The sequence below is a fragment of the Micromonospora sp. NBC_01796 genome, from assembly GCF_035917455.1.
Classification (GTDB): Bacteria; Actinomycetota; Actinomycetes; order Mycobacteriales; family Micromonosporaceae; genus Micromonospora_G.
The window spans coordinates 3,552,963-3,665,049 of record NZ_CP109078.1; the positions used below are offsets into that span (position 1 = coordinate 3,552,963).

At 71.5% G+C, this 112,087-nt stretch carries 108 protein-coding genes, 1 tRNA gene and 3 pseudogenes (2 of these 112 only partly in view); 68 read left to right on the top strand and 44 right to left on the bottom strand.

The window, feature by feature from the left end; all coding sequences use genetic code 11:
- A protein-coding gene (locus OIE47_RS16445) for an MDR family MFS transporter (protein WP_326562365.1) crosses the window boundary here: on the bottom strand, window positions 1-579 show its 5' portion. It extends 708 nt beyond the left edge of the window; the window shows 579 of its 1,287 coding nt (coding positions 1-579); the start codon lies at window positions 577-579; its stop codon lies off the left edge, out of view.
- Window positions 580-721: 142 nt separating this feature from the next.
- Here OIE47_RS16445 and OIE47_RS16450 point away from each other — a divergent pair, with 142 nt between their 5' ends.
- Window positions 722-1,480, top strand: coding sequence for a phosphoglyceromutase (locus OIE47_RS16450; protein WP_442792162.1), 759 nt, complete (start codon window positions 722-724; stop codon window positions 1,478-1,480).
- A 91-nt stretch (window positions 1,481-1,571) separates the two neighbouring features.
- Here the strand turns inward: OIE47_RS16450 and phoU are convergent, their stop codons facing one another.
- A complete protein-coding gene (gene phoU, locus OIE47_RS16455) occupies window positions 1,572-2,261 on the bottom strand; it encodes a phosphate signaling complex protein PhoU (protein ID WP_326562367.1) in 690 nt (229 codons plus the stop codon).
- A 283-nt stretch (window positions 2,262-2,544) separates the two neighbouring features.
- On the opposite strand from phoU, the gene OIE47_RS16460 reads away from it, so the two are divergent.
- Entirely contained in the window at window positions 2,545-3,771 is a 1,227-nt protein-coding gene (locus tag OIE47_RS16460) for a sensor histidine kinase (RefSeq protein ID WP_442792163.1), read from the top strand.
- A gap of 31 nt (window positions 3,772-3,802) precedes the next feature.
- Entirely contained in the window at window positions 3,803-4,486 is a 684-nt protein-coding gene (locus OIE47_RS16465) for a response regulator transcription factor (protein WP_326562369.1), read from the top strand.
- Window positions 4,487-4,626: 140 nt separating this feature from the next.
- On the opposite strand, the gene OIE47_RS16470 is transcribed toward OIE47_RS16465, so the two are convergent.
- The 3 genes from OIE47_RS16470 to OIE47_RS16480 form a co-directional block, all read right to left on the bottom strand.
- On the bottom strand, window positions 4,627-6,117 hold the full coding sequence (locus OIE47_RS16470) for a cellulose binding domain-containing protein (RefSeq protein ID WP_442792106.1): 1,491 nt from the start codon (window positions 6,115-6,117) through the stop codon (window positions 4,627-4,629).
- A gap of 314 nt (window positions 6,118-6,431) precedes the next feature.
- Window positions 6,432-7,670, bottom strand: coding sequence for an MFS transporter (locus OIE47_RS16475; RefSeq protein WP_326562370.1), 1,239 nt, complete (start codon window positions 7,668-7,670; stop codon window positions 6,432-6,434).
- Window positions 7,671-7,817: 147 nt separating this feature from the next.
- Window positions 7,818-8,666, bottom strand: coding sequence for a hypothetical protein (locus OIE47_RS16480; RefSeq protein WP_442792164.1), 849 nt, complete (start codon window positions 8,664-8,666; stop codon window positions 7,818-7,820).
- A gap of 132 nt (window positions 8,667-8,798) precedes the next feature.
- Here OIE47_RS16480 and OIE47_RS16485 point away from each other — a divergent pair, with 132 nt between their 5' ends.
- A complete protein-coding gene (locus tag OIE47_RS16485) occupies window positions 8,799-9,743 on the top strand; it encodes a Ppx/GppA phosphatase family protein (RefSeq protein ID WP_326562372.1) in 945 nt (314 codons plus the stop codon).
- Window positions 9,744-9,797: 54 nt separating this feature from the next.
- The gene (locus OIE47_RS16490; protein WP_442792165.1) at window positions 9,798-10,619 is read left to right on the top strand and encodes a sugar phosphate isomerase/epimerase family protein; all 822 of its coding nucleotides are present in this window, start codon (window positions 9,798-9,800) and stop codon (window positions 10,617-10,619) included.
- Window positions 10,620-10,657: 38 nt separating this feature from the next.
- On the opposite strand, the gene OIE47_RS16495 is transcribed toward OIE47_RS16490, so the two are convergent.
- Complete coding sequence (locus OIE47_RS16495) at window positions 10,658-11,263, bottom strand: CGNR zinc finger domain-containing protein (RefSeq protein WP_326562374.1); 606 nt, start codon at window positions 11,261-11,263, stop codon at window positions 10,658-10,660.
- Between the two features lie 348 nt (window positions 11,264-11,611).
- On the opposite strand from OIE47_RS16495, the gene OIE47_RS16500 reads away from it, so the two are divergent.
- The 9 genes from OIE47_RS16500 (at window position 11,612) to OIE47_RS16540 (ending at window position 20,498) form a co-directional block, all read left to right on the top strand.
- Complete coding sequence (locus OIE47_RS16500) at window positions 11,612-12,529, top strand: proline dehydrogenase family protein (protein ID WP_326562375.1); 918 nt, start codon at window positions 11,612-11,614, stop codon at window positions 12,527-12,529.
- Window positions 12,530-12,653: 124 nt separating this feature from the next.
- Window positions 12,654-13,979, top strand: a complete 1,326-nt coding sequence (locus OIE47_RS16505; RefSeq protein ID WP_326562376.1) for a hypothetical protein — start codon at window positions 12,654-12,656, stop codon at window positions 13,977-13,979.
- Window positions 13,980-14,068: 89 nt separating this feature from the next.
- A complete protein-coding gene (locus OIE47_RS16510; protein ID WP_326562377.1) occupies window positions 14,069-15,484 on the top strand; it encodes an efflux RND transporter periplasmic adaptor subunit in 1,416 nt (471 codons plus the stop codon).
- Window positions 15,481-16,377 carry an ABC transporter ATP-binding protein gene (locus OIE47_RS16515; RefSeq protein WP_326562378.1) on the top strand — a complete coding sequence of 299 codons (897 nt, stop codon included), beginning with the start codon at window positions 15,481-15,483 and terminating at the stop codon, window positions 16,375-16,377. The genes OIE47_RS16510 and OIE47_RS16515 overlap by 4 nt, the downstream gene beginning before the upstream one ends.
- A gap of 45 nt (window positions 16,378-16,422) precedes the next feature.
- Window positions 16,423-17,607 (top strand): ABC transporter permease, encoded by a 1,185-nt coding sequence (locus tag OIE47_RS16520; RefSeq protein ID WP_326562379.1) that lies wholly within the window; start codon window positions 16,423-16,425, stop codon window positions 17,605-17,607.
- A 195-nt stretch (window positions 17,608-17,802) separates the two neighbouring features.
- The gene (locus tag OIE47_RS16525; protein WP_121157347.1) at window positions 17,803-18,015 is read left to right on the top strand and encodes a helix-turn-helix domain-containing protein; all 213 of its coding nucleotides are present in this window, start codon (window positions 17,803-17,805) and stop codon (window positions 18,013-18,015) included.
- Between the two features lie 252 nt (window positions 18,016-18,267).
- Window positions 18,268-18,369 carry a 30S ribosomal protein bS22 gene (locus tag OIE47_RS16530; protein ID WP_020520584.1) on the top strand — a complete coding sequence of 34 codons (102 nt, stop codon included), beginning with the start codon at window positions 18,268-18,270 and terminating at the stop codon, window positions 18,367-18,369.
- A 123-nt stretch (window positions 18,370-18,492) separates the two neighbouring features.
- Window positions 18,493-19,593, top strand: a complete 1,101-nt coding sequence (locus OIE47_RS16535; protein WP_326562380.1) for an NAD-dependent epimerase/dehydratase family protein — start codon at window positions 18,493-18,495, stop codon at window positions 19,591-19,593.
- Entirely contained in the window at window positions 19,593-20,498 is a 906-nt protein-coding gene (locus tag OIE47_RS16540) for a lysophospholipid acyltransferase family protein (RefSeq protein ID WP_326562381.1), read from the top strand. The genes OIE47_RS16535 and OIE47_RS16540 overlap by 1 nt, the downstream gene beginning before the upstream one ends.
- A 9-nt stretch (window positions 20,499-20,507) precedes the next feature.
- Here OIE47_RS16540 and OIE47_RS16545 read toward each other — a convergent pair whose 3' ends face one another.
- From OIE47_RS16545 to OIE47_RS16560, 4 genes and pseudogenes are all read right to left on the bottom strand, one after another.
- Window positions 20,508-21,677, bottom strand: a complete 1,170-nt coding sequence (locus tag OIE47_RS16545; protein WP_326562382.1) for a hypothetical protein — start codon at window positions 21,675-21,677, stop codon at window positions 20,508-20,510.
- Window positions 21,674-22,549, bottom strand: coding sequence for an HAD family hydrolase (locus OIE47_RS16550; protein ID WP_326562383.1), 876 nt, complete (start codon window positions 22,547-22,549; stop codon window positions 21,674-21,676). Before OIE47_RS16550 ends, OIE47_RS16545 begins: the two co-directional genes overlap by 4 nt.
- A 430-nt stretch (window positions 22,550-22,979) precedes the next feature.
- Window positions 22,980-23,846, bottom strand: a pseudogene (locus OIE47_RS16555) (DUF5667 domain-containing protein); the annotation flags it as partial.
- 254 nt (window positions 23,847-24,100) lie between these two features.
- Window positions 24,101-25,072 carry an ECF subfamily RNA polymerase sigma factor, BldN family gene (locus OIE47_RS16560; protein WP_442792107.1) on the bottom strand — a complete coding sequence of 324 codons (972 nt, stop codon included), beginning with the start codon at window positions 25,070-25,072 and terminating at the stop codon, window positions 24,101-24,103.
- Between the two features lie 592 nt (window positions 25,073-25,664).
- Between OIE47_RS16560 and OIE47_RS16565 the strand changes: the two genes are divergently transcribed.
- On the top strand, window positions 25,665-25,916 hold the full coding sequence (locus tag OIE47_RS16565; RefSeq protein ID WP_326562384.1) for a glutaredoxin family protein: 252 nt from the start codon (window positions 25,665-25,667) through the stop codon (window positions 25,914-25,916).
- Between the two features lie 74 nt (window positions 25,917-25,990).
- A complete protein-coding gene (locus OIE47_RS16570) occupies window positions 25,991-26,641 on the top strand; it encodes an HAD family hydrolase (RefSeq protein WP_326562385.1) in 651 nt (216 codons plus the stop codon).
- 134 nt (window positions 26,642-26,775) lie between these two features.
- On the opposite strand, the gene OIE47_RS16575 is transcribed toward OIE47_RS16570, so the two are convergent.
- Both OIE47_RS16575 and OIE47_RS16580 read right to left on the bottom strand, forming a co-directional pair.
- Window positions 26,776-27,438, bottom strand: coding sequence for a response regulator transcription factor (locus tag OIE47_RS16575; RefSeq protein WP_326562386.1), 663 nt, complete (start codon window positions 27,436-27,438; stop codon window positions 26,776-26,778).
- Between the two features lie 107 nt (window positions 27,439-27,545).
- The gene (locus OIE47_RS16580) at window positions 27,546-28,838 is read right to left on the bottom strand and encodes a sensor histidine kinase (RefSeq protein ID WP_326562387.1); all 1,293 of its coding nucleotides are present in this window, start codon (window positions 28,836-28,838) and stop codon (window positions 27,546-27,548) included.
- Window positions 28,839-29,206: 368 nt separating this feature from the next.
- On the opposite strand from OIE47_RS16580, the pseudogene OIE47_RS16585 reads away from it, so the two are divergent.
- The 5 genes and pseudogenes from OIE47_RS16585 to hemB form a co-directional block, all read left to right on the top strand.
- A pseudogene (locus tag OIE47_RS16585) lies at window positions 29,207-29,944 on the top strand (redox-sensing transcriptional repressor Rex); the annotation flags it as partial.
- 86 nt (window positions 29,945-30,030) lie between these two features.
- Window positions 30,031-31,380 (top strand): glutamyl-tRNA reductase, encoded by a 1,350-nt coding sequence (locus tag OIE47_RS16590; protein ID WP_326562388.1) that lies wholly within the window; start codon window positions 30,031-30,033, stop codon window positions 31,378-31,380.
- Entirely contained in the window at window positions 31,377-32,342 is a 966-nt protein-coding gene (gene hemC / locus OIE47_RS16595; protein WP_326562389.1) for a hydroxymethylbilane synthase, read from the top strand. Before OIE47_RS16590 ends, hemC begins: the two co-directional genes overlap by 4 nt.
- A complete protein-coding gene (locus tag OIE47_RS16600) occupies window positions 32,339-33,919 on the top strand; it encodes a uroporphyrinogen-III synthase (protein WP_326562390.1) in 1,581 nt (526 codons plus the stop codon). The genes hemC and OIE47_RS16600 overlap by 4 nt, the downstream gene beginning before the upstream one ends.
- Before the next feature lie 63 nt (window positions 33,920-33,982).
- A complete protein-coding gene (gene hemB / locus OIE47_RS16605) occupies window positions 33,983-34,966 on the top strand; it encodes a porphobilinogen synthase (protein ID WP_326562391.1) in 984 nt (327 codons plus the stop codon).
- 28 nt (window positions 34,967-34,994) lie between these two features.
- Here hemB and OIE47_RS16610 read toward each other — a convergent pair whose 3' ends face one another.
- Together OIE47_RS16610 and OIE47_RS16615 are read right to left on the bottom strand one after the other, a co-directional pair.
- A complete protein-coding gene (locus OIE47_RS16610; RefSeq protein ID WP_326563121.1) occupies window positions 34,995-36,029 on the bottom strand; it encodes a GNAT family N-acetyltransferase in 1,035 nt (344 codons plus the stop codon).
- 83 nt (window positions 36,030-36,112) lie between these two features.
- A complete protein-coding gene (locus tag OIE47_RS16615) occupies window positions 36,113-37,537 on the bottom strand; it encodes a lytic murein transglycosylase (RefSeq protein ID WP_442792108.1) in 1,425 nt (474 codons plus the stop codon).
- A gap of 56 nt (window positions 37,538-37,593) precedes the next feature.
- On the opposite strand from OIE47_RS16615, the gene OIE47_RS16620 reads away from it, so the two are divergent.
- Together OIE47_RS16620 and OIE47_RS16625 are read left to right on the top strand one after the other, a co-directional pair.
- Entirely contained in the window at window positions 37,594-37,824 is a 231-nt protein-coding gene (locus OIE47_RS16620) for an FmdB family zinc ribbon protein (protein ID WP_326562392.1), read from the top strand.
- Between the two features lie 228 nt (window positions 37,825-38,052).
- Window positions 38,053-40,917, top strand: a complete 2,865-nt coding sequence (locus OIE47_RS16625; RefSeq protein ID WP_326562393.1) for an NB-ARC domain-containing protein — start codon at window positions 38,053-38,055, stop codon at window positions 40,915-40,917.
- A gap of 83 nt (window positions 40,918-41,000) precedes the next feature.
- Here the strand turns inward: OIE47_RS16625 and OIE47_RS16630 are convergent, their stop codons facing one another.
- Window positions 41,001-41,537, bottom strand: coding sequence for a phospholipase (locus tag OIE47_RS16630; RefSeq protein ID WP_326562394.1), 537 nt, complete (start codon window positions 41,535-41,537; stop codon window positions 41,001-41,003).
- A gap of 301 nt (window positions 41,538-41,838) precedes the next feature.
- Here OIE47_RS16630 and OIE47_RS16635 point away from each other — a divergent pair, with 301 nt between their 5' ends.
- The gene (locus OIE47_RS16635) at window positions 41,839-42,849 is read left to right on the top strand and encodes a potassium channel family protein (protein WP_326562395.1); all 1,011 of its coding nucleotides are present in this window, start codon (window positions 41,839-41,841) and stop codon (window positions 42,847-42,849) included.
- A gap of 76 nt (window positions 42,850-42,925) precedes the next feature.
- Here the strand turns inward: OIE47_RS16635 and OIE47_RS16640 are convergent, their stop codons facing one another.
- From OIE47_RS16640 to OIE47_RS16650, 3 genes are all read right to left on the bottom strand, one after another.
- On the bottom strand, window positions 42,926-43,960 hold the full coding sequence (locus tag OIE47_RS16640) for a 2-oxoacid:ferredoxin oxidoreductase subunit beta (protein WP_326562396.1): 1,035 nt from the start codon (window positions 43,958-43,960) through the stop codon (window positions 42,926-42,928).
- Entirely contained in the window at window positions 43,953-45,800 is a 1,848-nt protein-coding gene (locus tag OIE47_RS16645; RefSeq protein WP_326562397.1) for a 2-oxoacid:acceptor oxidoreductase subunit alpha, read from the bottom strand. Before OIE47_RS16645 ends, OIE47_RS16640 begins: the two co-directional genes overlap by 8 nt.
- A gap of 289 nt (window positions 45,801-46,089) precedes the next feature.
- A complete protein-coding gene (locus tag OIE47_RS16650; RefSeq protein ID WP_326562398.1) occupies window positions 46,090-47,577 on the bottom strand; it encodes a hypothetical protein in 1,488 nt (495 codons plus the stop codon).
- A 172-nt stretch (window positions 47,578-47,749) separates the two neighbouring features.
- Between OIE47_RS16650 and OIE47_RS16655 the strand changes: the two genes are divergently transcribed.
- Both OIE47_RS16655 and ndhC read left to right on the top strand, forming a co-directional pair.
- Window positions 47,750-47,974 (top strand): helix-turn-helix domain-containing protein, encoded by a 225-nt coding sequence (locus OIE47_RS16655; RefSeq protein WP_326562399.1) that lies wholly within the window; start codon window positions 47,750-47,752, stop codon window positions 47,972-47,974.
- A 30-nt stretch (window positions 47,975-48,004) separates the two neighbouring features.
- Window positions 48,005-48,385: an NADH-quinone oxidoreductase subunit A gene (gene ndhC / locus OIE47_RS16660; protein ID WP_326562400.1), complete on the top strand. Its 381-nt coding sequence runs from the start codon at window positions 48,005-48,007 to the stop codon at window positions 48,383-48,385.
- A 21-nt stretch (window positions 48,386-48,406) separates the two neighbouring features.
- Here the strand turns inward: ndhC and folP are convergent, their stop codons facing one another.
- The gene (gene folP, locus OIE47_RS16665) at window positions 48,407-49,276 is read right to left on the bottom strand and encodes a dihydropteroate synthase (protein WP_326562401.1); all 870 of its coding nucleotides are present in this window, start codon (window positions 49,274-49,276) and stop codon (window positions 48,407-48,409) included.
- A 127-nt stretch (window positions 49,277-49,403) separates the two neighbouring features.
- Between folP and OIE47_RS16670 the strand changes: the two genes are divergently transcribed.
- From OIE47_RS16670 to OIE47_RS16685, 4 genes are read left to right on the top strand one after another with little or no spacing between them, the layout of a single operon-like run.
- Window positions 49,404-50,081 carry a DivIVA domain-containing protein gene (locus tag OIE47_RS16670; RefSeq protein ID WP_326562402.1) on the top strand — a complete coding sequence of 226 codons (678 nt, stop codon included), beginning with the start codon at window positions 49,404-49,406 and terminating at the stop codon, window positions 50,079-50,081.
- Window positions 50,078-50,578 carry an SRPBCC family protein gene (locus tag OIE47_RS16675; RefSeq protein ID WP_326562403.1) on the top strand — a complete coding sequence of 167 codons (501 nt, stop codon included), beginning with the start codon at window positions 50,078-50,080 and terminating at the stop codon, window positions 50,576-50,578. The genes OIE47_RS16670 and OIE47_RS16675 overlap by 4 nt, the downstream gene beginning before the upstream one ends.
- 56 nt (window positions 50,579-50,634) lie before the next feature.
- Window positions 50,635-51,252 carry a DNA-3-methyladenine glycosylase I gene (locus OIE47_RS16680; protein WP_326562404.1) on the top strand — a complete coding sequence of 206 codons (618 nt, stop codon included), beginning with the start codon at window positions 50,635-50,637 and terminating at the stop codon, window positions 51,250-51,252.
- Window positions 51,253-51,282: 30 nt separating this feature from the next.
- Window positions 51,283-51,855 carry a hypothetical protein gene (locus tag OIE47_RS16685; protein WP_326562405.1) on the top strand — a complete coding sequence of 191 codons (573 nt, stop codon included), beginning with the start codon at window positions 51,283-51,285 and terminating at the stop codon, window positions 51,853-51,855.
- Window positions 51,856-51,932: 77 nt separating this feature from the next.
- Here the strand turns inward: OIE47_RS16685 and OIE47_RS16690 are convergent, their stop codons facing one another.
- Together OIE47_RS16690 and OIE47_RS16695 are read right to left on the bottom strand one after the other, a co-directional pair.
- On the bottom strand, window positions 51,933-52,724 hold the full coding sequence (locus OIE47_RS16690; RefSeq protein ID WP_326562406.1) for an enoyl-CoA hydratase-related protein: 792 nt from the start codon (window positions 52,722-52,724) through the stop codon (window positions 51,933-51,935).
- A 5-nt stretch (window positions 52,725-52,729) separates the two neighbouring features.
- Complete coding sequence (locus OIE47_RS16695) at window positions 52,730-53,545, bottom strand: PaaX family transcriptional regulator (RefSeq protein ID WP_326562407.1); 816 nt, start codon at window positions 53,543-53,545, stop codon at window positions 52,730-52,732.
- A gap of 190 nt (window positions 53,546-53,735) precedes the next feature.
- Between OIE47_RS16695 and OIE47_RS16700 the strand changes: the two genes are divergently transcribed.
- The 3 genes from OIE47_RS16700 (at window position 53,736) to OIE47_RS16710 (ending at window position 56,533) form a co-directional block, all read left to right on the top strand.
- Complete coding sequence (locus tag OIE47_RS16700) at window positions 53,736-53,903, top strand: DUF3117 domain-containing protein (protein WP_007455245.1); 168 nt, start codon at window positions 53,736-53,738, stop codon at window positions 53,901-53,903.
- 156 nt (window positions 53,904-54,059) lie between these two features.
- Window positions 54,060-55,568 (top strand): leucyl aminopeptidase family protein, encoded by a 1,509-nt coding sequence (locus tag OIE47_RS16705; RefSeq protein ID WP_326562408.1) that lies wholly within the window; start codon window positions 54,060-54,062, stop codon window positions 55,566-55,568.
- 122 nt (window positions 55,569-55,690) lie between these two features.
- Window positions 55,691-56,533, top strand: coding sequence for an MBL fold metallo-hydrolase (locus tag OIE47_RS16710; protein ID WP_326562409.1), 843 nt, complete (start codon window positions 55,691-55,693; stop codon window positions 56,531-56,533).
- 7 nt (window positions 56,534-56,540) lie between these two features.
- On the opposite strand, the gene OIE47_RS16715 is transcribed toward OIE47_RS16710, so the two are convergent.
- Window positions 56,541-57,167, bottom strand: a complete 627-nt coding sequence (locus OIE47_RS16715; protein ID WP_326563123.1) for an O-methyltransferase — start codon at window positions 57,165-57,167, stop codon at window positions 56,541-56,543.
- A 262-nt stretch (window positions 57,168-57,429) separates the two neighbouring features.
- Between OIE47_RS16715 and OIE47_RS16720 the strand changes: the two genes are divergently transcribed.
- A complete protein-coding gene (locus tag OIE47_RS16720) occupies window positions 57,430-58,797 on the top strand; it encodes a S1C family serine protease (protein ID WP_442792109.1) in 1,368 nt (455 codons plus the stop codon).
- A gap of 75 nt (window positions 58,798-58,872) precedes the next feature.
- Window positions 58,873-59,340: a preprotein translocase subunit TatB gene (locus OIE47_RS16725; protein ID WP_326562410.1), complete on the top strand. Its 468-nt coding sequence runs from the start codon at window positions 58,873-58,875 to the stop codon at window positions 59,338-59,340.
- Window positions 59,341-59,456: 116 nt separating this feature from the next.
- On the opposite strand, the gene OIE47_RS16730 is transcribed toward OIE47_RS16725, so the two are convergent.
- The 3 genes from OIE47_RS16730 to OIE47_RS16740 form a co-directional block, all read right to left on the bottom strand.
- Window positions 59,457-60,608, bottom strand: coding sequence for an Mrp/NBP35 family ATP-binding protein (locus OIE47_RS16730; protein WP_326562411.1), 1,152 nt, complete (start codon window positions 60,606-60,608; stop codon window positions 59,457-59,459).
- Between the two features lie 276 nt (window positions 60,609-60,884).
- On the bottom strand, window positions 60,885-61,478 hold the full coding sequence (locus OIE47_RS16735) for a DUF1003 domain-containing protein (RefSeq protein WP_326562412.1): 594 nt from the start codon (window positions 61,476-61,478) through the stop codon (window positions 60,885-60,887).
- Window positions 61,471-62,796, bottom strand: coding sequence for a magnesium transporter MgtE N-terminal domain-containing protein (locus OIE47_RS16740; RefSeq protein WP_326562413.1), 1,326 nt, complete (start codon window positions 62,794-62,796; stop codon window positions 61,471-61,473). The genes OIE47_RS16735 and OIE47_RS16740 overlap by 8 nt, the downstream gene beginning before the upstream one ends.
- Before the next feature lie 33 nt (window positions 62,797-62,829).
- Between OIE47_RS16740 and OIE47_RS16745 the strand changes: the two genes are divergently transcribed.
- Window positions 62,830-63,699 (top strand): PhzF family phenazine biosynthesis protein, encoded by an 870-nt coding sequence (locus OIE47_RS16745; protein WP_326562414.1) that lies wholly within the window; start codon window positions 62,830-62,832, stop codon window positions 63,697-63,699.
- 219 nt (window positions 63,700-63,918) lie between these two features.
- On the opposite strand, the gene OIE47_RS16750 is transcribed toward OIE47_RS16745, so the two are convergent.
- On the bottom strand, window positions 63,919-64,386 hold the full coding sequence (locus OIE47_RS16750) for a hypothetical protein (RefSeq protein WP_326563125.1): 468 nt from the start codon (window positions 64,384-64,386) through the stop codon (window positions 63,919-63,921).
- A 290-nt stretch (window positions 64,387-64,676) separates the two neighbouring features.
- Between OIE47_RS16750 and OIE47_RS16755 the strand changes: the two genes are divergently transcribed.
- On the top strand, window positions 64,677-68,936 hold the full coding sequence (locus tag OIE47_RS16755; protein ID WP_442792110.1) for a GH92 family glycosyl hydrolase: 4,260 nt from the start codon (window positions 64,677-64,679) through the stop codon (window positions 68,934-68,936).
- A 79-nt stretch (window positions 68,937-69,015) separates the two neighbouring features.
- Here OIE47_RS16755 and OIE47_RS16760 read toward each other — a convergent pair whose 3' ends face one another.
- Window positions 69,016-69,780 carry an HAD family hydrolase gene (locus OIE47_RS16760; protein ID WP_326562415.1) on the bottom strand — a complete coding sequence of 255 codons (765 nt, stop codon included), beginning with the start codon at window positions 69,778-69,780 and terminating at the stop codon, window positions 69,016-69,018.
- Between the two features lie 135 nt (window positions 69,781-69,915).
- Between OIE47_RS16760 and OIE47_RS16765 the strand changes: the two genes are divergently transcribed.
- The 3 genes from OIE47_RS16765 (at window position 69,916) to OIE47_RS16775 (ending at window position 73,865) form a co-directional block, all read left to right on the top strand.
- Window positions 69,916-70,884 carry a DMT family transporter gene (locus OIE47_RS16765; protein WP_326562416.1) on the top strand — a complete coding sequence of 323 codons (969 nt, stop codon included), beginning with the start codon at window positions 69,916-69,918 and terminating at the stop codon, window positions 70,882-70,884.
- Window positions 70,885-71,001: 117 nt separating this feature from the next.
- The gene (locus tag OIE47_RS16770; protein WP_326562417.1) at window positions 71,002-73,230 is read left to right on the top strand and encodes an APC family permease; all 2,229 of its coding nucleotides are present in this window, start codon (window positions 71,002-71,004) and stop codon (window positions 73,228-73,230) included.
- A 122-nt stretch (window positions 73,231-73,352) separates the two neighbouring features.
- Window positions 73,353-73,865: a pyridoxamine 5'-phosphate oxidase family protein gene (locus tag OIE47_RS16775; RefSeq protein WP_326562418.1), complete on the top strand. Its 513-nt coding sequence runs from the start codon at window positions 73,353-73,355 to the stop codon at window positions 73,863-73,865.
- A gap of 48 nt (window positions 73,866-73,913) precedes the next feature.
- Here the strand turns inward: OIE47_RS16775 and OIE47_RS16780 are convergent, their stop codons facing one another.
- Both OIE47_RS16780 and OIE47_RS16785 read right to left on the bottom strand, forming a co-directional pair.
- Entirely contained in the window at window positions 73,914-75,254 is a 1,341-nt protein-coding gene (locus tag OIE47_RS16780; protein ID WP_326562419.1) for a right-handed parallel beta-helix repeat-containing protein, read from the bottom strand.
- A gap of 309 nt (window positions 75,255-75,563) precedes the next feature.
- The gene (locus OIE47_RS16785) at window positions 75,564-76,361 is read right to left on the bottom strand and encodes an SDR family NAD(P)-dependent oxidoreductase (RefSeq protein WP_326563127.1); all 798 of its coding nucleotides are present in this window, start codon (window positions 76,359-76,361) and stop codon (window positions 75,564-75,566) included.
- Window positions 76,362-76,535: 174 nt separating this feature from the next.
- On the opposite strand from OIE47_RS16785, the gene OIE47_RS16790 reads away from it, so the two are divergent.
- The gene (locus OIE47_RS16790) at window positions 76,536-77,489 is read left to right on the top strand and encodes an HpcH/HpaI aldolase/citrate lyase family protein (protein WP_326562420.1); all 954 of its coding nucleotides are present in this window, start codon (window positions 76,536-76,538) and stop codon (window positions 77,487-77,489) included.
- 55 nt (window positions 77,490-77,544) lie between these two features.
- On the opposite strand, the gene OIE47_RS16795 is transcribed toward OIE47_RS16790, so the two are convergent.
- Window positions 77,545-78,201, bottom strand: coding sequence for a DUF4190 domain-containing protein (locus tag OIE47_RS16795; protein ID WP_326562421.1), 657 nt, complete (start codon window positions 78,199-78,201; stop codon window positions 77,545-77,547).
- A 191-nt stretch (window positions 78,202-78,392) separates the two neighbouring features.
- On the opposite strand from OIE47_RS16795, the gene OIE47_RS16800 reads away from it, so the two are divergent.
- Entirely contained in the window at window positions 78,393-79,241 is an 849-nt protein-coding gene (locus tag OIE47_RS16800) for an SDR family NAD(P)-dependent oxidoreductase (protein ID WP_326563128.1), read from the top strand.
- Window positions 79,242-79,244: 3 nt separating this feature from the next.
- Here OIE47_RS16800 and OIE47_RS16805 read toward each other — a convergent pair whose 3' ends face one another.
- From OIE47_RS16805 to OIE47_RS16825, 5 genes are all read right to left on the bottom strand, one after another.
- Complete coding sequence (locus OIE47_RS16805) at window positions 79,245-79,748, bottom strand: DUF4190 domain-containing protein (protein ID WP_326562422.1); 504 nt, start codon at window positions 79,746-79,748, stop codon at window positions 79,245-79,247.
- Between the two features lie 99 nt (window positions 79,749-79,847).
- On the bottom strand, window positions 79,848-80,528 hold the full coding sequence (locus tag OIE47_RS16810; protein ID WP_326562423.1) for a TetR/AcrR family transcriptional regulator: 681 nt from the start codon (window positions 80,526-80,528) through the stop codon (window positions 79,848-79,850).
- 75 nt (window positions 80,529-80,603) lie between these two features.
- Window positions 80,604-81,011: a CoA-binding protein gene (locus OIE47_RS16815; RefSeq protein WP_326562424.1), complete on the bottom strand. Its 408-nt coding sequence runs from the start codon at window positions 81,009-81,011 to the stop codon at window positions 80,604-80,606.
- Window positions 81,012-81,083: 72 nt separating this feature from the next.
- Window positions 81,084-82,130: an Rv2578c family radical SAM protein gene (locus OIE47_RS16820; RefSeq protein ID WP_326562425.1), complete on the bottom strand. Its 1,047-nt coding sequence runs from the start codon at window positions 82,128-82,130 to the stop codon at window positions 81,084-81,086.
- 57 nt (window positions 82,131-82,187) lie between these two features.
- The gene (locus OIE47_RS16825; protein ID WP_326562426.1) at window positions 82,188-83,210 is read right to left on the bottom strand and encodes a LacI family DNA-binding transcriptional regulator; all 1,023 of its coding nucleotides are present in this window, start codon (window positions 83,208-83,210) and stop codon (window positions 82,188-82,190) included.
- A 216-nt stretch (window positions 83,211-83,426) separates the two neighbouring features.
- Between OIE47_RS16825 and OIE47_RS16830 the strand changes: the two genes are divergently transcribed.
- The 3 genes from OIE47_RS16830 to OIE47_RS16840 all read left to right on the top strand — a co-directional run bounded on the left by OIE47_RS16830 (window position 83,427) and on the right by OIE47_RS16840 (window position 85,909).
- Window positions 83,427-84,605, top strand: a complete 1,179-nt coding sequence (locus OIE47_RS16830; protein ID WP_326562427.1) for a Gfo/Idh/MocA family protein — start codon at window positions 83,427-83,429, stop codon at window positions 84,603-84,605.
- Window positions 84,606-84,661: 56 nt separating this feature from the next.
- Window positions 84,662-85,420: a sugar phosphate isomerase/epimerase family protein gene (locus OIE47_RS16835; RefSeq protein ID WP_326563129.1), complete on the top strand. Its 759-nt coding sequence runs from the start codon at window positions 84,662-84,664 to the stop codon at window positions 85,418-85,420.
- Between the two features lie 84 nt (window positions 85,421-85,504).
- Complete coding sequence (locus tag OIE47_RS16840; protein ID WP_326562428.1) at window positions 85,505-85,909, top strand: thiol-disulfide oxidoreductase DCC family protein; 405 nt, start codon at window positions 85,505-85,507, stop codon at window positions 85,907-85,909.
- A 97-nt stretch (window positions 85,910-86,006) separates the two neighbouring features.
- Here OIE47_RS16840 and trxA read toward each other — a convergent pair whose 3' ends face one another.
- The gene (gene trxA / locus OIE47_RS16845) at window positions 86,007-86,369 is read right to left on the bottom strand and encodes a thioredoxin (RefSeq protein WP_326562429.1); all 363 of its coding nucleotides are present in this window, start codon (window positions 86,367-86,369) and stop codon (window positions 86,007-86,009) included.
- 605 nt (window positions 86,370-86,974) lie between these two features.
- Here trxA and OIE47_RS16850 point away from each other — a divergent pair.
- The 11 genes from OIE47_RS16850 (at window position 86,975) to OIE47_RS16900 (ending at window position 96,304) form a co-directional block, all read left to right on the top strand.
- Entirely contained in the window at window positions 86,975-87,613 is a 639-nt protein-coding gene (locus OIE47_RS16850) for a hypothetical protein (RefSeq protein WP_326562430.1), read from the top strand.
- A gap of 53 nt (window positions 87,614-87,666) precedes the next feature.
- Window positions 87,667-88,311: a TrmH family RNA methyltransferase gene (locus OIE47_RS16855; protein WP_326562431.1), complete on the top strand. Its 645-nt coding sequence runs from the start codon at window positions 87,667-87,669 to the stop codon at window positions 88,309-88,311.
- Between the two features lie 89 nt (window positions 88,312-88,400).
- A complete protein-coding gene (locus OIE47_RS16860; RefSeq protein WP_326563130.1) occupies window positions 88,401-89,084 on the top strand; it encodes a DUF6758 family protein in 684 nt (227 codons plus the stop codon).
- Between the two features lie 103 nt (window positions 89,085-89,187).
- Window positions 89,188-89,364, top strand: a complete 177-nt coding sequence (locus OIE47_RS16865) for a hypothetical protein (RefSeq protein ID WP_326563356.1) — start codon at window positions 89,188-89,190, stop codon at window positions 89,362-89,364.
- A gap of 6 nt (window positions 89,365-89,370) precedes the next feature.
- Window positions 89,371-90,246, top strand: a complete 876-nt coding sequence (locus tag OIE47_RS16870; protein ID WP_326562432.1) for a PH domain-containing protein — start codon at window positions 89,371-89,373, stop codon at window positions 90,244-90,246.
- A 138-nt stretch (window positions 90,247-90,384) separates the two neighbouring features.
- A complete protein-coding gene (locus OIE47_RS16875) occupies window positions 90,385-91,116 on the top strand; it encodes a SigE family RNA polymerase sigma factor (RefSeq protein ID WP_326562433.1) in 732 nt (243 codons plus the stop codon).
- A complete protein-coding gene (locus OIE47_RS16880; protein WP_326562434.1) occupies window positions 91,113-92,333 on the top strand; it encodes a hypothetical protein in 1,221 nt (406 codons plus the stop codon). Before OIE47_RS16875 ends, OIE47_RS16880 begins: the two co-directional genes overlap by 4 nt.
- Before the next feature lie 61 nt (window positions 92,334-92,394).
- Window positions 92,395-93,597 carry a hypothetical protein gene (locus OIE47_RS16885; protein WP_326562435.1) on the top strand — a complete coding sequence of 401 codons (1,203 nt, stop codon included), beginning with the start codon at window positions 92,395-92,397 and terminating at the stop codon, window positions 93,595-93,597.
- A gap of 106 nt (window positions 93,598-93,703) precedes the next feature.
- Complete coding sequence (locus OIE47_RS16890) at window positions 93,704-94,600, top strand: PHP domain-containing protein (protein WP_326563131.1); 897 nt, start codon at window positions 93,704-93,706, stop codon at window positions 94,598-94,600.
- A gap of 101 nt (window positions 94,601-94,701) precedes the next feature.
- The gene (locus OIE47_RS16895) at window positions 94,702-95,313 is read left to right on the top strand and encodes a MarC family protein (protein WP_326562436.1); all 612 of its coding nucleotides are present in this window, start codon (window positions 94,702-94,704) and stop codon (window positions 95,311-95,313) included.
- A 58-nt stretch (window positions 95,314-95,371) separates the two neighbouring features.
- On the top strand, window positions 95,372-96,304 hold the full coding sequence (locus OIE47_RS16900; protein ID WP_442792111.1) for a RecB family exonuclease: 933 nt from the start codon (window positions 95,372-95,374) through the stop codon (window positions 96,302-96,304).
- 76 nt (window positions 96,305-96,380) lie between these two features.
- Here the strand turns inward: OIE47_RS16900 and OIE47_RS16905 are convergent, their stop codons facing one another.
- Both OIE47_RS16905 and OIE47_RS16910 read right to left on the bottom strand, forming a co-directional pair.
- On the bottom strand, window positions 96,381-97,277 hold the full coding sequence (locus tag OIE47_RS16905) for an oxygenase MpaB family protein (protein WP_326562437.1): 897 nt from the start codon (window positions 97,275-97,277) through the stop codon (window positions 96,381-96,383).
- A 77-nt stretch (window positions 97,278-97,354) separates the two neighbouring features.
- Window positions 97,355-97,780 carry a Fur family transcriptional regulator gene (locus tag OIE47_RS16910; protein ID WP_326562438.1) on the bottom strand — a complete coding sequence of 142 codons (426 nt, stop codon included), beginning with the start codon at window positions 97,778-97,780 and terminating at the stop codon, window positions 97,355-97,357.
- Window positions 97,781-97,987: 207 nt separating this feature from the next.
- Between OIE47_RS16910 and OIE47_RS16915 the strand changes: the two genes are divergently transcribed.
- Window positions 97,988-98,470, top strand: a complete 483-nt coding sequence (locus OIE47_RS16915) for a DUF2231 domain-containing protein (RefSeq protein WP_326562439.1) — start codon at window positions 97,988-97,990, stop codon at window positions 98,468-98,470.
- A 61-nt stretch (window positions 98,471-98,531) separates the two neighbouring features.
- Here OIE47_RS16915 and OIE47_RS16920 read toward each other — a convergent pair whose 3' ends face one another.
- Window positions 98,532-99,287: a hypothetical protein gene (locus OIE47_RS16920; RefSeq protein WP_326562440.1), complete on the bottom strand. Its 756-nt coding sequence runs from the start codon at window positions 99,285-99,287 to the stop codon at window positions 98,532-98,534.
- A 120-nt stretch (window positions 99,288-99,407) separates the two neighbouring features.
- Here OIE47_RS16920 and OIE47_RS16925 point away from each other — a divergent pair, with 120 nt between their 5' ends.
- The gene (locus OIE47_RS16925; protein ID WP_442792112.1) at window positions 99,408-99,596 is read left to right on the top strand and encodes a hypothetical protein; all 189 of its coding nucleotides are present in this window, start codon (window positions 99,408-99,410) and stop codon (window positions 99,594-99,596) included.
- A 12-nt stretch (window positions 99,597-99,608) separates the two neighbouring features.
- Here OIE47_RS16925 and OIE47_RS16930 read toward each other — a convergent pair whose 3' ends face one another.
- The gene (locus OIE47_RS16930; protein ID WP_326562441.1) at window positions 99,609-100,241 is read right to left on the bottom strand and encodes a flagellar biosynthesis protein FlgA; all 633 of its coding nucleotides are present in this window, start codon (window positions 100,239-100,241) and stop codon (window positions 99,609-99,611) included.
- A gap of 121 nt (window positions 100,242-100,362) precedes the next feature.
- On the opposite strand from OIE47_RS16930, the gene OIE47_RS16935 reads away from it, so the two are divergent.
- Window positions 100,363-100,656, top strand: coding sequence for a hypothetical protein (locus OIE47_RS16935; protein WP_326563357.1), 294 nt, complete (start codon window positions 100,363-100,365; stop codon window positions 100,654-100,656).
- Window positions 100,657-100,670: 14 nt separating this feature from the next.
- On the opposite strand, the pseudogene OIE47_RS16940 reads toward OIE47_RS16935, so the two are convergent.
- Window positions 100,671-100,844, bottom strand: a pseudogene (locus OIE47_RS16940) (FmdB family zinc ribbon protein); the annotation flags it as partial.
- A 108-nt stretch (window positions 100,845-100,952) separates the two neighbouring features.
- On the bottom strand, window positions 100,953-101,654 hold the full coding sequence (locus tag OIE47_RS16945; RefSeq protein ID WP_326562442.1) for a 5-formyltetrahydrofolate cyclo-ligase: 702 nt from the start codon (window positions 101,652-101,654) through the stop codon (window positions 100,953-100,955).
- A gap of 85 nt (window positions 101,655-101,739) precedes the next feature.
- On the opposite strand from OIE47_RS16945, the gene OIE47_RS16950 reads away from it, so the two are divergent.
- From OIE47_RS16950 to OIE47_RS16985, 8 genes are all read left to right on the top strand, one after another.
- Window positions 101,740-103,932: a sensor domain-containing diguanylate cyclase gene (locus OIE47_RS16950; protein WP_326562443.1), complete on the top strand. Its 2,193-nt coding sequence runs from the start codon at window positions 101,740-101,742 to the stop codon at window positions 103,930-103,932.
- A 9-nt stretch (window positions 103,933-103,941) separates the two neighbouring features.
- Window positions 103,942-104,904, top strand: a complete 963-nt coding sequence (locus OIE47_RS16955) for a UTP--glucose-1-phosphate uridylyltransferase (RefSeq protein WP_326562444.1) — start codon at window positions 103,942-103,944, stop codon at window positions 104,902-104,904.
- The gene (locus tag OIE47_RS16960; RefSeq protein ID WP_326562445.1) at window positions 104,901-106,232 is read left to right on the top strand and encodes a molybdopterin molybdotransferase MoeA; all 1,332 of its coding nucleotides are present in this window, start codon (window positions 104,901-104,903) and stop codon (window positions 106,230-106,232) included. Before OIE47_RS16955 ends, OIE47_RS16960 begins: the two co-directional genes overlap by 4 nt.
- Window positions 106,229-106,870, top strand: a complete 642-nt coding sequence (locus tag OIE47_RS16965) for a GNAT family N-acetyltransferase (protein ID WP_326562446.1) — start codon at window positions 106,229-106,231, stop codon at window positions 106,868-106,870. Before OIE47_RS16960 ends, OIE47_RS16965 begins: the two co-directional genes overlap by 4 nt.
- A 166-nt stretch (window positions 106,871-107,036) precedes the next feature.
- Window positions 107,037-107,855 carry a divisome protein SepX/GlpR gene (gene sepX, locus OIE47_RS16970; RefSeq protein ID WP_326563134.1) on the top strand — a complete coding sequence of 273 codons (819 nt, stop codon included), beginning with the start codon at window positions 107,037-107,039 and terminating at the stop codon, window positions 107,853-107,855.
- A gap of 133 nt (window positions 107,856-107,988) precedes the next feature.
- Window positions 107,989-108,065: transfer RNA gene (locus tag OIE47_RS16975), tRNA-Ala, on the top strand.
- A gap of 169 nt (window positions 108,066-108,234) precedes the next feature.
- Window positions 108,235-108,510, top strand: coding sequence for a type II toxin-antitoxin system Phd/YefM family antitoxin (locus tag OIE47_RS16980; RefSeq protein WP_199757668.1), 276 nt, complete (start codon window positions 108,235-108,237; stop codon window positions 108,508-108,510).
- Window positions 108,507-108,764 (top strand): Txe/YoeB family addiction module toxin, encoded by a 258-nt coding sequence (locus OIE47_RS16985; RefSeq protein ID WP_326562447.1) that lies wholly within the window; start codon window positions 108,507-108,509, stop codon window positions 108,762-108,764. The genes OIE47_RS16980 and OIE47_RS16985 overlap by 4 nt, the downstream gene beginning before the upstream one ends.
- Here OIE47_RS16985 and OIE47_RS16990 read toward each other — a convergent pair.
- Window positions 108,709-109,275, bottom strand: a complete 567-nt coding sequence (locus OIE47_RS16990; protein ID WP_326562448.1) for a hypothetical protein — start codon at window positions 109,273-109,275, stop codon at window positions 108,709-108,711. The genes OIE47_RS16985 and OIE47_RS16990 overlap by 56 nt on opposite strands.
- 353 nt (window positions 109,276-109,628) lie before the next feature.
- The gene (locus OIE47_RS16995; protein ID WP_326562449.1) at window positions 109,629-111,530 is read right to left on the bottom strand and encodes a DNRLRE domain-containing protein; all 1,902 of its coding nucleotides are present in this window, start codon (window positions 111,528-111,530) and stop codon (window positions 109,629-109,631) included.
- 173 nt (window positions 111,531-111,703) lie between these two features.
- Here OIE47_RS16995 and OIE47_RS17000 point away from each other — a divergent pair, with 173 nt between their 5' ends.
- Window positions 111,704-112,087, top strand: partial view of a threonine/serine dehydratase gene (locus OIE47_RS17000; protein ID WP_326562450.1) — the start only. 552 nt of this gene lie beyond the right edge of the window; 384 of the gene's 936 nt are visible here — the first part of the coding sequence; the start codon lies at window positions 111,704-111,706; the stop codon falls past the right edge of the window.

A 112,087-nucleotide genomic window follows, 5' to 3' on the forward strand; every position in this document is an offset into this window, starting at 1 on the left:
CTCGCGGACCTTGAGGAAGATGACCAACGCGGTGGTCAGCGTGGTTGTCGCGTCGATCAGGAAGAGCAGTTCGTAACTGACCTGGGCGGCGAATCCGGCGAGGATCGCGGCGCAGGCGAAGCCCAGGTTGATGGCCCAGTAGTTGAGCGAGAAGGCGCGCAGCCGGTCCCGTTCCGGCACCACGTCGACCATCATCGCGGCGAACGCCGGCCGGGCCGACTCGGCGAACATGCCGAGCAGGAGCGCGCCGGCCGCGATCACCCAGAGTCCGCGGGCGAAGCCGAGGGCCACCATCATCGAGGCGGCGCCGATATGGGCGGTGAGCAGCGTGGGCCGCCGGCCCCACCGGTCGGCGAGGATGCCACCGCTGAGGGTCCCGACCGTCCCACCGGCCCCGTAGAGGCCGATCACCAGACCGGCTTCCACCGAGGAGAAGCCCCGCGCGGTGGTCAGGTAGATGGCGAGAAAGATCAGTACGAATGAACCGAGGCGGTTGATCAACGTACCGGTCCAGAGGTACCAGAACGTGGCGGGCAGCCCGCCGGTGGTGTTACTGACCCAGCCCCGTACCGACCGCACGTCGCCCCCCGGATGCGTAATGACCGACGTCCGGTCAATGCCTTACCAACCTAGTCGCCTTGATCACCCGGAGTCATGTTGATTTCCACGTGGCGGTCGTCACCGGCGGGTGTCGGCACGTCAGAACCGGGCCTGCGGAAGGATGTGGGGCATGACAGTTGGGACCCTCGTGCTGCTGCGGCACGGCGAGAGTGATTGGAACGCCAAGAACCTCTTCACCGGCTGGGTCGACGTGGACCTGACCGCGAAGGGTGAGGGCGAGGCGAGGCGCGGTGGCGAGCTGCTGCGCGAGCACGACCTGCTTCCCGACGTGGTGCACACCAGCGTGCTGCGTCGGGCGATCCGTACCAGCGAGTTGGCGCTGAACGCCGCCGACCGGCACTGGATCGCGGTGCGCCGGTCGTGGCGGCTCAACGAGCGGCACTACGGCGCTCTTCAGGGCAAGGACAAGAAGCAGACCCTGGCGGAGTACGGCGAAGAGCAGTTCATGCTCTGGCGCCGGTCGTACGACACGCCTCCGCCGCCGATCGACGACAACGACGAGTGGTCGCCGGCCGGTGACCCCCGTTACGCCCTGGTGCCGCCGGAGCTGATGCCCCGTACGGAGTGCCTCAAGGACGTGGTCGAGCGGATGCTGCCGTACTGGTACGACTCGATCGTGCCGGACATCCTCGCCGGTCGTACCGTCCTGGTGGCGGCGCACGGCAACTCGCTGCGGGCCCTGGTCAAGCACCTGGACCAGGTCTCCGACGAGGCGATCGCCAAGCTGAACATCCCGACCGGGATCCCGCTGCGCTACGACCTCGACCCGCAGCTTCGTCCGGTCACCTCCGGCGGCACCTACCTCGACCCGGAGGCCGCGAAGGAGGCCGCCGCCGCGGTCGCCAACCAGGGCCGCTGACCTCCGAAGCCGACAGGTACGCAGAAGGGGCCCTTCCTCGCCGTTTCAGGCGCGGGAAGGGCCCCTCTCCTACATCTTGGCGCTGGGCACGCTACTCGTCGGCGGGTCGCTCGTCCGAGAACTCGCCGGCCGTCAGCTCGTCGGCGAACTCTCCGGTCACCAGGTAGACAACCCGCTCACCGGCGTTGACCGCGTGGTCGGCGTACCGCTCGTAGAAACGCCCGAGCAGTGCCCCGTCGATCCCGGTCTCCACCCCGTACGGCCAGTCGTCGCTGAGCAGCACCGCGAACAGGTCACGGTGCAGGTCGTCCATGGCGTCGTCGTCCCGCTCCAGTTCGGCGGCGAGGTCGGCGTCGGGCTTGGAGAGGACCTGGCCGATCTTGTGGGCGATCCGGTCGGCGACGGCGGCCATGTCGGTGAAGACCCCCCGCAGCTCGGCCGGTACGGCCGGCGACGGGTGCCGGCGCAGTGCCGTCTTGGCGACGTGGTCGGCGAGGTCGCCCATTCGCTCGAGATCGGCCGCGACGTGCAGTGCGGTGATCACCGCTCGTAGGTCGGAGGCGACCGGTGCCTGACGGGCGAGCAGGTCGGCGACCCGCTCCTCCACCTGCCGGTAGATGCTGTCGATCTCGGCGTCGCGGGCGATCACGGCCTCGGCAGCCGCCCGGTCGGCGGTGAGCAGCGCCTTGGTGGCCTTGCTCATCGCCGCACGGACAGCCTCCGCCATGTCCACCAGTAGTTGGCTGACGATGTGCAGGTCGGTCCGGAACTCGTCGCGCATGATCACGTCCTGTGGTCGGTGGGCTCGCCGGTGGGCCACCGCCGCCGACGGACCCGCACGGGGTTGGGGCAGGTAACCCGCCCACCGTAGGGCGGCCGGACGGCCCGTGGGTGAACGCAGGTGAACGACGCGAGGCCGGAGCGTGAACTTTGCCATGCCCGCGCCCGAAATGTCCTGTTGTATGGGGCCACCCGGATAACAATGACCCTACGATCGCCGGGTGGAATGGGGGGTCGTAGCCGGCGTGGCCGGTGGACTGGTGATCGGGCTGATCATCGGTCCCATGCTGGTGCGCGCCATCCGGCGGGCACCGGGACACGGCGTGCGGCGACTCCCGGGCGGGGGCGACCTCACCCCAGCCGACGGGAGGCCGGCGATCGCGAAACACCAGAAGGCCGAACCGTCCGGGCTCGGCCGCAAGAGCATCGACTCCCTGCGGGTCGGCGTTGTGGTCCTGGACACCGAGGACGTACCGGTCCTGATCAACCCGGCCGCGCGGGCCATGGGCCTGCTCCGCGCCGGAGTCAGTCCCGGCACGATCGCCGCGCACCCGATCATCCGTACGCTGGCCGGCCAGGTGCGCCGGACCGGGGTACGGCGTGAGGTCGAACTCGACCTGCCGCGTGGCCGTGACGGCGGAACCCACGATCCGCTCGGTGTGCACCTGCGCGCGATGGGGATCGGCAACGGGTTCGTCGCGGTCGAGGCCGCCGACGTGACCGAGTCACACCGGGTCGCCCGGGTACGGCGGGACTTCGTGGCCAACGTCAGCCACGAACTGAAGACCCCGATCGGGGCGTTGCAACTGCTCGCCGAGGCGTTGCTCGACGCCACCGAGCCGCCCGCCGACAACGGGGGCGTCGAGCCGTCCGAGGACGTGGTGGCGGCACGGCGCTTCGCCGAGCGGATCCAGCACGAGTCGACCCGACTCGGCCGGCTGGTCAACGAGCTGCTCGAACTCACCCGGTTGCAGGGGGCGGAGCCGCTGCCGGAGCCGGAGCCGGTCGCCCTGGACTGGGTGGTGGCCGAGGTCATCGACCGGACCCGGACCACCGCCTCCGCGCGCAAGGTCGAGGTCGTGGTCGAGGGCCAGCGCGACCTGACCGTGTACGGCAGCGACAGCCAGGTCGCCACCGCCGTCGCCAACCTGGTGGAGAACGCGATCGCGTACTCCGCCGAGGAGACCAGGGTGACGGTGACCACACAGGCGGACGACGACCACGTCCAGATCTCGGTGGCCGACCAGGGCATCGGGATCGCCCCGAACGAGGTGGACCGGATCTTCGAGCGCTTCTACCGCGCCGACCAGGCCCGATCCCGGGCCACCGGCGGCACCGGGCTCGGCCTGGCGATCGTGAAACACATCGCCACCAACCATGGCGGACGGGTCGAGGTGTCAAGCACGCTAGGTGGAGGCTCGACGTTCACCCTGCGGTTGCCCGCCAGCCCGCCGGACGCTGTCCTACCGCTACCCCCGTCAATTGAGATCGATACCGGTCCGACCCAGTAACCCCAGGTCGGACAGAGGAAAGGAAAGTCCGTTGGCCCGCGTTCTCGTGGTCGAGGATGAGGAGTCGTTCTCCGACGCCCTCTCCTACATGCTGCGCAAAGAGGGTTTCGAGGTATCGGTCGCACCGACCGGTCTCTCGGCGCTCACCGAATTCGACCGCACCGGCGCGGACATCGTGTTGCTCGACCTGATGCTGCCCGAAATGTCTGGTACCGAGGTCTGTCGGGAGCTTCGCCAGCGTTCGCATGTGCCGATCATCATGGTCACCGCCCGGGACAGTGAGATCGACAAGGTGGTCGGCCTGGAGATCGGCGCCGACGACTACGTCACGAAGCCGTACTCCCCGCGTGAGCTGGTCGCCCGGATCCGGGCGGTGCTGCGGCGCAAGAGCAGCGAGACGGTGGATCTGGCCGCGCCCACCCTGGCCGCCGGCCCGGTACGGATGGACATCGAGCGGCACGTGGTGACGGTCGACGGTGGTGCCGTACAGCTTCCGCTCAAGGAGTTCGAGCTGCTCGAGCTGCTGCTGCGCAACGCCGGCCGGGTGCTGACCCGTGGACAGCTCATCGACCGCGTCTGGGGCGCCGACTACGTCGGTGACACCAAGACCCTCGACGTCCACGTCAAGCGCCTGCGCTCCAAGGTCGAACCCGAACCCAGCACCCCTCGCTACATAGTCACCGTCCGCGGCCTCGGCTACAAATTCGAACCCTAAACCCAGACCCACCCCACCCACCCCCCACCCGCCCGGACCTGGGCGTTGATCATGAAGTTAGCGACGGAAAATCGGTCCTCGGGCTGCGCTAACTTCATGATCAACGCGCGTGTCAGGGGGTGGGTGTCAGGGGGTGGGTGTCAGGGGGTGGTGGGGATGTTGGTTAGGCCGTTTAGGGCTGCTGTGACCGTGTTGGTGGTGTGGACGGTGTTGGGGTTGTTGGGGCACTTCGAGGTTGAGGTGACGTTGATGGCCCAGCGGCCCACCCCACCGAGGTTCGACGTGTTGCTTCGCCAGGTGTTGCCGCAGCCGTAGCCGGTGAGCAGGTTGTGGGTCTCGTAGCCGTTGGCGAAGGTCCCCGGTGGGCTGAACGAGCCGGTGTTCCGCTCGAAGAGGTAACCGTTGCCCTTGACGTCGACCCAGGAGTCACCGGAGTTCTGACCGGTGATGCCCCGGCCGTCGAAGGTGTTGCCCCGTACCACGCCGCCCTCGGTCCCCTCCTTGATGTCGAGGTGCTCGGCGGTCACGTACGGGCCGATCCGGTTGTCCAACACCTGCACCCGGTCCGAGCGGTCGATCCCGCCCGAGTTGCCGTGACAGTCGAAGTTCGACTGGGCCGAGCCGAGGTAGACGCCCTCGCCGTAGCCGGGCTGGACCAGGCCGGTGTACTCGACCTGCGAGTTGCGCAGGATCCCGTCCGACGACGAGCGCCGGAAGTGCACACCCTCCTCGTCGGTGTGGTGCACGTACACCCCGTCGATGGTGACGTGGTGCGAGTTGTCGAGCATGATCCCCTTCTTCGACTCCGCCACCGTGAAACCGGACAGATTCCAGTACGGGGCGTTGAAGAGCCACACGCCGTACCCGGAATCCCAGCCGGTGGTCGGTGCCGGACACGACGGGCCGCTCCCCGACGGGCCGTCGTTGATCAGTACGGCGCCGCGCGGCCCGGTCAGGGTGATCCGGGCGGACGCCGTGCCGGCCCGTTGGGCGACGAACGAGCCACGGTAGGTGCCCGCCGCCAGCCGGATGGTCTGGCCGGGCTGGGCGGCGGCCAGTGCGGACCTGAGTTCCGCCGCGGTGCTCACGTTCACCGTCGGCCCGCTGGGCGGAGGTGTGGTCGGCGGTGGTGAGGTCGGCGGGCCGGTGGTCGGCGGCGGCGTGCTCGGTGGAGGGGTCGTCGGCGGGGGCGTGGTGGTCGGGGGAGGTGGGGTTGGGCCACCGGTGCAGGGCGCGCCGTTCAGGGTGCAGTTGGTCGGGGTGGCGAGGCCGCTGACGTTGAAGCCGAAGCTCTGCGTGCCGCCGGGTGCCACGGTGCCGTTCCACCCGGCGTTGGCGAACCGGTAACGCTGCCCGGACTGGCTGCGTACGGAGTCCCAGGAGGTGCTGACGGTGGAACCGGCGGCCAGGTCGAACTCGACCACCCAGCCGTTGGCGGCGGCGTCCCCACCGTTGCGGATCGTGTACGCGGCGGCGTAGCCGCTGCCCCACGCCGAGGACTGGGTGAAGGTGGCGGTCAGTACGGGGCCGGCGGCGTGTGCGGTGGGCGTGAGGGCCAGGGTGGTGGCGACGGCGAGGGTGGCGGCGACCGATGCGCCGAGGGCCGTACGGCCGACCGGGGTGAGTGTCACAGGCAGGGCCTTCCGTCGATCGATGGGCGGAACCGCCCGGCACGGAACGACCGTGCTCGATCAGTTAGTAAACCTAACAGTTATCGACGGGGTCAAGGACGGAAGCGACGGGAAGGCCCCCGCCCCGTCCGCGAAGAGCGACAGGAGGGGGCCATCCCGATCGGAGGGATCGGCGGACGCGAGGCCCAGGTGGGACCGGCGGCCACGAGGCCGGGTGGGACCGGCGGCGGTGCTGGGGTCGGGTGGGACCGGCGGCGGTGCTGGGGTCGGGTGGGACCGGCGGCGGTGATGGGGTCGGGTGGGAACGGCGGCGGTTATGCGGCCAGGTGGGGGCGGCGGGCGGGGCGGGCCAGGGTCAGGCCGAGCAGGGCCAGGGCGGCGAGCGCCATGACCGCGATGCCGTACTCCCGGGCGGTGGTCAGGACTCCGCCGGCGTGCACGACCAGGAAGCCGGCGATCACCGCGGGCAGGCCCATGGCCAGGTACGACACCAGGTAGATCACGGAGAGCACCCCGGCGCGTTCGTGCGGCCTGGCCAGCGGGATCACGGTCCGGATCGCGCCCTGGAAGCCGGCCCCGAAGCCCGCTCCGGCCACCACGGTCCCGACGAAGAAGAGGGCTTCCGAGGTGGCGGTGATGGCGAGCAGGGTGATGCCCACCCCCACGAACAGGCCGGCGGTGCCGACGAACATCAACGTACGGGGGGAGGCGGCCCGCAGCAGCAGCACCAGGACACCGCCGCTGGCCGCGAGGGTGAACAGGGCGAGCCCGCCGAGTACGAACGAGTTGGAGCCGGCGACCAGGCGTACCACGCTCGGGCCGAGTGACCCGTAGAAGCCGGCGAGGGCCCACGCCGCTACCAGGGCCGGTACGGCCAGCAGCAGGGGGCGGCGGGCGACCGGGGGCAGGGCGAACTGGAGTCGCAGCGAGGCCAGCGCGCCGGGTCGGGGGGACGACGATTCCCGCATCAGGAGCACGCCGACGCCCTGGAGCACGAAGATGCCGAACAGCACCAGGTAGACCAGGTGGGCCGGGGCCGGCAGGTACTGGACCAGCAGTCCGGAGCCGAGGGCACCGGTGGCCGTACCGACCATGGGTCCGACCGCGTTGGTGATCGCGCCCTTGGCCTGGTTGAGGTCGAGCATGCCGGCACCGATGGCACCGGCGGCGGCGCCGGTCGAGAGGCCCTGGAGGATCCGGGCGACCATCAGTTCCGGTACGCCGTCGGCGGCGGCGAACACCAGCATGGTCGCCGCCTGGACGGCGATGGCCGCGATCAGTACCGGCCGGCGCCCGACGTGGTCCGAGAGCGAGCCGACGGTGAGCAGCGCGACCAGTACGGCCAGCGCGTACACCCCGAAGACCAGGGTCACCGTGATCGGCGAAAAGCCCCATTCGGCCTGGTAGATGGCGTAGAGCGGGGTCGGGGCGCTGGAGCCGGCGAGGAACGCCACCACGATCGAGGCGAGCAGCCAGAATCCGACGGCGGTGGGCAGCCTTCGGGACCGGGTCGGGGCACGGGTGACGGGTGGGGTGGCAAGCAGGGAGGTCATCGGGCTTCTCTCGCGGACGGGCGCGACTTCCTCGTGGACAGGCGCACGAACAGACAGGTTTGTCTAGCTCGGCCAGGCTAGACAAACCTGTCTGTCAGTGCCAAGTGATTGTCATCCACGCCACTCTGACCAGGGCGGCTGCGCCGGTCAGGGGGCGGCGGTCGGGGTGGCCGGTTTGCGGCCGATGGTGACCCGCCGGGTGGGCGGGGGCTCCGGGGTGGCGGGGTGCGGCGCCACCAGGCCCCGCTTCCCGCGCGCCTCGCACAGCTCGGCCAGCTTCGCGTACGCGGGCGCGCCGATCAACGCGGTCAGCTCGGCCGCGTACGACAGGTACATGGCCTCCTGGCCGACGTGCGCCTCCGGCGAGGAGGTGCACCACCAGTCGAGATCGTGTCCGCCAGCTCCCCAGCCCCGCCGGTCGAACTCGCTCAGCGTCGAGACCAGCAGTTTGGTGCCGTCCGGGCGCTTGGTCCAGTCCTGGTCCCGCCGGACCGGTAGCTGCCAGCAGACGTCCGGCTTGTACTCCAGCGGGTGCACCCCGTCGCGCAGCGCCTGACCGTGCAGGGCACAGCCGCCGCCACCGGCGAAGTCGGCGTCGTTGAGGAAGACGCACGGCCCCTCACCGGACGACTGGGTCGCGGTACGCCGGGCCGGCGTCTTGCCGTCGACCGTGTCCATCTCGGTGTACTTCTTGAAACCCCGCCGGTAGTGCTGCCAGGTCTGCGGGGTGAGCCGGCTGGCCGCCGCCTTCACCCGCTGCTCGTCATCGTCGTCGGTGAAGAACGCGCCGTGCGAGCAGCACCCGTCGGCGGCCCGGCCGGCGATGATGCCGTGACAGCCCTTGCCGAAGACACAGGTCCAACGGGACAGCAACCAGGTCAGGTCGGCGCGGACGAGATGCTCGGAGTCCGCGGGGTCGAGGAACTCGATCCACTCCCTGGGGAAGTCGAGGTCGACCTCCCGGCTACGGGGGTCGGTCGGATCCTGGACCAGAATGCGGAGCTGCGTACGGCCTGCCACCTGGTCAGCGTACGCCCGGTGGGTCTACCAGGCCGGGTAGCTGCCGTTTCGGGCGCGGTGCGCCGGGTGCGGGCGGAACCGGGCGACGGGCGAGTCTAGGGTTTCGGCATGCGGCTCGGAGTACTCGACGTCGGTTCCAACACGGTCCACCTCCTCGTGGTCGACGCCCACCATGGCGCCCACCCGTGGCCGGCGCACTCGGAAAAGGCCGTACTGCGCCTGGCCGAGCAGATCGGTCGCAACGGGGAGCTGACCGGAAGCGGCGAGGACGCGCTGGTGGCGTCGGTCGCCGAGGCGAAGGCGTCGGCCGCCCGGCTGACCGTCGACGACCTGCTCGCCTTCGCCACCTCGGCCGTCCGGGACGCGAAGAACGCGGCGCACGTGCTGGGCCGGGTACGGGCCGAGACCGGCGTACAGCTCGAGGTGTTGTCCGGGGCGGACGAGGCGCGGGCGACGTTCCTCGCGGTCCGTCGCTGGTTCGGCTGGTCGGCCGGCCGACTCCTGGTGCTCGACATCGGTGGCGGGTCCCTGGAGGTCGCGGCCGGCATCGACGAGGACCCGGACATCGCGCTCTCGCTGCCGCTGGGCGCCGGGCGACTGACCAGGGAGCGGCTCAGGGTCGATCCCAGCACCACCGAGCCGCCGTCGGCCCTGGCCGTGGCGGAACTCGAGGAGTACGTCGACTCGATGCTCGACCCGGTGGTGGAGCGGATGACCCAGGTCGGCTGGGAACGACCGGTGGCCACCTCGAAGACGTTCCGGATGCTCGCCCGGCTGGCCGGGGCCGCCCCCTCCAGCGCCGGTCTCTGGGCCCGGCGCAGCCTCTCCCAGCACGGCCTCCGCCAGGTGATCGGGTTCATCCGGCACATTCCGCCGAGCAAGCTCTCGGAGTTGGAGGGGGTGAGCAGCAGCCGGGCGCACCAGCTACTGGCGGGTGCGGTGGTGGCGGAGGCGGTGATGCGGCGGCTGGGCATCGAGTCGCTGGACATCTGCCCGTGGGCACTGCGTGAAGGGGTCATCCTGCGCCGGTTGGACCAACTCGAACCCGCATGACCTGACCTGCGGATACGGGCGGTTTAGGGCATCTTGTCGGTGGCGCTCGTGCCGCTGAGAGCTACGCTGACAACCGTGGCGACCCCTGTGCTCCTGTCCAGTTCCTCGGTCTTCCCCGAGCCGACGGCGGCGGCTTTCGAACTCGCCGCCGCCCTCGGGTACGACGGTGTCGAGGTCATGGTCTGGACCGATGCGGTGAGTCAGGACGGCGGTGCCCTGCGTGGTCTGGCCGAGCACTACGGCGTACCGGTGCTCTCGGTGCACGCCCCGTGCCTGCTGGTGACCCAGCGGGTGTGGAGCAACGATCCGGGACAGCGACTGCGCCGGGCGGTGGAGCTGGCCGAGACGCTCGGGGCGCCGACCGTGGTGGTGCACCCGCCCTTCACCTGGCAGCGCGACTACGCCCGCTCCTTCGGCCCGATCCTCGACGGACTGGCCGAGGACCACCCGGCGGTGCAGGTCGCGGTGGAGAACATGTACCCGGTCCGGATGGCCGGACGGGAGTTCGTCCCGTACGTGCCGAGCTGGAACCCGACCGACACCGGGTATGACGCGTACACCCTCGACCTGTCGCACTGTGCCGCCTCGCACACCGACTCGCTCGAGATGGCCGACATGATGGGGGCGAAGCTCGCCCACGTCCACCTCGGTGACGGCACCGGCGAGGGGCGCGACGAGCACCTGGTGCCCGGCCGGGGCAACCAGCCGTGCGCCGAACTGCTCGCCTCGCTGGCCGGTCGCGGGTTCACCGGCGCGATCGCGGTCGAGGTGTCGACCCGGGGCGCCAAGAGCCGCGCCGCCCGCGAGGCGGACCTCGGCGCGGCGCTGACCTTCGCCCGCGAACACCTGGCCACCGCCCCCACCCTCAAGCATTAACCGAGGTAGAAACTTCGGTTGGGGTGGGGGCCGGGCTCTCAGACCTTGGTGAGGGTCGGTGCGGGGAGGGTGGACTTGGGGACGCTCGGCTTGGGTACGGCCGCCGCCTGCACCGCCCCCTGGACCGCGGCCCGCTTCCGGGCCCGGTGGGCGGCGACGTGCGAGCGGGTGGCGCAGCGCTCCGAGCAGAACCGGCGGCAACAGTTGGACGAGGTGTCCAGGTAGACGTTGCCGCAGCGGTCGTCGGCACAGACGCCGAACCGGGCGCTGCCGTACTCGCAGAGCCAGACCGAAAGACCCCAGACCGCGCCGGCCAGATACTCCGCGCTGACCGAGGCGCCCCGGCTGGTCACGTGCATGTGCCAGTCGCTGGATCCGTGACCGGAAATGCGGGGCTGCACGGGAAAGGTCTCGAGTAGCGAGTTCAGTTCGGTCACCGCGGCCGCGTCGCGGCCGGAGGTGCCGAATTCGAAGACGTCACGCAGACGCTTCTGTGCGCGGCGGAATATCGCCACGTCGCGTTCGGCCACCTCATCGCGCATCCAGAGGTTTTCGTCGGCGAAGAGCGCCTTCAGGTCGTCGAGGTCGTCCAGGCGCGCGTTGACAAGGTCAACTCCGGTCCGGGCGTACGCGTCGAAGTTCACCCGACAACCGTAGACGATTCGCGGCCGAAGTGGCGCGTGACCGTAGTGCCGTAGAAGCCGGGCGTGTATCAGTGATAAGGCTTTCACTTTGTGATTGCCCGACCCGCGCCGGACCCAGTGGCTGATGACATACTCCGTCATCCGTGGTGACGAATCGAGAAATGCCGGCAACAGCTAAGGGTGTTCCGGAAAAAGTTCTCATGGCCCCGGCGAGTGGTCCGTTGGGTGAAAGTCGCAACTTCCACGTAACCCTCGCCGGCCGGTCGGGAACCGCCCGAGCCCGGGTCCGGCGGATCGGACCTGCCCGCTGCCCGGTTCCGGCCCGACGGCGGGCGTTACGCTCCCAGCATGCGCTCGGTCATCCTCGCCGCCTCCCGGTCATCCCGGGTCGAGCGGCTCGTCGAGACGGCCCCGTACACCCGGGACGTCGTACGCCGATTCGTCGCCGGCACCGCCACCGACGACGCACTCCGTGCCACCCGTGAACTCGTCGGCAGCGGGCTGGCGGTGACCCTCGATTACCTCGGGGAGGACACCGTGACCCCCGAGCAGGCCACCGCGGTCCGGGAGGAGTACCTCACCCTGCTGACCGTGCTCGCCGGGGCCGACCTGACCCCGGCCGCCGAGGTCAGCGTCAAACTCTCCGCCCTCGGGCAGAAGTTCGACGAGAAGCTCGCCTACGACAACGTACGGGCGATCTGTACCGCCGCCGCGGCTGCCGGCACCACGGTGACCCTCGACATGGAGGACCACACCACCACCGACTCGACGCTGGACATCCTGGCGCGGCTGCGCAAGGACTTCCCGTCGACCGGTGCGGTGCTCCAGGCGTACCTGCGGCGGACCGAGGCGGACTGCCGGGAACTGGCCACCGCCGGGTCCCGGGTACGGCTCTGCAAGGGGGCGTACAAGGAGCCGGAGTCGGTGGCGTACCAGTCGGCGCGCGACGTCGACAAGTCGTACGTCCGCTGCCTCAACATCCTGCTCTCCGGTGACGGCTACCCGATGCTCGCCACCCACGACCCGCGCCTGATCGCGATCGGCCAGGACCGGGCCCGGTGGTTCGACCGTTCGCCGGACGAGTTCGAGTTCCAGATGCTCTACGGCATCCGACCGGAGGAGCAGATCCGGCTGGCCGGCGAGGGGCACACGGTCCGGACCTACCTGCCCTACGGCAGCGACTGGTACGGCTACCTGATGCGCCGGCTCGCCGAACGCCCGGCGAACCTGGTCTTCTTCGCCCGCGCCCTGCTCTCCCGGAGCTGATCCGGAGTCCCCACGCCGGGTCGTGCCTCCACAGGGGAGGGTGGAGGCTGGTGCGTACGGATGATTGCCGTACGGGGGATATGCGGGCATCCGGCGTACAGGGGGATGTCGTACTCTCCCGTGGGTGATCGACGGGGTGGACACGCGGCCGGTGCGCCGGTGGCGGTGGCCGTTGTGGGTGGCTCTCGGTGTCGTCGGGGTGCTGCTGTTCTGCGGGGTGCCGGTCGGGTTGACGGCGGTGCTGATCGCCCGGATGCCGGACCCGGCGAGCCTGCCCGACACGGCCGCCAGCGCGACGCCGGCGGTCAGCCCCGAGCCGGGCGATCCGGTGGAGGTCACCGCGGCCTGGCTCGGTGAGCGAATCGACGCCCTCCTGGACCAGCAGGCGCAGGCGCTGCTGCGCGGCGACGAGCAGGGCTTCCTCGCGGTGGCCGATCCGGCGTCACCGGCTGCCGCCGACCTGAAGCGACAGTTCCGGGTGCTCCGGTCGATGAAGGTCGCCGCCTGGCATCCGTCGCTCAACGGCCGGCCGACCCGGATGAACAGCAACACCAGCGAGTGGCGGGTCCTGGTCACCATCGGACACTGCTTCGTCCTGACGGACTGCCGTACCGGTCCGGTGACGATCGGCACCCGGTGGGACGACGTCCGCCCGCAGCCGCGCCTGATCGCCATCGAGCCGTCCATGTCCGGGACGGACGGACCGAGGCCGTGGGAGGTCAGCGACCTCGCGGTCGGCATCGGCGCCCGGACCCTGGTCGCGGTCCCGCAGACGGTACGCGACAAGCTCCCCGACCTGCTCAAGGCGGCCGAGCAGGCGGCCGTGGTGGCCGACCGGTACGCCGTCGGCGGCACCCGCCCGGACGTCTACCGGATCTTCTACGCCCCCGGTGCCGAGTGGAAACTCTGGTACGGGGGCGGCCGACCGGCCTGGACCGGCGGGTACGCGGTCGGTATCGGTGGCGACCGGTTCGACGTGGTGCTCAACGGCGACGGGCTGCACCGTACGGCCGTCGACGACCTGCTGCGGCACGAGATGACGCATGCCGCCTCGCTGCCCGGCCGGGGTTACGCCAGCAGCGAGAACTGGTGGCTGGTCGAGGGGATCGCCGAGTACGCCGGTGCCGGTGGCCGCCCGGTGGCCCAGTACGAGGGACTCGCCGACGTGACCCGGCTGCTCGCCGCCGGCGGCGGCTGGAACGGCAAGCTCGAATCGGTCGAGCCGGCCGACAGCGCGGAGGACTGGCGGGTCTCGGGCAGCTACGGGGTCGGTTACCTGGCCGTCCGCTACCTGGTGGATCGGTTCGGCGAGGAGGACCTGCTGGCCTTCTACCGGTTGGTGGTGCACGAGGGGCGCTCGGTGGGGGACGCCGCCCAACAGGCGTTCGGCGTGGACTGGAGCGCCCTGCACAACGAGTGCGTGGGGTACGCCCGCAGCGTCGCCCGCTGACCGACGAGAGCGGCCGGCTGTACGGCCGGGGGTGGGTGCACCGCGCGTCGCGGTGCTCGTACCAGGGGTGTTGCTCGTAGCATGAGGCCGTGAGTCGCGTTCCGTCGCCGCCCGTGTACGCAGCGTCGCGGCCCCTCCTGCCTGCCCTTGTTGTCGGCTCGGTTGTCCTGGTAAGCCTGGGCGCTGCCGCGTGCGGCGACGAGCCCACCCCGGTCACCCTCGCCAGCGCGTCGCGGGCCAGCGTCGCCGAACTGGTCGACGCCCCGGCCAGCGTCACCGCCCGTGCGGTGGCGACCCTCAGCGCGCCCGCCGACGGCGTCCTGACCGACCTGCGGGTCGACCCCGGCGACACCGTCACCGCCGGCCAGATCCTCGCCGTGGTCGACTCCCCGGTGGCCCGGAGTCGGCTCGAACAGGCCGGGCAGGCACTCGACGCGGCCAAGCGGGCGGGCCGGGGCGCCGGTGGCATCCGGCGCGCCGACCTGAAGCGGAACCAACGCGCCACCGACGAGGCTGCCGCCCGCGCGTTCGCCACCGCCCGGGACGCCGCCGGGAAGATCACCGAACCCGGACTCCGGGACGCCCAACTCGCCCAGGTCCGGGCCGCCGAACAGCAGTACAAAACCGCCGCCCGCGCCGCCGACCAGGCCGTACGGGCCGCACAGCGCGGCGTTGCCCAACTCGGTGCGGCGGTCGGCGCACTCGGCACCGCCCAGCGGATCCAGGCCCAGCAGGCGTACGACCTGGCGAAGTCGACCGTGGACGCGCTCACCCTGCGGGCGCCGGTCGGCGGAGTGGTCCAGTTGGGCGGCACCGCCGACGACACCGGTCCGGCCGACGCGCTCACCGGACTGCTCGGGGCCGCCGGCATCACCGGGGGAGCGGGCGGCGCCGGGGGAGCGGGTGCGACCCGGAGCCTCGGGCCACTGGCCAACCCGGCGGTGCCCGGCGTCGACGGAGCCGTACCGGTGGGCGGGCTGGTCAGCGCCGGAACACCGATCATGACCGTGGTGGACCTCGCCCAACTGGGACTGGTCGCCGAGGTGGACGAGACCGACATACTGCTGGTCGCGCCCGGACTCGCGGCGACCGTCGAGTTCGACGCCGCCACCGGCGCCACGTACGACGCCCGGGTGCACGCCGTCGACGTACTGCCGGCGGCCGGGGCGGGGGCCGGGGTCAGCTACCGGGTCCGGCTCGCCCTCGCCGACGGGCGGTACCCCGACGGGCGCCCCGCCCCCGCACCGCGCCCCGGCATGAGCGCCGTCGCCCACCTGCGGGTACGCCAGGCCGACGACGCGGTGACCGTGCCGGCCGCGGCGGTCTTCTCCACCGAGGGGCGGGACAACGTGTGGCTGGTCCGGTCCGGTCGAGCGGAACGGGTGCCGGTGACCGTGGGTGTCGAGGGGGCCGAACTGGTGCAGATCCTCGACGGGGTGCAGCCGGGACAGCAGCTCGTCGTACGCGGCACCGACCGGGTCCGTACCGGACAGCAGGTCCCTTGACCGGGACCGGTTCCACGGTCGGGTACCCGGTCGAAGCCGCGGTCGAGGCGATCGACGTGACCCGGACGTACGACCTGGGTGGGGGCGAGGTGGCGGCGCTGCGCGGGGTGTCGCTGCGGATCGCGCCCGGCGACCACGTCGCGATCGTCGGCCCGTCCGGGTCCGGCAAGTCGACCCTGATGCACCTGCTCGGCGGCCTGGACCGGCCGACCGGCGGACTGTTGCGCATCGGCGGGCGGGACGTCGGCACCCTGAGCGCCCCCGAACTGGCCGACCTGCGCAACCGGACCATCGGTTTCGTGTTCCAGTCGTTCCACCTGCTGCCCCGGACCAGCGCGGTGGACAACGTCGCGCTGCCCCTGGTGTACCGGGGACTCGGTGCCCGGCAGCGACGCCTGCTGGCCACCGAAACCCTGGTACGGGTCGGCCTCGGCCACCGGCTCGGGCACCGGCCGAACCAGCTCTCCGGCGGCGAGCAGCAGCGGGTGGCGATCGCGCGGGCGCTGGTCACCGAGCCGGCCGTACTGCTGGCCGACGAGCCGACCGGCAACCTGGACAGTGCCACCGGTGAGTCCGTACTCGCCCTGCTGGAGGAGTTGAACGCGGAACGCGGGGTGGCGGTCGTACTGGTCACCCACGACCGGCAACTGGCCGCCCGTACGCGGCGACAGATCATCATCCGGGACGGGCGGATCGTCGAGGACGAGCCCGCGCCGGTCGGGCCGGTTTCCTCACCTGAGATAGTGGACGCCGCTCCCAGCGCGGAGCCCCGGTTCGCGTCCGGAAGCGAGTCGGGGCACCCGTCCGGTGGCTCCGGTGGCGCCGCCGGAGCCACCGGGCGCCTTCGCCCCGCGCATCCCCTCCCCACGCCCCGCCGAGGCGGGACCACGTGAACCGGCTTCTCCGGCTTCACCTGAACCGACCGGACCCGGTGGATCGTGCGGCTGGCTGAGGGCTGGCGGGTGGCACGGGACGCGTTGCGGGCCAACCGGATGCGCAGCGCGTTGACCATGCTCGGCGTGATCATCGGCGTGGCCGCGGTGGTGGTGCTGGTGGCCATCGGCACCGGCGCCAAGCGGGAGGTCGAGCAGCAGGTCGAGGGGCTCGGCTCGAACCTGCTCGTGGTGGTGCCGGGCCGGCTCGACTTCGGTGCCGCGCCGGCGGTGTCCCGGCTCGACCTGTCGGACGTCGAGGCGGTCTCCCGGGTGGTCGGTGACGCTGGTCAGGTCACCGCGACGGTCGCCTCCGGCGAGACCGTACGGGTCGGCACCCGTTCGGTGTTCAGCACCGTGCAGGGCGTACTGGAGACGACCCAGGAGGTCTTCGTCCGCGATCTCGACCGGGGCGCGTACCTCGGTTCGTCCGATGTGGACACCGCTCGCCGGGTGGCGGTGCTCGGATCGCGGGTGGCCGGCACGCTCTTCGGCGACCGGGACCCGATCGGCCAGCAGGTCTCGATCGCCTCGGTACGGTTCCGCGTGATCGGGACCTTCGCACCGCTGGGGCAGAGTCTCGGCGTGGACCGGGACGACGAGGTGCACGTACCGATCACCGCCGCGCACCGGCTCTACGGTACGACGCGGATCGACGGGATCGCCGTGAAAGCGCCGGACCGGGAGCGGATCGGCGAACTGGGCAACCGGATCGTGGGCGAGTTGACCACCCGGCACCCGGACACCGAGTTCAGCGCGGTGACCCAGGAGCAGATCCTCGGCGTCCTCGGCGACATCCTCGGTGTGCTGACCGGGGTCCTCACCGCCATCGCCGGCATCTCACTGCTGGTCGGCGGGGTCGGCGTCTCCAACATCATGCTGGTCTCCGTACGCGAACGGACCCGGGAGATCGGCCTGCGCAAGGCGGTCGGCGCCCGGCCCCGGGACATCGGTCTGCAGTTCCTCCTGGAGGCGGTGCTGCTGACCGCGCTCGGCGGGGTGACCGGGATGGGCCTCGGTATCGGCGGGGCGCTGCTGGTGGCCGGACTCACCCCGGTGCCGGCGACGGTCACCGGTTGGTCGCTGGCGTTGGCCTTCGGGGTCTCGGCGGTGGTGGGCATCGTCTTCGGGGTGCTGCCGGCCCGTCGAGCCGGACGGCTGGATCCGGTGATCGCGCTGCGGGCGGAGTAGTTCTGTCCCCTACCGGGTGGAATATGCCTGCTGAGAACGGTGTGGCGGCTTGACTACCTATGATCAACAGCGTGAAGGGATCGCGCAGGTCACAGCCGTCCCGCTACCGTACTGGTAACACGCGCGTTGCCCGCCGTGGCGCGGGAGCAGCCCGCCCGGGGGCACGCGCCGGGGAATGGAATGGGTCGGTGAGCCATGACGGGATCACCACAGTCCGACGCTCGGTTGTCGGAGGTCAGGTTCCTGACCGTCGCCGAGGTGGCGACTCTGATGCGGGTTTCCAAGATGACCGTCTACCGGCTCGTGCACTCCGGTGAACTCACCGCGGTGCGGGTCGGCCGGTCGTTCCGGGTGCCCGAGCACGCGGTGCACGAGTACCTGCGCGGCGCGTTTCAAGAAACGGCCTGATCCCGCCCGCGGCGCCCTCCGGCGCCGGGGCGGTGCAGGCCGGGGTGGTCGTGGCCGGGGCCGTGACGGCTGTGCATGGGGCCGCGTTGGGCCTGTGCAGGGGCGACGGCTACCCTGGACCGCGACCGTGATCCCATCTTGGTGCGTCCAACACCCACCAGCCGGGTCCGGTCCGTTGTCCAGTTCGGTTCCCGGAGCCATCCGACGATGGCTTCCGGGCCGACCCGCACGTTGCATCGGAAGGGCTGTCGTATGGGCTCGGTGGTCAAGAAGCGCCGCAAGCGCATGGCTAAGAAGAAGCACCGCAAGCTGCTGCGTAAGACCCGCGTCCAGCGTCGCAAGCTCGGCAAGTGACCTGGGCCGGGCGTTCGCCCGGCTCATGGCGCCACTTGCCACCCGTCGACCCTCGGAGGCACCCGTGACACGGTCGCGGTGGTCCGGGCCGTTGCGCCCGTACCCGCTGACGGGGAGCGTGGGATGACCCCCGGCCGCACCTCCGGTGCACCGGGGGTTGTCGTGGTAACCGGGGTCAGCCGCTACCTCGGCGCCCACGTCGCGGCCCGCCTCGCCGCCGATCCCCGGATCGAGCGGGTGGTCGGCCTGGACGCCGCCGACCCGTCCACCGAACTCGCCCCCTTGCTCGACGGGGTCGACCGGGTACGGGCCGACGCCGCGTCGGTCGGCACGGTGATCGACGACCTGGGCGCCGACTCGGTGGTCCACCTCGCGTTGGTGACCGCCCCCGACCAGCAGCACGGTGGGCGGGCGGCGATGAAGGAACAGAACGTCATCGGCACCATGCAGCTCCTCGCCGCCTGCCAACGCGCGCCGAGGCTGCGCCGGTTGGTGGTCCGTTCCTCCACCGCCGCGTACGGGGCGTCGTTCCGCGACCCGGCGGTTTTCACCGAGGAGACCGAGCCGCACGCGGTCCCGCGCGGCGGGTTCGCCCGCGACATCCTCGACATCGAGGGCTACGTCCGGGGCTTCCGCCGACGCCGGCCCGACGTCACCGCCACCGTGTTGCGGTTCGCACCGTTCATCGGCTCCACCGCCGACACGACGCTGACCCGCTACTTCTCCCAGCGGGTCGTACCGACGGTGCTCGGGCGGGACCCGCGACTGCAGTTCCTGCACATCTCCGACGCGCTCGAAGTGCTGTACCGGTCGGTCACCGAGGAGCACGGCGGGACGTACAACGTCGCCGGTCCGGGCGTACTCGCCCTGTCCCAGGCGATCCGGCGTTCCGGGCGGGTCGCCGTACCGGTGCTCGAACCCGGTCTGTCGGGTGCGGCCGGGATCGCCCGTACCCTCGGTTTCGGGCGCTACGGGCTGGACCAGGTCGATCTCTTCGTGCACGGCCGGGTCGTCGACACCACCCGGCTCACCGCCGAGTACGGCTTCACCCCGCGCTCGACCGCCGCCGCGTTCGACGACTTCATCGGCGGACACACCGACCGTACGGTGGTCCGGCCCGACCAGCTCGCCACCGCCGAGCGGGCGATCCTGGACGGCATCCGTCAGGTACGTGCCGCGGTGGCCGACCCCTCGGACCGGCGACCACCGGCGAGTGACCGTTGATGAGTGAGAACGGGCGCCCGCCCGCGCCGGAGCCGATCGGACCCGCGGTGCCGGACCAGCCGGGCGACGTCTGGGACCGCCGGGTCGCCTCCGGGCTGGCGTTCCTCCGCCGCCGACTCACCGGTCAGTACGAGATCGACGAGTTCGGGTTCGACCCCGAGCTGACCGACCGGGTGTTCCATCCGCTGCTGCGCCAGCTCTACCGGGAGTGGTTCCGTACCGAGGTCACCGGGGTGGAGAACCTGCCGGTCGAGGGCGCGGGGCTGGTGGTGGGCAACCATTCCGGCACCGTCGCCCTGGACGCGTTGATCCTCTCCGCGGTGCTGCACGACCGGCACCCCGCCCACCGCTACCTGCGGCTGCTCGGCGCCGACATCGTGTTCCGGATGCCGGGCGTCTCCGAACTGGCCCGCAAGACCGGCGGCACGATGGCGTGCAACCCGGACGCCGAGCGGCTGCTGGGTCGGGGCGAACTGGTCGGGGTGTTCCCCGAGGGGTTCAAGGGCGTCGGCAAGCTCTACTCCGACCGCTACAAGCTGCAGCGGTTCGGCCGGGGCGGGTTCGTCTCGGCGGCACTGCGTACGGGCACCCCGATCATTCCGGTGGCGATCGTCGGGGCCGAGGAGACGTACCCGATGCTCGCCGACGTCAAGCCACTGGCCCGGCTGCTCAAGCTGCCGTACTTTCCGCTGACGCCGACCTTCCCGTGGCTCGGGCCGCTGGGTCTGGTGCCGCTGCCGAGCAAGTGGCTGATCGAGTTCTGCCCGCCGATCTCGACCGAGGGCATGGCCGACCAGGCGGACGACCCGCTGGTCGTGTTCAACCTCGCCGACCAGGTACGCGAGACCATCCAGCAGACGCTGCACCAGTTACTGGAACGCCGCCCGGACCCGTTCGGCCCCTGACCGCCGGCCCTACTTCAGGGTGCGCAGGTCGAGGGTGTGCCACGCGGTGACGTCGCTGCCCCCGGTCGACCACCACAGGATGCCGTCCCGGCAGAGCACCAGACCGCTGCCGTCGCTCACCACCACGGTCCGCTTCTCGCGTACGTCGTACAGCAGCAACTGCTGACTGTCGGTCGCGGTCCGCTGGGCGTCGGCGAGGGAGACCACCTCGAACCGGTCGAGCACTGCGACGTCGATCACCGCGGCGGTCGCCACCCCACCGGCCACCTGCTGCCGGTCCGTGCCGTCGGGGCGCATCAGCTCGATCCGTCCCGGTCCGTCGGCGGCCAGCACCAGCACCCGGCACCAGGTCGGGCTACAGGTGACCAGTTCGGAGCCGGTGGCGTCGACCTCGATCACCTTGCGCTGTTCGAGGTTGCGTAGCTGCACCGGCCCGCTCGTCCCGGTCCCGGCACTGACCAGCCACGGGTACGCGGAGACGGACCAGGCGCCCTGCTCGGTACGGACGGACACCGCTCCGCCGGTCAACGCCACCGAACGGATCTCGGTCGCCGTTTCTTCGTCGGGTGCGACGGACGCCCAGTAGAGCCGGCCGGAGTTGATCACCATGTCGTACTGGGAGTTGAAGAAGACCACGTCGCCGGTGTCCGCGGTGAGCCGCCGGGCAGGCTGGGCGGTGGCCAGGTTCGCCGCCCACACCTCGGTACGCCCGTGACCGTCCGCCCCGGGGACCGACTCGGCCCAGGCGAACTCGTCGCCGTCGCGGGCGAATCCGGCGTACACCGGGCCGTCCGCGATCGGCAGCCGGCGCAGTTCGCGGATCGTGCCGTCGGCGGCCCGGAGCACCAGCCGCAGGTGGGTGCCCTCCGGGCTGGGCGCGGTGCCGACCGAGGCACGCGCGTCGAGGAAGAAGACCGGGCTGTACGCCGGCCCGTCCGACAGCGCGGCCGGGATTTCCACCGGTCGGGCGTCCGGCCACACCTGTTCGATCGTGCGGACCTGGGTGCCGGGCGACGGGTCCGGGTCGGCGGTCGGCAGGGCGAGCAGCACCCCGCCCGCGCCCAGTGCCGCGACCAGCCCGATCAGCCCGCCGAGCCGGTGCCGCCTCGGGTTGACGGTCGGTCCGGTGACCGGTGCGGGCGTACGGGTGGCCGTGTCGGTGGCCGGCTGCGCCGTCATCGGCCCTGCTTACGGCGACGTACCGCAAGCCCGGCGGTCACCGCGCCGGCCAGCAGGCCCGCGGCAACCGTCGACGGTACGGCGATCCTGGCCGCCTTCCGTCCGGTACGGAAGTCGCGTACCTCCCAGCCGCGCATCCGGGAGGCCCGGCGGAGGTTGTTGTCCGGGTTGATCGCGACCGCCCGCCCGACCGTGCAGAGCATCGGCAGATCGTTGGAGGAGTCGCTGTACGCGACGCATCGGGCCAGGTCGAGTTGCTCCACCGAGGCGAGCTGGCACACCGCGTCGGCCTTCGCCGGGCCGTGCATCAGGTCCCCGACCAGCCGCCCGGTGTACGCGCCATCGTGGATCTCGGCCACCGTGCCGATCGCGCCGGTGAGGCCAAGCCGGGCCGCGATGACCCGGCCGATCTCCACCGGTGCGGCGCTGACCAGCCAGACCCGCTGACCGGCGTCGAGGTGCAGTTGGGCCAGGGCACGGGTGCCGGCCCAGATCCTGGGCGCCATCAGCTCGTCGAAGATCTCCTCGGTGAGCCGCTCGACGTCCTCGACCCGCCACCCCTCGACGAAGGCGAGCGCGGCCTCCTTGGCGTGGGACATGTCGCCCGCGTGCTCGGTGGCGAGCAGCCGGAACCGCAGTTGCTGCCAGGCGAACCGGGCCAGGTCACCGGTGGTGAAGTACTTGCGTGCGGCCAGCCCACGGGCGAACCAGTAGATGGAGGCGCCCTGCATCATCGTGTTGTCCACGTCGAAGAAGGCGGCGGCGCTCCGGTCGACGGGTGCGGCCGGGGCCGCCTCGGGTTCCGTCGCTGCCCAGCCGGCGGTGTGACCGTGCGCGTCCGTACTGACGGTCACCTTTCGGATCCGGGCCACGCGGACCTCCCTCCGCTCGATGGATGCGTCCCGTGCCTCCAGCGAGCCTAGTCGGGACCGGCACCATCCAGCGCCGTCCTACCGCAGTGCACCGCCGGTCACCCGGCAGGGTGTTCGGACGGTTGCCGTGGGTGTTCGGTGCGACGCGGCGGCGTACGCGCTGTGGGGTCCGGACCAGACGGCCCGGACCCCACAGCGGATGCTTGACGTGCTCGCCGCCCTGCCGTCACTCGGCGGGTCGGCCGTCGACCGGCGTGGTGCTGTCGAAGACCGGCTTCTTCCCGTTCGGCCCGAGCTCCAACTGCCGGTCCGGGGTGCCGCTCGGAGTCACCTCCGGCTCCTCCGACGTCTCCGGCCGTGGTGTGCCCGGTGTCCGGGGAGTGCTGGGGCGGTTCTCCTGCGGGGAGTTCTGCTGTGCCCCGGCCGAGCCGCGGCTGGTGCCGCAGGCGCGGGGCAGCGGCCCGAGGGTGTCGATCCGCGCGGCCGGCTCCACGCCGCACTGCAACGCCGCGCGGAGCAGGTCGGCGCGCTTGCCGATCGAGTCGAGCAGGGCGAGCGACTCGCCCACCCGCTGACTGTCGGCGGTGGTCGCCCCGCCCAGCAGCCCGGTGATCTGCCGGCGCTGGCCGGTCAGGAACTTGCCGATCGCATCCAGCGCCGCGGCGTCGCGGCGCTGTGCGGCGGAGGTGTTCAGAAGCTTGATGCCCTGGCGGGTGTCGTCGTCCATGTCGTCGAGAACGGCCGCGAAGCCGGCCTCGTCGCCCTGGACCGCGACCGCCTCGGCGAGTCGGGTCTGGGCGAAGTCTAGGAAGAGCTGCCCCCGGCTGAGGTCCGAACTGGCCAGTGCGAGCTGGGCCCGTTCGGTGGACCTCTTGACCGCGTACAGGGCGTCGCCGGGCAGGGCGTTCTCGCTGGCGGCGGACATGCCGGAGACCGCGATCGCGCCGACGGCCACGCCGACGATGACCGAGCCCCGGACTCGGGCCCGGCTGCGCTGGGGGCGCTGTGCGGTTCGCCGGGCGCGCTTCTCGGCACCCGGATCCGCGCCTGCCGCCGCGTCGATCGCCGCCTGCTCGGCGGCGGCCATCAGGATCAGGCGCAACCCGGTACGGAACTCCGGGTCGACCTCGGCCTCGACGGACTGCTGTGCGCCCCGCATCCGCTGTCCGACCGTCACCAGTTCGGTAAGGTCGTCGTCGGCGCGGGAACGGATGTGGTGTCGACGGCCACCGTTGGCTTCGTCGAGGAGTTGCGCGAAGCGCTCGGCGCGCCAGCGGCGGAATAGGTTGAGATTCACCGCGGGCACCTCCCTTCGCTGGTCACGGCCGTACGGGCGGCATCGTCGCCGACCGTGCGACGGTGGCTTGGGTCCGGGCCGCTCGGCCGTGGCCGATCAGTCGGCCGGGCCGACGGGCCGGCGGTGTGCCTGGGCAACCGCCCGTCGCATCGGGACAAACGGCCGGTGAGGCTGCCCGGTTACGGGCCGTTCGGTCGCAGTATCACGATGAGTGATCGGTGGTGCCGCGTCTGAGTATCCCGGATGCACCGGACTCACGGCTGGAACCCGTCCGGGAGCAGGCGGGCCAGGGCCCGTACGGCGCGGTACTGGAGGGCCTTGATCGCGCCCTCGTTCTTGCCCATCGTCTGCGCCGTCTCCGCCACGGAGAAGCCCTGCAGGAACCGGAGCACGATGCATTCCTGCTGCTCGGGGTTGAGTTGTTTCACCGCGCCGAGCAGCGCCATGTTGGTGATGTGCTCGACGACCGCGGCCTCCGGGCTCCCTTCCGGACCCCGATCCTCACGATCCGCATCTAACACATCACCCGTAGTAACTTCGAGTCGGTACCGGCCGGACTTGAAGTGGTCGGCGACCAGGTTCCGGGCGATCGTCACGAGCCAGGCACCGAGATCGCGCCCCTGCCAGGTGAAGCTGCCGATGCGTTTGAGTGCGCGCAGGAACGTGTCCGAGGTCAGGTCCTCGGCCAACTGCCGGTTGCCGACCCGGAAGTAGACGAACCGGAAGACGGTGTCCACGTACCGGTCGTAGATCAGACCGAACGCCTCGGACTCGCCCTGCTGGGCCCGCTCGATCAGCTTCCACACCTCGGTCGCCGGATCCGAGGGATCCGGGCGGTCCGGGTAGCCGGTCGGTGGCGGTGCCGCCGGCCCGGGTGCCGGGTCGACGGCCGGGACGACCGGCAGGATGGCGGTCTCGGTCTCCGGTGCGTCCGGCCGGGGTCCCGTCTGCCCGGGGCCGGGTTGGGCCGGCATCGGGGGTCGGGTCGGGCTGGTCACCCGGCCGCTGATCGGGCGCGCGTTGCTCCCCGGCGGGGTGTGCCGCGACGGCGTCTCGTTCGGATGCGGTCGGTTCCGGATCCGTTTGGGACTGCCCTCGCCGCGTACGGCCAGGCTCCGCATGTCGTCCATGGAGATCCGCAGCATGCTGAGGCCCTGGTTCAGGGCCGCGCGGGCGGATTGAACCTCGCGGCGACGTGCGGCGTCCGCGTATCCGTAAGTGCTCACAGGCCCTCCCCGAGCCGGTACGCCAGCGGGGCCGGTCGCCACGATCTCGCGGCCACGATGCCGCGAACCAGGCCTGGACCGGCACGATCCACCAGACCGAGGGCAGACTGCCCCGGTTGGCGGCACGCATCCATGAGGTGCTGGTGCAGTGCAGTTACAGGCACGGCGGCCTCCTCGGGCTGAGGGGTGTCGACTCACAGCAAAAGGGGTGAGCCAACCCGAGTGATGATAGGGCCAACGTCACCCACGCGTGGCGAGTCCGTTACACAGAGCCAAAGTATTTCCCAGATTTGCCCAACTGGGGCGGACGATTTGTGCGTTGTCGGATCCTCGACAGTCGGGTCATCCGGCCCGTGAGCTGCAAAAACACCGCAACACGCCGAGAAGCGGCACGGTTTGGCGTGCCGCCGGCATAAGTGCTAACGGTGACGGTCGGTCCCGCTCGTGATATTTCCACGCCGGGACACGGTCTCGTGGACGGTACCGTGAGCCACCGGGGAAGTCGAGAGGCAGTCGGACGTCGATGCGCGGGAGCGGTCCGGGCCGGTCCTGTGCCAGACTGCTGCGATCCACGCCGGACCTGGGAGAACGCATGGCGAGCGAGCCGAGACTGACCCTGATCACCCGTCCCGGGTGTCATCTGTGCGAGGTGGCCAAGGAGGCGATCGACCGGGTGGCGGCCAGCACCGGCACCGGTTGGGTCGAGGTCGACATCACCGCCGACCTCGAACTCGAACGCGAGTACGGCGACCGCGTACCGGTGATCCTGCTCGACGGCAAGGAACATGGCTACTGGCGGGTGGAGGAACCCCGCCTCCTCCAGGCCCTGACCCGGACCTCCTAGCGCGCCCTCCGTTCCGCGGTCGGCGGGGCGGGCTCGGCGGGGTGGGTGCGTGGCGGCCGAGTTATTGTGCTGCGATGGGAACGGCTCGTAGGCACCTGGTTTGGGACTGGAACGGGACGCTGCTCAACGACCTCAGCCTGGTTGTCGCGTCGACCAACGTGGTGTTCGCCAGCGTCGGTGGACCGGTGGTCACGGCCGAGGAACACCGGCTCGGGTTTCGTCGCCCGATCTCCGAGTACTACGCCGACGTACTGGGCCGGGCGGTGGACACCGACGCGTTCGGCTCACTCGACAAGATCTTTCATGACGCGTACCGGACCGGGTTGACCACCTGCGAGCTGGCCGAGGACGCCACCACCGCCATGCGGTCCTGGACCGGCACCCAGTCGCTGCTGTCCATGTGGTTCCACGACGAGCTGGTCCCCGCCGTCGAGACGTACGGCCTGACCGCGATGTTCAACCGGATCGACGGTCTGCGGGGCACCGTCGGCGGCGACCACAAGGCCGACCATCTCGCGCGTCACCTGGACGAACTCGGCATCGACGGCTCGTCGGTGGTGCTCATCGGCGACTCCATCGACGACGCTGACGCCGCCGACTCGGTCGGCGCCGCGAGCGTCCTCTATACCGGCGGCTTCACCGACCCGGCCCGCCTGCGCGCCTCCGGCCGCCCCGTAGCCGACACCCTCACCGAAGCGGTCCACCTAGCCCTCACCACCCCGTAACCCCCTCCCCTCCCTCGTCGATCTTGCACTTTGGGTCGCTCACGTATGCCCCCAAAGAGGGACATGGCGGGAACCACAACTGCAAGATCGACGGCGGGAGTGGCGGGTGGGGGAGCGGGGGACGGGGGGTGGGGTTAGCCGCGGAGGTAGGTGAGGACGGCTAGGACTCGGCGGTGTTGTTCCTCGTCGGGGGGTAGGCGGAGTTTGGTGAAGATGTTCCGGACGTGTTTTTCCACGGCGCCGTCGCTGACGACGAGGGCGCGGGCGATGGCGGTGTTGGAGCGGCCCTCGGCCATCAGGCCGAGCACCTCGCGCTCGCGCGGGGTCAACTCGCGCAGCGGGTCGTCGCGGCGACGGCGGACCAGCAGTTGGCCGACCACCTCGGGGTCCAGGACGGTGCCACCGGCGGCGACCCGGCGGAGCGCGTCGAGGAACTCGTCGATCGCCGCCACCCGGTCCTTGAGCAGGTAGCCGATCCCGCCGCCGGCACCCGGTCCGGGATTGACCGTGGCGAGCAGGTCGTCGGCGTACGAGACCTCGACGTACTGGGAGAGAACCAGGATCGGGGCGCGGGGGACCAGCCGGCGGGCTTCCACCGCCGCCCGGAGACCCTCGTCGGTGTGGCTCGGCGGCATCCGTACGTCGACGATCGAGACGTCGGGCAGGTGGGCGACCACCGCCTCGACCAGGGCGGTGCCGTCTCCCACCGCGGCGACCACCTCGTGGCCGTGTTCGGTCAGCAGCCGGGCCAGCCCCTCGCGGAGCAGGAACGCGTCGTCGGCGATCACTACACGCATGGCTCGGTTGTCTACCACGTTGTCGTCGGTCACGGCGTCACCGGCTCTGCTCGGGATGATCGTTTCGCTCGGTACGGGAGATCGGTGCGGGAGTTCGGTCGGCGGGCTCAGCACGGGAGCTCGGCGCGGATCTCGGTCGGGCCGCCGGCCGGGCTGATCACGGTCAGGGTGCCGCCGGTGGCGCGTACGCGGTCGGCGATGCCGGCCAGCCCGTGCCCCTTGGAGAGGTGGGCGCCGCCCTCGCCGTCGTCGATCACCGCGATGTGCAGTTGACGGTCGGCGCGGGTGACGGTGAGCCAGCACTCGGTGGCCCGGCTGTGCTTGGCGACGTTGGTCAGGGCTTCGGCCACCACGAAGTAGGCGGCGTTCTCGACCGCCGGGTCGAGTCGGCCGGTGGGCGTACCGAGCTGCGGGTCGACGGTGAGCTCGACCGGGATCAGCCCCCGACCGGCGAGCGCGGCGAGGGCGCTGGGCAGGCCCCGGTCGACCAGGATCGGCGGGGCGATGCCACGGGAGAGCGCCCGCAACTCGGCGAGGGTGTCCCGGGTCTGGGTCAGTGCCTCGTCGAGGGTGCGCCGGGCCGCCTCCGGGTCGGTGGCGAGTTGGTGCTGGGCGCGGCTGATGTCCATGGCGAGCCGGACCAGGCGTTGCTGGGGGCCGTCGTGGATGTCGCGTTCGAGCCGGCGCAGGGCGCTGGCCTCGGCGGAGACGGCGGCCCGCTTCTGTTCCTCCAGCACGGTGATCCGGTTGCGCATCTCGGCGACCCCGGTGAGCAGGGCCCGGCCGAAGCTGGCCTGGAGCAGTGCGCAGCCGCGGACCACGATCGGGAGGGTGATCAGGAAGAAGATGCCGAAGGCGCTGTTCAGCCCGATCCGGGCGCCGGCCGAGTCGCCGAGGCCGAGGAGCTCGTTCAGCCCCTCGTTTCCGTCGCCCTGCGGCAGGGTCCAGTCGTACGCCCAGTAGAAGGAGCCGCCGATGGCGCCGGCCCACCAGGCGACGGTGACGACGAAGGTGGCCGCCGCCACGATCAGCTTGACGCAGCCGTGCGCCAGGTCGAGCCAGGACTGGCCGTCGGTGATCGGTACGAAGATCCGCCGCCAGGCGTTCGCCTCGGGCTCGGGGGCCCGGTACTGCGGCCGGATCCGGGGCTGGTGCAGTACGGCGGGCAGGCGCCGCCGTTCGAGGTCGGCCCAGGCCCGGGCGAGGTAGAGCGTGCCGGCGAGGATCGGAAGTCCGATCACGGTCACCATCAGGCCCACGCCGAGAGCCAGGCCGATGATCAACAAGATGAAACTGGCCAGCGCGAGTGGGAATCCGAGCAACACGTACGCCGAGTCGACGCCGAGTTGGCGCAGAATCGTGGACGGGGCCGGTTCGGCGTTGGCGGTGACGGTGGTCATGTCCTCCACGCTAGGCAACCGGACGACCGGTCCATATCCCGTCGGCCTGCCTATTTCCGGTAGGGCTGGCCTCACCTGCGCCGGTCCTCGCAGACCCACGATAGCTGGTCGAGTTGGCGAGAATAGTCGGAATTGAGCCATAATCGATATGGCGGAACCGTACCGCCCTGAAGCCGATCTTGTGAATGGAGTTCCTGGTGAACCCGCGTCGCCTGGCTTCAAGATCGCGATTTGTGCACGTCTTCACAAGCGCCTACTCTGTTACTCCGACGAGCCCTGCTAGCACAGCCGGTCACAGCGGTCGCAAGCGGGAGCCCTGTAATGGCCCGCCACTCCGGCTGGTCGAGGATCGCACCGCACGGAGTCACATGAGTCAGCACCGCCCCGCAGGCGCGTCCGGGCGCGCCGGTGCCGTTCCGGCGCTTCCGGATCTCCCTGAGGCGACGGTCGCCCGGCTCCCCGAATACCTGCGTGCACTGCACAATCTCGCCGAAGCCGGTGACGACACGGTCTCCAGCGAGGGACTGGCAGCCGCCGCCGGGGTGAACTCGGCCAAGCTCCGTAAGGATCTCTCGCACCTCGGTTCGTACGGCACGCGGGGGGTCGGTTACGACGTCGCCCTCCTGATCGACCAGATCGAGTACGTCCTCGGCCTCACCCAACGCCGCGCGGTCGCGCTGGTCGGCGTGGGTAATCTCGGTCACGCGCTGGCCGGTTACGCCGGCTTCGCCAGCCGTGGCTTCCGGATCGCCGCCCTCTTCGACGCGGACCCGGCCCGGGTGGGCGAGGAGATCAACGGGCTGACCGTCCGGCACATCGACGACCTGCCGCTGACCGCCGCCGAGGAGGCGATCGCGATCGGGGTGATCGCGACCCCCGCCTCCGCCGCGCAGCGCGTCGCCGACCTGCTGGTGGCCGCCGGTGTGACCAGCATCCTCAACTTCGCGCCCTGCGTGCTCGGGGTGCCGGAGGGGGTGGACGTGCGCAAGGTCGACCTGGCGATCGAGTTGCAGATCCTCTCCTTCCACGAACACCGCAAGGCATCCTTGACCGCGTTGCCCGGCGGCCGGGCCGAGACCGATCCGGATCTCGCCGCCACCGGGACCGAGGACGTCACCGTCAGCGGCACCGGCACCAAGGAACCCGCCCCGCCGGGCCGTCCCCGCTCGAACCGTACGGAGGTGGTCGGCTCGTGAACCTGCTCGTCGTCGGCGCGTCCTACCGCACCGCCCCGGTCGCCACGCTGGAGCGGCTCTCGGTCAGCACGGCCGACCTGCCCCGGATCCTCGACCGGCTGCTCGCCCAGACCTACATCGGCGAGGCCGTGGTGGTCTCGACCTGCAACCGGGTCGAGATCTACGCCGCGGTCTCCGGTTTCCACGGCGGTCTCGGCGACGTCTGCGCGGTGCTCGCCGCCGAGGCGGGCTGCTCGCCCGCGGACCTGGCCAACCATCTCTACGTCCACTACGACGAGGCCGCGGTCGAGCACGTGTTCCGGGTCGCCACCGGGCTGGACTCGATGGTCGTCGGCGAGGCGCAGATCCTGGGACAGCTCCGGGACGCCTACCACGTGGCGACCGAGGCGGACGCGGCCGGCCGGCAGTTGCACGAGTTGATGCAGCAGGCGCTGCGGGTCGGCAAGCGGGCCCATGCCGAGACCGGCATCGACCAGGCGGGCCAGAGCGTGGTCACCGCCGGGCTGGAGATCGCCGCCAACCGGTTCGGTGGATCGCTGTCCGACCGCCCGGCACTGGTGATCGGCGCGGGTGCGATGGGCGCCCTGGCCGTGGCGACGCTGACCCGGCTCGGGCTCGGGTCGATCGCGGTCACCAACCGGGGCGCGGACCGGGCGTCGCGGCTGGCCGAGGCGTACGGCGCGACCGCCGTAGCCTTCGACGATCTTACCGTAGCCCTGTCCACTGTGGACATCGTAGTCACCGCCACCGCGGCGATCGAGCCGGTGCTCACCCGCGAGACGGTGGCCGCCGCACTGGCCCGACGGGCCGCGAACGGGTCCGCCACCCCGCTGGTCCTGCTCGACCTCGCCGTACCCCGGGATGTCGACGCGGCCGTGGCCGAGCTGCCCGGCGTACTCGTGGTCGACATCGACCGGCTCGCGGCCGACCTCGCCGACGGACCGGTCGCCACCGACGCCGCCGCGGTCGCCGACATCGTCACCAGCGAGGTGGCCGCCTTCCTCACCTGGCTGCGCGGCGCCGAGGTGGTGCCCACCGTGGCAGCCCTTCGCGCCCGCGCCGACGAGGTGGTCACCGCCGAGCTGCGCCGGCTCGCCCAGCGCCGCCCCGACCTCACCGACGAACAGCGGGCCGACGTCGCGCACACCGTGCACCGGGTGGTGCAGCGGCTGCTGCACTCGCCGACCGTACGGGTCCGCCAGCTCGCCGCCGAGCCCGGCGGCGACCAGTACACCGCGCTGTTGCGTGAGCTCTTCGACCTCGAGGTGCCGAACACCTCGCCGGTCGAGGCCGTTCCCGACATCGCCCCACGGGTGTCGCTGCCCGCTCCGGGAGGAGACCGATGACCGCGCTACGTCTGGGCACCCGGGGCAGCGCCCTGGCCATGGCCCAGTCCGGCATGATCGCCGACGCGGTCCGGGCCGCCACCGGCCGGGAGGTCGAACTGGTCGAGGTGGTCACCGCCGGCGACCGGTCCTCCGCCCCGGTGCAGCGGCTCGGCGTCGGGGTCTTCGTCTCGGCGCTGCGCGACGCGCTGCTCGCCCGGGAGATCGACTTCGCCGTGCACTCGTACAAGGACCTGCCCACCGCGCCCGCGGACGGCCTGCACATCGCGGCCGTACCCGAGCGGGAGGACCCCCGCGACGCGCTGGTCGCCCGGGACGGTCGCACCCTGGCCGAGCTGCCGCCCGGCGCGACCATCGGCACCGGCGCGCTGCGCCGGATCGCCCAACTGCACGCACTCGGACTCCAGTTCGAGATCACCCCGATCCGCGGCAACGTCGACACCCGCGTCAAGCGCGTGCTCGGCCCGGATGCGGACCTTGACGCGGTGGTGCTCGCCCGAGCCGGACTGAGCCGGCTCGGCCGTACCGCCGAGATCACCGAGACGCTCGATCCGATGCTGATGTTGCCCGCGCCCGCCCAGGGTGCTCTCGCGGTCGAGTGCCGCGGCGACGATCAGGAGCTGATCGATCTGCTCGCCCTGCTCGACCACGCACCGACCCGGGCCGCGATCACCGCGGAACGCGCGTTGCTGGCCACCCTGGAGGCCGGCTGTAGCGCACCGGTCGCCGCATTCGCGGAACTCGCCGAGGGCGACGACGGCGATGAGATCTACCTGCGCGGGGCGGTGATCAGTCCGGACGGGGCCCGTGACCTCCGGCTGTCCCGCACCGGTACGCCCGCCGACGCTGAGGAGATCGGTAAGGCGCTCGCCGCCGAACTCCTCGACCGCGGCGCCGACTCGATCCTCGGTACGCCTTCGCACCCCGGCGCGAGGACCCAGCATTTTGGAGCACAGCCATGATCCGCACCCGTAAGCCCGCAGGCCACATCGCGTTCGTCGGGGCAGGCCCCGGCGACCCCGGCCTGCTGACCCGCCGGGCGCACGACGCGCTGGTCGAGGCGGACCAGGTCATCTTCGACCGGGGCGTCCCCGAGTCGCTGCTCGATGTCCTGCGCGCCGAGGCCAAGGAGGACGCCCAGTTCAGCCCGGCGGAGGGCGCCCCCGGCGACGTCGCCAAGGTACTGATCTCCGCGGCCCGTTCCGGGCTGTCCGCGGTGCACCTCGTCGCCGGTGACCCGTTCGGCCACGACTCCGTGGTCAAGGAGGTGCAGGCGGTCGTCCGTACCGCGGTGCACTTCGAGGTGGTACCGGGCATCGGCCAGGCCGAGGGCGTGGCCAGCTACGCCGGGGTTCCGCTGCCGGGCGTACGCACCGCCGCCGACGTCGACGACGTCACCGCGCTGGACTTCGAGGCGCTCGCCGCCGCGGTCAACCGGGGTTCGCTCGCGCTCGCCGTGGACGCCGGTGACCTCGCCGCCGTCCGGGACGGACTGCTCGCGGTCGGCGTCGACGGCGCCACCCCGGTCGGGGTGACCGGTGACGGCACCGGCGAGACGCAGTACACCACCACCTCGACGGTGGACAGCTTCGTCGCCGCCGCGCTCGGTTTCACCGGCCGGGTCGTCCTCACCCTGGGCGCCGGGGTCAGCCAGCGGGACAAGCTGAGCTGGTGGGAGAACCGCCCGCTGTACGGCTGGAAGGTGCTGGTCCCGCGCACCAAGGAGCAGGCCGGCGTGATGAGCGCCCGGCTGCGCGCGTACGGGGCGATCCCGTGCGAGGTGCCGACGATCGCGGTCGAGCCGCCCCGTACCCCGGCCCAGATGGAGCGGGCGGTCAAGGGCCTGGTCGACGGCAGGTACGCCTGGGTGATCTTCACCTCGGTCAACGCCGTACGCGCGGTCTGGGAGAAGTTCGCCGAGCACGGCCTGGACGCCCGCCACTTTGGCGGCGTCAAGATCGCCTGTATCGGCGAGGCCACCGCCGACGCGGTCCGCGCCTTCGGCATCCAGCCCGAGCTGGTGCCGGCCGGGGACCAGTCCTCGGAGGGCCTGCTGGCCGAGTTCTCCCCGCACGACGAGATTCTCGACCCGGTCGGCCGGGTGCTGCTGCCGCGCGCCGACATCGCGACCGAGACCCTCGCCGCCGGGCTGACCGAGCGGGGCTGGGAGGTCGACGACGTCACCGCCTACCGGACCGTACGGGCGGCCCCGCCGCCGGCCGAGATCCGGGACGCGATCAAGTCGGGCGGGTTCGACGCCGTCCTGTTCACGTCCTCATCGACAGTGCGCAATTTAGTGGGTATCGCGGGCAAGCCGCACCCTCGTACGGTTGTTGCAGTGATCGGACCGAAGACGGCCGAGACGGCAACCGAGTTTGGCCTGCGGGTGGATGCCCAGCCGACCAACGCCTCGGTGCCCGACCTCGTCGAGGCGCTCGCCTCATACGCCGTCGAACTGCGCGAGAAGCTGGCGGCGATGCCGGCCAAGCAGCGCCGTGGCTCGAAGGTGCAGGGGCCGACCGCGTTGCGGTTCCGCTGACCGACCGAGGAACGGTCGGGGCGACCAGTCGGGTCGCGCCGACCGGGTAGTACAGGAGGGCTCATGTCGTACCCCGACATCCGACCGCGACGGTTGCGGCGTACCCCGGCGATCCGCCGGCTGGTGACCGAGACCCGGGTGGCGCCGGCCGAGCTGGTGCTGCCGATGTTCGTCAAGGAAGGGCTGGCCGAACCCCGGCCGATCGCGACCCTGCCGGGGGTGCTGCAACACTCCCGCGACTCGCTGCGCAAGGCGGCGGTCGAGGCGGTCCGGGCCGGGGTCGGCGGCATCATGCTGTTCGGCGTGCCGGCCACCCGGGACGAGCGGGGTTCCGGCGGGATCGACCCGGACGGCATCCTCAACGTGGCGCTGCGGGACCTCACCGCCGAGCTGGGCGACAGCACGGTGCTGATGAGCGACCTGTGCCTGGACGAGTTCACCTCGCACGGGCACTGCGGCCTGCTCGCCCCGGACGGCAGCGTGGACAACGACGCGACCCTGGCCGCGTACGCCGAGATGGCCGTGGTCCAGGCCGCCTCCGGCGCCCAGATGGTCGGGCCGTCCGGGATGATGGACGGCCAGGTCGGTGTGGTCCGCCGGGCTCTGGACGCGGCCGGCTACCAGGACACCTCGGTCCTGGCGTACGCGGTGAAGTACGCCTCGGCGTTCTTCGGCCCGTTCCGGGACGCGGTCGAGTCCGCGTTGCAGGGCGACCGGAAGAGCTACCAGCAGGACCCGGCGAACCTGCGGGAGTCCCTGCGCGAGGTGCAGCTCGACATCGCCGAGGGCGCCGATCTGGTGATGGTGAAGCCGGCGGGGCCCTACCTCGACGTGCTGGCCGCGGTCCGCGACTCGGTGGACGTGCCGGTCGCCGCCTACCAGGTCTCCGGCGAGTACGCGATGGTCGAGGCAGCCGCGGCGAACGGTTGGATCGACCGGGAGCGGGCGATCATGGAATCGCTCACCTCGATCCGCCGGGCCGGGGCGCAGGTCATCCTCACGTACTGGGCCGTCGAGGCGGCCAAGATGCTGCGCGAGAGTTACTGACCCGGACGGGACCGACCGGGGTCCGGCGCTACGGCGTGCCGGACCCGGAGGTGTCGATCCGGTGCACCAGCTCGGCGACGTTCACCCCGTACTCGCACCAGTCCCGCTCGGCCCGGAAACCCAGTTCGGCGTTGACCTTGATCATCGGCTCGTTGGCCTGGGCGTTCCAGGTCTGCACCTCGGCCAGGTCCGGCTCGGCCGTACGCAGCTCGAACAGCATCCGGGCCTTGATCGCCCGGTCGATGCCGTAACCGCGGTGGTCCTGGACCACGATGGTGTCGTACTGGTCGGCCCGGGTCGGGTGCTGGGCCGGCACCACCACCTCGGTCAGACCGGCCACCTCGCCACTGCTCTCGTGCACCGCGAGCACGATGTACGGCTTCATGCCCCGACGGTGCAGGCAGCTCAGACTGTCCTTCAGCCGCTGCGGGTCATAGGAACTCGGGCGCAGGTCCAGGTCGCCGTCGTCGATGTCGCGGATCTCGGCCTTGGCCCGCGCGTACGCGACGAGCATGTCGTCCGGCGGCCCACCCGGGTAGAACTCCAGCCGGTAGCCGCTGCCGATGCCCCGCGCCATCTCCTCCAGCGTCACCCAGTCCACCGTGGACAGGGGCAGCACGCTGCGGGTCTCGACGTACTCCCGGGCGAAGCCGAGCGCCTCGAAGAAGTGGATCGCCGGGGTGTCCCCGATGACCTCGACCCCGATCGAGGAGAAACCCTCCTGATAGGTCCGCCGGGCGGCCTTGGCCAGCAGTTCCCGTCCGAGCCCCCGCCGACGGGCGTCCGGGTGCACGAGTACGTCGATCACGCCGATGTCGCCGAGCAGCAGGACGTGAATGTGACCCATGATCCGACCGGAAGTGCCGTCGGCGGCCGGTTCCTCCTGGGCGATCCAGGAAATCCGCCGCTCGCCCGGCATCACCTCGGCGAGATACTCCCGCAAGGAGCTGTTCCGCCATTGAGGATCTGCCGGAAGGTCCGCCGCGAAGGCCGCGTTGACAGTGTCCAGCAACGACTCGATCTCGGCGGACGACGCGGTCCTTGGATCCCACTCGCGCACCATCACCAGTACAGCTTGCCGCTAACCGCAGTCTGGCGAAAGTGGCCAATTCTTCAATGTACGTGGACCATTACGCTACGTCTAGACTACGCCCGGCTGCTGGCACCGTACTCGTTGGCCTTGTTGAACACGTCCTGAGCGTAAACCTGCAGGTTGTTGTAGGAAAGGATGGCATTCCACCAGTCCTCGGGCACGGAGAGATTCCGGGTCCCCTTGCACAGATAGTTACCGGCCGCGAGGGCTGCGTCATCCAGGTCCTGCGGGTTCTTCACCCCGTCGTTGTCCGCGTCGACGCCGTTTTCCTGCCACGTGGTGGGGATGAACTGCATCGGCCCGACCGCCCGGTCGTACGTGACGTCGCCGTCGAGTGCGCCGCGATCGGTGTCCATGATCCGCATTCGGTTCCCCTGGCCGTCCAGCGGTTCGCCGATGATCTTTGGTGTGGACGCTCCGTTCGCGTCGAGCTGGGCGCCGTTCGCGGTCCCGTGTCTCGACTCGACATATCCGATCGCGGCCAATGTGGTCCAGGTGAGCTTGCACCCCGGCTTGGTCTGGGCGAGTACGAGTTCCGCGTAGCCGTACGCCTGCATCGCCATCGGGGCCACCCCGGTCTTCGCGGAGGCCTGCTGGGCCCAACTCGTGAGGACCTCCGCCGGTCGGGCGGTCGGTGGCAACGCGCCCGGCAGGCCGTTGGTCGGCAGTGGGGTGACCGGCAGGCCGCCGCCGTCGGTGGGGGCGACCGAGCCGTCCGGCCCGAGCGTCGGTGTGGCGAGGTCGGGGTTGGGGCCACCGCCGGCGCCGGCACGGGACGGCGGCACGTGCGAGGTGGCCGGGATCAGCACTCCACCGGCCAGCCCGGCCGCCGCGATCAGCGCCAGGATGAAGAGGGCGGGGAGGACGAGCCGTCCGCTCCCCCCGGTGGACCAGGACCGGACCGCGCGGGTGGTCGCGGCGGGGATCTGGCGGGGCGGTGGGAACCGGCGTACGGCGTGCGCGAACGGCACCCGGATCCGTCGACCCCGGCCGGCGGCGCCCGCCGGGGTGGCGTCGCCGGTGGCACCGTCCGGGCTCGGCGTGCTCGTGCCCGACTCGGTCGCGGTCTTCGTCCCCGGCTCACCGGCTGACGCCCCGGTCTCGGCGTCGGCGCTGTCGGTGGCCTTCGGATCGGCCGGTGGGGTCTCGGCGTTCGTGTCGGCGGGGTCAGCCGCCGTCGGGGAGGTGGCCTTCGGGGCGGCCGGCTCGGGCTCGGCCTGCTCCGCGTCGGCGCGTCCGGCGTCGACCGCTGGGGTCCCTGCGGTGTCGTTCGTCAACCGAGCGCCGGACTCGCCGGCTGGCTTCGCGTCGGGAGTGGCGGCATCGGCCGGCTTCGCGGCGGCGGGTGCCGCGCGGACCGGATCCGGTGCCGCGCCCGAACTCGCGAGCGGTCCGTCGAGCAGTGGTACGGCCGGTCGCAGCGGCCGAGCCGCCGGACTGTCCGCGCCGTCCGTCACCCGTTCATCCCGGTCCGCCACGCGTCGAGTATTACCCATCCACCGAAAATCGTCAGGTGCGGTCGTACCCTGTTGCCATGCCCCGGTATGAGTTCCGCTGCCGCGCCTGCGGTGACACGTTCGAGATGAATCGACCGATGGCCGAGGCGTCCGCGCCCGCAGCCTGCCCGCAGGGCCACGACGACACGGTGAAGCTGCTCTCCGCGGTGTCGGTCACCGGTCGCGGCGGATCGGCGACGGGTGGCTCGATGGGGGCCGGTCCGTCCGGCGGCGGTGGCGGTTGCTGCGGCGGCGCGTGCGGTTGTTGAGCGGTTCTCCCCGCTGCTCGCCCGCTTCGCGTCCTGTCGTAACTGTGCATAATGCCCGAAGTGCCGCGAACGTCTAAATTGCTCAAGGAGCAGAGATTTAGGCGTTCTTCCATGGTCACGTAGCGGGTTGGCACTTGGGGCGGTCACGCCCCGTCCGTTCCTACGATGCGCTGTGACGTCGAAATGCGGCAGCATGAACGCGACTTCCAGGGGGCGGAGGTTCCACGCATGTCGGTACGGATCCACCTGCCGAGTGGGCTGGTGACTTTCATGTTCACCGACATCGAGGGCTCAACCCGGTTGGCCCAGATGCTCGGTTCGGGCTATCGCCCGGTGCTCAGTGAGCACCGACGGCTGCTCCGCTCCACCCTGGCCGCGAGCGACGGCACGGAGCTGTTCACCGAGGGCGACTCGTTTTTCATCGCGTTCGCCGACGCGGCAGCCGCACTGGACGCCTGCCTGACCGCGCAACGCGCGCTGGCCAGCCACGAGTGGCCCACCCCCGAGGCCACCCCGAGGGTCCGGATGGGGCTGCACACCGGACACGCCGAGCCGCTCGCCGGCGAGTACGCCAGCGCCGAGGTGCACCGGGCCGCTCGGATCGCCGCCGCCGCCCACGGCGGGCAGGTGCTCTGCTCCGGTGCCACGGCCCGGCACGCGGCACCGCTGCCGCCCGGCGCCTCGCTGCTCGACCTGGGACTGCACCGGCTGCGCGGCTTCGACGACCGGGAACGCCTCTTCCAGTTGGTCGCACCCGGGCTGGAGCGCCAGTTCCCCCGGCCGCGTACCGCGGATGCCGTACCGCACAACCTGCCGACCCAGGTCACCTCGTTCGTCGGCCGCCGGGCGGAACGTACCGAGTTGGACCGCCTGGTCAACGAGCACCGGCTGGTCACCGTGGTCGGGGCCGGTGGCGCGGGCAAGACCCGACTAGCGGTCGAGGTGGCCGGGGCGGACGTGGAGACGTACCCGGACGGGATCTGGTTCGTCGACATCGCCGCGGTGACGGATCCGGGCCTGGTCGCCTTCGCCATCGCCGCGGTGCTCGGGTTGCGGCCCGAGCCCGGCCGGCCCATGTCGGAAACCCTGGTCGAGTACGCCGCCTCGCGGCGGATGCTGCTCCTGCTCGACACCTGTGACGCCCAGCCGGCCGCCTGCGCCGAGGTCATCGCCCGGCTGCTGACCGGCGGCAGCGGCGTACGGGTGCTGGTGACCAGCCGGGAGTCGCTGGGCCTGCCGGGTGAGGTGGTGTGGCGGATCCCGCCGCTGTCCGTGGAACCGGGACCGGGCGGTGGCCCGAGCGACGCCATCGCCCTGCTGCTGGACCGCACCGTGGCCGCCCGTGGCGGGCGACGTTCCAGCCCCGCCGAGTCGGCCGACCTGGAACGGGTGGTGGCCCGGTTGGACGGGCTCCCGCTGGCGATCGAGCTGGCCGCCGCCCGGCTACGGGTCCTCTCGGCCAGTCAGCTCGCCGGCCGCCTGGACGACGTGCTCGGCGCGTTGGACGCCGGGCGGGACGAGCCGGAGCAGCCGAGCGAGGCCGCGCCCCGGTGGATCGCCAACCAGCACGACACCGTCGACCTGGCCGCCGCCGCCCTGGACGTGGCCCCGGTCGCCGCCGCCCGGGCCGCCCAACGCTCGGCGACCCAGCGACACGTCACCATGCAGGCGACCGTCACCTGGTCGTACCGGACGCTCGGGCCCCGCGCCGCGCGGCTGCTGCGCTGGCTCGCGGTCTTCTCCGGCCCGGTCGACCTGGCCACGGTGGAGTGGCTGCTGGACGACGATCCGCTCGACCCGCTCTCGGTGCTCGCCGACAAGTCGATGATCCAGGTCGAGCCGAACGTCTCCGGCAGCACCTACCGGATGCTCGACCCGATCCGCGCCTACGCCGCCCGCCGGCTGGTCGACGCCGGTGAGGAGCAGAGCGCCCGGGACCGGCACGTCGCCTGGTCGCTGCACGCGCTGGAACGGGCGTACCTCGGGCCGGACGACCGGCCGGTCACCCTCTCGCTGTACGCGCTCGACCCGCTGGCCGACGAGATGCGTGCCGCGCTGCGGTGGACCGCGACCGGGGGCAGTGCCCGCGAGGGACTGCGGCTGGCCGGCGGGCTCGACCAGTGGTGGCGCGAACGGGGGCTGGCCCGGGAGGGACGGCTCTGGCTGTTCCGGCTCTACGGTCGGATCGCCGAGACCGGCGAGCGGATTCCCGAGGCGGAGCTGGCTGCGGCGTACCACATGCACTCGCTGCACGCCGGGGCGGACGGCGAGTTCGCCGAGGAGCTGCGCTTCTCGCAGCGGGCCGAGTCGGCCGCCCGGCAGGCCGGTGACGCCGGCCTCCAGGCCAGGGTGCTGGCGGGCAGGGCCGCGCCGCTGATCGACATGGGACAGCTCGTCGAGGCCGAGCGGGTGTGCCGTGAGGTGATCGCCTGGGCGCACCAGAACGACGTCTCCGGGGACGCGTTGTTCGCCGTCTACAGCCTGGCCGAACTGCTCTGGCGGCGCTGCGCCCTGGACGAGGCGGCGGAGTTGCTCGGCGCCGCCCGGCCGGTGGAGGCGGCCCGCCCGACCGAGCGGGCCCGGCGGTCGGTCGACATGCTGCTCGGCATGGTGGCGCTGTCCCGTGGTGACCTGGTCGCCGCGCACGACCACCTGGTGGTGGCGCTCCGGTCCCGGATGGGGCACGGATTCCACGGCCGCGCCTGCGACACCATCAACGCGATCGCGGTGCGCTGCGCGTGGGGCGGTGACCCGATCACCGCCGCCCGCCTGTTCGGGGCGGCCCAGGCGACCCGGTCCGCGATGCGCAGCACGGCCGGCATGTTCGGCCAGTACTGGCTGGAGGAGCAGGCCGGGCTGCGGGGGGTGCTGGGCGACGTGGCGTTCGACGCGGCCTACGCGGAGGGGGCCGAGTTGACGTTGGAGGAGGCGGCGGCGGTGGCCCTCGCGGTTGACCATCCCGACCTGGCCGCTGGATCGATCCGGTTCTCCGGCGTCGAGCAGGCGGCCCAGCGGTCGAGGGCCGGGCGCGGCTCGGTCCAGACCGATCCGGCGCGCGAGCCCCTCGACCGCCGTGAGCATCCCGGTTCCTGACGGGCCGGTCCGCCCCGCCCGGCCGGGCTCACGGGGTGAGCCCGGCCGACCGGTGATCCCTGCTCGGTGGACGAGAACGCTTCTCAGTGGACGAGCGCGGCCGCGCGTTCCGCGTCGGACTTCATCTTGGCCGCCCGGTCCAGGTCGGCCTGGCTCACGGCGACCTTGCCGAAGACCTTGACCGCCTGGTAGTAGGTCCACGCCAGGCTGATGCAGGCCGGGCGTACAACCGAGTTGTACGTGGCGCAGGAGCGCTTCAGGTCCTCGTAGAACGCGCTGTCCAGGCGGGACTTGTTGGCCGGGAACTGGCCGATCGCCTTGAAGTTGCGGTATCCGAAGTCGTGCCGGTAGCAGGAAAGCTCGAAGTTGAACCCGAGGGGGTTGTCCGGGCTCGACGAGCAGTAGTCGGTGGACCAGTCGAAGTTGTAGTCGGCCCAGGGGGCCCGGTTGGTCCGGGCGGCGTTCCAGTTGCCGTAGCTGCCGGCGCTGGTCTGGGTCCAACTTGTCAGTACGGACAGCTTCTGGGCGGGCGTTACCGCGGCTGCGGGCGAGGCGACGCCGAGTACGCCGAGCAGGGCAAACGCTGCGGCGGCGAGCATTGTGGTCAACCGACGGGGCATGGGGGATACCTCCGGGACGAGTGACGCCCCTGGTGGGGGCATCGGGGGGAACGGGGGTTTGTTACCGGTGGGTACCGGGTCCGTACAGTCTCGGTGAATCGCCGGACGTCGATCTCGATCTAGCGTGAATATTTGTCGACATGCGTCGAAACAGGCGAATGTGCGGGGGCTGCCGTCACCGGGTCGCCACACCGGTTGACGCCGTGCCGATGCCCGTGCTGGCCGCCCGTGCGGTCCCGGCCGGACGTACCCGCTATGTTGTGGGCGTGCAGCAGAGTGTGGCGATCGGGCCGGGCCCGCGGTGATCCATTTCCCCGCCGTCCGGCAGGGCCCGTTACGTGCCCTCAGCCTGCGACTTCTCGCCGCGATCGGCCTGGTGCTGATCATCGTCTTCGTGGTCTACGTGGACCGGGACGGCTACCGGGACGTCAACGAGGACAGCCTCACCCTGCTCGACTCCGCCTACTACGCGGTGGTCACCCTCTCGACCACCGGCTACGGCGACATCACCCCGACCTCGCCCTCGGCCCGGTTGGTGAACGTCCTGATCATCACCCCGGCCCGGGTGCTGTTCCTGATCATCCTGGTCGGCACGACGCTGGAAGTCCTGACCGAGCAGTACCGCACCAACCTCCGCATGACGCGGTGGAGGAAAACTGTGAAAGACCACGTCATCATCTGCGGTTACGGCACCAAGGGCCGCAGTGCCATCAGCGCCCTGCTGGAAACCGACTACGACAAGTCGAAGATCGTCGTGGTCGAGCGGAGCGCGACCGCCGTGCGGCAGGCCACCGCGGCCGGACTGGTCGCCATCGAGGGCTCGGCCACCCGGTCGTCGGTGCTCAACGAGGCACACGTCAAGAACGCCAAGGCGGTGATCATCGCAACCGACAGCGACGACGCGTCGGTCCTGGTCGCGCTCACCGTACGGCAGCTCACCGCAGGGCAGGTACGGATCATCGCGGCCGTACGGGAGGCCGAGAACGCGCCGCTCCTGAAGCAGAGCGGTGCGCACCACGTGATCGTCTCGTCGGCCACCGCCGGCCGCCTCCTCGGGCTCTCGACCTCCGCCCCGCCGCTGATCGACGTGGTCGAGGACCTGCTCACTCCGGGCCAGGGCATGGCGTTGGCGATGCGCTCGGCCGAGCGGCACGAGGTCGGCACCTCGCCCCGCGAGGTCGAGGCGCTGGTCATCGCGCTGATCCGGCGCGGCAAGGTGGTATCCGTGGTGGAGCCCGCCGGGGTACGGATCGAGACCGGGGACATGCTGGTCTACGTACGCGACGACCGGACGTCCCCGTCGACGGCCTGACCACTCAGACTGACCGCACCACGTCGACGGGCCCCACGGTTTTCCGTGAGGCCCGTCGACGTCTGTCGGTGGTGAACTACATGATGGTCCAGGTGTCACCGCTGTTGAGCAGGCCGGCGAGCTGCTGCTCCGGCGTCTCGCTGTTGCCCGCCACGGCGGTCGCGACCTGCTCCTGCACGATGCTGTCGTAGGACGGCCGGGACACCTTCCGGAGCACCCCGATCGGGGTGTTGCGCAGGTCGAACCCGGGCAGCCGGGAGAGCGCGAACGCGTACGCCGGCTCGGTCACCCCGCTGTCGTGCACGACGATGTCCTCGGGGCGTACGGCGGCGGTCTCGCGTACCTCCAGGCCGAAGCCGCCCGGCGTCTGTACGACGCAGAACTGCCCCTGCGCGCCGAACGTGATCGGCTGGCCGTGCTCCAGCCGGATCAGGTAGTCGTCGCGCGTACCCGGCTCCTTGAGCTGGTCGAACGCGCCGTCGTTGAAGATGTTGCAGTTCTGGTAGATCTCCACGAACGCCGACCCCTGGTGCTCGGCCGCGGCCCGGAGCACCGACTGGAGGTGCTTGCGGTCGGAGTCGATGGTGCGGGCGACGAAGGTCGCCTCCGCGCCGAGCGCCAGCGACAGCGGGTTGAACGGCGAGTCCGCCGAGCCGACCGGGGTCGACTTGGTGATCTTGCCGACCTCCGAGGTGGGGGAATACTGACCCTTGGTCAGGCCGTAGATCCGGTTGTTGAACAGCAGGATCTTCAGGTTGACGTTGCGGCGCAGCGCGTGGATCAGGTGGTTCCCGCCGATCGAGAGGGCGTCGCCGTCACCGGTGACCACCCAGACCGACAGGTCCGGCCGGGAGACCGACAGGCCGGTCGCGATCGCCGGGGCCCGCCCGTGGATCGAGTGCATCCCGTACGTGTTCATGTAGTACGGGAAGCGGGACGAGCAGCCGATGCCGGAGACGAACACGGTCCGCTCGCGCGGGATCTGCAACTCCGGCATGAACTGCTGGATCGCGGCCAGGATCGCGTAGTCACCGCAGCCGGGGCACCAGCGCACCTCCTGGTCGGACTTGAAGTCCTTGGCGGTGAGCTTGAGGGCGAGGGGCTCAGGCATTCTTCACTACCTCTTCCAGCATGGACTCCAGCTCGGCGGCGGTGAACGGCAGCCCCCGGACCTGGTTGTAGCTGATCGCGTCGACCAGGAACCGGGCCCGGATCACGTGCGCGAGCTGACCGAGGTTCATCTCCGGGATGACCACCCGGTCATACGCCTTCAGCACCTCGCCGAGGTTCGCCGGCATCGGCGACAGGTGGCGCAGGTGCGCCTGGGCCACCGAGAGCCCCTTCTGTCGCAGCGCGCGGCAGGCCGCGCCGATCGGGCCGTAGGTGGAACCCCAGCCGAGGACGAGCACCCGGGCGTCCCCGTCCGGATCCTCGACCTCGAGGTCCGGCACCGGGATGGCCTCGATCCGGGCCGCCCGGGTACGGACCATGAAGTCGTGGTTCGCCGGGTCGTACGAGATGTCACCGGTCTTGTCGGCCTTCTCCAGACCGCCGATCCGGTGTTCCAGACCCGCGGTGCCGGGGATCGCCCACGGTCGGGCCAGCGTCACCGGGTCGCGCAGGTACGGCAGGAACGTGGTGCCGTCCTCGCCGTTGGGCTCGGTCGCGAACTCGACCTGGAGGTCGGGCAGCGAGTCGACCTCGGGCAGCAGCCACGGCTCGGAGCCGTTGGCGACGTAGTTGTCCGAGAGCAGGATCACCGGCGTGCGGTACGTCAACGCGATCCTGGCCGCCTCGATCGCGGCGTGGAAGCAGTCCGACGGGGACCTCGGGGCGATCACCGCGACCGGTGCCTCGCCGTGCCGGCCGTACAGCGCCATGTTCAGGTCGGCCTGCTCGGTCTTGGTCGGCATACCGGTCGACGGACCGGCCCGCTGCACGTCGACGATGACCAGCGGCAGTTCCAGCGCCACCGCGAGCGAGATCGTCTCGCCCTTGAGGGCGACACCGGGGCCGCTGGTGGTGGTCACGCCGAGGGCGCCGCCGTACGACGCGCCCAGGGCCGCGCCGATCGCCGCGATCTCGTCCTCGGCCTGCACCGTCGTCACGCCGAACCGCTTGTGCTTGCTCAGCTCGTGCAGGATGTCCGAGGCCGGGGTGATCGGGTAGGCACCGAGGAAGACCGGCAGTTTCGCCCGTACGCCGGCGGCCACCAGGCCGAGCGAGAGCGCCGCGTTACCGGTGATGTTGCGGTACGTGCCGGGGCTCATCTTGGCCGGCTTGACCTCGTACCGGACGCCGAAGTCCTCGGTGGTCTCGCCGAAGTTCCAGCCGGCCTTGAAGGCGGCGGTGTTCGCCGCGATCAGCTCGGGGCGCTTGGCGAACTTGCGTTCGAGGAACCGGATCGTGGACGCGTACGGCCGGGAGTACATCCAGGAGAGCAGGCCGAGGGCGAACATGTTCTTGGCCCGCTCGGCGTCCTTCTTGGCGACGTTCAGCTCGGCGAGCGCCCCGATGGTCATCGAGGTCAGCGCGACCGGGTGCAGCGCGTAGCCGTCCAGGGAGCCGTCTTCGAGGGGGCTGACCGCGTAACCGACCTTGGCCAGGTTGCGCTTGGTGAACTCGTCGGTGTTGACGATGATGTCCGCGCCGCGGGGCAGGTCGGTGAGGTTCGCCTTGAGTGCCGCCGGGTTCATCGCGACCAGGACGTTCGGCGCGTCACCCGGGGTGAGGATGTCGTAGTCGGCGAAGTGCACCTGGAAGCTGGACACGCCGGGCAGGGTGCCGGCGGGTGCCCGGATCTCGGCCGGGAAGTTCGGCAGGGTCGAGATGTCGTTGCCGAGCTGCGCGGTTTCCGAGGTGAAGCGGTCGCCGGTGAGCTGCATCCCGTCGCCGGAGTCGCCGGCGAACCGGATCACCACCCGATCCAGTTGACGGACCTGCTTGGTCACGTGACCTCCTGTCGCCGGCGGCGGTTCGTACGCCAAATGGTCTGTCCCCGCCTGTCTCTCAACCGAGAGCCTACGTCGGACCCTTAGGTAAACCTTCCCCCAGGTCCGTCGGATGGGAAGGGCAAGAAAGCGCATTTGCCGGTATTTGCCGGGTGAAACTCGATCGACGTAACCCAGATCACTGGGGTTTGGGTCCGGTTCCCGATCCATCATCGCCCGAAGCCGGTGGCCGATGCCGCTGATTGCCCGGCCGCGGAACAAGTCCGCACGATCGCGATATCCGCCCCGGTCAGGGGGTGTGCCGCCGCAGCGTCACGGCCGCGAGGGTCAGCGCCAGCACCACCAGCAGGCCGGAGACCACGATCAGTCCGATCGCGGTCCGCTGGGTGCCGGTCAGCCCGTCGTCCGGACGTGAGACCGGTCGCACCACCGGGAGCAGCCCCTGGGAGCCGGCCGGCGCCGCGCCGGCCGCCGTCGAGGTGGAACTGGCCGCGACCGCGTTGATCCGGAAGCTCATCTGCATCCGGCTGGTCCGGCCGTGCGCCGGGGTGAGGGTGCCGATGGCGGCGCCGGACAGGGGTGCCATCCGCTGGGCGTCCGCCGTGGCGTTGACCGGCAGCCGGACCGTGGCGGTCTGTCCGGCCCGGATCGGGCCGAGGTCGCAGGCGACCCGTCGCGGCCCGGTGCCGTTCGGGTCGGGGCTGGCCGGATCGGTGCCGGTCGGCGCCGGAGCGCTCGGCGAGGGGCCGGTGGAGCGGCACCCGGCCGGCGGGGTGGGCACGGTGACGCCGGCCGGCAGCACGACCTCGGCGGTGCCCGCCGCGTCGGCCGTACCGGTGTTGCCGAGCCGGACCGACAGCGTCGTCGGCCCCCCGGTCACGTCGAAGTTGACCTCGTCGGCGCCGAGCGTCAGCCCGGCCGACGGTGGGCCGGGTGGGAAGAGCACCGCGAACCCCTCGTCGTCGGTCACCGCGGCCAGCGTCGGCCGGGCCGGGTCGGTGGCGCTGACCTGCACCGAGCCGTCCAGCGGCATCTGCTGCCAGGCGTCGGCCGCGACCGAGACCCGGATCCGGGCGGTGAACCGGGCACCCGCCGCGGCGGTCCAGGCGCCGCACCGGTACGTCCCGGCTCCGGCGGCCGAACAGCCCTGGGTGCCGGCGTCGGTGACACCCGCGGGCAGCGTGTACCGCATTCGGACGTGCTGCGGGACGTCACCGGTGTTCGCCACGGTGACGAGCAGGTCGGCGGTGGTGCTCCGGGCGCCCCAGTAGGCGCTGGTGAGGTTGATGTCGCCGGTGGTCACGGTGACGCCGAAACGGGGCTGGCCCGGCTGTGGGCGGGGCCTGGGCAGGGCGCTCGACGGTGTCGGGGAGGCCGGGACGGGGCCGGGGCCGCCGGTCACGGGGGGATCGTCCGGCGGGGGCGGCTCGGTCGGCACGACCGTTGTCGGCACGTCGGTCGGTGTCTCGGTGGTCGGCACCGAGGTGGGCGTGGGCGACGGTTGCTCGGTCTCCGGGGGCTGGCTCGGCTCCGGGTCTTCCGGGGTGGTCCCTCCGCCGCCGGGCTCTTCCGATTCGGGCACCATTCGCGTGCCGGCGGCGGCTGCCCAACCCGGTTCGGCAGCCGTGAGCGCGGCGAGTCCTCCGGCGGTGAGCACGACGAGCGCGGCGAGGGCCAGGGCGGCGCCCGTCACCACCCCGCGACCGGCGCGGTCGCCGACCCGACCGAGGGTGTGCGGGAACGCGCGAGTACGTGGTCCGAACTCGACGCCTGCCATCCAGCCCTCCGGTGGTTCCCCCGCTTGGTGAGTTCATTATTCGGCGCGGCCGGGCCGGGTACGGCGACTCCACACGGAACAAATCCGTAACGGGCGGGTGTCAGCGTCAGCATCTGTTGACGACCCGGGGCTCGTCAACGTATGTTGACGGTAAGGATGAGGAGGTGCCGTCATGCCACTGGTCGCACAACAGTCCGACGACGACCCCCGGCGGGCCCTGCGCGCCGCCGGGGAACTGCGCCGCAGCGCCGAGCGGGCCGAGGCGCTACAGGTACGGCGGGCCCGCAACGCCGGGCTGAACTGGCCCCAGATCGCCCTCGCGCTCGGCGTCACCCACCGGGAGGTCCGCCGCAGGTACGGCAGCCGCTACCGCCTGCCGGGCGCCGGTCGGCCCTGACCAACTCCCCGTACCGGTAGGCTCCCGCCCATGAGCGGCTACCTCGGCTCGTACGCGACGCTCGGGCTCCTGTTGCTCGCCAGCGTCCTGGTCTTCGTCGGCGCGTTCTCGGCGAACCGGGTGCTCCGCCCGGCCCACCCGGCCGACCCGCCCGGCAAGCGGGCCACCTACGAGAGCGGGGTCGACCCGGTCGGCAGCGGCTGGGCCCAGGTCCAGATCCGCTACTACGTCTACGCCTACCTCTACGTGCTCTTCGCGGTGGAGGCGGTGTTCCTCTTCCCCTGGGCGGTCGTGTTCGACCGGCCCGGGTTCGGCCTGGTCACCGTCGTCGAGATGGCGATCTTCGTGGCCGTACTGGCCCTGGGCATCCTCTACGCCTGGCGCAAGAACATCCTCCGCTGGTCCGACTGAGGGTCAGGAAGGGCGGGGCACTCAGGCCAGGCCGCGTCGGGAGAGCGCGGGCGGGCGGTCGCCCCGGATCGAGGCGACCATGTCGAGGGCCCGCCGGGTCTGGCGTACCTGGTGCGCCCGGAAGACCCGGGCACCCAACCAGGCGGAGACGGTGGTCGCCGCGAGGGTGCCCTCCAGTCGCTCGTCGACCGGTACGTCCAGCGTCTCGCCGACGAAGTCCTTGTTCGACAGGGCCACCAGCACCGGCCAGCCGGTCGCGGTCAGCTCGTCGAGCCGACGGGTGATCTCCAACGAGTGCCGGGTGTTCTTGCCGAAGTCGTGCGCCGGGTCGATCAGGATCCCGTCGGGGCGTACCCCGAGGGCGACCGCGCGTTCGGCGAGCCCGGTCACCGTCGACACGACGTCGGCCACCACGTCGTCGAAGGCCGCCCGGTGCGGCCGGGTACGCGGACTGAGCCCGCCTGCGTGCGAGCAGACCAGGCCCGTACCGGTCTCGGCGGCCACCTGGGCCAGTGCCGGGTCGGCACCCGACCAGGTGTCGTTGAGCAGGTCCGCACCGGCGCCCACCGCCTCGACCGCGACCTCGGCCCGCCAGGTGTCGATCGAGATCACCACGTCCGGGAAGGCTGCCCGTACGGCGGCGATGGTGGCCACCGTACGGCGGATCTCCTCGGCCACCCCGACCTCGGCCCCGGGACCGGCCTTCACACCACCGATGTCGATGATCTGGGCTCCCTCGGCCAGCGCCCGTTCCACCGCACGCAGGGCGGCGTCCGCGGCGAAGGTCGCGCCGCGATCGAAGAACGAGTCCGGCGTACGGTTCACGATCGCCATCACGGCCAGGTCACCGGGAGCGAAGGTCTGCGTACCCAGCCGTAACGTCCGACCCATCCGGAACCTCCCTCGAACCGACCACCGATGGTCCCGACGCTAACCGGCCGCCGACGACGGCGGTGCGACGGGACTCCGGCGGGGTGGCGGGGTCGCCCGGCCGGGTCGGGCGTGACACGATTCTTCTATGGGTCAGTTTCTCCTCCTCCTGGTTGTGGCGTTGACCGCCGCCGCGGTCGTCTTCGGCGTGACCGTGCTGTTGACCGGCACCGATCCCGGTCTGACGCCGGCCGAGCCGGACGGGCGCGCGGTGCCGCTGCCGGCCAGCCGTCCATTGGCGGAGTCCGATGTCAGCGACGTGCGGTTCGACACCGCGCTGCGCGGGTACCGGATGAGCCAGGTCGACCAGGCGTTCGCGCGGGCGGCCTACGACATCGGTTACAAGGACGAGCTGATCGGCGTGCTGGAGGCGGAGGTGGAGGCGTTGCGCGAGGGTCGCGGTGCGGACGCCGACGAGCTGCGCCGTGCCCGGGCGGCGGCTCTCGCGACGGCCGCCGCCGGTGCAGCGGTCGCCCAGAACGGCTCGCCGGCCCACCGGCCCGAGGTCGGGGACCCGGACGGCGTCATCCCGGCCGATTCCGGCGCCGGCGACCCGGACGCCGGCACGGGAGACTCCGGCGCCGCCCCGGCGGGTTCGGGCACGGCAGACACCGCCCCGGCCCGGACCGACATCGCACCCGCACAGACCGACGCCGCCACGGCCGAGACCGACTCCGACGGTGGATCCCTCCGGGACGCGACGGAGGAGGACGCGGGGGCACGGGCGGAGAGCGCGGGCCCGGGGCTCCGGTCGGAGCGCGGGTGACCGGGTCCACCGGTCCGGAAGCCTTCGACGATGCCGTACGGCAGCCGGGCGCGGGTGAGGTCACCGCGACGGTGATCGTGCGGGCGCCCGCGGCGACGGTGTTCGCCGGTTTCACCGCCTGGGAGCGGCAGGGCGAATGGATCCCGTTCACCAAGGTCCGGGTGGTCGAGGGCGACGGTGGCGAGGGCAGCCTGATCGAGGCGGTGACCACTGTCGGCCCGGCGGTCCTGCGGGACGAGATGCGGGTGATCCGGGTGGATGCCCCGTACGAGCTGCGGGTCCTGCACTGTGGACGGTTGCTGCGCGGGCCGGGCGTGCTGCGCTGCACCCCGATGGACCGCGAGCGGACCCAGGTGGTCTGGCACGAGTGGTTCCACCTGCCCGGCGGCACGGTCGGCCGGTGGGCCTGGCCGGTGCTCTGGCCCGGCTCGAAGTTCAGCCTCGGCCAGGCGCTGAAGCGGTTCGCCCGGCTGGTCGAGAGCGGGCAGTTGCCCTGATCACGGCCTTGCCGGCGGGTTAGCGCCGGCCGGCGGCCTGACCTACCGTAGTGACCGTGACGGATCTGGTGATCGGCGCGGACGGGCTGTCCCGGTGCGGTTGGGGCGCGAGCACGCCGGACTATGCGACATATCACGACCAGGAGTGGGGACGGCCGCTGCGCGGCGACGACGCCCTCTTCGAGCGGCTCACCCTGGAGGCGTTCCAGTCCGGGCTCTCCTGGCTGACCATCCTGCGCAAGCGCGAGGCGTTCCGGGTGGCGTTCGGCCGGTTCCACCTGGAGACCGTCGCCGGGTACGACGAGTCGGACGTCCAGCGGCTCCTGGGAAATGCCGGAATTGTCCGTAACCGGAGCAAGATCGAGGCGGCCATCAACAACGCCCGGGCCGCGCTCGACCTGCCCGACGGGCTCTCCGACCTGCTCTGGAGCTTCGCGCAGACCCGGCAGCGGGCCGAACCACTCACCTTCGCCGACGTGCCGGCGCGTACGCCGGAGTCGACCGCCCTGGCCAAGGCGCTCAAGCAGCGGGGCTTCCGGTTCGTCGGCCCGACCACGGCGTACGCGCTGATGCAGGCCACCGGAATGGTCGACGACCACCTGGTCGGCTGCCACGCCCGGCGGACGAACCCCACCGGTCGTTCCGAGCCGCCGGTAGCGGCCGTGATGGGATAGACCCATGGGTCAGCGGAACGAGACTCGGGCATGAACGCCTGGGCGGTGGTCATCAGCGACGAGCGGTACGAGGCGGAGCGGCTCTACCACCACGACAGCGTGGAGTTCACCGGGCTGGAAGGACCGCACCGGCCAGCCAACGGCGACCCGGTGCTGGTGCTGGTGCTGCGCGACGGCGGGAGCCCGCTCCTGGTGGCACTGGGCCGGGTCACCCCGTACGGGGTCGAGCAGGACCGGGACCCCGACGGTGAGGGCCCCGGAGCGCTGGTGGTGACGTACACCCGACGGGTTTTCGACGCCCCGACCGAGGTCCACCAGCTCACCCTCGACGGACCCCTGACCCCGGTCGACCCGGCCACCTACCGGACCCTGGCCGACCTGGTCGGACCGCCGCGCGACCGGCGCACCTGGCTGGTCAGCCTGGACCTGCCGATCGAGGCCGCGTCACCGGCCGAGGCGGTCGGAATCTTCTGGTCCTACGTACGCGACCTCGGGCCCCAGGAACTGCCGGCGTTCGTCTCCCCGGCCGGGAACGAACTGGCCATGCAGGCGTTCGTGCTCGGCGTCGAGGCCAACCAGGATCCGGAAGAGGACGACGACTAGGACCGGCCCCGGCGGTGGCCGCGTCCCGAGCGGCGGCGGGACCCGTCCCGCCGCCGTCGGTGTCCCGCAGGAGCGGCTCAGCGGCCGACGAAGACCGGCCGCTGCTTGTCGACGAAGGCCGCGGTGGCGGCCCGGTGGTCCTCGGTGGCACCACAGATCGCCTGCGCCTGGGCCTCGGCGGCGAGAGCCTCGGAGAGCGTGCCGGCGTCACCGACCGACAACTGCCGCTTGATCGCTCCGTACGCCACGGTCGGGCCGGCGGCGAGCCGGGCGGCCAGCGCCTGCGCGGCCGGGAGCACGTCGTCGTCGTTCTCCACGAGCTGGGTGAGCAGGCCCAGCCGGTCCGCCTCGGCGGCCGGTACGGGCTCGGCCAGCATCAGCAGCTCGACCGCCTTGGCGTGCCCGACGAGTCGGGGCAGCGACCAGGAGGCACCCGTGTCGGCGGCCAGGCCCACGTTGGCGAAGGCCATCAGGAAGGTGGTCCTGGGCCCGCCGATCCGGAAGTCGGAGAGGAACGCCAGCGACGCGCCCGCACCGGCGGCCATGCCCCGGACCGCGGCCACCACCGGCTTGGGCAGGTTGCCCAGCCGGGCCGCGATCGGGTTGTAGTGCGCCCGTACGGTGCCCAGCGGGTCGGCCCGGCCGGTGCGCAGGGTCTCGACGTGCTCGCGCAGGTCCTGACCGGTGCAGAAGGCCCGGCCGGCACCGGCGAGCACCACCGCGCGGCAGGACCGGTCGGTCTCCAACTCGGCGAGGGTGTCCCGTAACGCGACCTTGAGCGCGACGTTGAGCGAGTTCATCGCCTCGGGGCGGTTGAGGGTCAGGGTGACGACGGCGTCGGCACGCTCGATGAGCAACGGCTCGGTCACGATTTCTACGGGCCCTTCTGTCGGGGAACCTTGCTGACGTCGAGGCAGTGCTCGACGTACCGGTCGGCGGCGGGACGCAGGCGGGCCGCATGCCGGTCGAAGAAGGCGGCCGCGCTGGTGCCTGGCCACCGTTCCGGCAGCAGCGCCGGAGGCAACTGCGGATCCCGGAAGAGGAAGGTACGCCAGGCGTGCACCAGGCGGAAGCGGGCCGCGTACGCGTCCTCGTCACTGCTGCGTACGGTCACCGCGCCGACCAGGGCGCGTTGTTCGGCGATGAACCCCTCGTAGGCCCGGCCGATCTCGTCGAGGTCCCAGGCCCGGCGGACCAGGCCCATCGCGCCCGGAGTGCCGGCGGCGTGCGAGGCCGAGAACCGCTCGTAGCGCACCCCGGCCTCGCTGAGGACCCCGTCCACCTCCTCACCGGTGCGGGTGGCTACCCAGGTCTGCTCGTCGATCATGCCGTACCCGAGGAAGGCGAGGCTGGTGTCGAGCCGCTGGCGGTCCCGGCGGGCCGGTGGCGGTTGCAGCACGATGAGGTCGAACCGGCCATCCCAGCCGATCTTGCCGGTACGGTAGATTCGAGCAGCTGCCTCGTCCAACCGGCGGGCGGCTTTCGGGCTCAACAGATAACCGGGTCCGCTGCTCAGGCGGGCCGGATAGAGCCAGCCCTGACGGACCATGCGGGAGACCGCAGTCCGTACCGCCGGTGGCGCGATCCCCAGCGGTGCGAGAAGCTTGACCAGGGCGGCGACCGGCGCACGGCCACCTCGGCCGCGCAGATAGTCGCCGTACAGGTCGAAGAGTGCCGACCGTGCCTGCATGACCGCACATTGTGACAGCCCTTCGCAAGATATGCTAGACGCTGTTACAGCGTTGCTGGTTCGGTTTGGGTCCGGCGGTGTTCATCAGGGAAAATCGTGGGTCGGCACCGCGGGCCGTGAGCGCGGGTATGTCGACGAAGTGGATGTGGGGCAACCCACCGACCCTGGTGAAGGTCTGAGGGGAGACAACATGGCGGCGATGAAGCCGCGGACGGGCGACGGTCCGCTGGAAGTCACCAAGGAGGGCCGGGGCATCGTCATGCGGGTTCCGCTGGAGGGTGGTGGCCGGCTCGTCGTCGAGATGACTCCTGACGAGGCCAACGCGCTCGGTGACGCGCTGAAGGCCGCCGCGGGCTAAGTGATCACGAAGGTCCGGGCGCGCCGCGTGCCCGGACCTTCGTCCGTGCTGGGTCACCGGTGATGCCGGTGACCCAGCACGTTACCCGGGCCCCGAGCGCGGTGAAGCCGCGTCGACGGCCTGCTCGTTCCACGATCCCCTGGAGGTACGGTCGGCGTGCTGACCATTCGTCTCATCGCCGATCCCACCGGGTTCGACGCCCTCGCCCTGCCCGTCCGCCCCGTCGAAGCGACCGCGCCCGACCGGGGCCGGAGCACCGGGGAGACCGACCGCGACGAGGGTCCCCTCGCCGAACTGCCGCCGACCGCGCTGGCCCTGCCGGAGGACCTGCTCGCCGAGGCGACCGCGCTCCTGCCGCTGGTCGAACAGACCGGTTCGGCGGGCACCACCCATCTTTCGGTCCGGGCGCTGCGTCAGCCCAGCCGGCTGCTGCTGGTCGGCGTCGGAGCCGCCGACGAGGCCGGTTGGCGGGCCGCGGGAGCGGCGATCGCCCGTACCACTCGTGAGACTTCGATCACTATAGCGATGCCTGCCGATGTCACCCCGGAGGCCGTACGCGGGCTGGCCGAGGGACTGTGGCTGGCGTCGTACCGGTTCCGACTGGCCCAGGCGACCGAGCCCGCCGGCCTCACCGAGGTGCTGGTCGCGGTCGCCGATCCGGCCGCCCACGAGCCGGCCCTCGAACTGGCCCGGGTGACCGCCCGGACCACCCGGTTCGCCCGCGACCTGATCAACACGCCGTCCTCGACCAAGTCGCCGCAGTGGCTCGCCGACCAGATCGTCGCCGCCGCGGCCGAGCACCCCGGGCTGACCGTCAGCATCCGGGAACCCGAGCAGCTAGCCGCCGAGGGCTTCGGCGGCATCCTGGCCGTCGGGAACGGCTCGGCCACCGGCCCGCGCCTGGTCGAACTGAGCTGGCACCCGGCCGGCGCGAGCACCCATGTGGTGCTGGTCGGCAAGGGCATCACCTTCGACACCGGCGGCATCTCGATCAAGCCGCGCGAGGCGATGAAGCTGATGCGCAAGGACATGGCCGGCGCCGCCGCCATCGTCGCCGCCACCCTCGGGGCCGCCGAACTGCGACTACCGGTACGGATCACCGCGCTCGCCCCGCTCGCCGAGAACATGGTCAGCGGCTCGGCGTTCCGCCCCGGTGACGTGATCCGCCACTACGGCGGCCTGACCAGCGAGACCACCAACTCCGACGCCGAGGGGCGGCTGGTGCTCGCCGACGCGCTCGCGTACGCGGTCGAGCGACTCGCCCCGGACCTGCTGATCGACATCGCCACGCTCACCGGCGCCAACGCGGTGGCCCTCGGCAAGCGGCACGCCGCCCTCTACAGCGAGAACGACGAGCTGGCCGAGGCCCTGATCGGCGCCGGTCGTACCGCCGGGGAACTCGCCTGGCGGATGCCGCTGACCAACGACTACGTCGAGTACCTCGGCAGCGACATCGCCGACCTGTACAGCGCCCCGGCCAGCGGCGCCGGCTCGGTGACCGCCGCGCTGTACCTGCGCGAGTTCACCGGCCCCCTGCGCGACCGCTGGGTGCACGTCGACATGTCCGCACCCTCCTGGGCCGAGGGCAACGACGGCCCGGTGGTCAAGGGCGCCACCGGGTACGGCGTCCGTACGCTGCTGCGCTGGCTGGGCGACCTGGGATAGCCCTGCGCCGCTCGGGTGGGGTGTGATCCGTTGTTACGCCACGGGGAACGTGTCCCGGATGGTTACGTGTTGGCCTGGGACGGCTTGATGCCGTAGGTACGCCGACACCGTGAGGACGCGACATGGCTTCGCTCAGCTACTCCACGTACGTCGCGCCGCCCAAGCCGGCGGTCTCCGACGACCTGCCACCGGGCGAGACGCAGGAGGTGTGGTCCCCGACCACCTCCACCCTCATCTCGGGCGAGCGCGACGCGATCCTGGTCGACGCCCTGCTGACCACGGCCGAGGCGACCGGTCTGGCCGACTGGGTGGCCGCCAGCGGCAAGAACCTGACCACGATCTTCATCACCCACGGCCACGGCGACCACTTCTTCGGCACGTCGGTGGTGCTGGACCGCTTTCCGGCGGCGAAGGTCGTGGCTGCCGCCCACGTGGTCGAGCGGATGCGCCAGCAGCTCGGCCCGAAGTGGCTCGACGGCATCTGGCGGGTCCAGTTCCCCAACCAGCTGTCCGACCGTCTGGTGGTCGCCGAACCGCTGGCCGACCACACCCTGGACCTGGAGGGCGAGCGGCTGGTCGTGGTCGAACTCGGGCACAGCGACACCGACGACACCACCGCTCTCTACGTACCGTCCCTCGGGCTGGTGGTCGCCGGTGACTCCGTCTACAACGACGTCCACCTCTACCTCGGCGAGGCCGCCAACGGAGGAATCGGGGCGTGGCACGCGGCCCTGGACACCGTCGAGGCGCTGAACCCCACCTCGGTGGTCGCCGGGCACAAGCGCGACGGTGCCGACGACGGGCCGCACGTCATCGAGGAGACCCGCGGCTACCTGCGCGACTTCGAGGCCGGGATGGGACGGACGAACAGCACCCTGGAGCTGTACGACTACATGCTCGCGCTCTACCCCGACCGGGTGAACCGGGGCGTGCTGTGGAACTCGGCGCGGGCAGTGAAGGGCTGAACCCGGATCATCCCCGTTTGATCGCCGCCAGCAGTCCCTCACCCGACGGGAGCAGGGCCGGGATCCAGTCGTCGGACTCGCGTACCGCCTTGACGATCTCGCGTACGGTCACCGTGGTCAGGTCGCGGGCAGCCGGGTCGCCGATCCGTCCGCCGGCCATCGCGCCGTGCAGGACGAGCGCGCCGCCGGGGCGCAGCAACCGCAGGGCGGCCTCGACGCAGGCGCTGTACTCGGTGGCGTCGGCGTCGGCGAAGACCAGGTCGTACACCCCGTCGGCCAGCCGGGGCAGCACGTCCAGGGCCCGACCGGTGATGATCCGGGTACGCCCGGCCGGGAAGCCCGCCTCCTGGAAGATCCGCCGGGCGATGCGCTGGTGCTCTGCCTCCACGTCGATCGTGGTCAGTACGCCGTCGGGCCGCATCCCCCGGAGCAGCCACAACCCGCTCACACCGGTGCCGGTGCCGATCTCGACCACCGAACGTGCGCTGCCGGCGGCGGCCAGTAGTCGCAGGGTCGCGCCGACACCGGGCGTGATGGCCGGCAGGCCGACCTCCCGGGCCAGGCTGCGGGCGGTCTGCAGGACCAGGTCCTCGGCGACGTACGCCTCGGCGAACTGGAGTGCCTGGGCGGTCATCGGGGTGACTGACCGGGCGACCATGGCGATGGCGTACCTCCGGAAACGGTGCGGGGTGGACGGGGGCGTTGCGCTATGAGCCTAAGGGCGTTGGTACGTGATCGACAGTCGTCCCACCTGTTCCCCGTCCACGCCGGACCCAACCGCTGAATGCTCTTCGGCTATCCGTGCAATCCTGGAGGCGGAACCCGTACGCCCCGACCGGAGAGCGGCTCACGCCGTGTGGTCGGCGAACGCTTTCCGGGACGGACTGGGAGGGCACGTGACCGACGGCTGGAACTGGCGCCAGCCCGACGGGACCCCGACGACGGCACCTGTGCCGCCGACGGTGGGCCCGCCGGTGGCTATGCCAGCGGGACCTGGTGGTGTCGGGGGCGGGATGCCCCCCGTACCGGGTGGTGTCGGTGGGCCGCCGCCGCCGTCGGCCTGGTGGTCGGACGCGATGGCCGACCCGTGGCGGGATCCGCGGACCCACACCGCGGTGGTGGTGCAGGCGCCCCCGCTCGCGCCGAGCGCGCTGCCGGAGCTGGTCACCGACCCGGACGCGCCGCGCCAGCGGGGGACCCGCCCGGTCCTCCTGGTCGCGCTGGTCGCCGCCCTGCTGGCCGGCACACTCGGCGGCACGCTGGGTTACGTCTTCGCGTCCCGGGCCGGGGTCGGCGGGGGCGGGACCACGGTGCTGGGCCGCCAGGGCAACGAGGCGCCGGCCGCCGCGCAGCGCAAGCCGGACACGTTGGCGGGGGTGGCCGAGCGGCTGGCCCCGAGCGTCGTGACCGTGCGGGTCAACGGCAGCGGCGGTGCGAGCGTGGGTTCCGGCTTCGTCGCGTCCACCGACGGGTACGTGATCACCAACGACCACGTGGTCGAGGGGAGCAACGGGCGGGCGACGGTGGTCTTCAACGACGGGTCGACCACGGCCGCGACGGTGGTGGGCACCGACCCCGAGTCGGACCTCGCGGTGATCAAGGTGTCCCGGCCGGGTCTGGTGCCGGTCGAGTTCGGTGACTCGGAGTCGATCGCGGTCGGTGACCCGGTGCTGGCCTTCGGCACACCGCTGGCCCTGGCGAACACCGTGACGGCGGGGATCGTCAGCGCCCTGGACCGGACGATCAGCGCCGGTGAGCCGGGCGGGCAGGTGCGGTACTACGCGGCGATCCAGACCGACGCGGCGGTCAACCAGGGCAACTCCGGTGGGCCACTGGTCGACGGCGCGGGCCGGGTGATCGGCGTGAACTCGGTGATCAAGTCGCTGGCGGTGGACGATTCGGCGGCCGGCAACATCGGCCTCGCCTTCGCGATCCCGATCAACCAGGCCAAGCGGGTCGCCCAGGAGATCATCGACACCGGCAAGGCGCGTCGTACGGTGATCGGCGCCCAGGTCAGCGGCGCCGGGGTCGGTGCGGAGGGCGGCGTACGGGTCGCCGGGGTCGATCCGGCCGGGCCGGCTGCCGGTGCCGGTCTGCGTACCGGTGACGTGCTGCTCCGGCTGGACGGCCGGGTCCTGGAAGAACCAACTGATTTGATCGCCTTGGTCCGGAAATACGCGCCCGGATCGGTGGTGACCGTCGAGTACCGTCGCGGCACCGATCGGCAGAAGGCGTCAGTGACACTTGCCGCAGATGCGAAGTAGCCGGTCCACACCCCCTCCCGCATCCGCCCCCGGCGTGCGTAGTCTTGCCCTGGACCGGTACGAGGAGGCGGCGAGGTGTTCGAAAACCTGAACTGGTGGGAGATCGGCGCGCTGCTGCTCCTGGCGCTGCTGATCTTCGGCGACAAGCTGCCGACCGTGATCAACGACGGCCTGCGGATGCTGCGCAACCTGCGCCGGATGGCCACCAACGCGACCGGTGACCTGAGTCGCGAACTGGGCACCGACATCCAGCTCGAAGACCTGCACCCGAAGGCGTTCATCCGCAAGCACCTGCTCAGCGAGGATGACGAGGCCGCGCTGCGCAAGCCGCTGCAGGGGCTCTACGACACGGTGAAGTCCGACCTCAGCGGCGTACACGACGAGCTGAAGGACGTGGCCGCCGCGACCGACCTGCGCAACGGGGGCCGTACGACGAGCGTCGCCGGCAGCGGCTCCGAGGCGACCTCGGGGGCGGTCAACGGCGCCGCACCCGCCCAGGCGGTCACCCCGCAGGCGCGGTCGTACGACGACGACGCCACCTGAGCCACGACGACACCACCCTCAAGATCGCGCACATGTAGAGAAAGAGGGGCTTCGGTCAAGCGGGAAGCCACTCTTTCTCTACAAGAGTGCGGATCTTGAGGGGTGGGTGGGGGTGGTCAGCGACCGGCCGGGCGCAGTCCGAGCGGCTTGCCGATCAGCGACTCGCGGCGTACCGCTAGGCGGTCGGCGACCTTGTTCAGGGCCACCGAGGCGGGTGCGGTCGGGTCGGCGAGCACGATCGGGGTGCCCCGGTCACCGGCCTCGCGTACGCGGGTGTCGAGCGGGATCTGACCCAGCAGCGGGACCTGTGCGCCGACCACCCGGGTGAGCGACTCGGCGACCGCCGTACCGCCGCCGGAGCCGAAGACCTCCATCCGGGAGCCGTCGGGCAGTTCCAGCCAGGACATGTTCTCCACCACACCGACCAGGCGCTGGTGCGTCTGGAGGGCGATCGCCCCGGCCCGCTCGGCCACCTCGGCGGCGGCGGTCTGCGGGGTGGTGACAACCAGGATCTCGGCGTTGGGCAGCAGTTGGGCCAGGGAGATGGCCACGTCGCCGGTGCCCGGCGGAAGGTCGAGCAGGAGCACGTCCAACTCGCCCCAGTAGACGTCGACCAGGAACTGCTGCAACGCCCGGTGCAGCATCGGCCCGCGCCAGACCACGGCCGCGTTGCCGTCGGTGAACATCCCGATCGAGATGACCTTCACGCCGTGGGACTGCGGCGGCATGATCATGTCCTCGACCCGGGTCGGCCGGGCCTCGGTGCCGAGCATCCGGGGCACCGAGTGGCCGTAGATGTCCGCGTCGACCACACCGACGGAGAGCCCGCGGGCGGCCAGGGCGGCGGCCAGGTTGACCGTCACGCTCGACTTGCCCACCCCGCCCTTGCCGCTGGCGACCGCGTACACCCTGGTCCGGGAGCCGGGCTGGGCGAACGGGATGACCGGCTCCTCGGTCGCGCCACTGCCGCCGCGCAGCCGCTGTTGCAGGGACTGCCGCTGCTCCGGCGTCATCACGCCGAAGTCGATCTCCACGCCGGTGATCCCGGGCACTGCGGTCACGGCGGCCGTGATGTCCGTACGCAGCTTGTCCCTGAGCGGGCAGCCGGCGACGGTGAGCAGGAGCTCGACGCGTACCAGGCCGTCCGTTCCGACCTCGGCGGAGCGCACCATGCCGAGCTCCGTGATGGGCCGGCGGATCTCCGGATCGTCGACGGTGGCCAGGGCGGCCATGACCGCTTCCTCGACGGTGCTGACTGGTGCTGACATGACCGCCATGGTACGTCGCATACGGGATCCCGGTGGCGGTCGCGGGTACCCGGTGTGAGCGATCAGATTCGCAGCCGGGCGTCGGAGCCCCCGATCCGCCGGTTGGTCGGATGCTCGATCCGGTCCGCATGATGGACGCGGATGCACCGATTTGAGGCTGGACGCCGTACCCGTCCGGGTGTAACGATCGTTGCGGTTGGCCGCGCGCCTAGCCCCTTGAGGCGCGCGGCTTGCTCTTTGTCCAGGTCAGAGCGGTGCCGGTGGCCCGAGCGGCGCTCACTCGACGTCCAGCTCGTCGACCGGTTCGTCGATGTTCTCCGCCGGCACCGGGCGGCCCGAACTCTGCTGCCGGTCCTTGCGGTACTGCCGCTGCTCCAGCCGCTGCCGGCGCTGCGCCTGCTCGTCCAACTCCTCGGCCAGCCGGCTCAGCTCGGAGCGCAGGAAGTCGCGGGTGGCCACCTCGCCGAGGGCGATCCGGAGCGCGGCGATCTCCCGGGCCAGATACTCCGTGTCCGCCTTCTGCAGTGCCGCCCGTCGCCGGTCCTCCTCGGCCGCGAGCCGGTCCCGGGCCGCCTGCCGGTTCTGTGCCAGCAGGATCAGTGGCGCCGCGTACGACGCCTGCAACGACAACAGCAGGGTCAGGAACGTGAACGTGTACGGGTCGAACCGCAGTTCCCGGGGCGCGAGCGTGTTCCAGAGCAGCCAGATCGCGATCACGATGGTCATGTAGACGATGAAGTTCGCCGTACCCATGCCCCGGGCGATCGCCTCCGACCAGCGGCCGAACGCCTCCGGGTCGAACCGGGGCAGGCGCAACCGGCGCGGCTCGCGTGGCTGGTCGAGTCGTTCCACCCGACGCGGCTCAGTCATCGTCGCCCACCGGCGTACGCCCGTCGCCCCGGCCGCTCGCCGGCCCGTTCGTCTCGCCCGACCTGGCCGTCGTGCTCACCGCCGCGTCCCGGTCGCGCCAGTCGGACGGCAGCGAATGATCGAGTACGTCGTCCACGGTGACCGCGCCCACCAGCCGGCTGGACGGGTCGATCACCGGGAAGGCGACCAGGTCGTACGTTGCCATCCGGCGGGTGACCTCGTTCAGTCCGGTGGTCGGTTGCAGCGGGTCGATGTCGTTGATCAGCAGGTTGCCGAGCAGTTCCGCCGGTGGCTCGCGGAGCAGCCGCTGGAAGTGCACCATGCCGAGGTACCGGCCGGTCGGGGTGGCCATCGGTGGCCGGACGATGAAGACCTGGGCGGCGATGGCGGGGGAGAGCTGCGGGTCACGGATCCGGGCCAGCGCCTCGGCGACGGTGGCGTCCGGCGGCAGGATCACCGGCTCGGAGGTCATCAGGCTGCCGGCCGTACCGGACTGGTACTTCAGCAGTTGACGTACCGGATCGGCCTCGTCCGGTTCCATCATGTCGAGGAGCATGTCCTGCTCCGGCGGGGGCAGCTCGCTGAGCAGGTCGGCGGCGTCGTCCGGGTCCATCTCCTCCAGCACGTCGGCGGCCCGTTCCCGGTCCAGCCCGGCCAGGATCTCCACCTGGTCGTGCTCGGGCAGCTCACCCAGCACGTCGGCCAGGCGCTCGTCGTCCAGGGCGGCGGCGACCTCGTTGCGGCGGGCGTCCGGCAGGTCCTGGAGCGCGTTGGCGAGGTCGGCCGGGCGCATGTTCTCCAGCACCGAGAGCAGGTTGGCCGTGCCCCGGGTCTCCGGCAGCCCAAGCAGGCCGCCCGCCCGTTCCCACTCCAACTGGTGCAGGTGCCCCCGGCGGCTGAGCCGGCTGGTCTGCTCCCGTACGGCGACCCGGGTCAGGGACCATTCGCCCTGGCGGTTGGCCTCCATCGCCACGTCGACGACGGTGCCGGGGCGACCGGTCGGTTCGATGATCACCCGCCGGTCGAGCAGGTCCTCCAGCACCAGCAGCTCGTTCGGGCGTTTCTCGAACCGGCGCAGGTTGAGCGTGCCGCTGGCGAGCAGCACCGACTCGGCGTCGATGGTGGTGATCCAGTTGATCGAGAGGAAGATCCGCCGTCGCATCGCCAGCTCCGCCACCAGCCCCACAACCTGAGGGTTGCGGCTGGAGGTCCGCAGTCGGGCGACCGCGTCCCGGATCCGGCCGACCTGATCTCCGTTGGGGTCGAAGACGGCCAGTCCGGCAAGACGGGCGATGTACACCCGGGTCGGCGTGGTCACGTGGGTCAGCCTATGCGCCTAGGCTTTACCAACATGTCGACCTTGGCGTACGAGATCGTGGACGTCTTCACCGACCGTCCCTTCGCCGGCAACCCGCTCGCGGTCGTCTTCGACGCCCAGGCGCTGGCCACCGAGCAGATGCAGATCATCGCGCGGGAGTTCAACCTCTCCGAGACGGTGTTCGTGCTGCCGTCGACCGCCAGCACCGCGACGTACCGGGCCCGGATCTTCACCCCGGAGCGGGAACTTCCGTTCGCCGGGCATCCGAGCATCGGCGCCGCGGTGACCGCCCGTAGGCGCGGCTGGTTCGGTGCCGCGCAGGTGGTCCAGGAGTGCGGGGCCGGGCTGCTTCCGATCGAGGTGGCCGGCGACCGGGCCACGGTCACCGGCGCCGGACCGACGCTCGGCCCGGAACTGGACGTGGAACCGCTGCTGGCGATGGTCGGGCTGACCTCCATGGACTTCGTCGGGCCGGCTCCCCGGGTGGCCGGCTGCGGGCTGGAGTTCCCGTACCTGTCGGTCCGGGCGGAGGCACTGGGCCGGGTGTTGCTGAACGCCCCGGCGGCGGTACGTGCCGGAGTCGAGCACCTGAGCGTCTTCGCCTGGCACGCCGACGAGCGGACCGCGTACGCCCGGGTCTTCGCCCCGGGTGTCGGGGTGCCGGAGGATCCGGGCACCGGATCGGCCGCCCTCGGCCTGGGTGTGTGGTTGGTCACCAGCGGGCTGCTGCCGGGGGAGGGGATTTCGTCGTACACCGTGCGGCAGGGTGCGGAGATCGAGCGCCCGTGCCTGCTGGAGTGCACGGTGACCGCGGCCGACGGGGTCGCGCTCGGCGCCACGGTCGCCGGCCAGGTGGTCCCGATCGCCGCCGGCCAGATCACCGTCCCGCCCTTCGTCGGCTGACCTGGGCCGCGTGCGGCGGCGTAGGGCGCGGTCGGGCAGTCCTGCCCGACCCAGCCGCACTCCTCGCCCGTCTCGTCCGCCAGGAGCCACAACGCGGCAAGGGCTCACATCAAAGATGCTGTATTCACATCATCTTTGATGTGAGAGGTCGATTCGTTGTATGTCTGGGCGGTCGCCGCGCCCATGCCCGGGCTCAAAATCGCGCACCGATCCGGCCGGTCAGCGGCGGCGGACGCGGTGCAGGCGGAACGGCTTGCGGGTCTGGCGCACGGCAGGGGACTCCCGAGGGGTCGCGGCCTCGGAGCCGTTCGGCAGCGAGGCGCCCTCGGCGAGCGGGGCGCCGGCCGGGGCGAGCCGGTTGAGCGCGCATCCGCTGGCCGCCCAGCGTTCGATCAGCTCGGTTGCCGTACCGGCGGCGTTGAGGCGTTTGGCGGCGACCAGCGGGGCGCTGGCCTCCCACTGCTCGGTGCCGGGCAGCAACCGGGTCACCTCGGCCGGCCAGGTGACGATCCGACCCCCGTGGTCGCCGCGCAGGGTCACCGCGGCTGTGGTGGTGTCGGCAAGTCCGGGGGCGGCCTGCTCGCCCGGACCGCTGACCACGTAGAGGGCGCCTTCCAGTGGCATGCACCACAGCGCCAGGCCGGGACCGCCGTCGACCGACACCCAGGCCATGGCGGCCTTCTTCATCGCCTCTTCGATCAGCGGTGACGGGCCGACCTCCGGCACCGGCGGGCTCTGTACGCCATTCTCGTCAGTCACCCCTGCATCCTCCCGCAGCCGCCGGCCCGCTGTCGCCGAACACCCCCGCTGACCACCCCGCCGGACACCGACGTCTCGCCGCTCGGCGACTACCGCTCACGGGCATGGCGGGGCATAAGCCTTGACAGGGGCGTTTCATGATCGAAACGCTGTGGTGATCTCCATCGGGTGTGCCGTCCACACCCGACCGAAACCCCCCATGGGAGATCCTCATGATCATGTCCAGACGCGCCCTGCCGGTGGCGCTCATCCTCGCGGTCGGACTGGTGGTGCCCGCGACACCGCTGCCGGCGCGGGCCGCCCCGACCGACCCGGGCGGGTTCCGTTCCTCGCTGGAACCCGGCGACCCGCAACCCACCTGGACCAACACCGCCGAGGTCGACCCCTCCGGCCGGAAGAGGATGTCCGGGGTCACCGGCAGCCCGGTGACCGGCATCCCCGGCAACATCACCGACCGGGCGACCGAGGTCACCGGCAGCGGCGAGAACCCGCCGAACGAGATCGCGGCCCGGGTGGTGGACCAGAACGTCAGCACCAAGTGGCTGGTGTTCGCGTCGACCGGGTGGATCCGGGTACGCCTGGACGCCCCCGTCGCGGTTGTCCACTACGCGCTGACCTCGGCAAACGACTCCCCCGAGCGCGACCCGAGGGACTGGGCCCTGCAGGGCTCCGCCGACGGGCAGAACTGGACCACCCTGGACACCCGGACCGGGCAGGAGTTCACCGAGCGGTTCCAGACCAAGGAATACCGGTTCGAGAACTCCACCGCGTACCCGTACTACCGGTTGGACATCACCGCGATCGGTGAGGGGAACATCGTCCAGCTCGCCGAGCTGCAACTCTCCGACGGGGACACCACCCCGCCACCGCCGACCGACATGCGCGCCTTCGTCAGCGGCGGACCGGTCAACGGGCCCACGATGAAACCTAACGTCGGCTGGACCGGCCGCAACGCCCTCCAGTACTCGGGCGGGCAGACCGTCGACGGGCGCGGGTACGCGTACAACAGGGTGTTCGACGTGGACCTGCCGATCACCGCGAACACCGAGCTGTCGTACGCGATCTTCCCCGAGCTGAGCGCGCAGGACCTCGACTACCCCAGCACGTACGTCTCGGTGGACCTCGCCTTCGACGACGGCACCTACCTCAGCGACCTCGGCGCCGTCGACCAGTACGGATTCGGCCTGAGCCCACGGGGGCAGGGCGGGTCCAAGTCGCTCTACGCCGACCAGTGGAACCTGAAGCGGTCCCGGATCGGAGCCGTCGCCGCCGGCAAGCGGGCGGTACGGATCCTGGTGGGCTACGACAGCGGCACCGGCACCGGTGTGTTCAACGGCTGGGTGGACGACATCCGGATCGACCCGAACCCGGCCCGGCCGACCCGCGAGCGACTCTCCGACCACGTCCTCACCACCCGTGGCACCAACTCCACCGGCGGCTTCTCCCGGGGCAACAACATCCCGGCGACCGCCGTACCGCACGGGTTCAACTTCTGGACGCCGATGACCAACGCCGGCTCCATCGACTGGCTCTACGACTACCAGCGCGCCAACAACGCCGACAACCGGCCCACGTTGCAGGCGTTCACGGTCAGCCACGAGCCGAGCCCGTGGATGGGTGACCGGCAGACCTTCCAGGTGATGCCGTCCGCGGCGACCGGTACGCCGAACGCCGACCGGACCGCCCGTGCCCTGCCGTTCGGGCACGAGAACGAGATCGCCCGTGCCCACTACTACGGGGTGACCTTCGACAGCGGGTTGGTCACCGAGATCGCCCCGACGGACCACGCGGCCATGTTCCGGTTCACCTTCCCCGGTGACCGGGGCAACCTGATCTTCGACAACGTGAACAACAACGGCGGGCTCACCCTCGACCCGTCCGGCGAGATCAGCGGCTACTCCGACGTACGCAGCGGGCTCTCCAACGGCGCCACCCGGATGTTCGTCTACGGCACCGTGGACCGGCCGGTGGCGGCCAGCGGGCGGCTCACCGGCGGGGGAGGCGCCAACGTCACCGGGTATCTGGCCTTCGACACCAGCGACTCCAAGCAGGTGCACCTGCGCATCGCCACCTCGCTGATCTCCGTCGAGCAGGCCCGGCGGAACCTGACCAACGAGATCGCGGCCGGCGACACCTTCGACGGGGTACGCGAGCGGGCCCAGCGGCTCTGGGACGACAAGCTCCGGGTGATCGAGGTCGAGGGCGCCAGCGACGACCAGCTCACCACCCTCTACTCCAACCTCTACCGGCTGTTCCTCTACCCGAACTCGGCCCACGAGAACGTCGGCACCAACGCCGCGCCGCACTGGAAGCACGCGGTGCAGTCCTCCACCTCCTCGGTGAACCCGCCCGGCACCACGCCGACGCAGACCGGCGCCGAGGTGGTCGACGGGAAGGTGTACGTCAACAACGGGTTCTGGGACACGTACCGGACCACCTGGTCGGCGTACACGCTGTTCAGTCCGGGAATGGCCGGTGAGCTGGTCGACGGGTTCGTGCAGCAGTACAAGGACGGCGGGTGGGTGTCGCGCTGGTCGGCGCCGGGTTACGCGAACCTGATGACCGGCACCAGTTCCGACGTCGCGTTCGCCGACGCGTACGTCAAGGGGGTGCGCGGTTTCGACGTGAAGGCCGCGTACGAGGCGGCGGTGAAGAACGCCACCGTGGCACCGCCGGGCACCAACCCCAACAACACCAGCGTGGGGCGCAAGGGCCTGCAAACCTCGATCTTCAGTGGTTACACCTCGTCGGCGGTATCCGAGGGCGTCTCCTGGGCGCTGGAGGGCTACATCAACGACTTCGGCATCGCCAACATGGCCGACGCGCTCGCGCGGGACCCGGCGACACCCGAGGCCGACCGGGCCGGTTACCGCTCCGACGCGGTCTACTTCCGCAACCGGGCGCAGAACTACGTGCACATGTTCGACCCGGCGGTGGAGTTCTTCCAGGGCCGGGACGCGGCCGGGAACTGGAAGTCGGGTCCGGACGAGTTCGACCCGAGGGTCTGGGGACACGAGCACGACTACACCGAGACCAACGCCTGGAACTTCGCCTTCCACGTACCGCAGGACGGTCAGGGTCTGGCCAACCTGTACGGCGGGCGGGACAACCTCGCCGACAAGCTGGACGAGTTCTTCGCCACCCCGGAGACCGCGCGCTTCCCCGGCTCGTACGGCGGCACCATCCACGAGATGGTCGAGGCGCGGGACGTACGGATGGGCATGTGGGGTTTCAGCAACCAGGTGTCGCACCACATCCCGTGGATGTACAACTACGCCGGCCAGCCGTCGAAGACCCAGGCCAAGGTGCGTGAGGTGCTGTCCCGGATGTACCTGGGCAGCGAGATCGGGCAGGGGTACGCCGGGGACGAGGACAACGGCGAGACGTCCGCCTGGTACCTGTTCGGCGCGCTCGGCCTCTACCCGCTCCAGGTGGGCAGCGCCGACTACGCGATCGGCTCACCGCTGTTCCGCAAGGCGACCGTGCACCTGGAGAACGGCCGGGACATCGTGGTCAACGCCCCCGACAACAGCGCCACCAACGTGTACGTGCGCGGCCTGAAGGTCGACGGCGTGCCGTACGGCAGGACCTCGATCCCGCACAGCGTGCTGGCCGACGGCGCGGTGCTGGACTTCCAGCTCGGTTCCGCACCGACGAACTGGGGCACCGGGGCAGCGAACCTGCCGACCTCGTTGACCCCGCCCGGCGCACCCGCCCGCCCGCTCACCGACATCCCCGTCGAGGGCGGACCGGTGGCGCTGCGGGACAACACCTCCGCCACCCAGGCCACCCTCGACGGCCCGGTCACCTGGGCGGTCACCGGTACGCCGGAACGGGTCACCCAGTACACGCTCACCTCGGCGGCGAACCCGGCCGATCCGCAGGGCTGGCAGCTGGAGGGCTCGTACGACGGGCAGGCCTGGACGGTCGTCGACTCCCGTACCGGGCAGGTCTTCCCCTGGCGGGCGCAGACCAGGGCGTTCACCATCGAGCGCCCCGGTCGGTACGCGCACTACCGGCTGACCCCGGCCGGCTCCGGACCGGTGGCACTGGCCGAGGTGGAACTGCTGGCGAACCCGTCGCCGGCCTGCACCTCGACGGTGACCGGCACCCGCAACGGTCCGCTGACCGTCTCCTCCGGCGTGACCTGCCTGAACGGGGCGACCATCAAGGGCCCGGTGACCGTACGCACCGGCGCCGCGCTGTACGTCGACGGCGGGACCGTCGCCGGTCCGGTCTCCGCCACCGGGGCGTCCGCGGTGGTACTGCGGGGTGTCACGATCGGCGGCCCGGTCGCGGTGGCCGGTACCTCCGGCGAACTGGCCATCGAGCGCGCCACCATCGGCGGTCCGGTGACCCTCACCGGAAACGCCGTCTCGCTGGTCGGTGCCACGGAGATCGGCGGGCCGCTCGCCTGCTCCGGCAACACACCGGCTCCGGTCTGTGACGGCCGGAGTTCACCGGCACGGGTGACCTGACGAGCGGGTCAACGGCAGTGGTGGGGCGTCCGGCGATCCGCCGGGCGCCCCACCGCGTACCCGATGTCGGTGGTCGCTCTCAGCGGGTGCGCAGCGCCGGGCGCCGGCGGCCCCGAGCGTCGCGGCGCGGCCGGATGGTCGCCCGGGTGCCGCCGGACAACGCCGGTTCGACCAGGTCGAGCACCTCGCGCAGCGAGGTCAGGGCCGGTCCGGTGAAGCCGGTGTCCGGGTCGAAGACCAGGTGGTCGCCGAGGTCGGGGGCGTCGAGCCGGACCGCGTCCAGCCCCGCACCGGTGGCACCGGTGAGTTCCCGGCTGCCGCCGTCGCCGACGTAGAGACAGTCCGAGGGGGCCACCCGGAGCCGGTCGCAGGCGACCAGGTAGATCGCCGGGGCGGGCTTGCAGTAGCCGACCTGGACCGAGAAGACCTGGGTGTTCAGCAGTTCCGCGACCGGGAGCTGCGGCAGGAAGACCGGAAGTTCGTGGGTGCAGTCGCTGATCAGGGCGGTGGCCACCCCGAGCCGGCGCAGGGCACGCAGCGTCGGGACCGCCTCGGGACGCAGCCGGGTGTCGGCCCGGACCGCGCCCAGCCGGGCGGCGACCGCCGCTCGTACCTGCGCGTCCGAGGGGTGCACGCCGATCCGGTCGCAGACCCAGCGCAGGGTCGCCTCGGCGTCGCCGAGCGCGCCGCTGGCCCGCAGGTAGAACGACCGGTCGAGGACTTCGAGCAGCGCCTCGGTGGTGCAACCGAGGCGGTCGGCGACGAGGGCGTGCCGCCGGCCGCGGTTCGCCGGCCGGGTCAGGGTGTTGAAGAAGTCGAAAAGCACCGCCCGGTATGCGGGCATGGTGAACCAGCTTCCGGCGCGAGGAGAGGCGAATCGGACCGGGTCGATGGTAACGAAATGTTGATCGTCTCGTGGCCCGGCGTGAGCGAAAGGTGGAACTTTCAGTGGCCAACGCGGGCGTGTGAGGATCTTCCCGTGCCATCTCCGCAAGTCACGCCCACCGGACGTCCACCGGTCGATCCGCTGAGCACCGGTGCGGTGATCCTCGCGGTCGCCGCCGTCTCCTCCTCGGGGCCGCTGATCGCGTACGCCGCCGCGCCCGCGCTGGCGATCGCGTTCTGGCGGAACACCATCTCGGTCGGCCTGCTCAGCCCGGTCACCCTGCTCCGGCGCCGGGCCGAACTCCGTACCCTGATCCGGGGCGCCGGGCGGCGCGAGGGCTGGTTCTGCGTCCTGTCCGGGGTGGCGCTCGCCGCCCACTTCGCCACCTGGATGCCGAGCGCCCAGTTGACCTCGGTGGCCGCGGCCACCGCTCTGGGTGCCACCCAACCGGTCTGGCAGGGCCTGATCGCGCTCGGGCAGGGCCGGCGGCTGGCCACCGTCGCCTGGGTCGGGATCGGGGTGGCGGTGGTCGGTGCCGTACTCGCCACCGGGGCCGACTTCGGGCACTCCCACCGGGCGGTCATGGGTGACCTGCTCGCGGTGCTCGGGGGGATGGCGGCGGCGATCTACACCGCGTTCGGCGAACGGGCCCGCGCGACGATCAGCACCACCACGTACACCACGATCTGTTACGGGGTCTGCGCCGTCCTGCTGCTCGTCGTCTGCCTGGTCGGCGGCGTACGGCTGACCGGCTTCCCGGGCACGACCTGGCTGGCCATCCTGGGGCTGGTGGCCGGGGCCCAACTGCTCGGGCACTCGATGTTCAACTACGCCCTGCATCACTTCTCGGCCACCACGATCAGTGTCCTGATCCTGCTCGAAGCGCCCGGCGCGGCACTGATCGCCTGGGTGTGGCTGGGGCAGTTGCCCCGGCTGGCCGCCCTGCCCGGTCTGGCGCTGCTCCTGGTCGGGGTCGCCATCGTGGTGCTCGGCAATGCCCGCGCCAACCGGCGTACCGCCCCCATCCCGGCCCCACCGGAAGCCGCGCCGCTGCCGGACTGACCGGCCCACCCATTCGAGGCCATTTTTGGGGGAGTGTGGGTATTCGCGTGCCGATGGCCGTTCTTTCGGTGAAAGTGCGGGGCAGGGGAAGTGGGCGCGCAGAGGGGGTGGACGCGGGTGGGACGGCGCGGGAAGCGGGACGCGGACTCGGCACCGGCGGAGAAGCCCACGGTCACCTTCACCCCGTTGGCCGAGTTCCCGCCGCTGCGCGAGGACGAACTGGCGGTGCTCCGCCAGGTCGGCCAGCGGTGGGCGGAGGCGCTGCACGACCGGCCGGCGGACTGGGACGAACTGCCCCTGGACCCCACGCTGGAGCGTTACCGGCACCCGCCCACCCCGAGCCGCTTCGGCCGGCTGGCCCGGATCGACATGTTCAAGGCCGACGAGCCACGGCAACTGCTCGCCACCGAGGCCACGATCCTGCCCCGGGGACGGCTGGCGCAGGCCCTGGCCCGGTTCCGCCGGAGCGTGCTGGGTCCACCGCTGGCCAGCACGGCGGTGCTCCAGGAGCGGATGCGCAAGCTGATCGCCCTGCCGGTGCTCTCCTCCGACCTGCTCTCCTCGGTGGCGTACGGGCCCGAGGCAATGCTCGCCATCCTGGTGCTGGCCGGCGGCGGCGCGCTCGGACTCTCCCTGCCGCTGACCGGCGTGCTGGTGCTCCTCATGATCATCGTCGGGGCCTCGTACCGACAGACCGTGTACGCCTATCCGCACGGCGCCGGGTCGTACCTCGTGGCCAGCGACAGCCTCGGTCCCCGGTTCGGCCTGGTCGCCGCCGCCGGCCTGATCCTCGACTACGTGCTCACCGTGTCGGTGTCGGTGGCGGCCGGGATCGGCGCCATCACCTCGGCGTTGCCCGGACTCGCGCCGCTGACGGTGCCGCTCGGGCTGCTGGCGATCGCCGCGCTGCTCGCCGGCAACCTGCGCGGCGTACGGGTCGCCGGCAACCTGTTCGCCGCGCCGACGTACCTCTTCATCGTCGTCATGCTGGTGCTGTTGCTGGTCGGGTTCGCGCAGGCGGCCGGGCGGGGATTCACCGCCCTCCCACCACCGCCGATCACCGCCGTGGAAGGGCTCAGCGTGCTGGTCGTCCTGCGCGCGTTCGCGTCCGGAGCCACCTCGATGACCGGGATCGAGGCGGTGTCGGACGCGGTGCCGGTGTTCCGGCCGGTCGAGTGGCGCAACGCCCGTACGACGTTGACCTGGATGGTCGGCATCCTGGTCGTACTCTTCGCCGGGCTGACCCTGCTGATCCATCTCAGCGGGGTGGTGCCGCACGACGGCCAGACCCTGCTGTCCCAGGTGGCGCGCCAGACCTTTCGCACCGGTCCCTGGTACGGCCTCATCCAGGCGTCCACCGCCATGATCCTTCTGTTGGCCGCGAACACGGCGTTCAACGACTTTCCCCGACTGCTCTTCTTCATGGCCCGGGACGACTACGCGCCCCGGCGGTTCCTGCACATGGGCGACCGGCTCGCCTTCGGCAACGGCATCGTCGCGCTGTCGGTGGCGGCGGCGCTGATCTTCCTCACCTTCGGGGGACGCACCCAGGCGCTGATCCCGCTCTACGCGGTCGGTGTGTTCCTCGCCTTCACGCTCTCGCAGACCGGAATGGTGGCGCACTGGCGGGCCCACCGGGGCCGGAACTGGAAGCGGCGGGCGGCGCTCAACGGGCTCGGTGCGGTGCTGTGCGCGATCGTGCTGGTCACCGCCGCGGCCACCAAGTTCGGTGAGGGAGCCTGGGTGACGGTGCTGGCCATCCCGCTGGTGGTCCTGCTGGCGACGCGGATCCGGCGGCACTACGACCGGACGCACCGGGCGCTGGCGCTGCGCCCGCCGTCGGTGCCGGCGCGGGAGGCCGGGGCGCCGGCGGAGGCCGGTGGGCCCCGGGACCGGGCGGTCGGCGCGGACGACCAGGAGAGCGAGGAGAGCCCGCAGGACGTACGGCACCTGGTGGTGGTGCCGGTGGCCCGGCTCAACCTCGCCGCCCTGCGGGCACTCGCGTACGCGGCCTCGCTGGGGCCGCCGGTCTTCGCCGTACATCTCAGTCCGGAGCAGGAGGAGGCGGACCGGTTCCGCGAGGAGTGGCAGACCTGGGGGGACCATCTCCGGCTGGAGACGATCATTTCGCCGTACCGGGCGATCACCGCGCCGCTGGTGCAGTATCTCGACTCGCTGCACACGCTGCGGCCCGACGTGGTGCTGACCGTGGTGGTCCCGGAGCTGATGGTGAAGCGCCCCTGGCACCGGATCCTGCACACCCCGATCGACCAGCGGTTGCGCCGTGCCCTGCGCAGCCTGCCCGGGGTGGTGATCACCAGCGTGCCGGTGCACCTGCCCGAGTGAGTCACGACGGCCGGTTCCGCCCACCGCTTTTCCCGCCCCCACCGACCGGACGAGGTTAGGTTGGGCTGGCGGCGTACGGCCGGTCGTCGCCGGTCGCGTCGAGGACGGAAGGGGCTGGTCCGATGCCGGGCGACCGGGAGTTGCTGGAGGAGTACGTCCGCGCGGGGCAGCTCATGCAGTTGGCGACCGTACGGGCGGACGGTTCACCGATGGTGGGCAACCTCTGGTACGACCCGCACTTCGCACCCGACCTGCTGCGGTTCGTCGCCCGACACGACCGGTGGCACGGGGCGGACGGGCACCGGGCGGGCGGGCACGGGCCGGACGGGCAGGGTGACGGTCGGGTCGGCGGCAGCATCGTCGCCGTACCGCCGGACGTCCGGAACGGGACCGTACGCGGGGTGGCCTTCACCGGCGTGGTGCGGACGCTGCCCCCGGTCGGGGTGGAGGCGGCGGCCCGGTCGTTCCTGGACCGCTGGCCGGGCGCCGAGGTGGCGATCGACCCGGGTCGGCTGGCCCGGCACGAGACGCCGAGCCGGCTCTACGAGATCGCGGTGATCGAATGGGTCCTGTTCGACGAGCGCCGGTTCCCGGACGAGTCCCGGCACGTGCTCGCCGCGGCCCGGACGGCCTGATCGGCCTGTCCCACGCCCGGTGGCCGGGTCAGACCGATCAGAGGCCGGCTACGGGACCACCGGGAGGCCGGTGTCGAACCAGACGTTTGTCGGCCGATCCCAGAGGATGCCGGTCTGGTCGGGGCGGGCGATGACGCCGTAGCGGTAGTTCCGGCCGAACTTGTTGTTCCTGAAGATGATGTTCGAGGAGACCAGGTCGTCCCGGACACCGATGGAGTAGTTGCCGCCGTTGCAGTAGTTGTCCTCGAAGGTGAGGTTGCGGACCGCGTCCGCGGTGGTCGACCCGATCATGATGCAGGCGTTGTGCGGGTCGTTGGTGCTTGGTGTGTACGGCTCCAGCCGGTTGTGCCGGACGATGATGTTGCTGCCGCCGGTGGTCTGCAACGCGTCGTTATGTGACCCGGGGATGCGGGCGAGGTCGTGGATCCACGAGTCCACGATGGTGCTCTTCGTGCTCAACCGGGGTCCGTCGATCATGTTCCAGACGTTCGCCCGGCGCAGGGTGTAGTTGCCGCAGCAGACCGAGGCGGAGTTCCGCCCCGCGCCGTTGATCTCGACATCCTCGACGACCAGGTTGATCGCGGTGTCGTAGAGCCGGATGGAATAGGTCGGACTGTTACAGGTGATCCGGGACTTGCGGATGATGATGTTGCTCGCCCGGACCGTCACGCACCCGACGATGTTGAGGTTGGTGAGCACCTGACCCGCCGTACGGAGGTCGAGGGATCCCGAGTTCGTCAGCACCGTACCGGCCGGTACGCCGGTGTTGGTCGGGCCCGGCCAGTAGGTGATCGGGGTGGGCGGGACGGCGTCCGGCGCCCGCGGCGCGCTCGGCATCGGTGCCACCGGGCCGAACTCGGGCGGGCTGGGCGCGGCTTCGACCCCGCCGGGTACGTCCGGTGAGTACGCCTCGCCGTTCTGTTCCGAGTCGACAATGGTGGCCGCGGCGCCGGCGTCCTGGACGAATGCCCGCCGACAGTCGTGCACCGTCACCCGGACCGCCGAGTAGTCGCCCGGCACGATGCCGTCGGTCTTGCCGTCGGTGCAGTGGATCTCGGTGTCGACGATGGTGGCGCCCGCGACGTCGGAGCGGATCCGGATGGCTGCCGCGCCGCCGGCCCGGACCGTCACCCGTTGGAGCCGGATGTTGTCCGCCGCGATCTCGATTGGACGGTCGAAGGTCTGACCGGAGACAACGGCATTCGGGGTGTCGAGTACCAGAGGCTCCGTTTCGGGGCCGGAGAGGATCGCGATTCCGGTCCCGGCGATAGCGACGAGTCCGACGGCGCTGGTGGCGACGATGGCGCGAGTACGTCCGGTACGACGACTCGGAGCCGGAGCATCCGGTGTTCTGGGTTCACCTGTTGGGTGCAGATCGGTGTTGTTCATGCTTCGCCCTTGGGAATGGGCGGCGCACGGCGTGGCTGCGCTGCCCGTCCTGCCTAGGAGCCCACCTCGGTCGCCGGCTTCAGTGCCGCGTACGACCGCTCAGGTCGGTCCACAAGGTCGCTGATCGAGGGCCCTGCCGCCCCGGAAGCTATTAGATGCTTCTACGCGAAGGCTACTCTTCGTATTGTGTCGCTCACGAAATACGATCTGACGGATTTTCGACAGAAAACGGTATTCATCATTGTCAGTGCTGATAAAACACTCGTAAGTGTCGATGAGTCTACGACCTTCGCGACTACGGAACGTCACTCAGTGCAGTTCGACCGCCCGCTCGCTCGCCTGCCAGAGCCGGGCTGCCAGCTCCGGATCGGCGGCGTGCGGCCGAGGTCGACGCAGCTCACGATCGGCGTAGTAGCCGCCGTTTTTCAGCGCCCCGGCGGCCAGGTGGGTGAGCCACACCAGGGTCTCCGCCCCCTTGGCCGGCGTACGTAGGAACCAGGCCAGTTTCATGCCCAGGGCGACCAGGCGGTTCTCGTTGGCGAACCGGGTACGTACCCCTCCCGGGTGGTACGACACCGCCACCAGTTCCGGCCAGCGCCGGGCCGCCTCGGCGGTGAACAGGATGTTCGCCTGCTTGCTGCTGCCGTACGCCCGCAGCGGCTGGTAGTCGCGCAGGGCGGCGGAGAGATCGTCCGGATCCAGCGAGCCCCACCGGTGCGCACCTGAGGCGGTTGTCACGATCCGGTCGACCCGGTCCCGCAACAGGGCGCTGAGCAGGAACGGAGCCAGATGGTTGGTCTGCATGGTCAGCTCGAAGCCGTCCACCGTGGTCACCGGGCGGGTGCTGACCATCCCGGCGTTGTTGGCCAGCACGTCGATCCGGTCATACGCGGTACGCAGCTCGGCGGCGAGCCGCCGGACGTCGTCGAGCACCGCGAAGTCGACCCGGAACTCGGCCGGCCGGATCCCGCTCGCGTCCCGTACCTGGTCGACGGCGGCGGTCAGGCGGGCCGGATCGCGCCCGACCAGGACGACCTCGTCGCCGCGACGGGCCAGTTCGGTCGCGGCGGCCAGGCCGATTCCCGAGGTCGCACCGGTGATCACCACCCGGAGCGCGGAGCGCCGGTCGACATCCGGTGACGCGGGCAGTGTCGCGCCGGTGACATCCTCGACAGGTCGCTCCTCGCCGGTCATGGCGCGACGTTACCGTGGGGTCACGAATACCGAAAGAATCATCAGGCCCGGTCCGCGCCACCGACCGGGTTGTGGAAGGAGCGCCCGATGGCCGTCGCTGGCCGCCCCCGCCGGTCCTGTCTCGCGGTGCCCGGATCGAGCGTGAAAATGCTCGGCAAGGCCCAGGGACTCCCGGCCGACCAGGTGTTCCTGGATCTCGAGGACGCGGTCGCACCACTGGCCAAGCCGGAGGCACGACGCAACGTCGTCGCGGCGCTCAACGAGGGTGACTGGGCCGGCAAGATCCGCGCCGTACGCGTCAACGACCTCACCACCCCGTGGACGTACCGGGACGTGGTCGACGTGGTGGAGGGCGCGGGCGCCAACCTGGACTGCGTGATGCTGCCGAAGGTGCAGAACGCCGGCCACATCGAGTGGCTCGACCTCACCCTCGGCCAGATCGAGCGGACCCTCGGGCTCCCGGTCGGCGGAATCGGCATCGAGGCCCAGATCGAGAACGCGGCCGGTCTGGTCAACGTCGACAGCATCGCCGCCGCGTCGCCCCGGGTCGAAACGATCATCTTCGGACCGGCCGACTTCATGGCCTCGATCAACATGCGGTCGATGGTGGTCGGTGCGCTGATCCCGGAGTATCCCGGTGATCCGTACCACTACATCCTGATGCGACTGCTGATGGCCGCCCGGACCTACGACAAGCAGGCGATCGACGGCCCGTACCTGCAGATCCGCGACGTGGACGGGTTCCGTGAGGCGGCCCGCCGCTCGGCCGCGCTCGGCTTCGACGGCAAGTGGGTGCTGCACCCGGGCCAGATCGAGGCGGCGAACGAGGTCTACGCACCATCGCAGCAGGACTACGACCACGCGGAGCTGATCCTCGACGCGTACGAGCACTACACCTCGGCGGCCGGCGGTCGGCTCGGGGCGGTGATGCTCGGCGACGAGATGATCGACGAGGCGTCCCGCAAGATGGCGCTGGTCGTGGCGGCGAAGGGTCGGGCCGCCGGGCTGGCGCGTACGTCGAGGTTCGTCGCGCCGGAGTGAGCCGTCGGCGCCGGTCGGCCCCCGGCGGACGGGGACCGACCGCAGGCCGGGGAACTCAGTAACTGCTGGTGAACTCGTCCGGGTTCTGGGTCACGTAGACCGCGAAGATGATGATGAGCGCGGTGGCGATCACCGCGATCGCGGTCGTGATCCAGCCGATGATGATGCCGGCCGTCGCCATCCCGCCGCCGCTCTCGCCGCGCTCACGGATCTGCCGCTTGGCGACGTGGCCCAGGATCGCGCCGACGATGCCGAGGTAACCGCCGAGGCCGTACCCGCAGAGCCCGAGCACGCCGACGATGGAGACCACCAGCGAGGCGACCGCCATACCGTTCTGCGGCGGCGCGGCCGGGAATCCGTACCCCGGCGGGTACGCCTGGGCGGGGTAGCCGGTCGCAGCCGGGTAGCCGGGCGGCGTCTGGTACGCGGCCGGATCCGCGTACTGGTACGCCGGGTCGGGGGTGCCGGACGCCTGGTACGCCGCCGTCGGGTCCGGACCCGGCGGGTACGGGTACGCCGGCCCGGCGGGCGGACCGGCCGGGTACTGGAAAGCCGTCGGATCCTGGTACGGGGACGGGCTCGCCGGGTTCTGGTAGGCGCTCGGGTCCGGGGTACTGGCCGGGGGCTGGTAGGCCGGGCTCTGCGGGCTGTCCGGTGGCTGGCTCGGCCCGGATGGGGCGTTCCAGTTGCCGGGTTGCTGGGGGTCGCTCATCGGGTCTCTCCGTCTACGCAGGGATGCGCAGCCAGGGTAGTGGGAGATCGCCAGTGATATCCGCCCGCCGTCGTCGGGGGTGCCGCGTTGCCCGGATTGACGGGACCGGGCAGGATCGCGGCATGGCATTCGACGCGCGCGCCGGTGAACGTGCCGGCAGCCGACCCCGGCGGGACGCTTCGCGTTCCGCGCTGGCTCGCCGTAACCGGACCGTACCGCCGGGCGGCGTTCCGGTGGACGACTCCGACGAACCCGCGGCCCTGCCCGACACCGAGCCGATCACGCTCCGTCTCGACGGGCGGGTGGCGCTGGTCACCGGCGCGGGCAGTCCGGACGGCATCGGGTACGCCACCGCCCGCCGGTTGCGCGACCTGGGCGCGCGGGTGGCGATCGTGTCGACCACCCGGCGCATCCACGACCGGGCCACCGAACTCGGCGCGACCGGCTTCGTCGCGGACCTCACCGACGAATCCGAGGTGGGCGCGCTGGCCGACGCCATCGCCGAGCAGCTCGGCGAGGTGGAGGTGCTGGTCAACAACGCCGGTCTGGCCAGCCGGGCGAGCCCGGAGGTGCTGCGCCCGGTCGCGCAGCTCACCTACGACGAGTGGCACGGTGAGATCGAGCGGAACCTGACCACCGCGTTCCTGTGCAGCCGGGCGTTCATCGGCGGCATGGCCGAACGGGGCTGGGGCCGGATCGTGAACCTGGCCGCCACCGCCGGGCCGGTGAACGCGCTGCCGACCGAGGCCGCCTACGCCGCGGCCAAGGCCGGCGTGGTCGGCCTGACCCGGGCGCTGGCGATGGAGATGGTCGCCGACGGGGTCACGGTCAACGCGGTGGCGCCGGGCACGATCTACACCGCCGCCTCCACCATGGCCGAGCTCAAGCAGGGCCTGGGTACGCCGGTCGGCCGCCCCGGCACCCCGGACGAGGTGGCGGCGGCGATCACGTTCCTCTGCTCCCCGGCGGCCTCGTACATCACCGGTCAGATGCTGGTCGTGGACGGCGGCAACAGCGTCCGGGAGGCGCAGTTCCGGTAGCGGTCAGCCGGCGGTGCCGACCCCGTCGTCGCCGCCCCAGATCGCCAGTGCCAGCCACCCGCAGCAGAAGAGCAGCCAGAACGCGGTGAGAACGTAGCTGAGTATCAGGCCGGCGAGGGCGAGGCTGCCGCCCTGTTCCCCGGTCCGCCTGATCTGCCTGCGGGCGACGTGTCCGAGCACGATCCCGGCCGGCGGGAAGATGATGGCGAACACCAGCGACAGGATCGCCGGTACGTTCGTGCCGGTCGGCGGCCCGTAACCGGGCGGGTAGCCCCCCGGCCCGTACAGGCCGGGTTGCCCGTACTGCCCCGGCTGGCCGGGTTGGCCGTACTGGCCGTACTGCTCGGGAGGGCCGTACTGGCCGGGTTGGCCGTACTGGCCGTACTGGCCGTACTGCTCGGGAGGGCCGTACTGGCCGGGCTGCTGGCCGTACGGGTCGGGGTCGCCGGGCGGGGGGCCGTACGGCTGGTGGGGATCGGGGTTCTCGCCCGGTGGTGGGTAGCTCATACCAATCGCCCTCCTCGCCCCGGACGCTACTTGACCAGCGAGTCCGTGCGCGGCGGTTGGGGCGACTGGGCGCCCGGACCGCGTCCGTCGCCCGCCCGGTCAGCCGGTCGGTGACACTCCGCGGATGCCGGCGACGGCCAGATCGAGTCCGAGCCGGTAGTAGTCGTCGCTGCTGTCGTCGCAGATGAGCACGTCGGCGGCGGCCACAACGTACGGGTACCGGCGCGGCGGCAGGGCGGCGAGGGCGGTGCGCTTGGCGTGGATGGCGTCGTCGCGGGCCTCCGGGGCGCCGTGCTCCTCGGCACCCGGTTCGGTGCTGACCAGGGTGACCAGCGAGCAGAGCACCTGCCGGCCGATCCGCGCGGACTGGTCGAGGTCGAGCCCGGTCAGTTGCAGCAGCGCGAGGGTCCGTTCGGCCAGCGCCAGACCGGGCGCCGAGGTCAGGATCCGGGTGAGGGTGAGTTCGGCGACGTTCGGGTGGGGGCGCAGCGCGGCCACGAACGCGGCGAGTACGTCGCGGAGCTGCTCGTCCCACGGCCGGTCGTCGGGTTCGGGCAGCTCGACACCGGCGAGCAACCGCTCGGCGAGCGCGGCGAACAGTTCGTCCTTGTCCCGGAAGTGCCGGTAGAGGGCCATCGGCGTGACGTCGTGCTGCTGGGCCAGGCGCCGGATGGTGACCGCGCTCAGCCCGTCGGCGTCGGCGATGGCCAACGCACTGGTCACGAGCTTGTCGGGGTCGAGCCCCCGGTGCACCGCTGGGTCTCTCCGGGTGGCTACCACGCGACCAAGTCTACGTCGTACGCGTACGACGTAGACGGCGGTCGACGGCGGGGGCGGTCAGGACAGCGGGGCCCTTCAGGGCAGGAGGCTCAGGTTCCCGTGCGCCCGCTCGATCACCAGACATCGGTCCTCGACGTAGTCGATGCCGGCCTCCTCGGCCAGCCGGCGCGACTCGGCCGAGACGATCCCGAGTTGCAACCAGACCGCCGGGGCGCCGATCGCGATCGCCGACCGGACCACCTCCACGGTGTCCCGGGCCGGCCGGAACACGTCGACCAGGTCGACCGGGTGCGGGATGTTGCCCAGTGACCGGTAGACCTTCTCCCCGAACAGCTCGTCCGCGTACGGATTGACCGGGATGATCCGCCAGCCGTACCGCTGCATCTGGAGCGGTACGCGGTGAGCCGCCTTGTTGGGGTCGCGGGCGGCACCGACCACCGCGATGACCTTCGCGTCGGCCAGGATCCGTTGGGCATCTCGCACCAGGCGACTGTAGCTCCGCCCGGTGTCCGTCGACCGGTCCCGACGGCCCTTCCCGCAGGCCGGGGCCGAAGATCACAGCAGGGTGAGCTGCTCGGTGACGGGTGGTTCCGACGCCGGCACCTGGCGGGTCTCGCCGGGTTCGGAGCGGAGCAGGCCGTACCGCCGGGCGGCCATCCTGACCCGGGCCACGATCTCCCGCTGGTAGCTCTGCGGGAGGTAGGAGCCGTTGCCGAACAGTTCCCGGTAGCGGGGCACCAGGGCGGGGTGTTCGCGGGCCAGCCAGGCCGCGTACCACTCGCGTGCGCCGGGTCGCAGGTGCAGCGGGAGCGGGGTGACGCTGACCGCGCCGGCGGCGGCGATGGCGGCGACGGTCGCCTCGATCGAGTCGTCGGTGTCGGTGAGGCCGGGCAGGATCGGGGCCATCAGTACGCCGACCGGGAACCCGGCGTCGGTCAGTTGCCGGACCGCGTCGAGCCGGCGCTGCGGGCTCGGGGTGCCGGCCTCGACCGTGCGCCACAGTGCCTCGTCCACGAAACCCACCGAGTACGACACGCCGACCCGGGTCACCGTCGCGGCCTGCCGGAGCAACGGCAGGTCCCGCAGGAGCAGGGTGCCCTTGGTGAGGATCGAGAACGGGTTGGCGAAGTCGCGCAGTGCCGAGATGATCTGCGGCATGAGTTGGTATCGCCCCTCGGCCCGCTGGTAGCAGTCGACGTTGGTGCCCATCGCGATGTGGTCGCCGCGCCACTTCGGCGCACTCAACTCGCGTCGGACCAGCTCACCGGCGTTGACCTTGACGATCACCTTGCTGTCGAAGTCCTGCCCCGCGTCCAGGTCGAGGTACGTGTGGGTGTTCCGGGCGAAGCAGTAGACGCACCGGTGCGAGCAGCCCCGGTAGGGGTTGACCGTCCATTCGAAGGGCACTCGGGAGGCGCCGGGCACCCGGTTGATGATCGACTTCGCGCGTACCTCGTAGAAGGTCATCCCGGCGAAGCCGGGGGTGTCGAAGGTCCGGGCGACCGCGTCGGGCAGCGCCAGCGGCAGGGGTGGTGCCGCCGGTGCCGCCGGTTCGGTCGTCCCGGCCCCGACTGCGGCGAAGGACAGGTTTTCCCAGCGCATGGCCCTGATTCGAACACGCGTTCGAGTGGTCGCGCAAGTCGGCTCGCGCGGGTGTGGCTAGGCGGGCGGCGGCGCGGTGCTCTCCCGGCGGATCAGTTCGGCCGGTACGTGTTCGACCTGGTGGTGGTGGGCCGGGTCGGGTTCCTGGAGGGCGAGGGTCATGGCGCGGGCGCCCATGTCGGCGAGGGGGAGGCGGACGGTGGTGAGGGTGGGGGTGACGTCGCGGGCGATGGGCATGTCGTCGAAGCCGGTGATGCTGATGTCGTGGGGGACTTTGATGCCTCGGGTGCGTAGGAGGGCGAGGGCGCCGATGGCCATGGTGTCGTTGAGGGCGGCGATGGCGGTGAGGTGGGGTTGGGTGTCGAGGAGGTGGGCGGTGGCGGTGGCGCCGCCGGTGCGGTCGAAGTCGGCGTAGGCGATGTTGCGGGTGGGGAGTTTGTGGCCGTGGTCGCGGGCGGCGTGGCGGAGGCCGGTGAGGCGGTCGGTGGTGGTGGTGAGGTGTTTGGGGCCGGCGATGACGCCGAGGTGGGTGTGGCCGAGTGCGTAGAGTTCGGTGCCGATGAGGTAGCCGCCGGTTTCGTTGGCGGGGATGACGGCGTGGCCGGTGTGTTCGTGGCGGCCGATGACGGCGATGTGTCCGCCGGTGGCTTGGTAGACGCGGAGTTTGGCGTCGAGGGTGTTGGTGAAGGTTTCGTTGTGGTGGCCGCTGCCGGCGAGGATGATGGCGGCGGCTTGGTGGGCGCGGAGGAGTTCGACGTATTCGAGTTCTTTGTCGGGGTCGCGGTAGGTGTTGCAGATGATGACGAGTCGGCCGTGTTCGGTGGCGACGCGTTGGAGTCCGCGGGTGATTTCGGCGAAGTAGGGGTCGGAGACGTCGTGGACGATGACGCCGACGGCGGAGCGGTGGTTGCGGGCGAGTAGTTGGGCGTGCGCGTTCGGGACGTACTGGAGTTCCTCGACCGCCGCCAACACCCGCTCCCGGAGCGCGTCGGTGACCGGTTTTGCGCTGCCGTTGATGATTCTGGACGCGGTCGCGGGAGAGACTCCCGCCCGGCGCGCCACATCTGCCAAGGTGGCCATCGATCCGACCTCTCCCCGGCCGCCCTGAAGCCGGCTGCGAGTGAGGATAGCGCGAGCCCGTCCGGCCGGAAGGAAAGCCCTTGCCGAATCCGGGTTCGGACCAGTAACGTGCGCGGGAAAGCGCTTACCTGGCGCTCGCTGGCGTGTCCCGTACCCCGTACCCCCCGGATCGAACAGTTAGCTGGATCGACCGCGACAGCCTGAGGAGGCAACGGCATGGCCCGTACCACGATCGGGATCGTGCTCAACGGCGTGACCGGCCGGATGGGCTACCGGCAGCACCTGGTCCGATCACTGCTCGCGATCCGCGAACAGGGCGGGCTGCCGCTGCGCGACGGCAACCGGCTCTGGCCCGAACTCGTGCTGGTCGGCCGCAGCGAGTCCAAGCTCCGGGAGATCGCCGAGCGGCACGGCCTGACCGAGTGGACCACCGACCTGACCGCGGCCCTGGCCCGGCCGGACGTGCAGATCTACTTCGACTCACAGGTCACCGCCCAGCGGGAGAAGGCGCTCCGGCTCGCGATCGAGGCCGGCAAGCACATCTACACCGAGAAGCCGACCGCCGAGGACCTCTCCGGCGCGGTCGAGCTGGCCCGGCTCGCCGATGCCGCCGGCATCAAGCACGGCGTGGTCCAGGACAAACTCTTCCTGCCCGGCCTGCGCAAGCTCGACCGGCTGGTCAAGGGCGGTTTCTTCGGCCGGATCCTCTCCATCCGCGGCGAGTTCGGCTACTGGGTCTTCGAGGGCGACTGGCAGCCGGCGCAGCGTCCGTCCTGGAACTACCGGGCGGCCGACGGCGGCGGCATCGTGGTGGACATGTTCCCGCACTGGCACTACGTCCTGGAGCAGATCTTCGGCCAGGTCAGCGCGGTGACGGCACACGCGACCACGCACATCCCGACGCGCTGGGACGAGGCCGGCGAGCCGTACGACGCGACCGCCGACGACGCCGCGTACGGGATCTTCGAGATCAACCGGCCGGGACAGGCGACCCCGATCGTGGCCCAGATCAACTCGTCCTGGGGCGTCCGGGTCTACCGCGACGAGCTGGTCGAGTTCCAGGTCGACGGTACCGAGGGCAGCGCCGTGGCCGGGCTGCGCAACTGCCGGATCCAGCACCGGGCGACCACCCCGAAGCCGGTGTGGAACCCGGACCTGCCGGCCACCGAGGACTTCCGGTCCCAGTGGCAGGTGGTGCCGGACAACGAGGAGTTCGACAACGGCTTCAAGGCGCAGTGGGAGCTGTTCCTGCGGCACGTGGTCGAGGACGAGCCGTACACCTGGGACCTGTGGGCCGGCGCGCGTGGCGTCCAGCTCGCGGAGCTGGGGCTGCGGTCGGCCCGTGACGGCGTACGGATCGAGATCCCCGAGCTGACCGGCGAGCCCGACCGGTGAGCGAGTCCGCGCGCGACCGGTTCTCGCTCAACCAGGCGACCACCAAGTACTGGCCGATGGAGGACCTCGTCGCCGGCTGCGTCGACGCCGGGGTCACCCAGGTCGGCCTCTGGCGCGAGGAAACCCAGGCCTACGGCGTGGCGAAGACCTCGGCGCTGGTTCGGGGCGCCGGGCTCGCGGTGACCTCACTGTGCCGCGGCGGTTTCTTCAACACCCCCGACTGGTACGACGAGAACCGGCGGGCGATCGACGAGGCCGCTGCGCTGGGCGCCCCGGTGCTGGTGCTGGTCTCCGGCGGACTGCCCGAGGGCAGCCGGGACCTGGACGGGGCACGGGCGCACGTCAGCGACTCGATCGGCGAGCTGGTGCCGTACGCGCTCGACGCCGGGGTTCGACTGGCGATCGAGCCGCTGCACCCGATGTTCTGTTCCGACCGTTGTGTGGTGGCCAGTCTCGGGCAGGCGCTCGACCTGGCCGCGCCCCATCCGGCCGAGGCGGTCGGTGTGGTGGTCGACACGTACCACCTGTGGTGGGACGACCAGGTGTGGACGCAGATCGACCGGGCCGGTCGGGAGGGGCGGATCGCCTGCTTCCAGCTCGCCGACTGGATCACCCCGCTGCCGGAGGGGGTGCTGCTCGGGCGCGGTCTGCCCGGTGAGGGCTGCGTCGACCTGCGCCGGTTCCGGGAGGCGGTGGACGCGACCGGTTTCACCGGGCCGATCGAGGTCGAGGTGTTCCACGCCGGGGTGTGGGCACGTCCGGGCCGGGAGGTGCTGGACGCGACGCTCTCCGGTTACCTGACGGCCGTCGGATAGGACCGGTCTCGCTCCGCTCGCGGCCGGGCATGATCGTCGCGACATGACCTGGCCCGAGCCGGCGCGGCGGAGGAGGATGGACGCATGGACCGGTCCACCTTCGTGTACGACGGCGACTGCGCGTTCTGCACCACGTGTGCGGAGTTCGTCAGTCGTCGCATCCCGACCCGCGCCCGGGTGCTGCCGTGGCAGTTCACCGATATCGACGCGCTCGGCCTGACCGTCGCGGAGTGCGATGCCGCCGTCCAGTGGGTTGGCGCGGACGGTGTCCGGGCGGCCGGTCCCGATGCCATCGCCCGGCTGCTCGGTGACAGCCGGCCGGTGTGGCGGGTGTTGGGCCGGCTGCTCCGCCTCCCCCCGGTACGCGCGCTCGCCTGGCCCGCGTACCGCTGGGTGGCCCGCAACCGCCACCGGATGCCCGGCGGCACAGCCGCCTGCTCCCTGCCCCAGGCCGTCCGCGAGGAGCGCTACGGCCCCACCCCCCGCTGACCCCGCGAAACGCGACCGGCCGGACACCGTGGGGTGTCCGGCCGGGATGCGGATGGTGCCGGGGCGGGACGGCGCTCCGCCGACCCTGGTCGCCCGGTCAGTGCTCGTGGTCGGCGAGCTGCTTGCGTACGTCCTCCATGTCGAGCTGCTGGACCTGCTCGATCAGCGACTCCAGCGCGGTCTCGGGGAGCGCGCCGGGCTGGGAGAAGACGATCACGCCATCCCGGACCGCCATGATCGTCGGGATCGAGCGGATCTCGAACTTGGCGGCGATCTCCTGCTGGGCCTCGGTGTCCACCTTGCCGAAGACCACGTCCGGGTGCTTCTCGGACGAGTTCTCGTAGACCGGGGCGAACCGCTTACAGGGGCCACACCAATCTGCCCAGAAGTCCACCAGAACGGTGCCCTCCGAGCTGGTCACCTCGTCGAAGTTGGCTGAAGTCAGCTCAACGGTCGCCATTGAACTCTCCGTTCACGGGTTGAGACCTACGACTGCAAGAACCTGTTCACCCGTACTGGAATTCCCGGTACCCCCGTGGCGAAACGCCCAGCGTGGCCAGGGTCACCCCGATCCACCCCAGTGAAGAGGACCGATCCGGCCGGTGCGTCCGGTACCGGGCACCATCGACGTCGATCGGTCTCTGGTGTTCGCGCGGACCGCGAAATAAAGAAAACTAACTAATTACTAAAAGTGACGGGAGCGCTTCCAGGTCGATCGCCGTCGCGACCTGCGGTGATCCGACGATCACGCTACTGAGGTGGGGGAATCGTGGCGATGACCATCGGTCACTGCAACATCAACTCTCACGTAAAGTAGTGTTGCGAAAAAGTAACTGTGACCTCTGTCTCTGTTCTGACTCTTCTGCGTACCGCCGTCGTCGGGCAGAATCTCTCCTATCAGAGCGTGGGCGGCGGGTGCCGGGGAGGGCCCCGCCGCTCATTGCGTCCGGCTCCGTTTCTGATCCGGGGCCCGACCCTGCCCAACGGCCGAGGTCCGCCGTTTTCTGAGCCGCAAGACTCATACCTCTGCTCCGGCGGTCATATGCTGGCGCCGGGAGGTCCCCCATGAACCACTCCTCGCCGGGTGAGCCGCCGGCCGCCGGTCGCCCGACCGGACGAGCGCCCACCATGGCCTACTCCACCGACGAGTGGAAACTGCTCATCCGGCTGCCGGGTCGGGTGCTGGTGGCGGCGACCTCGCCCCAGCCGGCGAGCCCGCGCCACGCGGTGCTCGAGGGACTGGCCGGCCTGGAGGGCATCGCCGCCGGGCGGGCGTTCGACAGCGACCTGGTCCGGGCCGTGGTCGCCGCCATCTACGCCGAACCCGACGACGCGCCGCTGTACGCCGGAGTCCGCCCGCCGGCACCGCCTTCCGCGCCACCTTCTCCTTCCGCTGCGGCCGGCAGACCGTCCCCCGTCCACCCGCCAGCGCTCGTCACGGAGCCGAACGAGGGGCAGCGGGCCGATCGGCACGACCGGCTGGCCGGGCTGCTGGTCTCCTGCCACGCGGCGGTCGAACTGCTCGGCGACCGGGCGGACCCGGCCGACTCGGCGGCGTACCGGCAGTGGGTGCAGTCGGTGGCCGCCCGGGTACGCCAGGCGGCCCACCCGGTGGACCGGCACCTCGGCACGGCGGGGGAGTGGCTGCCCGACGGTTCCGGTGGTTTCCTCGGCCGGCTCGGTACCGCGCTGGGCCTGCGCTGAGGGCTTCGCCCGGCGGGCCGTACCCTCTGCAGATCGTGGAAGGTGGGGCCCCGGTGGGCGACGAGTCGGAGGTCGGCGTCGGCCCGTGGCGGGGTGACCACCCGACCGATCCCCGGTACGACCCGGACTTGCTCGCCAACGGCGACCGGCGCAACGTGGTGGACCGCTACCGGTACTGGCGGCAGGAGGCGGTCGTCGCCGACCTGGACCGGCGCCGGCACACCTTCCACGTGGCGATCGAGAACTGGCAGCACGACTTCAACATCGGCACCGTGGTACGCAACGCCAACGCCTTCCTCGCGGCCGAGGTGCACGTGGTCGGGCGGCGGCGGTGGAACCGGCGGGGCGCCATGGTGACCGACCGGTACCAGCATGTCCGGCACCACGAGACGATCGAGCAGTTCGTCGACTGGGCGCGCTCGGCCGACCTTGTGGTGATCGGGATCGACAACCTGCCCGGCTCGCGCCCGTTGGAGACGGTCACCCTGCCGGCCCGGTGCGTACTGATCTTCGGGCAGGAGGGGCCGGGGCTGTCCGATCCGGCCCGTGCCGCCTGCGACCAACTCTTCTCCATCGCCCAGTACGGGTCGACCCGCTCGATCAACGCCGGGGTGGCCAGCGGGATCGCCATGCACGCCTGGGTCCGGGCGCATGCCGCTCCGCCACCGGAAGAGCATTCGTCCGGCTCGCCCGACTGACCGCCGCTCCGAGGCAAGTTGACCGAAAAGGCCGGTTCGCTTGACTACGGGGTGCTGCGGCGTGGACTGTAGTTCGTGTGAGTCTTGCGGTGAGTTGTCCGAGGTGCGGTGGTGCGGTGGCGCCGCCGGACCTGATGCACACCGACTGGCGCTGCGCGGACTGCGGCCCGGTGCCACCACTGCACACGGCCGGGCACGTCGGGCCGGAGATCGTGGAGAGCGCGACCGCCCGGATCAGGGACACGCCCGAGCCGGCCGCTTCCCCGATGCCGCTCTGGTGCCCCTGGCCGTTGCCACCCGGATGGGTGATGACCGGTGCCGTCTGGGCCGGTGACGATCGTACGGGTGTGCGAGCCACCGCCGTGGCGTGCAGCGGGCCCGCCCCGCTGGGCGGCGGACCGGCCGACCTGGTCCTGGTGGCCGAGGAACCCGGCGTCGGTCTCGGCACCCGGTTCGCCGGGATCGCCGGTCTCGACCCCGGCGCGCTGCTCGCCGACGTCATGACCGATGAGCTGCCCGGACACGCCGAGCACCCACCACATGCGAAGGTCCGGGCCGACGGGCATCCGACTCCACTTTGGTCGGTCAAATCCCCGACAGACCGAAGCGCGCACGTCGGCGAAGCTCGGGGACGGTGGCTATATGCGATAACCTGGCCGTCGAGCGCGGGCTACCTCCTCGCGGAAGATGTCGTGCTGCACGACTTGACCGAGTGGTTGCCGCCCGAGCTGGTGTACGGCGCGCCATCTCCGTACCTGCACGGTCTGGTCTAGACGACCATCCCGGGCCGGGCCGAAAATGGCACAAACTTGGAATTCACGGTACGACACCTGACTGATACGCTACGTGCTGTTGCGGTGACGCCACTCGGCGCCGATGAGGGGATGGCCCGTCATGGTCAAGAAGGTCCTCACCTGGGGCGGAATCGCCTTCCTAATTTTCTTCATCGCGTTCCGACCTGACTCGGCCGCCGACGTCTTCAAGTCGTTGGGCGGCGGCGTCATGGATATCGCGCAGGGCTTCAGCGACTTCTTCGCCAGCCTCTTCGCGTAGCCGGGCATGGGCAATCCGTCCGGGCCACCCCCCGACCCCGACGATGCCGAACGCTGGCGTCGCGAGCGGGACACCGAGCCGATTCCCCGGGTCCGACCCGACGACGATCTCGGCGACGGCTCACCCTACGCGGGCAGTCCCTCCTATCCGGATGGACCGCCCTACCCGGAGGGTCCCGGTTACGACGACGAGTCACGCTCCGGCAGAAACTGGGAGCGTGACCCGGACGCCGGCTACCGGCCACCGGACATCTCCGAAGAGGAGCTGGCCGGACTCCGGGTGGACGCCTCGGGCATGCCGCTCGGCCCGCGTCGGGTGCTGCCACTCGAGGACGAGCCCACCGCGCTGGTCGCGCGCTACCTCTTCCCCACCGAGCGCTACCGGGGCGAGTGGAAGCGACACAAGATCTATCTGGCCACGCCGGTACTGATCGGGCTCGCCGCCACCTTCGTCCTCGGTTATCTCTCCGGCTTCCTGGCCGGGCAGCAGATCGCCGGGCTCACCCTGGTCGCGGCGCTGATCTGGCTCGGGGTCATGGGGTACGTGGCGTGGAAGGTCGCGGACTGGTTCTTCGACCGCTTCATCCTGACCAACAAGCGGGTGATGGTGGTCAACGGGATCATCACCCGGCGGGTCGCGATGATGCCCCTGGCCCGGGTCACCGACATGAAGTACGAGCAGTCGCCGCTGGGTCGGACCCTGAACTACGGCACCTTCGTGCTGGAGTCGGCCGGTCAGGACCAGGCGTTGCGCGAGGTCAAGTACCTGCCCAACCCGAACGAGCTCTACCTGCGTGTGGTCGAGGAGATGTACGAGCCGCAGGCAGTGGAGGCGCGGCTCGGCAAGGAAGCCGACGAGGCCAAGGCCGACGACGGGGCGTAACTCAGAGCGGTCAATCGCTTACGGCGGGTGCGGGACTTTCCAACCGAAAATCGGAGGGAACCCGCACCCGATCGCCGTCGACCCGATGCCCTCGGCTGTGACAGCCTGACGGTTGGTACAGCTTCGGGGAGGCGACAGGTGGCGGCCAGGTCAGACCTGGAAGAGGAGTTCCGCGAGTTCGTCGCGGCCCGATCCGCCGCCCTGCTGCGTACCGCGTATCTGCTGGCGGGGGACTGGGCGACCGCCGAGGACCTGTTGCAGACCGCGTTGACCAAGACGTACCTGGCCTGGAAGCGGCTCGGGGAGATCGAAGCGGTCGAGCCGTACGCCCGTCGGGTGCTGGTCAACACCGCGACGAGCTGGTGGCGGCGGCGCTGGCACGGCGAGCGCCCGACCGAGGTGCTGCCCGAGCGGCCGGCCCCGGACCAGATCGAGGAGCAGCTCGAACGGGACGCCCTCTGGCGGCACGTACGGACCCTCCCGGCCCGGCAGCGGGCGGTCCTGGTGCTCCGTTTCTACGAGGACATGACCGAGGCGCAGACCGCCGCGATGCTCAACATCTCGCCCGGCACGGTGAAGAGTCAGACCTTCCGGGCGCTCAACACGCTGCGCCGGCGACTCGGTGCGGAAGCCGGAGCGGAGGCGGCACTCGGCACGGAAGCGGCGATCACCGCCCGTACCGCTGCCGCCGGACCGGACGCGGCCCGGACCGACCCGCAGCCGCCCGCCGCGCGGTCCGAGGCGCCCGCACCCGCGCCGCGCCGGGTGCCGGCCGTGCCGCGCACCGCACCGGCGGCCCGACTGCCGGTGCCGGCGGTTCCGGGTGCCTCGGCACCGGCGGGCCCGGCGGCCCGGGCGGAGGGTCGATGACGATGCTCGAAGACTCACTGCGGGCCATGTTCGCCGACCGGACCCAGTCGTTGCCCTCGATCAACGATCCGGCCGCCGTCGCGATCCGTCGCGGACGCGCGGCCCGCCGCCGCCGGACAGCGGCCTCCTCGGTCGCCGCCGCGCTGGCGATGCTGGTCACCGTCGGCGGGATCGTGTCGCTGCGGGACCTCTCCGGCGGCAACGGCGGCCGGGAGAACCCGGTGATCGCCTTCAACGGCCAACCCGACGCCGAACCCACCGGCCCACCGGTCGAGCCCCGCCCCACCACCGACACCGGCATCGGCCTGGACCTGTGGGCCGGCGACCGGCTCTGGACCACCGACGGCCGGTCGCTCCCGCTGGCCGGGGTCGGCACGGTGACCCGGATCTACCGGGTCCCCACCGGCTGGGTGTACGGCGGGGCGGGCGGTATCCGGTTCCTGCGTACGGACGGCAGTTCGATCTCGCTCAGCGGCAACCGGGACCGGTGGGTGCTGAGCCCCGGCGGGGACCAGCTCGCCTTCGTCATCGAGACCGCGCTCTACGTGGCCCGGGTCAGCGATACCGGACTCGCCGTACGGACCAGGGTCGACGTGCCGACCGGCACCTCACCGGTGGGGTTCCTCGACCGGTCGGTGGTGGTGACCTCCGACTCCGGCGGCTTCGACGTCCTCGATCCCGCGCGGCCCCACCAGCCCAACTGGAACACCGACGTCACCGCGATCTACGGTCCCCACGGCGGCGTCCTGCGCGGGCTGGTGAGCGGGACCGGTGAGCAGCAGCCCTGCCTGGCCGAACTCCGCCCGACCGGCAACGGCCTGGCGGTCGAGCGGACCGGCACCTGCGCGCTGGACCTGGAACGCGGCACCACCGGCGACCGGACCACCCCGGACGGCGCCTGGCTCGCGGAAAGCCGGGCGGACGACGTACGCCTGGTCGACCTGGGCGGGGCGGTGGCCGGGCGGACCGAGACGGTCGCCTGTCCGGTCCGTACCACGGTCCCGCCGGCCTGGGCCGACGACCGGACCCTGCTCACCGCCGACGACCGGGGTGTGGTCCTGTGCCGGGCCGACGGCACCCAGCGGGTCGTGCCGCTGCCGGCCGGGGTCAGCGCGCAGTGGCAGTTCGTGCCGAAGCTGACCGCCGCCCAGCCGGCCCCGACGAACACCACCGCCCAGCCACCGCCCACGCCGACCTCGGTGCCGACCGACCGGTGACGACAACCCGGGATCCGGGTCGGGGCGTCCAACCAGTGTGACCCCGGGCAGGCTCGAACGTGTGCTGCGCGAGTGTCTGGCCGAGCGGGCCGGCACCGCGCCGGGAGCCGCCGATCCGCCGCCCGTGGCCGCGTACCGAGACCGGGGTCGCGCCGACGAGTTGAGCGCGACCGTACGGCTGCGGGGCCGGAGAATCCGCCGCAGACGTAACGCCGTCGCGGGTGCCGCGACCGTCGCGCTGGTCGGCGTACTCGCCGGGGTGGCCGTGCTGCCGATCGGGGACCCGTCGAGCGTCGTCCGGCCCGGCACCCTGGCCCTGCCGGTCGACGTGGTGGTCCCGGCCGGTCTGCGTACGGTCACCGGTGAACTGGTCGACCTCGCCGCGGTCGGACCCGTGGTGCAGGCGAGCCGAACCCCGGGCGGTTGGCTGGTCGTCGGGGCGCACCCGCCCGGCCGCTCCACCCTCTGGTACGTCCCGAACACCGGACCGCCGTCGCCGCTGCTGACCGACGTACGGGCGGCGGTGGTGGCACCGGACGGGCGGCGGGTCGCCTGGCGGGCCGGCGGCCAACTCCTCCTCGCCCCGGTCGAGCAGGGGCGGCTCGGCCCGGTCCGGCGCACGGACGCACCGGAGCGGGTCGTACCCGCCGGCTTCGTCGGTGCCGCCGTGCTGCTCCGGCGGCGTACGGTCGGTGCGGACGAGCAGTACGACCTGTGGTGGCCGGACCGGGGCGCGTACCGGAGGTCCGGCGGGGATCCGGCGATCACCATCTACGGACCGCTGCCGGACGGCCGTACCGTGGTCGGGCAGTTGCCGGCGGCGGACGGCGACCGCCCCTGCCTGGCCCTGCTGGACGCGGCCCGGGAACTGGCCCCGATCAGGGTGACCTGTGCGCTGCCGCTCGCCCCCGGCGGGCGCGGCACGATCTCCCCGGACGGCCGCTGGCTGGTCGCCAACGGGGTGTTCGAACACTGGTTCGGCGACACCGCCGGTGCCGGGAACGCGACGGCCGAACTCGCCCTGGTGATCGACCTGAGCACCGTGTTCGGGTCGGCGCCGGTGATCCGCGCGGCCGGGCCGAGGCTGGCCGGCCCGGTGGCCTGGACCGCCGGCGGGATCCTGCTGCACGCCGGGGACCAGGGCCGACTGCTCCGGGTCACCCCGGACCGGGTGCCCGGCCCCGACCCGGTCGTCGACCGGCTTCCGGTGCCCGAAACCGGGACGAACGACCGGCTCCTGGTGGTCTCCGGCGCCACCGGTTGACCGGTGCCGGGCGGTGCCGGTTCAGGCGACCGACCGGGGGGGCGGTTGTTGCCGGTTCGGGTGCCCGGCCGGGGACGTCCGGGCGGACGGTAGCCTGGTACCAGTGATCGCGTCCGCACCGAACCCCCTGCCCACGCCCGGTCCGGACGCCCGGATCGACCTGCACGCCCACTCGACGGCCAGCGACGGCACCCTCACCCCGGCCGAGCTGATGCGGGCCGCGGCAGACGCCGGGCTCGACACGGTGGCCATCACCGACCACGACACCACCATCGGCTGGGCGCCCGCGGTCGCGGCACTACCGCCGGGCCTGACCCTGGTACGCGGAGCCGAGCTCTCCTGCCGCTGGTACGGCACCGAGCCCTCGATCGCCCTGCACCTGCTCGCGTACCTCTTCGACCCGGACTCCCCGGAACTGGTCGCCGAGCTGACCCGGATCCGGGCCGCCCGTGAGGTACGTGCCGAGCGGATCGTCGAGTCGCTGCGGGCCGACGGGATCGACGTCGACTGGTCCGACATCCAGGCACGGGCGGCCGGCGGGACGGTCGGCCGACCGCACATCGCGCAGGCGCTGATCCGGGCCGGCCTGGTCGGCACCACCAGCGAGGCGTTCCAGCCCCGGTGGCTCGGCTGGCGTTACCGGGCACCAAAGGACGACCTGGACGTCTTCCACGCGATCCGGCTGGTCCGCGAGGCGGGCGGGGTGCCGGTCTTCGCCCACCCCCGGGCCACCCGGCGCGGCGAGGTGGTGCCGGACTCGTTGATCGTCGACCTGGCCGCCGCCGGGCTGTTCGGGCTGGAAGCCGATCACGAGGATCACTCGCCGACCGAGCAGGCGCACGTACGCCGGCTCGCGGCCGAGCTGGGGCTGGTGGTGACGGGTTCGTCGGACTTCCACGGCGAGCACAAGACCGTACGGCTGGGCGCGTTCACCACGTCGGTCCCGGCGTACGAGCGGATCGTGGCGGAGGCGAGCGGCGTACCCGTGGTTTCTTCGTCCTGATCGGTACCCGCTGGCTGCTTCGTCCTGATCGGTGGCGATGACTGCGGTGGCCTCGCGCACACCGACGTGGGATAACGCGGCGGGCCAACTACCGTGACCGGGTGGATCTCAAGCTCTTCGTGGAGGTGTTCGTCACCCTGCTGGTCATCATGGACCCGCCGGGTATGGTGCCGATCTTCCTCGCCCTGACCGGACCGCTCGCCGCCCGCGAACGGAACCGGGCGGCGCGGCAGGCGGTGACGCTCGCCCTCGGGGTGATCGTGATCTTCGCGGTCGCCGGGCAGACGATCCTCGAGTATCTGCACGTGTCGCTGCCCGCGCTACAGGGCGCGGGTGGGCTGCTCCTGGTCCTGGTCGCGCTCGAACTGCTGACCGGCAAGGCCGACGACCCCGGCCAGCAGACCACCTCGAACATCGCGCTGGTGCCGCTCGGCACCCCGCTGCTCGCCGGTCCGGGCGCGATCGTCGCGACCATGCTCTTCGTCCAGGGCGCCGACGGCTTTTCCGACCAGCTCGCCATCGCGCTCGGCATCGTCGCGGTGATGGCCGCGGTCTGGCTCACCCTCCGGTTCTCCGGCGGCATCGTCCGGGTGCTGCGACCCAGCGGCATCGAGGTGCTCACCCGGATCGCCGGCCTGCTGCTCGCCGCGATCGCGGTGCAGCTCATCGCCGACGCGGTCAGCGCCTTCGTCAAGGTCTTCCAACAGTCCTGACGCGCGTGGCGAACGGGCATCGACCGGACTGTCGGTGGGGGGTGGCAGGATCGGCACCGTGCGCAGACCGACCTCACCGGGTAACCGGGCCCCGCGCCCGCGCGGCAACCAGCCGGAGCAGTTGGGCTTCGAAGGGATGCCGGAGCGGCTCTTCGTCTGCACCCCGAGCAAGCTCGGCAGCTACACCGACTGCCCCCGCCGCTACCGCTACTCGTACCTCGACCGGCCGACGCCGGTCAAGGGACCGCCCTGGGCGCACAACTCGCTCGGCGCGAGCGTGCACACCGCACTGCGCAACTGGTACGCCCTGCCCGAGGCCAAGCGCCGACCGGAGGCCCTGCCGGTGCTGCTCAAGGGCACCTGGGTCGGCGAGGGATACCGCGACGACGAGCAGGAGCGGACCGCGTACCGCCGGGCCCTGCAGTGGCTGGAATCCTATGTGGACACGCTGGAGCCGGGTGTCGAGCCGCTCGGGGTGGAACGGGTGGTCGCGGTCAAGACCTCGGTGCTGGCGTTCAACGGCCGGACCGACCGGATCGACGCCCGGACCGGCCCCGACGGGCCCGAGCTGGCGATCGTCGACTACAAGACCGGCCGTACGGGCCTGGACGTCGACGACGCGCGGGGCTCGCAGGCACTCGCGCTCTACGCGTACGCCGCCGAACGGGTGTTCCGCCGCCCCTGCCGCCGGGTCGAACTGCACCACCTGCCGAGCGGCACCGTCGCCGCGTACGACCACACCCCGGAGTCGATCGCCCGTCAGGTGAGCCGGGCCGAGGACACCGCCCGCGACATCATGGCCGCCGAACGGGCGATCACCGACGGCACCGACCCGGACGAGGCGTTCCCGGTCGCACCGGGCCCCGGCTGCGCCTGGTGCGACTTCCGGCGTAGCTGCCCCGGCGGGGCCGGCGCCCCGGCCAAGGATCCGTGGTCGGCAGTCGAGCGCACCCTGCTCCCGGTGACACCGAACGGCCCCGGCGACAACTAGCCCCTCCCTCCGCTCACGCTCGGGACCGACCGGAGTCGTCACAGCCGGGCCTCACGTTAGGAGCCGGCCGGGGGCCTCACGGTAGGGACCGGCCGGGGTCGGCCAGGCGGGCGGCCCGCGCCTGTGCCGCCTGGTAGATCGGGCCCTCGATGTAGCGGCGCGGGACCGCGTTCAGCGCCAACCGCAGCGTTCGTGCGCCGAGTTCGGCCGACCGGTCCGTGGTCGGCAGGCCGAGCCCTCCGTAGAGCCGCCGGGCCCAGGACGGCAGCAGGCCGAACGCGGTGCCGGCGATCCCGAAGTAGGCCAGCCGGGCCGGACCGAGGCTGAGCCAGAGGCGGGTCGGCCGGCTCACCTTCCAGGGAATCGGCGGTGCGGTGAGGAACAGCGCGATCTCGGCCGCGTCCCTGGTCATCCGCAGGTGCGGTCGCATCTCCCGGTAGTAGTCGGCGACGGCGGCAGCCGTACCGGGCACGGTCTCCGGGTCGAGGCCGACCAGGGCCGCGGCCCGCCGCTGCTCGGCGTAGTACGCGTCGGTCTCGGCGTCGGACAACCGCAGACCGGCCCGCCGGGCGGTGCTGAGGAACGACTCCACCTCGGCCACGTGCACCCAGCGCAGCAGGTCCGGGGCGTCGATCCGGAACTCCTGCCCGGTCTCCGGGTCCGTGGCCCGCATCCGCGCGTGCAGTGCGGTCAACCGCCGCCCGGCCGCCTCCGCCTCGGCGGTCGTGCCGTAGACGGTGGTGCCGACGTAGCGAGCGGTGCGGACCAGGCGACCCCACGGGTCGGATCTGAAATCGCTGTTCTGGGCCACCCCGGCCATCGCCCTCGGGTGCAGCGCCTGGAGGTAGAACGAGCGCAGCCCGGCGACCAGCAGAATCGGCTCCCGATGCACCTTCCAGGTGACCGAACCGGGACCGAACAGGCCGAGGTCGTCGTCCGGGTCCGGTTCCGCTCGCTGGTCATCCGGGTTCATCAGCCAAGAGTGCCACCGTCGGTGGCCCCGGGTCGCGCGCTTGCCTCGGCGGCGGGGGCGCCGCTCGTACCGGTCGGCTACTGGTCGGCGGTGCGGTGCTGCTGGCAGTTCGGGCAGAGGCCCCAGAAGGTGACCTCGGCCTCGTCGACCTCGAAGCCGCCGGCGTCCTTCGGATCCAGGCAGGGCGCCGAACCGTGGACGCAGTCGACGTCCGCGATCTCCCCGCAGCTCCGGCAGACCACGTGGTGATGGTTGTCGCCGGCTCGTGCCTCGTACCGGGCGGGGCTGCCGGCCGGTTCGATCCGCCGGGAGAGACCGGCCCGCGACAGCGCCCCGAGTACGTCGTAGACCGCCTGGGTGGAGACGGAGTCGAGACGCTGGCGGACCCGTTGCAGGATCTCGTCGACCTCCAGGTGTCCACCACCGGCGAGCACCTCGAGCACGGCGAGACGAGGCCGGGTGACCCGAAGGCCCCTCGACCGCAGCATCTCCTCGCCCGTCATGACGCAATAACAGCACGGGTATGCGGGGCCATCAAGCCGTCGCCGATCGCGGTGGTGCGCGGCACACCCGCCGGCCCAGGTCAGCGGCGAGTTGGGAACCGGGGTGAACCGTACCGGCTCTGCCTTCGTGTACGACTGTTGAGGGAAGCGTTCCCGATCTATGCGTACCGTGGCTCGCGGTGTGGTCGGCCGCTGGAGGAGGAAATCGTGTTCTTGGAAATCATGGGCCTTCCCGTACATCCGTTGGTCGTGCACGCCGCGGTGGTCTTCGTACCGCTCCTGGTGCTGCTGGCGATCGGGTACGGGATCCTGCCCCGGTTCCGGGCCAAGACCGGCTGGGCGGTGGCGGTCCTGGCCGTGCTCGCGCCCGCCTCGGCGCTCTTCGCCAAGCTCTCCGGCGAGGAACTGCTGGAGGCACTGATCGCCAAGGGCTACCCGCCGCCGATCGTCGCCCAGCTCACCGAGCACCAGGAGTACGGCGACCTGCTGTTCTGGTTCAGCCTGGGGCTGGGCATCGTGACCGGGCTGCTGCTCTACGTCACCAGTGCCCGCGCCCGGAGCACCAACCTGCCGGGCTGGGTGGCGCTGGTGCTCACCGGCCTGGTGATCGTGCTGGGCGTGCTCAGCGCCGTCTACGTCTACCTGACCGGTGACTCGGGCGCCCAGGTGGTCTGGAACGGGGTGCTCTGACCCGTACCGGTCCCGGAAACGGCTCGGCGCATCAAGCACGGCTCGGCACGGCAAGCCGGGCTCAGAACAGCAGGCGGGAGCAGAGCAGGCACATCACCACGAGCAGGATCGCCCCGGCGATCAGCCCGATGCCGTACGTCAGCGTCCGGGCGCTCGCCTCCTGCGCTTCCAGGGCGGGCACGTTCTGGGGCGGCAACGGGCGCGGCGGCGCCGGCTGTACGTGTACCGGTGGCCGCCAGCCCGGTGCCGGCACCGCGCTCTGCGGCGGGCCGGGATAGCCACCCGGCCCCGATCCCCCCGGCACCCCCTGCGGCGGCCCGAACGCACCGCCCTGCGGCGGCCCGAAGTACGGCGCCGGTGGTACGGCCGGTGGTGCACCAGCCGGGCCACCGGCGAACGGGGACGGCGGTGGCGTCCCAACCGGGGCGGAGTACAGCGCCGACGCGGCGGTTGGCCGCCCGCCGTTGCTGCCCGTCCCGGGTGCCGGCGGGCTGCCGTCCGCCGGGGTCGTCGGCGTGCTGTTGCCGGCCGTGACGCTGTCTGCCGGGGTCGTCGGCGTGCTGTTGCCGGCCGTGACGCTGTCGCCTGCGGGGCGCGCGGACGCCCAGGTTGGTGCGTTGCTGTCTGCCGGGGTCGTGGGCGCGTTGCTGTCGCTGGCGGGGCGGTCGGACGCCGACGTCGGTGCGTTGCTGTCCGCCGCGGTCGTCGCCGGTGTGCCGGGGAGGTCGGCCGGAGGTGTTCCCGGCGAGCTGGTCGAGGGCTCGGCCGGCCGCCGCCAGAAGCTGTCGTCGATGGGCTCGTCGCTGGGGGAGGTCACGGCGTTCGACGCTACCCGAGCCATCGAGCCACGAGCCGACGCACGCCGGGGCACGTTCCCGACCGGTGCGCGGGCTCTCGGCCGGTGGGTGGGCTCTCAACCGTGGGTAGGCTACTGAGCGTGAAAAGGGTGGACGAGCCTCGGGCGGCCGGCGCGGGCCTGGACGGCGAGCGTACGGTCGATCTTTCCGACGACGATTTCGTGGTGATCCCCGAGCAGTCGGTCGACGACACCGACCGGGGCTGGGGCGAGCGTTCGAGTTCCAACGACGAGCGGCTGCTCGCCGACCGCCCACCGCACTGGGACTAGTCGGCGGCGGAGCTACTGCGCCAGGACCGTGATGGCGAAGCGGGTGCCGTCGGGCAGGGCGATCGCCCGATGTGCCTCCCCGGGCGGCAGGGCCAGATAGAGAGCGGTCGGTCCGTCCATCGTCGGGTCGGCGGTGAGCACGCCCAGGACCAGGGCGCGGGCGGCGACGAGGGCCGGTCCGGTCGATCGGCCACCGGCGCCGGTGGCGAGCAGGTCGACCCGGGTCCCGGGTCGTACGACGGCGAGTGCGGCCGGCTCGGCCAGCCGGATCGGCACCCCGACCGTGCCCGCCGGCAGCGGCAACGCCGCCCCGGCCGGCGAGCGTGGATCATCCGGCGATCGCGGACCGTCCGGAGTCCCCGGATCAGCCGGTGACCGTGGATCGCTAGGTGACCGTGGATCGCCCGGTGGTCGGGGACCGGCCGGCGAGGAACCGGACAGGTCCGGGGGTGCCGCGTCGGGTCCGGTTGCGGCGGCCTCGGGGCAGGACGGTTGCGGCTCGCGGGCATAGACCACCCCGGCGGCGAGGGTCAGCAGCAGCGCGGCCAGGGCGAGGCGGAGTGCCGTACCGCGGCGGGGCAGGGTCGGCCAGCGGGACGGGGCCAGCGACGGCGGTCGCCGTACCGGTCGGGATGGGGTCGCCATCGGTGGGTGCCTCCCGTTCGACCGGGCGTCCGGTGCGGGCGCACTCCGGTGGCAGGAGGCTAGGCGTACGGAAACCGGGCGCGCAGGCGCCCGGTTTCCCCTGTGGATAACTCGACGTGCTGTGGACAACCCCGGTGTCGGGTTGTGGATCTGTTATGCGGCGCTGCTGGACGAGGAGCTGCCGGAGCTGCCCGAGCTGCTCGTTCCCGCCGTCGACTTCGACGTGCTGCCGGACCCGTTGCTTCCGCCGCCCGAGCCGTTGCCGGACCCGCCGTTGCTCGAAGACGAGCTGCCGGACGAGGTCGAGCCGGACCCGGTCGAGGACTCCGACTTGGCCGAGGACTCGGACTTGGCCGGGGCGGCGCTGCCACCGGGGACCGTGTCAGAACCGGCCGACCGGGAGTCGGTGCGGTAGAAGCCCGAACCCTTGAAGACGATGCCGACCGAGTTGAACACCTTGCGCAGCCGCCCCTCGCAGGCCGGGCACTCGGTCAGCGGCGCGTCGGTGAACGACTGCACCGCCTCGAGCTGGTGGCCGCACGCGGTGCAGGCGTACTGGTACGTGGGCACGGACTCCTCCGGATCTTGCTTTTCGTTTGGCACTCGTCGTATTCGAGTGCCAATGGTGCGTCATCGGACCCATTCTCGTCCACCCGACGTGTCCGGCGTGACGCCCGCCCCGATCGGCCGGGCCGGACGGACCCGTCCGACTCAGCCGGGAGAGAGCAGACGGAACCCGTCCGACGGGGTGATCACGGCCCGTACCGGGCGGTCGTGGGGCTGGGCCGGCACCCGGTCGACCAGTTCGCCGTCGTGCAGCAGGGCCACGGTCAGCACGCCGGGCGCCACCCGTGCCAGCGCCCGGTCGTACGAGCCGCCGCCCCGGCCCAGCCGGATGCCGCGCCGGTCGACCGCCAGCGCCGGCACGATCACCAGGTCGGCGGCGCCGATCGCGTCGGTACCCCACCGCGCCCCGGACGGCTCGCGCAGCCCCCGGCCGGCGGCCACCAGCGTCCCGCCGTCCGCCCCGGAGCCCGCGTACCGGGCCCAGTCGAGGTCCAGGTCGGCCCGGAGCACCGGCAGCAGCAGCTCACCCCGCCGGTCGAGCCCTTCCGTGGCGGCTGCGGCGGGGTGAGCGGCGGGAGCGGCTGGAGCGGGCGCGGCGAGCGCTTCGAGCAGCCGGTCGGGCAGGTCCGGGCCGCCGGGTTCGGAGCCGACCGGCACGTACGCGGTGACCCGGCGCGGCGCGGTGCGGCGTACCAGGTGGGTCAGCTCGGCCTGGACGAGCGCGGCGGCGGCGACCCGGTCCGGGGCCGGCAGCGCCCGGCGGCGGGCGAGCAGGACGGCCCGGAGAGCGACCTTCTCCCCGTGCGTCCCATCAGTCACTTCCGCTTCATCCGGAAAATCCGGCACGTAACACTCCTGCGGTAACTCCAGTTGCCTATGTCGGGCTGTCTCAGCATCCCAGCAACGAACGCGGAACTTCCCGGGGGAAAAAGTGACGCTGCGTGGACGGCTGACCACCGCCTTCCTCGCCGTCGTGCTCGGCCCGGTCCTGCTCGGCGCGTTTTTCGCCGGCGGGACCGTCGCCGTGGTCAACGACCATCGGTCCCGGGAGCGGCTCGACCTCGCCGCCACCACCGTCCGGACCTCGGTCAGTGCCCTCTGCCAGCAGCTCTACGCGGCGGCCGACGCCGTCGCGGTGGCCGGCGACCCGGCCGGCCGGGTCGCCACCGCCCGCCAGGTGATCGCCCGGGGTCTCGCCGGCGCGATCCGGGTCACCGACGCGACCGGCGGCACCACCCTGGTCACCCCGGCCGCGCCGCCCGCGCCGTGGGCGGACTGCGCCGGCGGCTACCCGGTCAGCGCCCCGGTCCAGGCCCTGGCGGTACGGGTGGAGCTGCGCGACCCGGCCGGCGCTCCGATCGGCACGGTCTCGGCGGCCCAGCAACTCGACCCCGGATTCGTCTCCCGACTCGCGGCGGCCACCGGCACCGAAGTCACCCTCTGCCGGGGCGAGCCCGCCCCGGGGACCGCCATGCAGAGCACCGAGCCGAGGGCGAGCCGGGACGCGGTCCTGGTCGCCGCCAGAGGGCTGGACGGGGACGCGGTCGGTGAGACCGACGCCGGGAGGTACGTGCGGCGGGTCGGCCCGTCCCCCGGCCAGCCGCTGCCGCTGGTGCTCTCCGTACCGCCCAACCCGCCGCAGGGGATCTACGCCATCCTCGCCGGGGCGGTGCTCCTCGCCGGGCTGCTCGCCGTACTGGCGGCCTGGCGGCTGGCCCGCTCGACCACCCGCCCGCTGACCGAGTTGGCGTCCGCCGTCGACCGGGTCGCGGACGGGGACCTGACCGCCCGGGTGCCGGTGAACCGGCCGGACGAGGTCGGTCGGCTCGCCCGGACCTTCAACCGGATGACCCGCGAGACCCAGTCCTACGTACACGCCCTGACCACCAGCCGGGACCAGCTCCGGGGCCACCTCGCGCTGCTCGGCGACACCCTGGCCAGCACCCACGACCTGAACCGGATCCTCCAGGTCATCCTCCAGACCGCGCTGGTCGCCACCGGGGCGCGGGCCGGTCTGCTGCTCCTGCTCGACCCGGACAACGGCACCCTGGTCGGCCAGTGCGCCGAGGGGCTGGACGGTCTGCCGGGAGCGGATCCGGGCGCGGTACGAGTGCCGCTCGGGTACGGCGTACTCGGCACGGTCGCCGCCACCGGGGAGCCGCTGCGCGGCCGGATCGACCGGGACGGCCCACCCCGTTCCGGGTACGAGCCGAACTGCCGGACGTACGTGGCGGTGCCGTTCGCCGCACCCGGCTCGGCCGGTCCGCCGCCGCACCCGGCCGACCCGCTCAACCCGCCCCCGGCCGCCGCCACCGTCGGCGTGCTGGTCCTCTACGACCGGCACGGCTCCGACGACTTCGACGACACCGACCTGGTCACCCTGCGCAGCTTCGCCTGCCACGCGGCTGTGGCGGTGGACAACGTACGGGTGCACGAGGAGGCGCAGCGGCTGTCGCTGACCGATCCGCTGACCGGGCTGTGGAACTACCGCTACCTGAAGGAGTCGGTGCGGCGGGAGGTCGAGCGGGCCAGCCGGTTCGGCCGCATGATCAGCCTCCTGGTGCTGGACCTGGACCGCTTCAAGGAGGTCAACGACACGTACGGGCACGCGGCCGGGGACGTGGTGCTGACCGAGTTCGCCCGGCGGATCCGGGGGGTGATCCGTGAGGTCGACCTCGCGTTCCGGCAGGGCGGGGAGGAGTTCGTACTGCTGCTGCCGGAGACCGACGCGCGCGGGGCGGTCACCGTCGCCGAGCGGCTCGGCGCGGCGGTCCGGGACACACCGATCGCGATCCCCGCACCACCGGGATCGGTGTCGGTGGCCCCCAGGGCGCTCGTTCCGGTCACCGTATCCATCGGCATCGCCGTCTATCCGCACCACGCCACCACCGCCGCCCGGATGCTCGACGCCGCCGACGACGCGCTGTACGCGGCGAAGGCGGGCGGGCGGGACACCCACCGGGTGGCGGTGGCCGGCGACCACCCGGTGGTCCAGGAGATGCCCGTGCCGGCCGGAGCGGCGACGCCGGACGACGGACTGCCCCGGGCGGGCGGGCACCCCGGTCCGGCCGGTGGCGGCGCGTCTTCCGGGCCACACCCGCCGCGCCAGGGCCGTGGCCGATAGTCTCGCGGCATGTCGGAGCACTCAGCGTCCCCAGGAACGACCTCCAGCGCGACCCCCGGACGGGCCGTCAAAGCGGTGATCCCCGCGGCCGGACTGGCTACCCGGTTCCTGCCCGCCACCAAGGCGGTGCCCAAGGAACTGCTGCCGGTGGTGGACCGACCGGTCCTGCAGTACATCGTCGAGGAGGCCGCCGCGGCCGGAATCCGTGACGTCCTGCTGGTCACCGGCCGGGGCAAGACCTCCATGGTGGACCACTTCGACCGCTCGCCGTCACTGGAGGCGCACCTGGAGAAGAAGGGCGACCAGAAGCGGCTCGAAGCGGTACGCAGGCCGAGCGAGCTGGTCGAGATCTTCACCTCCCGCCAGCACGAGCCGCTCGGGCTCGGCCACGCGGTCGGGTGTGCCGAGTCGCACGTGGGGACCGAGGAGCCGTTCGCGGTGATGCTCGGCGACGAGTTCGTGGACCTGTCCGAGCCGCTGCTGCCGGCCATGCTCGACCTGCAGGCCCGGACCAACGGCATCGTGCTGGCCTTCATGGAGGTCAGCCCCGAGGAGACCAAGCGGTACGGCATCGCCTCGGTCGCGCCGGCCGAGGAGGGGCTGACCGACCTCGGCGAGGTGGTCCGGGTGACCGGCCTGGTGGAGAAGCCGGCACCGGAGGACGCCCCGAGCAATCTCGCCGTACTCGGCCGGTACATCCTGCCGGGCAAGATCTTCGAGGCGATCCGGCGTACCGGGCCGGGCAGCGGCGGTGAGATCCAGCTCACCGACGCCATGGCGACGCTGCTGGAGGAGGGGACGCCGGTGCACGCCATCGTCTACCGGGGCACCCGGTTCGACACCGGCATGCCGCTGGGCTACCTCCAGGCGGTGGTGCAGCTCGCCAGCCAGCGCGACGACCTGGGCCAGGAGTTCCGGCAGTGGCTGGCCGACTTCGTCAACTCGGATGCGTTCGGCGGGCGCAATACATGACAGCCACGGCCGATGCCGAGGCGGCCGCTAACGAGCTGACGCCGCTCGCCGACTACCTGGGCAGCACGCTGCGCAGGTTGCGAGCGCTGCCTCCGCTCGACCTCGACCTGACCCAGGCGTACGGGAACGTCCTCGCCGAGGACGTTCTCGCGCCGCACGCGTACCCGGCGTTCGACCAGGCGGCGATCGACGGGTACGCGGCCCGCTGGGAGGACCTCGCCGGTGCCGGTCGGGGCGGTGGCTTCATCCCGCCCGGCACCAGCGCGCCCGGTCGTCCCCGCCCCGGCGACACCCGACCGGTCCGGCTCAACGTCGTCGGTGACCTGGGGGCGGCGAGCTGGCGCCCGGTCCGGCTCACCCCCGGCTCCTGCTTCTCGGTGGCGGCCGGGTCCCCGCTGCCGATCGGCGCCGACGTCGTCGTACCCGTGGAGTGGACCGACCAGGGCATGGCCGCGGTGGAGATCTTCCGGGTGCCGAAACGCGGGTACGGGCTGCGCCGCGTCGGCGAGGAACTGCCGGCCGGCGCACTGCTCGCCCGCTCCGGCACGTACGTCTCGCCCGCGCTCGTCGCCGTCTTCGCCGCGACCGGTATCGGGCACGTGGTGGTCCGCCCCAGCCCCCGGGTGGTGATCGTGGCGACCGGTGACGAACTGGTCGAGGTGGGCCGACCCAGCCAGCCCGGCCAGGTCGTCGACACGAACTCGCACGCCCTGACCGCCGCCGCGGCCGAGGTCGGCGCGCTCGCGTACCGGGTCGGGATCTGCGACGACGACCCGGAGGGGCTGCGCGGGCTACTCGAGGACCAGACCCTGCGGGCCGACCTGATCATCACCACCGGTGGCACCGGCACCGGCCCCGGCGACATGGTCCGGCGCATCCTGTCCCGCCGGGACGCCGGCCGGGCCGGGCCGGTGACCTTCACCGAGGTGGCCCTGTACCCCGGTAGTGCGCTCGGATTCGGTACGGTCGGTGCCGAGGAGGTTCCGGTGGTCTGTCTGCCCGGTGAACCCGGTGCCGCGTTGATCGGCTTCGAGATGTTGGCCCGCCCGGCGATCCAGTTGCTCGCCGGGGCCGAGCCCGTGTTCCGGCCGAGCGTTCGCGCGCACCTGTTGGAGACCGTGTCGTCCCCCGGTGGGCTGCGGGAGTTCCGCCCCGCCCACGTCGCCGAGCGGCGCGGCGGCGGTTACACGGTCCAACCGCTGCGCGGCGGGCCGCACACCCTGGCCGGACTGGCCGAGGCGAACGGCCTGCTGGTGCTCGGGGAGCGCGTGACCACGGCGGCGGCCGGTTCCACGGTGGACGTCCTGCTGCTGGACCGGCGCCGATGAGCCTGATCGGGACACCGGGCTGGCCGGTCGCGCTCGCCGACGGTCCGGTGCTGCTGCGGCCGTACAAGCGCGGGGACGCGGCCTCCTGGTCCGAGGTGCGTCGGGCGAACCAGGCGTGGCTGGCCCCCTGGGAGACCGCTCCGCAGGGCGGCTGGGACGAACTCAACTCCCCGGTCGCGTTCCGGTACGTCTACCGGGACCAGCGCCGGTCCAGCCGTCGGGGCGAGAGCATGCCGTTCGCGGTCTGCCTGCGCGAGAACGGGCGGGAGCGCCTGGTCGGGCACATCAACCTGGGCAACATCGTCCGCCGGGCGTTCTGTTCGGCGTACGTCGGCTACTGGGTGGACGCGCGGGTGGCCGGGCGCGGGGTGATCCCGACCGCGTTGGCGCTCGTCACCGACCACGCCTTCGGCCCCGGTGGACTGCACCGGATCGAGGTCAACATCCGCCCGGAGAACGGCCCGTCCCGCCGGGTGGTGGAGAAGCTCGGCTTCCGCGAGGAGTCGTACCACCCCCGTTACATGCACATCGACGGCGCCTGGCGCGACCACATCGGATACGCGATGACCAGCGAGGAAGTCGCCGCCGAGGGTGGTCTGCTGGCCCGGTGGCACCGGATCCGTACCGTCACATCTTGATCATTGTTGCTGCTGGTAGTCGGCGCGGCGCACGGTGATCCTGGTGCACCGCCCGTAACCTGAAGTAACTGGATGTGTGGTAACCGTCCGGCGGTCGTAGCGACCCTGCCAGCTCGGCGGGTGTCCCGACGGCCGGCGGGGTTACCCGACGTGGGTGACGGGAGGGGTGAGGGTGCCGGCCTCGGTGCTCCTCGCCGTCCTCGCCGCCGCAGGTCTGCTCGCTTTCGCACCGGCGCTGGTTCGCCGGTACGACGCCACCGAGCGGCTGGTGGCGGAGCGGGCGCAGTCGACGGCGCGGGTGCTTCAGCGCCGCCGGCGACGCCGTACTGTTCCGGGTCGGCAGCCGGTCAATCCGTCGCGTGTCCTGACGGTTACTCTGCGCGGTGATCTGTCGGGCGCCAACAACCCGGTGTACGGGATGGCCGACCCCGTCTCCGCGCCCCCGGCCACCGGCCGACGGGCCAGCCGCCTGCGTGCCGTACCCCGGTCGGGATCGCGCCCGCGCCGCCGTCCCCCGGTCCAGCGGCACACCCCGGCCGTCTACCGCCGCCGCCGGGTCTTCGCCGCGCTCCTCCTGCTCAACCTCGCCGAGCTGATCGGTGTCATCGCGGTCAGCCCCGGCTTCTGGATCAGCTTCGCGGTCACCGGCGCACTGCTCGCCGCGTACGTCGTACACCTGCGCAACCGGGCCATCGCCGGACGCCGACGCCGCCGGATCCAGGCCCGGGAGGCGGCCTGGCTCGCCGCCCGACAGGCCGAGGTACGCCGCGAGCAGGCCCGCCGCGCGGCGGCCCGCCGGGAGGCGCAGCGCAGACTGGCCGCCCAGCGGGAGGCGGTACGCCGCGCCGCGATGGGCCTGGACCGGCCGGACGACCTTCCGGCGGCGGCCAGCGGTGGCCGGGCGCGTGCGTCGGTCTCCTACCGGCGCTCCGGTGGCCTGCGCGGTCGCCCGTACGAGGCCGGGCGCGGCTCCCACTCCGCCTGAGCGTTTCCAGGGTGGGACGGCTCCGGCACGCCGGGGGCGGATTCGCCCGCCGGGTGCCGTACCTGTTAGCCTTGGCGCCGGTTCGCCGTTGAGATTCGGACGGCGGGTCGGTCGCCCGGCGCAAGTCGGGCGGGGGGCTGTGGCGCAGTCTGGTAGCGCACCTCGTTCGCATCGAGGGGGTCAGGGGTTCGAGTCCCCTCAGCTCCACCAAGAAACAGCAGGTCAGGGACTGGTTTTCGGAAGATCGAGAACCAGTCCTTCATCATTTTTCCGGCTGGCATCCGTGGGGCGGAACCCGCTCCACTTCTTGATCTTCGGTGGAACCTGGTCGACCCACCCGCGTGAGGTACAGTTTTCTGTACTTACCCTGGAGGTGGTCGTGCGGACCGTGAACTTTACCCAGCTACGGCAGAACCTGGCCGCCGAACTCGACAGCGTGATCAATGACGCGGAGGAAGTGGTGGTGACCCGGTCGGGCCACGATCCCGTGGTGATCGTGCCGCTTGCGGAGTACGAGTCGATGAAGGAGACCGAGTACCTCCTGCGAAGCCCGAGCAACGCCGCTGCTCTGCGCCGATCTATGGCGGAGCTTGAGAAGGGCGATGCGGCCGAGAGGGATCTCATCGACCCGGCGACCGTGCGGGACGTCGCGTGAGGCTGGTCTTCACCGCGACGGCGTGGAGCCAGTATCTCAGCCACACAGACCGTAAGTTGGTCAAGCGCATCAATGACCTCATCGCGGACGTGATGCGCAACGGATATGAGGGCATCGGCAAGCCGGAGCCCCTTCGGGGGGAGCTGTCCGGCTTCTGGTCGCGGCGGATCGATCGGGAACACCGGCTGGTGTATCGGATCAGCAAGGACGACGTCGAGATCGTCGCCTGCCGTTACCACTACGTTGACCGGTAGCGGCCTGGGCTGGAACCAGGAGCATCGGTCGTCTGGCCACCGAACCTCGGGACGCGCGAAGTGAGGCTTCGCAGCGGCAGCGGGTCACCGGCGGCCAGCTTTGGCCCGGACCGATGTTCTGGGCGGTCGCACAGACGGAGGTCCCGCGGGCGACGGCCGGGATCACCCCGGCGAAGCCGACGTTGCCCAGGCCCGGCTCGGGTCGGTTGGCCACCAGGGTCCCGGCGATCGTGTTGTTGATCCGCAGCGTGACGGTGACGTTCGGGCCGTCGGGGTCGCTGGCCATCCCGCTGACGAAGACCCCACCGGGCACCCGCCGGGCGCCGAGGATGCTGCCGTCCGGGTCGTGGTTGACCGGGTCCGGGTCCTCGAAGCAGATCGGCGGCGGGTTCGGATCGTCGCAACTGGGTGGGATGGCGTGCGCGGCGGTTGGCGCCAGGAGCATCGCCGCCAGGCCGGTCGCCACGACCAGGGGCAGGCAGGCCACCCTGGCCAGGCTTAGGTGTCGCATGTCGATCTTTCCTCTCGGTACGGCAGGCCGGAACGCCGATGGGCGGCCGGCTCGAAGATCCACCGTCCTGGGTGGACAGCCGGTGGCGAGAGGGATACCAGCATGGCGCGAAAGTGGCTCGCAATCGCGTTCTGTGGCCGGTGCGGGCGCCCGTACCAGTCATATCCGGACCCGCGTTGCGATTCGGCCCGCACTTCTGACGGCTTCTCGACGCTGCCGGCACTGTTACCCACGCCACGTACGCCCGGTTCGAGTCCGCTTTCCGACGCCCGCCGCGCACCTCGGTACCCGATGGCTGAGGGCCCGGCCGCTGGTAGTCGGCCGAGCCCTCAGCGATCACGAGAACGTACGGGTCAGGTGCCTTCGGCGACCAGGAACGAGTACCAGTTGGATTCGTAGCTGACGCTGCCGTCGGCGCGGACGGCGTACACCTCCAGTTCGTGCCAGCCGCTGGTGGTGGGCGCCCAGGTGATGGTCGCCCGGCCGTCCTGGCCGGCGGGGACCTCGGTCGGTTCGGCGCCGTCGAACGAGTACCGGTAGGCCGAGGTGTCGGTCCAGCCGGCCACCGGAGTGAAGGTGAAATCACCCGGAACCCCGACCCCACCGCCCGCCGTGCCCGGCGGGTAGACCGTCGACCGTACGCCGGGGCGCTGGCCGAAGTAGTACGTCCAGTTCGTCGAGTCCGACCGGAACCCGTTCGCGCCCCGGCTGCGTACCTCGACCCGGTGGCCGTAGGTGTTGGTGGCGGGGAAGAACAGATGTGCCACCCCGTCGGCGCCGGCTGGCAGCGTCTGCGGTTCGCCGCCATCGAGCTTGTACTCGTATCCGGTCACGGTCAGGCCGGTGGCGGGGGACAGTCTCAGGTGCACCTGGCTGCCCCACTCCGGTGGGCCGTCGACCACCGACACGTTCGGCGCCGAGAACGGTACGTACATCTCGTACGTCGCCCACGGCGAGCTGTTCCCGGCCAGGTCGAGCGCGTAGACGTACAGCCGTTGGAATCCGCTGCGCTCCGGGCTCAGGGACACGGTGACCGACCCGCCCGGCGTGTTGGCCCGGACGGTGTCAGGCCGGTCGAACGGCTTCGTGCAGACGAGTTGACCGAGCGGCTCGCTGTACGAGCAGCCGGAGACACCGGGCTCGCTCCAGGAGTACGCGAAACCGGCGACGTCCCGGTTGCCGTTGCCGGAGAAGGTGAACCGACCCGGCACGCCCACCGGTGCGAACTCGCCGGTGTCGGCGTGTGGGTAGTTCGACGAGCTGACCATCGGGGTCGGCGGGCGGGTCACGTCGTACGTGAAGTAGCACTTCTTCGACCATGCGGAGAGGTCGGCACCGTCACCGGCCCTGGCCTGCCAGGCGTACGTCACGCCGTCGACCAGTGCGTTGGCGGGCACCGCTGCCCCGTTGGCCCGGCCGGACGTGCCGAAGTCGCCGGTGAACTCGGTCCGCTGCCGTGGCTGGTCGACGGGCCAGATCGCCGCCGTGGTGAGGATGGCGCGCTCGTCCCACGCGTCGGCGTCGGTGCCGACCGCCTGAATGGAGTTGGCGAAGGAGCCGATCCGTGGGTACGGCTTCGACGTGGTGCACGGGAAGCCGCCGTTGTAGAGATGGTTGTTGTCGACCGTCGGTACCGAGTTGAATTGCACGCTCAGCCGTACCGGGGAGTACCAGTACAGCTTGCGGCCGTAGGTCGGGTCGTTCTCGTACCGCTGCGGCACCCGGATCTCGAAGGTGATCCGCTGTTGCCGCTGCCGGACGGCGTCCTGTACGGCGGCGCTGACGTCGAGGTTGAGGTACTGGCTCGGGCATCCGTCGGGGGTGAGGATCTCGTCGGTCCTGACCAGCGGTTCCGGTGCCCGCTTCCAGGTGGGGGTGGCGTCGACCGGCTTGGTGCGCCAGATCTCGATCGCCCGCTTCGAGCAGTCGGCGGCGCTGCTCTCCCGGAGGAAGATCGAACCGCTGTAGATCTTCTTCCCCTGGTACGCGCTCAGGTCGAAGGTGGCGTACACCCGCGAGGTGTGTCTCACCCCCGCCGCGTCCCGCCAACTGCCGAGCGGTAGGTCCTCGTTCCCCGCGTCGTAGGCCGTCTTCGGATGGGCGGAGTCGGTGTAGCCGAGTTGCACCGATGCTGGCGTTCCGTTGTGCGGCGCGGCGTTGGCGGCGCCCGACGTGGCGAAGACGGCCAGTCCGCCCAGCCCGACAGACAGGGCGAGCAGCGGGACCAGCCCTTGGCGTGGCACGCGTCCGATCACTGTGGACTTCCTCCCCGTGGCTCCCGCACCCCACGCGCGGGATCTCAGCCACATTGAAGGCCATCTCCGCAATCCGGCAGCTCAGCGGCTCGGTCGAGGGCCGCTGGTTAGCATCTGGTGACGACCGCCGGCCGCGGCTGGTCGGGTCCGGAGCGGAGAGAGGGCGGCCGAACATGATCACCCGAGCTGATGTCGACGCGGCGGCGGTACGGATCGCCGGGCAGGTGCGGCGTACTCCGCTGATCGAGGTCGATCCGGGGACCTGGGCCGGGCCGGGTTGGTTCAAGTGCGAGTTCATGCAGCACACCGGCTCGTTCAAGGCCCGGGGTGCGTTCAACCGGGTGCTCGCCGCCCGCGAATCCGGCGAACTCGACCCGGAGGTCGGCATCGTGGTCGCCTCCGGTGGCAACGCCGGCCTGGCGAACGCGTACGCGGCTCGGGCGCTCGGGGCGCCGGCCACGGTCTTCGTGCCGCTGACCGCGCCGGCCGTGAAGGTGGCCAAGCTCCGGGCGTACGGGGCGACCGTGGTCCAGCACGGCAACGAGTACGCCGAAGCG

What these genes read in the sequence shown, in the direction of transcription:
- OIE47_RS16840 (WP_326562428.1), top strand. Translation starts at nt 85,505, where the DNA reads ATGGACCGGTCCACCTTCGTGTACGACGGCGACTGCGCGTTCTGCACC.
- OIE47_RS16460 (WP_442792163.1), top strand. Translation starts at nt 2,545, where the DNA reads ATGCTGGTGCGCGCCATCCGGCGGGCACCGGGACACGGCGTGCGGCGA.
- OIE47_RS16805 (WP_326562422.1), bottom strand. Translation starts at nt 79,748, where the DNA reads ATGAGCTACCCACCACCGGGCGAGAACCCCGATCCCCACCAGCCGTAC.
- hemC (WP_326562389.1), top strand. Translation starts at nt 31,377, where the DNA reads ATGACCGCGCTACGTCTGGGCACCCGGGGCAGCGCCCTGGCCATGGCC.
- OIE47_RS16565 (WP_326562384.1), top strand. Translation starts at nt 25,665, where the DNA reads ATGGCGAGCGAGCCGAGACTGACCCTGATCACCCGTCCCGGGTGTCAT.
- OIE47_RS16655 (WP_326562399.1), top strand. Translation starts at nt 47,750, where the DNA reads ATGCCACTGGTCGCACAACAGTCCGACGACGACCCCCGGCGGGCCCTG.
- OIE47_RS16955 (WP_326562444.1), top strand. Translation starts at nt 103,942, where the DNA reads ATGTCGGAGCACTCAGCGTCCCCAGGAACGACCTCCAGCGCGACCCCC.
- OIE47_RS16625 (WP_326562393.1), top strand. Translation starts at nt 38,053, where the DNA reads ATGTCGGTACGGATCCACCTGCCGAGTGGGCTGGTGACTTTCATGTTC.
- OIE47_RS16735 (WP_326562412.1), bottom strand. Translation starts at nt 61,478, where the DNA reads ATGACTGAGCCGCGTCGGGTGGAACGACTCGACCAGCCACGCGAGCCG.
- OIE47_RS16685 (WP_326562405.1), top strand. Translation starts at nt 51,283, where the DNA reads ATGAACGCCTGGGCGGTGGTCATCAGCGACGAGCGGTACGAGGCGGAG.
- OIE47_RS16715 (WP_326563123.1), bottom strand. Translation starts at nt 57,167, where the DNA reads ATGACCGCCCAGGCACTCCAGTTCGCCGAGGCGTACGTCGCCGAGGAC.
- OIE47_RS16535 (WP_326562380.1), top strand. Translation starts at nt 18,493, where the DNA reads ATGACCCCCGGCCGCACCTCCGGTGCACCGGGGGTTGTCGTGGTAACC.
- OIE47_RS16790 (WP_326562420.1), top strand. Translation starts at nt 76,536, where the DNA reads ATGGCCGTCGCTGGCCGCCCCCGCCGGTCCTGTCTCGCGGTGCCCGGA.
- OIE47_RS16965 (WP_326562446.1), top strand. Translation starts at nt 106,229, where the DNA reads ATGAGCCTGATCGGGACACCGGGCTGGCCGGTCGCGCTCGCCGACGGT.
- OIE47_RS16700 (WP_007455245.1), top strand. Translation starts at nt 53,736, where the DNA reads ATGGCGGCGATGAAGCCGCGGACGGGCGACGGTCCGCTGGAAGTCACC.
- OIE47_RS16755 (WP_442792110.1), top strand. Translation starts at nt 64,677, where the DNA reads ATGTCCAGACGCGCCCTGCCGGTGGCGCTCATCCTCGCGGTCGGACTG.
- trxA (WP_326562429.1), bottom strand. Translation starts at nt 86,369, where the DNA reads ATGGCGACCGTTGAGCTGACTTCAGCCAACTTCGACGAGGTGACCAGC.
- OIE47_RS16820 (WP_326562425.1), bottom strand. Translation starts at nt 82,130, where the DNA reads ATGCGCTGGGAAAACCTGTCCTTCGCCGCAGTCGGGGCCGGGACGACC.
- OIE47_RS16710 (WP_326562409.1), top strand. Translation starts at nt 55,691, where the DNA reads ATGGCTTCGCTCAGCTACTCCACGTACGTCGCGCCGCCCAAGCCGGCG.
- OIE47_RS16750 (WP_326563125.1), bottom strand. Translation starts at nt 64,386, where the DNA reads ATGAAGAAGGCCGCCATGGCCTGGGTGTCGGTCGACGGCGGTCCCGGC.
- OIE47_RS16580 (WP_326562387.1), bottom strand. Translation starts at nt 28,838, where the DNA reads ATGACCACCGTCACCGCCAACGCCGAACCGGCCCCGTCCACGATTCTG.
- OIE47_RS16760 (WP_326562415.1), bottom strand. Translation starts at nt 69,780, where the DNA reads ATGCCCGCATACCGGGCGGTGCTTTTCGACTTCTTCAACACCCTGACC.
- OIE47_RS16525 (WP_121157347.1), top strand. Translation starts at nt 17,803, where the DNA reads ATGACGGGATCACCACAGTCCGACGCTCGGTTGTCGGAGGTCAGGTTC.
- phoU (WP_326562367.1), bottom strand. Translation starts at nt 2,261, where the DNA reads ATGCGCGACGAGTTCCGGACCGACCTGCACATCGTCAGCCAACTACTG.
- OIE47_RS16485 (WP_326562372.1), top strand. Translation starts at nt 8,799, where the DNA reads ATGCGGCTCGGAGTACTCGACGTCGGTTCCAACACGGTCCACCTCCTC.
- OIE47_RS16540 (WP_326562381.1), top strand. Translation starts at nt 19,593, where the DNA reads ATGAGTGAGAACGGGCGCCCGCCCGCGCCGGAGCCGATCGGACCCGCG.
- OIE47_RS16835 (WP_326563129.1), top strand. Translation starts at nt 84,662, where the DNA reads ATGGAGGACCTCGTCGCCGGCTGCGTCGACGCCGGGGTCACCCAGGTC.
- OIE47_RS16600 (WP_326562390.1), top strand. Translation starts at nt 32,339, where the DNA reads ATGATCCGCACCCGTAAGCCCGCAGGCCACATCGCGTTCGTCGGGGCA.
- OIE47_RS16530 (WP_020520584.1), top strand. Translation starts at nt 18,268, where the DNA reads ATGGGCTCGGTGGTCAAGAAGCGCCGCAAGCGCATGGCTAAGAAGAAG.
- OIE47_RS16475 (WP_326562370.1), bottom strand. Translation starts at nt 7,670, where the DNA reads ATGACCTCCCTGCTTGCCACCCCACCCGTCACCCGTGCCCCGACCCGG.
- OIE47_RS16825 (WP_326562426.1), bottom strand. Translation starts at nt 83,210, where the DNA reads ATGGCCACCTTGGCAGATGTGGCGCGCCGGGCGGGAGTCTCTCCCGCG.
- OIE47_RS16780 (WP_326562419.1), bottom strand. Translation starts at nt 75,254, where the DNA reads ATGAACAACACCGATCTGCACCCAACAGGTGAACCCAGAACACCGGAT.
- OIE47_RS16905 (WP_326562437.1), bottom strand. Translation starts at nt 97,277, where the DNA reads ATGAACCCGGATGACCAGCGAGCGGAACCGGACCCGGACGACGACCTC.
- OIE47_RS16880 (WP_326562434.1), top strand. Translation starts at nt 91,113, where the DNA reads ATGACGATGCTCGAAGACTCACTGCGGGCCATGTTCGCCGACCGGACC.
- OIE47_RS16575 (WP_326562386.1), bottom strand. Translation starts at nt 27,438, where the DNA reads ATGCGTGTAGTGATCGCCGACGACGCGTTCCTGCTCCGCGAGGGGCTG.
- OIE47_RS16610 (WP_326563121.1), bottom strand. Translation starts at nt 36,029, where the DNA reads ATGGTGCGCGAGTGGGATCCAAGGACCGCGTCGTCCGCCGAGATCGAG.
- OIE47_RS16850 (WP_326562430.1), top strand. Translation starts at nt 86,975, where the DNA reads ATGAACCACTCCTCGCCGGGTGAGCCGCCGGCCGCCGGTCGCCCGACC.
- OIE47_RS16630 (WP_326562394.1), bottom strand. Translation starts at nt 41,537, where the DNA reads ATGCCCCGTCGGTTGACCACAATGCTCGCCGCCGCAGCGTTTGCCCTG.
- OIE47_RS16695 (WP_326562407.1), bottom strand. Translation starts at nt 53,545, where the DNA reads ATGCAGGCACGGTCGGCACTCTTCGACCTGTACGGCGACTATCTGCGC.
- OIE47_RS16450 (WP_442792162.1), top strand. Translation starts at nt 722, where the DNA reads ATGTGGGGCATGACAGTTGGGACCCTCGTGCTGCTGCGGCACGGCGAG.
- hemB (WP_326562391.1), top strand. Translation starts at nt 33,983, where the DNA reads ATGTCGTACCCCGACATCCGACCGCGACGGTTGCGGCGTACCCCGGCG.
- ndhC (WP_326562400.1), top strand. Translation starts at nt 48,005, where the DNA reads ATGAGCGGCTACCTCGGCTCGTACGCGACGCTCGGGCTCCTGTTGCTC.
- OIE47_RS16865 (WP_326563356.1), top strand. Translation starts at nt 89,188, where the DNA reads ATGAGGGGATGGCCCGTCATGGTCAAGAAGGTCCTCACCTGGGGCGGA.
- OIE47_RS16930 (WP_326562441.1), bottom strand. Translation starts at nt 100,241, where the DNA reads ATGGCGACCCCATCCCGACCGGTACGGCGACCGCCGTCGCTGGCCCCG.
- OIE47_RS16910 (WP_326562438.1), bottom strand. Translation starts at nt 97,780, where the DNA reads ATGACGGGCGAGGAGATGCTGCGGTCGAGGGGCCTTCGGGTCACCCGG.
- OIE47_RS16830 (WP_326562427.1), top strand. Translation starts at nt 83,427, where the DNA reads ATGGCCCGTACCACGATCGGGATCGTGCTCAACGGCGTGACCGGCCGG.
- OIE47_RS16990 (WP_326562448.1), bottom strand. Translation starts at nt 109,275, where the DNA reads ATGCGACACCTAAGCCTGGCCAGGGTGGCCTGCCTGCCCCTGGTCGTG.
- OIE47_RS16500 (WP_326562375.1), top strand. Translation starts at nt 11,612, where the DNA reads ATGCGCTCGGTCATCCTCGCCGCCTCCCGGTCATCCCGGGTCGAGCGG.
- folP (WP_326562401.1), bottom strand. Translation starts at nt 49,276, where the DNA reads ATGGGTCGGACGTTACGGCTGGGTACGCAGACCTTCGCTCCCGGTGAC.
- OIE47_RS16960 (WP_326562445.1), top strand. Translation starts at nt 104,901, where the DNA reads ATGACAGCCACGGCCGATGCCGAGGCGGCCGCTAACGAGCTGACGCCG.
- OIE47_RS16730 (WP_326562411.1), bottom strand. Translation starts at nt 60,608, where the DNA reads ATGTCAGCACCAGTCAGCACCGTCGAGGAAGCGGTCATGGCCGCCCTG.
- OIE47_RS16570 (WP_326562385.1), top strand. Translation starts at nt 25,991, where the DNA reads ATGGGAACGGCTCGTAGGCACCTGGTTTGGGACTGGAACGGGACGCTG.
- OIE47_RS16775 (WP_326562418.1), top strand. Translation starts at nt 73,353, where the DNA reads ATGCCGGGCGACCGGGAGTTGCTGGAGGAGTACGTCCGCGCGGGGCAG.
- OIE47_RS16795 (WP_326562421.1), bottom strand. Translation starts at nt 78,201, where the DNA reads ATGAGCGACCCCCAGCAACCCGGCAACTGGAACGCCCCATCCGGGCCG.
- OIE47_RS16640 (WP_326562396.1), bottom strand. Translation starts at nt 43,960, where the DNA reads ATGCCTGAGCCCCTCGCCCTCAAGCTCACCGCCAAGGACTTCAAGTCC.
- OIE47_RS16670 (WP_326562402.1), top strand. Translation starts at nt 49,404, where the DNA reads ATGGGTCAGTTTCTCCTCCTCCTGGTTGTGGCGTTGACCGCCGCCGCG.
- OIE47_RS16745 (WP_326562414.1), top strand. Translation starts at nt 62,830, where the DNA reads ATGTCGACCTTGGCGTACGAGATCGTGGACGTCTTCACCGACCGTCCC.
- OIE47_RS16620 (WP_326562392.1), top strand. Translation starts at nt 37,594, where the DNA reads ATGCCCCGGTATGAGTTCCGCTGCCGCGCCTGCGGTGACACGTTCGAG.
- OIE47_RS16870 (WP_326562432.1), top strand. Translation starts at nt 89,371, where the DNA reads ATGGGCAATCCGTCCGGGCCACCCCCCGACCCCGACGATGCCGAACGC.
- OIE47_RS16650 (WP_326562398.1), bottom strand. Translation starts at nt 47,577, where the DNA reads ATGGCAGGCGTCGAGTTCGGACCACGTACTCGCGCGTTCCCGCACACC.
- OIE47_RS16545 (WP_326562382.1), bottom strand. Translation starts at nt 21,677, where the DNA reads ATGACGGCGCAGCCGGCCACCGACACGGCCACCCGTACGCCCGCACCG.